Annotated in this window: 116 protein-coding genes (2 of these 116 running past the window's edge); 48 read left to right on the forward strand and 68 right to left on the reverse strand. The window is 65.3% G+C overall.

Going from position 1 to position 109,491, the window contains the following annotated elements; genetic code table 11:
* Positions 1-585, reverse strand: partial view of a hypothetical protein gene (locus ACFOHJ_RS12925; protein WP_378220990.1) — the 5' portion only. Its footprint begins 132 nt before the window's first position; the window shows 585 of its 717 coding nt (coding positions 1-585); its start codon is at positions 583-585; its stop codon lies beyond the left edge, outside the window.
* A gap of 192 nt (positions 586-777) precedes the next feature.
* On the opposite strand from ACFOHJ_RS12925, the gene ftsE reads away from it, so the two are divergent.
* The 3 genes from ftsE (at position 778) to ACFOHJ_RS12940 (ending at position 3,230) form a co-directional block, all read left to right on the forward strand.
* Positions 778-1,437 carry a cell division ATP-binding protein FtsE gene (gene ftsE / locus ACFOHJ_RS12930; protein WP_378220993.1) on the forward strand — a complete coding sequence of 220 codons (660 nt, stop codon included), beginning with the start codon at positions 778-780 and terminating at the stop codon, positions 1,435-1,437.
* Positions 1,430-2,443, forward strand: a complete 1,014-nt coding sequence (locus ACFOHJ_RS12935) for a cell division protein FtsX (RefSeq protein WP_378220996.1) — start codon at positions 1,430-1,432, stop codon at positions 2,441-2,443. The genes ftsE and ACFOHJ_RS12935 overlap by 8 nt, the downstream gene beginning before the upstream one ends.
* A gap of 97 nt (positions 2,444-2,540) precedes the next feature.
* Positions 2,541-3,230, forward strand: a complete 690-nt coding sequence (locus tag ACFOHJ_RS12940; protein ID WP_378220997.1) for a YdcF family protein — start codon at positions 2,541-2,543, stop codon at positions 3,228-3,230.
* A 31-nt stretch (positions 3,231-3,261) separates the two neighbouring features.
* Here ACFOHJ_RS12940 and tlpA read toward each other — a convergent pair whose 3' ends face one another.
* Positions 3,262-3,957: a thiol:disulfide interchange protein TlpA gene (tlpA, locus tag ACFOHJ_RS12945; RefSeq protein ID WP_378220999.1), complete on the reverse strand. Its 696-nt coding sequence runs from the start codon at positions 3,955-3,957 to the stop codon at positions 3,262-3,264.
* 33 nt (positions 3,958-3,990) lie between these two features.
* Here tlpA and argH point away from each other — a divergent pair, with 33 nt between their 5' ends.
* The 3 genes from argH (at position 3,991) to lysA (ending at position 7,004) form a co-directional block, all read left to right on the forward strand.
* Complete coding sequence (gene argH, locus ACFOHJ_RS12950; RefSeq protein WP_378221000.1) at positions 3,991-5,391, forward strand: argininosuccinate lyase; 1,401 nt, start codon at positions 3,991-3,993, stop codon at positions 5,389-5,391.
* A gap of 65 nt (positions 5,392-5,456) precedes the next feature.
* Positions 5,457-5,663: an LPS translocon maturation chaperone LptM gene (gene lptM / locus ACFOHJ_RS12955; RefSeq protein ID WP_378221003.1), complete on the forward strand. Its 207-nt coding sequence runs from the start codon at positions 5,457-5,459 to the stop codon at positions 5,661-5,663.
* 72 nt (positions 5,664-5,735) lie between these two features.
* Complete coding sequence (gene lysA, locus ACFOHJ_RS12960) at positions 5,736-7,004, forward strand: diaminopimelate decarboxylase (protein WP_378221006.1); 1,269 nt, start codon at positions 5,736-5,738, stop codon at positions 7,002-7,004.
* Positions 7,005-7,075: 71 nt separating this feature from the next.
* Here lysA and ACFOHJ_RS12965 read toward each other — a convergent pair whose 3' ends face one another.
* The gene (locus ACFOHJ_RS12965; RefSeq protein ID WP_378221008.1) at positions 7,076-8,392 is read right to left on the reverse strand and encodes an ammonium transporter; all 1,317 of its coding nucleotides are present in this window, start codon (positions 8,390-8,392) and stop codon (positions 7,076-7,078) included.
* Positions 8,393-8,615: 223 nt separating this feature from the next.
* Positions 8,616-9,488, reverse strand: a complete 873-nt coding sequence (tesB, locus tag ACFOHJ_RS12970; protein ID WP_378221009.1) for an acyl-CoA thioesterase II — start codon at positions 9,486-9,488, stop codon at positions 8,616-8,618.
* 102 nt (positions 9,489-9,590) lie between these two features.
* Between tesB and ACFOHJ_RS12975 the strand changes: the two genes are divergently transcribed.
* The 3 genes from ACFOHJ_RS12975 to ACFOHJ_RS12985 all read left to right on the forward strand — a co-directional run bounded on the left by ACFOHJ_RS12975 (position 9,591) and on the right by ACFOHJ_RS12985 (position 11,939).
* Positions 9,591-10,850 carry a ubiquinone biosynthesis hydroxylase gene (locus ACFOHJ_RS12975; protein ID WP_378221011.1) on the forward strand — a complete coding sequence of 420 codons (1,260 nt, stop codon included), beginning with the start codon at positions 9,591-9,593 and terminating at the stop codon, positions 10,848-10,850.
* Positions 10,851-10,898: 48 nt separating this feature from the next.
* Positions 10,899-11,375 (forward strand): YbaK/EbsC family protein, encoded by a 477-nt coding sequence (locus ACFOHJ_RS12980; protein ID WP_378221014.1) that lies wholly within the window; start codon positions 10,899-10,901, stop codon positions 11,373-11,375.
* Between the two features lie 126 nt (positions 11,376-11,501).
* Positions 11,502-11,939: an OsmC family protein gene (locus tag ACFOHJ_RS12985; RefSeq protein WP_378221016.1), complete on the forward strand. Its 438-nt coding sequence runs from the start codon at positions 11,502-11,504 to the stop codon at positions 11,937-11,939.
* Between the two features lie 205 nt (positions 11,940-12,144).
* Here ACFOHJ_RS12985 and ACFOHJ_RS12990 read toward each other — a convergent pair whose 3' ends face one another.
* The 7 genes from ACFOHJ_RS12990 to ACFOHJ_RS13020 form a co-directional block, all read right to left on the reverse strand.
* A complete protein-coding gene (locus ACFOHJ_RS12990) occupies positions 12,145-12,786 on the reverse strand; it encodes a DUF480 domain-containing protein (RefSeq protein WP_378221017.1) in 642 nt (213 codons plus the stop codon).
* 7 nt (positions 12,787-12,793) lie between these two features.
* Positions 12,794-13,573, reverse strand: coding sequence for a succinate dehydrogenase iron-sulfur subunit (locus ACFOHJ_RS12995; protein ID WP_378221019.1), 780 nt, complete (start codon positions 13,571-13,573; stop codon positions 12,794-12,796).
* Positions 13,574-13,615: 42 nt separating this feature from the next.
* Entirely contained in the window at positions 13,616-14,404 is a 789-nt protein-coding gene (locus ACFOHJ_RS13000) for a sulfotransferase family 2 domain-containing protein (RefSeq protein ID WP_378221020.1), read from the reverse strand.
* 4 nt (positions 14,405-14,408) lie between these two features.
* Positions 14,409-16,247: a succinate dehydrogenase flavoprotein subunit gene (gene sdhA / locus ACFOHJ_RS13005; protein WP_378221022.1), complete on the reverse strand. Its 1,839-nt coding sequence runs from the start codon at positions 16,245-16,247 to the stop codon at positions 14,409-14,411.
* 3 nt (positions 16,248-16,250) lie between these two features.
* A complete protein-coding gene (gene sdhD, locus ACFOHJ_RS13010) occupies positions 16,251-16,646 on the reverse strand; it encodes a succinate dehydrogenase, hydrophobic membrane anchor protein (protein ID WP_378221023.1) in 396 nt (131 codons plus the stop codon).
* A gap of 2 nt (positions 16,647-16,648) precedes the next feature.
* Complete coding sequence (gene sdhC, locus ACFOHJ_RS13015) at positions 16,649-17,062, reverse strand: succinate dehydrogenase, cytochrome b556 subunit (protein WP_378221024.1); 414 nt, start codon at positions 17,060-17,062, stop codon at positions 16,649-16,651.
* Between the two features lie 226 nt (positions 17,063-17,288).
* The gene (locus tag ACFOHJ_RS13020; protein ID WP_378221026.1) at positions 17,289-17,645 is read right to left on the reverse strand and encodes a hypothetical protein; all 357 of its coding nucleotides are present in this window, start codon (positions 17,643-17,645) and stop codon (positions 17,289-17,291) included.
* Positions 17,646-17,913: 268 nt separating this feature from the next.
* On the opposite strand from ACFOHJ_RS13020, the gene ACFOHJ_RS13025 reads away from it, so the two are divergent.
* Positions 17,914-18,270, forward strand: a complete 357-nt coding sequence (locus ACFOHJ_RS13025) for a hypothetical protein (protein ID WP_378221028.1) — start codon at positions 17,914-17,916, stop codon at positions 18,268-18,270.
* On the opposite strand, the gene ACFOHJ_RS13030 is transcribed toward ACFOHJ_RS13025, so the two are convergent.
* From ACFOHJ_RS13030 to ACFOHJ_RS13050, 5 genes are all read right to left on the reverse strand, one after another.
* Positions 18,254-19,450 carry a GGDEF domain-containing protein gene (locus ACFOHJ_RS13030; protein ID WP_378221030.1) on the reverse strand — a complete coding sequence of 399 codons (1,197 nt, stop codon included), beginning with the start codon at positions 19,448-19,450 and terminating at the stop codon, positions 18,254-18,256. The two genes, ACFOHJ_RS13025 and ACFOHJ_RS13030, sit on opposite strands and share 17 nt — an antisense overlap.
* An 86-nt stretch (positions 19,451-19,536) precedes the next feature.
* A complete protein-coding gene (locus tag ACFOHJ_RS13035) occupies positions 19,537-20,736 on the reverse strand; it encodes a GGDEF domain-containing protein (protein WP_378221571.1) in 1,200 nt (399 codons plus the stop codon).
* Positions 20,737-20,902: 166 nt separating this feature from the next.
* Positions 20,903-22,327, reverse strand: a complete 1,425-nt coding sequence (leuC, locus tag ACFOHJ_RS13040; protein WP_378221032.1) for a 3-isopropylmalate dehydratase large subunit — start codon at positions 22,325-22,327, stop codon at positions 20,903-20,905.
* Positions 22,328-22,396: 69 nt separating this feature from the next.
* A complete protein-coding gene (locus tag ACFOHJ_RS13045; RefSeq protein WP_378221593.1) occupies positions 22,397-22,519 on the reverse strand; it encodes a hypothetical protein in 123 nt (40 codons plus the stop codon).
* 54 nt (positions 22,520-22,573) lie between these two features.
* Positions 22,574-23,131, reverse strand: coding sequence for a MarR family winged helix-turn-helix transcriptional regulator (locus ACFOHJ_RS13050; RefSeq protein ID WP_378221035.1), 558 nt, complete (start codon positions 23,129-23,131; stop codon positions 22,574-22,576).
* A 93-nt stretch (positions 23,132-23,224) separates the two neighbouring features.
* Between ACFOHJ_RS13050 and ACFOHJ_RS13055 the strand changes: the two genes are divergently transcribed.
* Positions 23,225-23,941, forward strand: coding sequence for a hypothetical protein (locus ACFOHJ_RS13055; RefSeq protein ID WP_378221037.1), 717 nt, complete (start codon positions 23,225-23,227; stop codon positions 23,939-23,941).
* 75 nt (positions 23,942-24,016) lie between these two features.
* Here the strand turns inward: ACFOHJ_RS13055 and rplS are convergent, their stop codons facing one another.
* Entirely contained in the window at positions 24,017-24,547 is a 531-nt protein-coding gene (gene rplS, locus ACFOHJ_RS13060) for a 50S ribosomal protein L19 (RefSeq protein ID WP_378221040.1), read from the reverse strand.
* 323 nt (positions 24,548-24,870) lie between these two features.
* Here rplS and ACFOHJ_RS13065 point away from each other — a divergent pair, with 323 nt between their 5' ends.
* On the forward strand, positions 24,871-25,623 hold the full coding sequence (locus ACFOHJ_RS13065; protein WP_378221041.1) for a sulfite exporter TauE/SafE family protein: 753 nt from the start codon (positions 24,871-24,873) through the stop codon (positions 25,621-25,623).
* Here ACFOHJ_RS13065 and trmD read toward each other — a convergent pair.
* Both trmD and rimM read right to left on the reverse strand, forming a co-directional pair.
* On the reverse strand, positions 25,605-26,306 hold the full coding sequence (gene trmD, locus ACFOHJ_RS13070; RefSeq protein WP_378221042.1) for a tRNA (guanosine(37)-N1)-methyltransferase TrmD: 702 nt from the start codon (positions 26,304-26,306) through the stop codon (positions 25,605-25,607). The genes ACFOHJ_RS13065 and trmD overlap by 19 nt on opposite strands.
* Positions 26,303-26,887: a ribosome maturation factor RimM gene (gene rimM / locus ACFOHJ_RS13075; RefSeq protein ID WP_378221044.1), complete on the reverse strand. Its 585-nt coding sequence runs from the start codon at positions 26,885-26,887 to the stop codon at positions 26,303-26,305. Before rimM ends, trmD begins: the two co-directional genes overlap by 4 nt.
* A 116-nt stretch (positions 26,888-27,003) precedes the next feature.
* On the opposite strand from rimM, the gene ACFOHJ_RS13080 reads away from it, so the two are divergent.
* On the forward strand, positions 27,004-27,945 hold the full coding sequence (locus ACFOHJ_RS13080) for a tyrosine recombinase XerC (RefSeq protein ID WP_378221046.1): 942 nt from the start codon (positions 27,004-27,006) through the stop codon (positions 27,943-27,945).
* Between the two features lie 74 nt (positions 27,946-28,019).
* The gene (locus tag ACFOHJ_RS13085) at positions 28,020-29,090 is read left to right on the forward strand and encodes a TraB/GumN family protein (protein ID WP_378221049.1); all 1,071 of its coding nucleotides are present in this window, start codon (positions 28,020-28,022) and stop codon (positions 29,088-29,090) included.
* 16 nt (positions 29,091-29,106) lie between these two features.
* Here ACFOHJ_RS13085 and trxA read toward each other — a convergent pair whose 3' ends face one another.
* From trxA to ACFOHJ_RS13140, 11 genes are all read right to left on the reverse strand, one after another.
* A complete protein-coding gene (gene trxA, locus ACFOHJ_RS13090) occupies positions 29,107-29,430 on the reverse strand; it encodes a thioredoxin (RefSeq protein WP_378221052.1) in 324 nt (107 codons plus the stop codon).
* A 71-nt stretch (positions 29,431-29,501) separates the two neighbouring features.
* On the reverse strand, positions 29,502-33,017 hold the full coding sequence (addA, locus tag ACFOHJ_RS13095; RefSeq protein ID WP_378221054.1) for a double-strand break repair helicase AddA: 3,516 nt from the start codon (positions 33,015-33,017) through the stop codon (positions 29,502-29,504).
* Entirely contained in the window at positions 33,014-36,142 is a 3,129-nt protein-coding gene (addB, locus tag ACFOHJ_RS13100) for a double-strand break repair protein AddB (RefSeq protein WP_378221057.1), read from the reverse strand. Before addB ends, addA begins: the two co-directional genes overlap by 4 nt.
* The gene (locus ACFOHJ_RS13105; protein WP_378221572.1) at positions 36,139-36,843 is read right to left on the reverse strand and encodes a nucleotidyltransferase family protein; all 705 of its coding nucleotides are present in this window, start codon (positions 36,841-36,843) and stop codon (positions 36,139-36,141) included. The genes addB and ACFOHJ_RS13105 overlap by 4 nt, the downstream gene beginning before the upstream one ends.
* 23 nt (positions 36,844-36,866) lie before the next feature.
* Complete coding sequence (gene tsaE, locus ACFOHJ_RS13110) at positions 36,867-38,381, reverse strand: tRNA (adenosine(37)-N6)-threonylcarbamoyltransferase complex ATPase subunit type 1 TsaE (RefSeq protein WP_378221058.1); 1,515 nt, start codon at positions 38,379-38,381, stop codon at positions 36,867-36,869.
* 9 nt (positions 38,382-38,390) lie between these two features.
* The gene (locus ACFOHJ_RS13115; protein ID WP_378221060.1) at positions 38,391-40,931 is read right to left on the reverse strand and encodes a sensor histidine kinase; all 2,541 of its coding nucleotides are present in this window, start codon (positions 40,929-40,931) and stop codon (positions 38,391-38,393) included.
* A gap of 196 nt (positions 40,932-41,127) precedes the next feature.
* On the reverse strand, positions 41,128-42,528 hold the full coding sequence (gene ahcY, locus ACFOHJ_RS13120; protein ID WP_378221062.1) for an adenosylhomocysteinase: 1,401 nt from the start codon (positions 42,526-42,528) through the stop codon (positions 41,128-41,130).
* Positions 42,529-42,924: 396 nt separating this feature from the next.
* Entirely contained in the window at positions 42,925-44,517 is a 1,593-nt protein-coding gene (serA, locus tag ACFOHJ_RS13125; protein WP_378221064.1) for a phosphoglycerate dehydrogenase, read from the reverse strand.
* 171 nt (positions 44,518-44,688) lie between these two features.
* A complete protein-coding gene (locus tag ACFOHJ_RS13130) occupies positions 44,689-45,864 on the reverse strand; it encodes a phosphoserine transaminase (protein WP_378221066.1) in 1,176 nt (391 codons plus the stop codon).
* Positions 45,865-46,057: 193 nt separating this feature from the next.
* On the reverse strand, positions 46,058-46,795 hold the full coding sequence (locus tag ACFOHJ_RS13135; RefSeq protein ID WP_378221067.1) for an outer membrane protein: 738 nt from the start codon (positions 46,793-46,795) through the stop codon (positions 46,058-46,060).
* Between the two features lie 244 nt (positions 46,796-47,039).
* On the reverse strand, positions 47,040-47,369 hold the full coding sequence (locus ACFOHJ_RS13140) for a DUF1236 domain-containing protein (protein ID WP_378221069.1): 330 nt from the start codon (positions 47,367-47,369) through the stop codon (positions 47,040-47,042).
* A 240-nt stretch (positions 47,370-47,609) separates the two neighbouring features.
* Between ACFOHJ_RS13140 and ACFOHJ_RS13145 the strand changes: the two genes are divergently transcribed.
* The gene (locus tag ACFOHJ_RS13145; RefSeq protein WP_378221071.1) at positions 47,610-47,801 is read left to right on the forward strand and encodes a KGG domain-containing protein; all 192 of its coding nucleotides are present in this window, start codon (positions 47,610-47,612) and stop codon (positions 47,799-47,801) included.
* A gap of 66 nt (positions 47,802-47,867) precedes the next feature.
* On the opposite strand, the gene ACFOHJ_RS13150 is transcribed toward ACFOHJ_RS13145, so the two are convergent.
* Positions 47,868-48,305 (reverse strand): hypothetical protein, encoded by a 438-nt coding sequence (locus ACFOHJ_RS13150; protein ID WP_378221073.1) that lies wholly within the window; start codon positions 48,303-48,305, stop codon positions 47,868-47,870.
* Positions 48,306-48,586: 281 nt separating this feature from the next.
* On the opposite strand from ACFOHJ_RS13150, the gene ACFOHJ_RS13155 reads away from it, so the two are divergent.
* Both ACFOHJ_RS13155 and ACFOHJ_RS13160 read left to right on the forward strand, forming a co-directional pair.
* On the forward strand, positions 48,587-48,949 hold the full coding sequence (locus tag ACFOHJ_RS13155; protein WP_378221074.1) for an SPW repeat protein: 363 nt from the start codon (positions 48,587-48,589) through the stop codon (positions 48,947-48,949).
* 250 nt (positions 48,950-49,199) lie between these two features.
* Positions 49,200-49,394: a DUF1059 domain-containing protein gene (locus tag ACFOHJ_RS13160; RefSeq protein ID WP_378221076.1), complete on the forward strand. Its 195-nt coding sequence runs from the start codon at positions 49,200-49,202 to the stop codon at positions 49,392-49,394.
* A gap of 53 nt (positions 49,395-49,447) precedes the next feature.
* On the opposite strand, the gene glmM is transcribed toward ACFOHJ_RS13160, so the two are convergent.
* Positions 49,448-50,797 carry a phosphoglucosamine mutase gene (gene glmM, locus ACFOHJ_RS13165; protein WP_378221079.1) on the reverse strand — a complete coding sequence of 450 codons (1,350 nt, stop codon included), beginning with the start codon at positions 50,795-50,797 and terminating at the stop codon, positions 49,448-49,450.
* Between the two features lie 290 nt (positions 50,798-51,087).
* Here glmM and ACFOHJ_RS13170 point away from each other — a divergent pair, with 290 nt between their 5' ends.
* Positions 51,088-51,921 (forward strand): hypothetical protein, encoded by an 834-nt coding sequence (locus tag ACFOHJ_RS13170; protein WP_378221082.1) that lies wholly within the window; start codon positions 51,088-51,090, stop codon positions 51,919-51,921.
* 68 nt (positions 51,922-51,989) lie between these two features.
* On the opposite strand, the gene ACFOHJ_RS13175 is transcribed toward ACFOHJ_RS13170, so the two are convergent.
* From ACFOHJ_RS13175 to rcdA, 20 genes are all read right to left on the reverse strand, one after another.
* A complete protein-coding gene (locus ACFOHJ_RS13175) occupies positions 51,990-52,205 on the reverse strand; it encodes a hypothetical protein (protein WP_378221085.1) in 216 nt (71 codons plus the stop codon).
* Positions 52,206-52,270: 65 nt separating this feature from the next.
* Positions 52,271-52,702 (reverse strand): SRPBCC family protein, encoded by a 432-nt coding sequence (locus ACFOHJ_RS13180; protein WP_378221087.1) that lies wholly within the window; start codon positions 52,700-52,702, stop codon positions 52,271-52,273.
* Positions 52,699-53,022, reverse strand: coding sequence for an ArsR/SmtB family transcription factor (locus ACFOHJ_RS13185; protein ID WP_378221090.1), 324 nt, complete (start codon positions 53,020-53,022; stop codon positions 52,699-52,701). Before ACFOHJ_RS13185 ends, ACFOHJ_RS13180 begins: the two co-directional genes overlap by 4 nt.
* A 201-nt stretch (positions 53,023-53,223) precedes the next feature.
* Positions 53,224-55,161: an ATP-dependent zinc metalloprotease FtsH gene (gene ftsH / locus ACFOHJ_RS13190; protein ID WP_378221092.1), complete on the reverse strand. Its 1,938-nt coding sequence runs from the start codon at positions 55,159-55,161 to the stop codon at positions 53,224-53,226.
* A 106-nt stretch (positions 55,162-55,267) separates the two neighbouring features.
* On the reverse strand, positions 55,268-56,632 hold the full coding sequence (gene tilS, locus ACFOHJ_RS13195) for a tRNA lysidine(34) synthetase TilS (protein ID WP_378221095.1): 1,365 nt from the start codon (positions 56,630-56,632) through the stop codon (positions 55,268-55,270).
* Entirely contained in the window at positions 56,626-57,708 is a 1,083-nt protein-coding gene (gene ybgF, locus ACFOHJ_RS13200) for a tol-pal system protein YbgF (RefSeq protein WP_378221097.1), read from the reverse strand. The genes tilS and ybgF overlap by 7 nt, the downstream gene beginning before the upstream one ends.
* A 202-nt stretch (positions 57,709-57,910) precedes the next feature.
* Entirely contained in the window at positions 57,911-58,420 is a 510-nt protein-coding gene (gene pal / locus ACFOHJ_RS13205) for a peptidoglycan-associated lipoprotein Pal (RefSeq protein ID WP_378221099.1), read from the reverse strand.
* Between the two features lie 227 nt (positions 58,421-58,647).
* Positions 58,648-59,943, reverse strand: coding sequence for a Tol-Pal system beta propeller repeat protein TolB (tolB, locus tag ACFOHJ_RS13210; RefSeq protein ID WP_378221573.1), 1,296 nt, complete (start codon positions 59,941-59,943; stop codon positions 58,648-58,650).
* A 61-nt stretch (positions 59,944-60,004) separates the two neighbouring features.
* Complete coding sequence (locus tag ACFOHJ_RS13215; RefSeq protein ID WP_378221101.1) at positions 60,005-61,171, reverse strand: hypothetical protein; 1,167 nt, start codon at positions 61,169-61,171, stop codon at positions 60,005-60,007.
* Positions 61,172-61,173: 2 nt separating this feature from the next.
* The gene (tolR, locus tag ACFOHJ_RS13220) at positions 61,174-61,632 is read right to left on the reverse strand and encodes a protein TolR (protein ID WP_378221103.1); all 459 of its coding nucleotides are present in this window, start codon (positions 61,630-61,632) and stop codon (positions 61,174-61,176) included.
* A 7-nt stretch (positions 61,633-61,639) separates the two neighbouring features.
* A complete protein-coding gene (gene tolQ, locus ACFOHJ_RS13225; RefSeq protein WP_378221106.1) occupies positions 61,640-62,350 on the reverse strand; it encodes a protein TolQ in 711 nt (236 codons plus the stop codon).
* A 271-nt stretch (positions 62,351-62,621) separates the two neighbouring features.
* A complete protein-coding gene (gene ybgC, locus ACFOHJ_RS13230; protein ID WP_378221108.1) occupies positions 62,622-63,089 on the reverse strand; it encodes a tol-pal system-associated acyl-CoA thioesterase in 468 nt (155 codons plus the stop codon).
* Between the two features lie 12 nt (positions 63,090-63,101).
* Complete coding sequence (gene ruvB, locus ACFOHJ_RS13235; protein ID WP_378221109.1) at positions 63,102-64,139, reverse strand: Holliday junction branch migration DNA helicase RuvB; 1,038 nt, start codon at positions 64,137-64,139, stop codon at positions 63,102-63,104.
* On the reverse strand, positions 64,136-64,528 hold the full coding sequence (locus ACFOHJ_RS13240; protein WP_378221112.1) for a PIN domain-containing protein: 393 nt from the start codon (positions 64,526-64,528) through the stop codon (positions 64,136-64,138). Before ACFOHJ_RS13240 ends, ruvB begins: the two co-directional genes overlap by 4 nt.
* Positions 64,525-64,821 (reverse strand): AbrB/MazE/SpoVT family DNA-binding domain-containing protein, encoded by a 297-nt coding sequence (locus ACFOHJ_RS13245; protein WP_378221115.1) that lies wholly within the window; start codon positions 64,819-64,821, stop codon positions 64,525-64,527. The genes ACFOHJ_RS13240 and ACFOHJ_RS13245 overlap by 4 nt, the downstream gene beginning before the upstream one ends.
* A gap of 55 nt (positions 64,822-64,876) precedes the next feature.
* Entirely contained in the window at positions 64,877-65,497 is a 621-nt protein-coding gene (gene ruvA / locus ACFOHJ_RS13250) for a Holliday junction branch migration protein RuvA (RefSeq protein ID WP_378221118.1), read from the reverse strand.
* Positions 65,498-65,932, reverse strand: a complete 435-nt coding sequence (locus tag ACFOHJ_RS13255; protein ID WP_378221121.1) for a type II toxin-antitoxin system VapC family toxin — start codon at positions 65,930-65,932, stop codon at positions 65,498-65,500. It abuts the gene before it with no gap.
* Complete coding sequence (locus tag ACFOHJ_RS13260) at positions 65,910-66,173, reverse strand: AbrB/MazE/SpoVT family DNA-binding domain-containing protein (RefSeq protein WP_378221123.1); 264 nt, start codon at positions 66,171-66,173, stop codon at positions 65,910-65,912. The genes ACFOHJ_RS13255 and ACFOHJ_RS13260 overlap by 23 nt, the downstream gene beginning before the upstream one ends.
* Positions 66,174-66,229: 56 nt before the next feature.
* Entirely contained in the window at positions 66,230-66,739 is a 510-nt protein-coding gene (ruvC, locus tag ACFOHJ_RS13265) for a crossover junction endodeoxyribonuclease RuvC (protein ID WP_378221125.1), read from the reverse strand.
* 69 nt (positions 66,740-66,808) lie between these two features.
* Positions 66,809-67,342: a protease adaptor protein RcdA gene (gene rcdA / locus ACFOHJ_RS13270; RefSeq protein ID WP_378221575.1), complete on the reverse strand. Its 534-nt coding sequence runs from the start codon at positions 67,340-67,342 to the stop codon at positions 66,809-66,811.
* Between the two features lie 277 nt (positions 67,343-67,619).
* Between rcdA and ACFOHJ_RS13275 the strand changes: the two genes are divergently transcribed.
* The 18 genes from ACFOHJ_RS13275 to ACFOHJ_RS13360 all read left to right on the forward strand — a co-directional run bounded on the left by ACFOHJ_RS13275 (position 67,620) and on the right by ACFOHJ_RS13360 (position 81,722).
* Positions 67,620-68,783 (forward strand): tyrosine-type recombinase/integrase, encoded by a 1,164-nt coding sequence (locus tag ACFOHJ_RS13275; protein WP_378221126.1) that lies wholly within the window; start codon positions 67,620-67,622, stop codon positions 68,781-68,783.
* Positions 68,784-69,010: 227 nt separating this feature from the next.
* Positions 69,011-69,214 (forward strand): helix-turn-helix transcriptional regulator, encoded by a 204-nt coding sequence (locus ACFOHJ_RS13280; protein WP_378221128.1) that lies wholly within the window; start codon positions 69,011-69,013, stop codon positions 69,212-69,214.
* Positions 69,211-70,413 carry a DNA N-6-adenine-methyltransferase gene (locus ACFOHJ_RS13285; protein ID WP_378221130.1) on the forward strand — a complete coding sequence of 401 codons (1,203 nt, stop codon included), beginning with the start codon at positions 69,211-69,213 and terminating at the stop codon, positions 70,411-70,413. Before ACFOHJ_RS13280 ends, ACFOHJ_RS13285 begins: the two co-directional genes overlap by 4 nt.
* A gap of 103 nt (positions 70,414-70,516) precedes the next feature.
* Positions 70,517-70,723 carry a hypothetical protein gene (locus ACFOHJ_RS13290; RefSeq protein WP_378221132.1) on the forward strand — a complete coding sequence of 69 codons (207 nt, stop codon included), beginning with the start codon at positions 70,517-70,519 and terminating at the stop codon, positions 70,721-70,723.
* Positions 70,704-73,064, forward strand: a complete 2,361-nt coding sequence (locus ACFOHJ_RS13295) for a bifunctional DNA primase/polymerase (protein WP_378221135.1) — start codon at positions 70,704-70,706, stop codon at positions 73,062-73,064. Before ACFOHJ_RS13290 ends, ACFOHJ_RS13295 begins: the two co-directional genes overlap by 20 nt.
* An 812-nt stretch (positions 73,065-73,876) precedes the next feature.
* The gene (locus ACFOHJ_RS13300) at positions 73,877-74,917 is read left to right on the forward strand and encodes a hypothetical protein (RefSeq protein WP_378221138.1); all 1,041 of its coding nucleotides are present in this window, start codon (positions 73,877-73,879) and stop codon (positions 74,915-74,917) included.
* Positions 74,918-75,061: 144 nt separating this feature from the next.
* Entirely contained in the window at positions 75,062-75,601 is a 540-nt protein-coding gene (locus ACFOHJ_RS13305; protein WP_378221139.1) for a hypothetical protein, read from the forward strand.
* The gene (locus ACFOHJ_RS13310) at positions 75,591-76,172 is read left to right on the forward strand and encodes a hypothetical protein (protein ID WP_378221142.1); all 582 of its coding nucleotides are present in this window, start codon (positions 75,591-75,593) and stop codon (positions 76,170-76,172) included. The genes ACFOHJ_RS13305 and ACFOHJ_RS13310 overlap by 11 nt, the downstream gene beginning before the upstream one ends.
* The gene (locus tag ACFOHJ_RS13315) at positions 76,162-76,344 is read left to right on the forward strand and encodes a hypothetical protein (RefSeq protein ID WP_378221144.1); all 183 of its coding nucleotides are present in this window, start codon (positions 76,162-76,164) and stop codon (positions 76,342-76,344) included. Before ACFOHJ_RS13310 ends, ACFOHJ_RS13315 begins: the two co-directional genes overlap by 11 nt.
* Positions 76,334-76,840, forward strand: coding sequence for an HK97 family phage prohead protease (locus ACFOHJ_RS13320; RefSeq protein ID WP_378221147.1), 507 nt, complete (start codon positions 76,334-76,336; stop codon positions 76,838-76,840). Before ACFOHJ_RS13315 ends, ACFOHJ_RS13320 begins: the two co-directional genes overlap by 11 nt.
* A 5-nt stretch (positions 76,841-76,845) precedes the next feature.
* Positions 76,846-77,049 carry a hypothetical protein gene (locus ACFOHJ_RS13325; protein WP_378221149.1) on the forward strand — a complete coding sequence of 68 codons (204 nt, stop codon included), beginning with the start codon at positions 76,846-76,848 and terminating at the stop codon, positions 77,047-77,049.
* Between the two features lie 2 nt (positions 77,050-77,051).
* Positions 77,052-77,573 carry an HK97-gp10 family putative phage morphogenesis protein gene (locus ACFOHJ_RS13330; protein ID WP_378221150.1) on the forward strand — a complete coding sequence of 174 codons (522 nt, stop codon included), beginning with the start codon at positions 77,052-77,054 and terminating at the stop codon, positions 77,571-77,573.
* Positions 77,570-77,866, forward strand: coding sequence for a hypothetical protein (locus tag ACFOHJ_RS13335; RefSeq protein WP_378221152.1), 297 nt, complete (start codon positions 77,570-77,572; stop codon positions 77,864-77,866). Before ACFOHJ_RS13330 ends, ACFOHJ_RS13335 begins: the two co-directional genes overlap by 4 nt.
* A complete protein-coding gene (locus ACFOHJ_RS13340) occupies positions 77,856-79,553 on the forward strand; it encodes a tape measure protein (protein WP_378221154.1) in 1,698 nt (565 codons plus the stop codon). The genes ACFOHJ_RS13335 and ACFOHJ_RS13340 overlap by 11 nt, the downstream gene beginning before the upstream one ends.
* Positions 79,550-80,224, forward strand: a complete 675-nt coding sequence (locus ACFOHJ_RS13345; protein WP_378221155.1) for a hypothetical protein — start codon at positions 79,550-79,552, stop codon at positions 80,222-80,224. Before ACFOHJ_RS13340 ends, ACFOHJ_RS13345 begins: the two co-directional genes overlap by 4 nt.
* Positions 80,224-80,733: a gene transfer agent family protein gene (locus ACFOHJ_RS13350; RefSeq protein ID WP_378221577.1), complete on the forward strand. Its 510-nt coding sequence runs from the start codon at positions 80,224-80,226 to the stop codon at positions 80,731-80,733. The genes ACFOHJ_RS13345 and ACFOHJ_RS13350 overlap by 1 nt, the downstream gene beginning before the upstream one ends.
* 163 nt (positions 80,734-80,896) lie before the next feature.
* The gene (locus ACFOHJ_RS13355; protein ID WP_378221158.1) at positions 80,897-81,061 is read left to right on the forward strand and encodes a hypothetical protein; all 165 of its coding nucleotides are present in this window, start codon (positions 80,897-80,899) and stop codon (positions 81,059-81,061) included.
* 76 nt (positions 81,062-81,137) lie between these two features.
* Entirely contained in the window at positions 81,138-81,722 is a 585-nt protein-coding gene (locus ACFOHJ_RS13360; RefSeq protein ID WP_378221159.1) for a hypothetical protein, read from the forward strand.
* A gap of 85 nt (positions 81,723-81,807) precedes the next feature.
* Here the strand turns inward: ACFOHJ_RS13360 and ACFOHJ_RS13365 are convergent, their stop codons facing one another.
* The 3 genes from ACFOHJ_RS13365 to ACFOHJ_RS13375 form a co-directional block, all read right to left on the reverse strand.
* On the reverse strand, positions 81,808-82,134 hold the full coding sequence (locus ACFOHJ_RS13365) for a hypothetical protein (RefSeq protein WP_378221161.1): 327 nt from the start codon (positions 82,132-82,134) through the stop codon (positions 81,808-81,810).
* A 39-nt stretch (positions 82,135-82,173) separates the two neighbouring features.
* Positions 82,174-82,419 (reverse strand): hypothetical protein, encoded by a 246-nt coding sequence (locus ACFOHJ_RS13370; protein ID WP_378221164.1) that lies wholly within the window; start codon positions 82,417-82,419, stop codon positions 82,174-82,176.
* Between the two features lie 880 nt (positions 82,420-83,299).
* A complete protein-coding gene (locus tag ACFOHJ_RS13375) occupies positions 83,300-83,524 on the reverse strand; it encodes a helix-turn-helix domain-containing protein (protein WP_378221166.1) in 225 nt (74 codons plus the stop codon).
* Positions 83,525-83,846: 322 nt separating this feature from the next.
* On the opposite strand from ACFOHJ_RS13375, the gene ACFOHJ_RS13380 reads away from it, so the two are divergent.
* Complete coding sequence (locus ACFOHJ_RS13380) at positions 83,847-84,086, forward strand: hypothetical protein (RefSeq protein ID WP_378221167.1); 240 nt, start codon at positions 83,847-83,849, stop codon at positions 84,084-84,086.
* Positions 84,083-84,313 (forward strand): hypothetical protein, encoded by a 231-nt coding sequence (locus ACFOHJ_RS13385; protein ID WP_378221169.1) that lies wholly within the window; start codon positions 84,083-84,085, stop codon positions 84,311-84,313. The genes ACFOHJ_RS13380 and ACFOHJ_RS13385 overlap by 4 nt, the downstream gene beginning before the upstream one ends.
* Before the next feature lie 345 nt (positions 84,314-84,658).
* On the opposite strand, the gene ACFOHJ_RS13390 is transcribed toward ACFOHJ_RS13385, so the two are convergent.
* From ACFOHJ_RS13390 to ACFOHJ_RS13400, 3 genes are all read right to left on the reverse strand, one after another.
* Positions 84,659-85,036 (reverse strand): hypothetical protein, encoded by a 378-nt coding sequence (locus ACFOHJ_RS13390; RefSeq protein ID WP_378221171.1) that lies wholly within the window; start codon positions 85,034-85,036, stop codon positions 84,659-84,661.
* Between the two features lie 223 nt (positions 85,037-85,259).
* Positions 85,260-86,900: an acyl-CoA synthetase gene (locus tag ACFOHJ_RS13395; protein WP_378221174.1), complete on the reverse strand. Its 1,641-nt coding sequence runs from the start codon at positions 86,898-86,900 to the stop codon at positions 85,260-85,262.
* Between the two features lie 76 nt (positions 86,901-86,976).
* Positions 86,977-87,705: a class I SAM-dependent methyltransferase gene (locus ACFOHJ_RS13400; protein ID WP_378221176.1), complete on the reverse strand. Its 729-nt coding sequence runs from the start codon at positions 87,703-87,705 to the stop codon at positions 86,977-86,979.
* Positions 87,706-87,860: 155 nt separating this feature from the next.
* On the opposite strand from ACFOHJ_RS13400, the gene ACFOHJ_RS13405 reads away from it, so the two are divergent.
* From ACFOHJ_RS13405 to ACFOHJ_RS13440, 8 genes are all read left to right on the forward strand, one after another.
* Positions 87,861-88,508: a thiamine phosphate synthase gene (locus ACFOHJ_RS13405; RefSeq protein WP_378221178.1), complete on the forward strand. Its 648-nt coding sequence runs from the start codon at positions 87,861-87,863 to the stop codon at positions 88,506-88,508.
* A 2-nt stretch (positions 88,509-88,510) separates the two neighbouring features.
* On the forward strand, positions 88,511-89,542 hold the full coding sequence (locus ACFOHJ_RS13410; protein WP_378221180.1) for a tetratricopeptide repeat protein: 1,032 nt from the start codon (positions 88,511-88,513) through the stop codon (positions 89,540-89,542).
* A gap of 115 nt (positions 89,543-89,657) precedes the next feature.
* A complete protein-coding gene (efp, locus tag ACFOHJ_RS13415) occupies positions 89,658-90,224 on the forward strand; it encodes an elongation factor P (RefSeq protein ID WP_378221183.1) in 567 nt (188 codons plus the stop codon).
* Between the two features lie 27 nt (positions 90,225-90,251).
* Complete coding sequence (locus ACFOHJ_RS13420) at positions 90,252-91,049, forward strand: inositol monophosphatase family protein (protein WP_378221184.1); 798 nt, start codon at positions 90,252-90,254, stop codon at positions 91,047-91,049.
* 114 nt (positions 91,050-91,163) lie between these two features.
* The gene (locus ACFOHJ_RS13425) at positions 91,164-92,186 is read left to right on the forward strand and encodes a MotA/TolQ/ExbB proton channel family protein (RefSeq protein WP_378221185.1); all 1,023 of its coding nucleotides are present in this window, start codon (positions 91,164-91,166) and stop codon (positions 92,184-92,186) included.
* A gap of 1 nt (position 92,187) precedes the next feature.
* Positions 92,188-93,219: a peptidoglycan -binding protein gene (locus ACFOHJ_RS13430; protein WP_378221187.1), complete on the forward strand. Its 1,032-nt coding sequence runs from the start codon at positions 92,188-92,190 to the stop codon at positions 93,217-93,219.
* A 261-nt stretch (positions 93,220-93,480) separates the two neighbouring features.
* Positions 93,481-93,894: a hypothetical protein gene (locus ACFOHJ_RS13435; protein ID WP_378221189.1), complete on the forward strand. Its 414-nt coding sequence runs from the start codon at positions 93,481-93,483 to the stop codon at positions 93,892-93,894.
* Between the two features lie 152 nt (positions 93,895-94,046).
* The gene (locus ACFOHJ_RS13440; RefSeq protein ID WP_378221191.1) at positions 94,047-95,534 is read left to right on the forward strand and encodes a carboxypeptidase M32; all 1,488 of its coding nucleotides are present in this window, start codon (positions 94,047-94,049) and stop codon (positions 95,532-95,534) included.
* Positions 95,535-95,537: 3 nt separating this feature from the next.
* Here the strand turns inward: ACFOHJ_RS13440 and ACFOHJ_RS13445 are convergent, their stop codons facing one another.
* On the reverse strand, positions 95,538-97,337 hold the full coding sequence (locus ACFOHJ_RS13445; protein ID WP_378221194.1) for an ABC transporter transmembrane domain-containing protein: 1,800 nt from the start codon (positions 97,335-97,337) through the stop codon (positions 95,538-95,540).
* Positions 97,338-97,553: 216 nt separating this feature from the next.
* Here ACFOHJ_RS13445 and rpmE point away from each other — a divergent pair, with 216 nt between their 5' ends.
* Complete coding sequence (gene rpmE / locus ACFOHJ_RS13450) at positions 97,554-97,775, forward strand: 50S ribosomal protein L31 (protein WP_378221195.1); 222 nt, start codon at positions 97,554-97,556, stop codon at positions 97,773-97,775.
* Positions 97,776-97,914: 139 nt separating this feature from the next.
* On the opposite strand, the gene ACFOHJ_RS13455 is transcribed toward rpmE, so the two are convergent.
* From ACFOHJ_RS13455 to ACFOHJ_RS13485, 7 genes are all read right to left on the reverse strand, one after another.
* Positions 97,915-98,322: a F0F1 ATP synthase subunit epsilon gene (locus ACFOHJ_RS13455; protein WP_378221198.1), complete on the reverse strand. Its 408-nt coding sequence runs from the start codon at positions 98,320-98,322 to the stop codon at positions 97,915-97,917.
* A gap of 127 nt (positions 98,323-98,449) precedes the next feature.
* Positions 98,450-100,009: a F0F1 ATP synthase subunit beta gene (atpD, locus tag ACFOHJ_RS13460; protein ID WP_378221201.1), complete on the reverse strand. Its 1,560-nt coding sequence runs from the start codon at positions 100,007-100,009 to the stop codon at positions 98,450-98,452.
* A gap of 70 nt (positions 100,010-100,079) precedes the next feature.
* On the reverse strand, positions 100,080-100,961 hold the full coding sequence (locus tag ACFOHJ_RS13465) for a F0F1 ATP synthase subunit gamma (protein WP_378221204.1): 882 nt from the start codon (positions 100,959-100,961) through the stop codon (positions 100,080-100,082).
* Between the two features lie 29 nt (positions 100,962-100,990).
* On the reverse strand, positions 100,991-102,520 hold the full coding sequence (gene atpA, locus ACFOHJ_RS13470; protein ID WP_378221207.1) for a F0F1 ATP synthase subunit alpha: 1,530 nt from the start codon (positions 102,518-102,520) through the stop codon (positions 100,991-100,993).
* The gene (locus ACFOHJ_RS13475) at positions 102,520-103,080 is read right to left on the reverse strand and encodes a F0F1 ATP synthase subunit delta (protein WP_378221210.1); all 561 of its coding nucleotides are present in this window, start codon (positions 103,078-103,080) and stop codon (positions 102,520-102,522) included. Before ACFOHJ_RS13475 ends, atpA begins: the two co-directional genes overlap by 1 nt.
* Before the next feature lie 234 nt (positions 103,081-103,314).
* Positions 103,315-103,710, reverse strand: a complete 396-nt coding sequence (locus ACFOHJ_RS13480) for an AGROH133_08824 family phage infection protein (RefSeq protein ID WP_378221212.1) — start codon at positions 103,708-103,710, stop codon at positions 103,315-103,317.
* 207 nt (positions 103,711-103,917) lie between these two features.
* The gene (locus tag ACFOHJ_RS13485; RefSeq protein ID WP_378221215.1) at positions 103,918-106,101 is read right to left on the reverse strand and encodes a primosomal protein N'; all 2,184 of its coding nucleotides are present in this window, start codon (positions 106,099-106,101) and stop codon (positions 103,918-103,920) included.
* A gap of 110 nt (positions 106,102-106,211) precedes the next feature.
* On the opposite strand from ACFOHJ_RS13485, the gene fsa reads away from it, so the two are divergent.
* A complete protein-coding gene (fsa, locus tag ACFOHJ_RS13490; RefSeq protein ID WP_378221217.1) occupies positions 106,212-106,865 on the forward strand; it encodes a fructose-6-phosphate aldolase in 654 nt (217 codons plus the stop codon).
* Between the two features lie 14 nt (positions 106,866-106,879).
* On the opposite strand, the gene lptE is transcribed toward fsa, so the two are convergent.
* Together lptE and leuS are read right to left on the reverse strand one after the other, a co-directional pair.
* Positions 106,880-107,449: an LPS assembly lipoprotein LptE gene (gene lptE, locus ACFOHJ_RS13495; RefSeq protein ID WP_378221219.1), complete on the reverse strand. Its 570-nt coding sequence runs from the start codon at positions 107,447-107,449 to the stop codon at positions 106,880-106,882.
* Positions 107,436-109,491, reverse strand: partial view of a leucine--tRNA ligase gene (gene leuS, locus ACFOHJ_RS13500; protein WP_378221221.1) — the 3' portion only. It continues 572 nt past the right edge of the window; the window shows 2,056 of its 2,628 coding nt (coding positions 573-2,628); the start codon falls outside the window, past its right edge; it ends in the stop codon at positions 107,436-107,438. The genes lptE and leuS overlap by 14 nt, the downstream gene beginning before the upstream one ends.

The raw sequence follows: 109,491 nt of genomic DNA on the forward strand, positions 1-109,491 counted from the left end.
GTCCTCGCCGGTGACCCTTATCTCCAGCGGCGGCAGGGGCAGGGTGCCGTCGCCGTCGTTGGCGGCCTCGCCGTCGACGAAAAGCAGCGGTTTTGCGCCGGAAACATCGACGCGCGAATTGACGCCCGAAAGGGTAAACGCCGCCGCTTGCGGGGTGTCGGCGAACAGCGGCAGCCGGCGCACCATCACGTCGCCGCCCGAAACCCAGAAGGCGGCCAGCGCGATGCCGACGCCGACGCTCCAGAACGCCGGCCCGCCGCGCGATGCGGGCTGCCGCTGCGGCGGCGCGTCGGGTTTGCGCAGCATTGCCATTCCTTCGACCGGTGGCGGCGGCGCGGTTTTTCCCAGGATCGCTGGCTCGCATCGCTGTGGCGTTGCCGCAGAATTCCTCTCCCGCTTGTGGGGAAGGGTCAGGGGCGCTGAAGCCCGCGACGAGAGCGGATTCTGCACATGCGGCAGGATTTCATAGTCGGCGTCGATGATCTCATGCAGTTCGGCGGCGGAGATGCCGGCGGCCGCTGTCGGTCCTGCCCGGTCAGTCATGATTTCGCCGGAAACCGGGCGTGCCTTGTGCGCGTCAGCCATGCTGGCCTTGAAGTGCCCCAGTTTTTCCGTGTCTTTCTTTTGCGTAAATGGGAATGGTTAACATTTTCCGACCGGAGTGCCCGTGAAGAGCCACAAACGCCAGGAAATTAACCGGCGCTTAACCATACCGACCCATGGTCGGCCGGAAAAACAGGGTGGTTCGCCGCTCGAAACAGTCCCAGGTCGTCGAACGTGATCCGCTTCGAAAATGTCGGCCTCCGCTATGGCATGGGTCCGGAAATCCTCCGCGACATCTCGCTGCACATACCGGAGCGCTCGTTCCAGTTCCTGAGCGGCCCTTCGGGCGCCGGCAAGACGACGCTTTTGCGCCTTTTGTTCATGTCTCTGAAGCCGACGCGCGGGCTGATCACCATCTTCGGCAAGGATCGCGCCCGCATCACGCGCGCCGAACTGCCGCTTTTGCGCCGCCGCATCGGCGTCGTGTTCCAGGATTTCCGCCTGCTCGACCACATGACCACCTATGAGAACGTGGCGCTGCCGCTCAGGGTGCGCGGGCGCGAGGAAGCGAGCTACCGCACCGATGTCGTCGAACTGCTCAAATGGGTCGGCCTCGGCGAGCGCATGCACGTGCTGCCGCCGGTGCTGTCGGGCGGCGAAAAGCAGCGCGCCGCGATCGCCCGCGCCCTGATCGAGCAGCCGCAGATCCTGCTTGCCGACGAGCCGACCGGCAATGTCGACCCTCCGCTGGCGCGCCGCCTGCTTCGGCTGTTCATCGAACTCAACCGGCTGGGCACCGCCGTCGTCATCGCCACCCACGATCTCGGCCTGATGGAACAGGTGGACGCCCGCCGCCTGATCCTCTCCGGCGGAAGGCTCGACGTCTATGACTGACACCTTCGCCGTCGAGCCGCACCAGGAAGAAGCAGGCTTCGAGCCCGGCAATGAAACCGGTGTCGGGAGCGCCAGGCAAGGCGCTCACCGAAAGACGGCGTCGATCGTGCCGGCGCAGAACATCGCCGGCCGCGCGCTGGTGCTGGTCATCGCCATCATGACCTTCCTGTCCTGCCTGACCTTCGGCGCGGTGACGCTGGTGCGCGATACGGCTTCCGTCTGGGAAAACCAGATTTCGCGCGAGGCGACCATCCAGATCAAGCCGGTCGAGGGGCTCGACATGGAGGCCGCGCTGACCACCGCGGAGGGGATCGCCAGCGGCTTCCCCGGCGTGCGGGGGGCCCGGACCATCGACCGCGCCGCCACCGCCCGGCTGCTCGAACCCTGGCTCGGCAGCGGGCTCGACATCGACCAACTGCCGGTACCGCGGCTGGTGATCGTCACCATCGACGAGAACAATCCGCCCGACTTCGCCGCCATGCGCGCCGCGCTGGTGGCCAAGATACCGAGCGCCAGTCTCGACGATCACCGCACCTGGGTGGACCGGCTCGTCGCCATGGCCCGCACCACGGTCACCATCGGCGTTTCGGTGCTGGCGCTGATGCTGTCGGCAACCGTGCTGACGGTGGTGTTCGCGACGCGCGGCGCCATGGCCGGCAACGGCCACATCATCGAGGTGCTGCATTTCGTCGGCGCCGAGGCAAGCTTCATCGCGCGCCAGTTCCGCCGGCATTTCCTGCTCACCGGCATGAAGGGCGCCGCCGCTGGCGGCTTAGCTGCCATCGTCGTGTTCATCGTCTTTTCCTGGTGGTCGTCGCGCAACATGGCGACCCCCGAAGCCGACCAGGCAACCGCCCTGTTCGGCAATTTCGCCATCGGCTCGGCCGGCTATCTCGGCGTCGCCGTCCTGGTGCTGGTGATCGGAGCGCTCACTGCAGCCACCTCGCACGTCACCGTGGTCGCCTATCTCAGCGACATCGAGGTGCGCCAGCATGATCCATCCTGATCACGCCCCGCTACGTGACGTAACGGAAAGTGCGCAATTCTTCTATCAACGGTCGCCTTTCGCGGGTAACCATCAGCATATGAGTGGGCAGGATTCGGTGAGATCGGCTGCCGTGGGGCTCTCGGATTGGAGCGACAAGCGGCGCGGGGGGCGTTTGCGGCTGGTCGTGCGGGCCGGCGCGCTGGCCTTTGCCGGCGCGGTCGTGCTGTTTGCCGCCGGATTCGCCTGGTTTGCCAGCCATGTCAGCCATCTGGCCACGCCGGCGAACCCGCAAAGGGCGGATGCCATCATCGTGCTTACCGGCGGCACTGCGCGCCTCGACGCGGCGATGGAACTTCTGGAGACGGGCAAGGGGCAGCGCCTGCTCATCAGCGGCGTCCACCCTTCGGCCACCAAGCGGCAGCTGCGGATCGCTACCGGCAGCGACAAGAACCTGTTTTCGTGCTGCGTCGACATCGACTATGCCGCGCTCGACACCATCGGCAATGCCGAGGAAAGCGCGAAATGGGTGGAGCGCCATGCCTATGGCAGCGTCATCCTCGTCACCAACAACTACCACATGCCGCGCAGCCTGCTGGAGATGGGCCGCCTGCTCGGCCATGCGCGGCTGGAGCCCTATCCGGTGGTCAACTCCAACCTCGAATACGGCGGCTGGCTGACCAAGCCGGCGGCCCTGCGGGTGCTGTTCACGGAATACAACAAGTACCTGCTGGCGCTGGCGCGCGGCGTCGTGCCGGTGCGCCCGACCGCAGACGGCATTTCCTTCGCCACCGCAAGCAGCCGCTGATTTCGCTGGTTACGACTACCCCTCGGGCAGGTCAGCTGCCGAGGGCGGCTTCGATCAGCCGCTTGGCGTCGGGGCTCGCCCATTCGGCCGGGCCGTTCATGTGGCCGATCAGGCAGCCTTCGCCGTCGATCAGCATGGTTGCCGGCAGGCCGAGCGCGAGCCCCCGCGTCTTCAGGTCGTTGAACACGCCCATCGAGGCGTCGCGGTAGTGGCCGAGCGCCGTGACGCCGGTTTCCTCGAGGAACTTTTTCGGCTTGGTGTCATCGCCGGTGTCGACATTGACGGCCACGACCTCGAAGCGGTCGCCGCCCATTTCCTTCTGCAGCGTATCGAGCGCCGGCATCTCGGCGCGGCAGGGCGCGCACCAGGTCGCCCACAGGTTGAGCAGCACCGTCTTGGCCGTACCCGCCTGGCCGTTGAGGTCGGCGATGGTCATCGGCTTGCCGTCCGGCCCGTTGAAGCTCAGGCGCTTCAGCGATTGCGGCGGATCGGCGGGCAGCAGCGCCGCCACGTCGCCGGTGGCCGATGCGGCGACCGCCTTGGCCCGGTCGGCCTTGGCGGCGCAAGCCTTGTCGTCGGGGCTGTCGGCGGCGGCCAGCTGGTTGCCGGGTGTGTTGCCAGAACCGGCTTCCCTGACATATACCGCGACCGCGCCGGCCAGCACGCCAGCCAGCAGGGCGACGACGATGAGGCGCGGGGCCGGGAAGAGTTTTCTGTTTTCTGCCATTTCAAGAACCACTCTGCGAAACGGGTTATAGCGATGAGCGACACAAAGGCCAGCAACCAGATGTGGGGTGGACGTTTTGCCTCGGGCCCGGCCGCGATCATGGAGGCGATCAACGCCTCCATCGGTTTCGACAAGAAGCTGTATGCACAGGATATCCGCGGCTCGCTCGCCCACAGCGCCATGCTGGCGCAAACGGGCATTATTTCGGCGGCGGATCAAGAAAAAATCGCTCACGGCCTGAACACGATTTTGCAAGAGATCGAGGCCGGCAAGTTCGTCTTCTCCAACAAGCTCGAAGACATCCACATGAACATCGAGGCGCGGCTGGCCGAACTCATCGGTCCGGCGGCGGGGCGCCTGCACACCGCGCGCTCGCGCAACGACCAGGTGGCGGTCGATTTCCGGCTGTGGGTCAAGGACGAGCTGTTCCGCGTCGCCGAGGCGCTGAAGGGGCTGATCGCCGCCTTCCTCGAGCGCGCCGAGGAGCACGCGGCCACCGTGATGCCCGGCTTCACCCATATGCAGGCGGCGCAGCCGGTCACTTTCGGCCATCATTGCCTGGCGTATGTCGAGATGTTTTCGCGCGACCTGTCGCGCGTGCGCGACGCGATCGAGCGCATGGACGAAAGCCCGCTCGGCGCCGCCGCCCTTGCCGGCACCGGCTTTGCCATCGACCGGCACATGACCGCGAAGGCACTCGGCTTCCGCGAGCCGACGCGCAATTCGCTGGACAGCGTTTCCGACCGCGATTTCGCGCTGGAGTTCCTGTCGATCGCCGCGATCTCGGCCACCCACCTGTCGCGGCTGGCGGAGGAGATCGTCATCTGGTCGACGCCGCAATTCGGCTTCGTGCGGCTGTCGGACTCCTTCTCCACCGGCTCCTCGATCATGCCGCAGAAGAAGAACCCGGATGCCGCCGAACTGGTGCGCGCCAAGACCGGCCGCATCAACGGCCATCTGGTGGCGCTCTTGACCGTAATGAAGGGCCTGCCGCTGACCTATTCCAAGGACATGCAGGAAGACAAGGAAGCGGTGTTCGACGCGGCCGAGACGCTCGACCTGGCGCTGGCGGCGATGACCGGCATGGTGCGCGACCTCGCGGTCAACGTCGGGGCGATGAAGAAGGCGGCGGGCGCGGGCTATTCGACGGCCACCGACCTGGCCGACTGGCTGGTGCGCACGCTTTCGCTGCCGTTCCGCGAGGCGCACCACGTCACCGGTCGTGCGGTAGCACTGGCGGAATCGCGCAAGGTCGGGTTGGAAAAGCTGTCGCTGGCCGAATTGCAGTCGATCCATCCGGGCATCACCGACGGCGTCTTCTCGGTGCTCTCGGTGCAAAGCTCGGTCAAAAGCCGCACGTCCTTCGGCGGCACGGCGCCGGCGGAAGTGCGCAAGCAGATACGCTATTGGAAGAAGCGGCTGGCCAAGGCCTGATGGCGGGGTGCAATGCACCGCAAATTGGGCTAGAAGCGGCTTCACGGAATTTGTCAGGTGGATCGATGACCGCAAGCAGGATGATGGTGACGCTCACGCTTCTGGCGGCGCTGGCGACGGTCGTCGGCTGCGGACGCAAAGCCCCGCTCGACACGCCCTACGAGGCTGCCGTGCAGGCGCGCAAGGACGCCGAGAAGGCCAACAAGCCGGTGCTGCCGGAGCCGCAGAAACCGAACTCCGACAAGCCTTTTGTCCTCGATCCGCTTATCTGAGCTGTCGGGTCTCGTTGAAACGTTCGATACCGCGCTCGTTCGCGAGCGCCTGATTTTCCGGAAGCGCCTGTCATGAACCATTTCGACTACCGCGACGGCGTGCTCTTTGCCGAGGACGTGGCGATCCCCGATATTGCGGCCAAGGTCGGCACGCCCTTCTATTGCTATTCGACGGCGACGCTCACTCGCCATTTCCGGGTGTTCTCGGAAGCGTTTGAGGGACTCGACACGCTGGTGTGCTACGCCATGAAGGCGAACTCCAACCAGGCGGTGCTGAAGACGCTGGCGCGGCTTGGCGCCGGAGCCGACGTCGTCTCGGAAGGCGAGTTGCGGCGCGCTCTGGCCGCAGGCATTCCTGCCGCCAAGATCCTGTTTTCCGGGGTCGGCAAGACGGCGCGCGAAATGGATTTCGCGCTGGAAGCCGGCATCCTGTGCTTCAACGTCGAGTCCGAGCCGGAGCTCGAACTGCTTTCGGCGCGCGCCGTGGCGCTCGGCAAGACGGCCCCGGTGTCGCTGCGCATCAATCCCGATGTCGATGCGAGGACGCACAAGAAGATCTCCACCGGCAAGGCCGAGAACAAGTTCGGCATCGCCTGGCAGCGTGCGCGCGCGGTCTATGCGCGCGCGGCGGAATTGCCCGGCATCAAGGTGACGGGCATCGATACCCATATCGGCAGCCAGATCACCGACCTGCAGCCGTTCGACGATGCCTTTTCGCTGCTGGTCGACCTGGTCGGGCAGTTGCGCGCCGACGGCCATGCCATCGACCATGTCGACCTCGGCGGCGGCCTCGGCATTCCCTACCGCCTCGACAACGATCCGCCGCCATTGCCGGATGCCTATGCGGCGATCGTGAAGAAGCATGTCGCGCCGCTGGGCGTGACGACGATGTTCGAGCCGGGGCGCATGATCGTCGGCAATGCCGGCATCCTCGTCTCCGAGGTGATCTACCTGAAGGAAGGCGCGGCGAAGAATTTCCTCATCGTCGATGCGGCGATGAACGACCTGATCCGACCGACGCTCTACGAGGCCTTCCACGACATCCGCCCGGTCGTGCAGGCGCCGGCCGCTGCGCCGCGCATGAAGGTGGACGTGGTCGGGCAGGTTTGCGAGACCGGTGATTTCCTCGGCCTCGACCGCGACCTGCCGAAGCTGAAGGCCGGCGACCTGATCGCGGTCGGCACTGCCGGCGCCTATGGCGCCGTGCAGGCCGGCACCTACAACACCCGGCTCCTGGTGCCGGAAGTGCTGGTCGACGGCGACCGCTTCCACGTCGTGCGCGAGCGCCAGAGCTACGACGATCTGATCGGGCTGGATTCCGTGCCGGACTGGCTGGCGTAAAAAGGAGGCCCGGAACACGTCCGGGCCCCAAGGGCGTCATTCTCCCGGGGAGGAAGCCACGCCGAACTGTCCTACGGCACCACTTCGCCGTGCTGGCTGATGTCGAGGCCCTCGATCTCCTCCTGCTTGCTGGGCCGCAGGCCGCCGAGCGCCAGCTTGACAACCTGCAGGATCACGAAGGTCGCGATGCCGGTCCAGACGATGGTGAAGACGATGCCGTAAAGCTGGGTGACGACGGAGGCGTTTTGCCCGAGGCTGTTGATCGCCGGGTCGGCGAACACGCCGGTCAGCAGCGCGCCGACGATGCCGCCGACGCCATGGACGCCGAAGGCGTCGAGCGAATCGTCGTAGCCCAGCGCGTGCTTGAGCTTCACCGCCCCGAAATAGCAGACGACGCCGGCAGCGAGGCCGATGAAGAAGGCGCCGGCCGGGTTGACGAAGCCGGCCGCCGGCGTCACCGCGACGAGGCCGCCGACCGCGCCCGAGACGATGCCGAGCACGCTCGGCTTCCTCGCCACGATCCATTCGGCGAACATCCAGGTGAGCGCCGCCGCCGCGGCCGCAACCTGCGTGTTGAGTATGGCGGCCCCGGCGAGCCCGTCGGCGGCGAGCTCGGAACCGGCGTTGAAGCCGAACCAGCCGACCCACAGCAGGGCCGCGCCGATCACCGAGTAGACGAGGTTGTGCGGAGCCATGTTGGTGGTGCCGTAGCCCTCCCGCTTGCCCAGCACCAGCGCGCAGACGAGACCGGCGACGCCGGCATTGATGTGGACGACCGTGCCGCCGGCGAAGTCGAGCACGCCGGCCGAGGCGAGGAAGCCGCCGCCCCATACCCAGTGCGCGATCGGCGCGTAGACGACGAGCAGCCACAGCGCGGTGAACAAAAGCAGCGCTGAAAACTTCATGCGTTCGGCAAAGGCGCCGCAGATCAGCGCCGGGGTGATGATGGCGAAGGTCATCTGGAAGGTCGAGAAGACGAATTCGGGGATGTTGGCCACGCCCGGCGCCCATAGCGTCGACACGGTGATGCCCTGGTGGAACAGCTTGGAGAAGCCGCCGATCCAGGCATTGACCGCGCCGCCGTCCGAGAAGGCGAGCGAATAGCCGAGCGCGAACCACAGGACGGTGACCAGGCAGCAGATGGCGAAGCTTTGCATGACGGTCGCCAGCCCGTTCTTCTTGCGCACCATGCCGCCGTAGAACAGGGCGAGCCCCGGAATGGTCATCATCAGCACCAGCGCGGTGGCCGTCAGCATCCAGGCGGTATTGCCGGTGTCGAGCGCCGCCGTCGTCTGGGCATGGGCACCGGTGGGCACGGCCAGGGCAAGGATCGCCAGGACGGATCGGGCCGTCCGGCGCGGTGGGCTGGAAAGGGCAGGGGCAGTCATTGGCTTCTCCATGGGCATGGCTTGGCAGGGCAAGCGCGTCGCTGTCTGTCTCGCCGGGTCGGGAGAGACGGGAGCGACATCCACGGAATCAAGTGCCGTGCCAATCGCACGGAACGGTAGTCAAGCCTTTGTAAAGGCGACGTTTTTCGCCGGCCGGCAGGCCGACGTATGGAAAGCCCGCTCGCAGCGAATGATTAAAATATGAGCACTGTGCGAAAAATGCCTATTCGGTAGGCGGCCGGCGCAGGCGGATAAGGCCTTCCTGCGCGACCGAGGCGATCAGCGTGCCGTCTCGCGCGAACAGCGCGCCGCGGCTGAAGCCGCGCGAGCCGGACGTGGAGGGGCTGTCCTGCGTATAGAGCAGCCAGTCGTCGAGCGCGTGCTGGCGGTGGAACCACATGGCGTGGTCGAGGCTCGCCGCCTGGATGTCGGGATCGAACAGCCCGCGCCCGTGCGCGAAGGTCGAGGTGTCGAGCAGCGTCATGTCCGACAGATAGGCGAGCAGCACCGATTGCAGCGAGCGGTCCTCGGGAACCGGGCCGGTCAGCCGGATCCAGACATTCTGCCTGGGGGGCAGCTTGTCGCGGCTCTCATAATGGCGCGTGTTGACCGGCTTCAGTTCCAGCGGCCGCTCCCGCGCCCAGAAGCGGCGGATCGCCTCCGGCACATGGGACGCCCTTTCCAGCAATTCGCGCTGGTTCTGCAATTCCTCCGGCGGCGGCACGTCGAGCGGCATCGGAAACTGGTGCTCGAGGCCCTTTTCGTCGACCTGGAACGAGGCCTCGAGCGAAAAGATGGCCGCGCCGTGCTGGATGGCGACCACGCGGCGGGTGGTGAAGGAGCCACCATCGCGGATGCGGTCGACCTCGTAGACGATCGGCACCCTGATGTCGCCGGGGCGCATGAAATAGCCATGCAGCGAGTGGACGTGGCGGTCGGCCGTCACCGTGCGCTGGGCGGCGACCAGCGCCTGGGCTATGGTCTGGCCGCCGAAAACGCGCTGCCAGTTCACCTGCGGGCTGCGACCACGATACAGGTTGTGTTCCAGCTTCTCCAAGTCGAGAATGCCAAGAAGCTGGTCCATGGCCGTCGTCATGTTTTCGCGCCTTTGCGTGGGTAGGATGCGTCGGTTTCGGCCAGGAATGAAGGCCAGTCAAGGCAGGATGCGCGGGCATTGCCCGCAACGGAAGGTTCGGACATGGCGGCAGGCAAGACGGATAGCAAGAAAGCGGCCCTCGACGTGCTGGTGGCCGGCGCCGGCTATGTCGGTCTGTCCGCCGCCGTCGCCATCAAGCAGGCCCGCCCGAGCCTCGGCGTCGCGATGGTGGATGCGGCCCCGCCCGGCGTCTGGCAGAAGGATGGCCGTGCCTCGGCCATCGCCGCCGCCGCGCGGCGCATGCTGGAGCGGCTCGACGCCTGGGAAGAGATAGAGCCGAAGGCGCAGGCGATCACCGAGATGATCATCACCGATTCCCGCACCTCCGATCCGGTGCGGCCGGTGCTGCTCACCTTCGACGGCGAAGTCGCGCCGGGTGAACCCTTCGCCCACATGGTCGCCAACCACGACCTCAACGGCGCGCTGCGCCGGCGCGCCGGCGAGCTCGGCATCGATATCATCGAAGGCGTCGGCGTCAGCGCCTTCGATGTTACCGGCGGCGGCGTCACCGTTCATCTTGCCGATGGCGCGACGGTTGCCGCGCGGCTGCTGGTCGCCGCCGACGGGGTCAAGTCGAAGCTGCGCGACATGGCCGGCATCAAGACGGTGACGTGGGAATACGGCCAATCGGGCATCGTCTGCACGGTCGGGCACGAGCGCCCGCACCACGGCCGCGCCGAGGAACATTTCCTGCCGGCGGGTCCGTTCGCCACCCTGCCGCTCGCTCCTGACGAGCACGGCCGCAACCGTTCCTCGATCGTGTGGGTGGAGCGCACGGCGGATGCCGACAGGCTGGTTGCCGGCGACGAACTGGTGTTCGAGACCGAACTGGAGCAGCGCTTCAGCCTGAAGCTGGGCGAAATCCGCGTCGAGACCAAGCCGCGCGCCTGGCCGCTCGGCCTGACGCTGGCGCGGGCTTTCGTCGCGCCGCGCATCGCGCTGGCGGGCGATGCCGCGCACGGAATCCATCCGATCGCCGGGCAGGGGCTCAACCTCGGGCTCAAGGACGTGGCGGCGCTGGCCGAGGTCGTCGTCGAAGCCGACCGGCTCGGCCAGGATATCGGTGCGCTCGACGTGCTGGAGCGCTACCAGCAGTGGCGGCGCTTCGACACGGTGCAGATGGGCGTCACCACGGATGTCCTGAACCGGCTGTTTTCCAACGATGTCGGGCCACTGCGGGCGGTGCGCGATCTCGGCCTCGGCCTGGTCCAGCGCATGCCCAGCCTGAAGGATTTCTTCATCCGCCAGGCCTCCGGCCTGTCGCGCGGCACGCCCCGCCTGCTCAAGGGTGAGCCGATCTGACCGTTTCTCCCATCCATCCTTTCGACTGTCTGCATCCAGGGTTTCCGCATGTCTCTTGAATCCGTCCGCGCCTTTTTCGCAACTCATGCTCCGGACATCGAGGTTCTGGTCACCGAGGCCAGTTCGGCGACGGTGGCGCTGGCGGCCGAGGCGCATGGCGTGGAGCCGGCGCAGATCGCCAAGACCATCTGCCTGCGCGCGGGCGAGGCGACCATGCTGGTGGTGGCGGGCGGTACGTCGCGCCTCGACAACCGCAAGTTTCGCGACCGTTTCGGCGCCAAGGCCCGCATGCTCGACGCCGACGAGGTGGTGGCTGCGACCAGCCATCCGGTCGGCGGCGTGTGCCCGTTCGGATTGCCAGCGCCGCTGCCGGTCTATTGCGACGTGTCGCTGCGGGCGTTCGACGAAGTCGTGCCGGCGGCCGGCGCCACCAACGCCGCGGTGCGGCTCGATCCGGCCCGGATGGTGCAACTGGCCGGGGCGGAGTGGGTCGATGTGTGCCGCGAACCGGAACCGGTTGCCTGAGGCCGGACCGAGGCTATCGGCGGCTTCATTGATCTGGCGCAAAGACGGCGGTGGGATTCGGGCGGCCTCGATCCTATAGTGGGTGCGAGCGCCGACACTGCTGGATTTTAACCCAAGGAGAAGATCATGAACCGTCATGCCACCGCCGTCTGGAAGGGAACGCTCACCGAGGGTTCCGGCACGCTCGATGTCCAAAGCGGCGCTTTTTCCAAGCAGCCCTACTCGTTCAAGGGCCGTTTCCAGGATGAGAGCGGCAAGTCCGGCACCAATCCGGAAGAGCTGATCGCGGCGGCGCATGCCGGCTGCTTTGCCATGCAGCTTTCGCATTTCCTGGCCGAGAACGGCACGCCGGCGAGCGAACTCAATGCCGAGGCGGTGGTCACCTACGGCCCGGCGGCGGGCGGCGGTTTCGAGATCACCGAGAGCGCGCTGAAGCTGACCGGCAAGGTGCCCGGCATCGACCAGGCGAAGTTCAAGGAACTGGCCGACAAGGCCAAGGCCGGCTGCCCGGTTTCCAAGGCGCTCGGCGCCATCAAGGTGACGCTGGACGCCAAGCTGGCGTAAGCCCACCTGCTTCGGCTGGCCACGGCCAGCGCCGGAGTAGGCGTGTGTATGCTTTTCCTCTACCTCGACCGTCGCTTACCCCCACCCCTCGCCCTCCCCACAAGGGGGAGGGGCTTTTGGCGGCGTGCACCGATTCCCTTCCCGGAGGGCAGGGGGTGGGGTATGTGGCCATATACGACAGCTCTTGCGGCTGGGAGCGGGTTCCTCAGGCGCCCAAATCGTTCAGGCGGGCCGTCAGGCTTGCCACCTGTTCTTCCAGCACGGCGATGCGGGCTTCGAGCTCGGCGACGGCGGTCGATGCGGGCGCAGCGGAAGCGCTCGCCGGCACGAAGCTCGATGCCTCGACGTCGCCGCATAGCAGATGCGCGTAGCGGTCCTCGCGCTGGCCGGGGCCGCGGCCGATTTCCTTGACCAGCGCCGGCCGCTTGCCGATCAGCATGTCGAGTTCGTCCTTGAGGGCCTCGACCGACTGGAACCGCGCCATGCGTTCGGACCGGGACAGGAGTTCATAGGCCGTCTGCGGCCCGCGCAAAAGCAGCAGGCCGAGGAGGGCGGTCTGCGGCGTGGTCAGCGAAAAGCGCTGGGCGGCGAGATGCTCGTAGCGCTCGACGCGCGAGCCGAACACCTGGCGCACCAGTTCCTTCTGTTCCAGCGTTTTCAGCGCGTGATGGATCTCACCCTGCTCCAGCGCCATCACCGGCTCGCGTGCCGTCTTCTGGTTGGCGGCGGCCTGCGCGGCGTTGAGGGTGAGCGGATAGACGTCCGGCGTCAGCAGCTTCTTCTCGATGAGACAGCCAAGAATGCGCGCCTCGGTGGGGGTGAGGATGGGCAGGTCGTTGTCGGCCATGCGCCTGCTACACCCTCCGTTCCACCATCATCTTCTTGATCTCGGCGATCGCCTTGGCTGGGTTCAGGCCCTTGGGGCAGGTCTGCGCACAATTCATGATGGTGTGGCAGCGGTAGAGGCGGAAGGGGTCTTCCAAGTTGTCGAGCCGTTCGCCGGTTGCTTCGTCCCGGGAGTCGATCAGCCAGCGATAGGCCTGCAGCAGCGTCGCCGGGCCGAGATAGCGGTCGCCGTTCCACCAGTAGCTCGGGCACGAGGTCGAGCAGCAGGCGCACAGGATGCATTCGTAGAGGCCGTCGAGCTTTTCGCGGTCCTCGTGGCTTTGCAGCCATTCCTTGGCCGGCTCCGGTGACACGGTGTGCAGCCAGGGTTCGATCGAGGCGTGCTGGGCGTAGAAATTGGTGAGGTCCGGCACAAGGTCCTTGACCACCGGCATGTGCGGCAGCGGATAGATCTTGACCGCGCCGGAAATCTCGTCGGCGCCCTTGGTGCAGGCCAGCGTGTTGGAGCCGTCGATGTTCATGGCGCAGGAGCCGCAGATGCCTTCGCGGCAGGAGCGGCGCAGCGTCAGCGTCGGGTCGATCCTGTTCTTGATGTAGAGCAGCGCGTCGAGCACCATCGGCCCGCAATTGTCCATGTCGACGAAATAGGTGTCGATGCGTGGATTGGCGTCATCGTCCGGTGACCAGCGATAGATGCGATACTCGCGCAGGTTGGTCGCGCCTTCCGGCTTCGGCCAGGTCTTGCCCTCGGTGAGTTGCGAGTTCTTGGGGAGTGCTAGTTCGACCATGTTCTTACGCCTGTATTTGTCGCCCGTTGCGTGGGTCCCGGTTCAAGGAACGTAGCCCAGTCCGGTGAAGTCTTTCTCGTAAATCTCGTAGACCAAGGCGCGCGTCCGCTCGTCATGGACGGCGCCCGACGGATGCGATGGATTGGTCCGGGGAATGGGCAGGATATCGTCAAGCTTTTCCTGCGGGACGCCCAACCGGATGAGCAATGCCGGCAGTTCTTCCGACAGCGTCTCTAGCCGCAGCACGTGGTCGTAGCGGATACTGTCCAGGAAGATCAGGTCGGCCTGAGGCACGAAGTGCACGTCGAAGCCGGTTCCGCTGCTGCGCAGGCCATGCATGAAATCGGCAAAGGAAATGCGCCTGCGGATGGCGTTGCGCTGGGCTTGCTTGCGGTCGCGGCCCGAAGCCAGCGCCAGGTACTTCGAAAGACCGCCGGCGAGGTAGGGGCCCTTCGCGTGCCATTTGGCGTATTTGCGCAGGTCGTAGTTGTAGATCGACAAAGCCCTCTCATAGGGATGCCGCACGACCGTGAACCAGAGATAGTCGCTGTGGGCCTGGTGGAACCCGGCCGCATCCTGCCTGGAAACCTCGTAGGAAACGAGTTCGCGCCCGCGTTGCAGGCTTTGGGGGCCGGCGTAGCGGACAGGGCCGTCCGGCATCGCGCCGGCCCTGTTCCTGTCGAGGTCGTGGATGCCCGCGATGACCGCCTTCAGGGTGGACGATCCGCATTTGGTCACCGGCGCGTAGACGAACCGGAAGCGTTCCGAAACCACCGGCCGGAAGGAGCTGGCGGTCTCGGTACCCTCTCTGCGGTTCGGGCGGCCGACCATCGTGTCAGTACACTCGCGCCTTGGGCGCGATCTTGGCCCGGCTGATGCCGCCTTCGGCCTCGCTCAGCAGCGGCTCGGTGTGGACCGGCCGGTAGTCGAGCGTGACCTTGCCGTCCTCGCTGACATGCGCCAGCGTGTGCTTGCGCCAGTTGGCGTCGTCGCGGTCGGCGAAGTCCTCGCGGGCGTGCGCGCCGCGGCTTTCCTTGCGCGCCTCCGCCCCGTAGACGGTGGCGATGGCGTTGGTCATCAGGTTCTCCAGCTCCAGCGTCTCCACCAGATCGGAGTTCCAGATCATCGAGCGGTCGAACACCTTGATGTCCTTCAGCTCGCCCCAGATTTCCGAAATGCGCCTGCAGCCTGCTTCCAGCGATTCCTGGGTGCGGAAGACGGCGGCGTCTTCCTGCATGGCGCGCTGCATCCGCTCGCGGATGACGGCGGTCGGCGTCGAGCCGTTGGCGTGGCGCAGGCGGTCGAAGCGGTCCATGATCCGGTCCGCCGCCGCCACGTTGAGGCTGGGGACGGCAGCCGCCTTGTCCACCACCTCGCCGGCCCTGATGGCGGCGGCGCGGCCGAACACGACGAGGTCGATCAGCGAGTTGGAGCCGAGGCGGTTGGCGCCATGCACGGAGGCGCAGCCGGCCTCGCCCACCGCCATCAGGCCGGGCGATACGCGGTCCGGGTCCGTCGCGGTCGGGTTCAGCACCTCGCCCCAGTAGTTGGTCGGCACGCCGCCCATATTGTAGTGGACGGTCGGCAGCACCGGGATCGGCTCCTTGGTCAGGTCGACGCCGGCGAAGATGCGCGCCGATTCCGAGATACCGGGCAGCCGCTCGTGCAGCACCGCCGGGTCGAGGTGGTCGAGGTGCAGGAAGATGTGGTCCTTGTTCTTGCCGACGCCGCGGCCTTCGCGGATTTCCAGCGTCATGCAGCGTGAGACCACGTCGCGGGAAGCAAGGTCCTTGGCCGAAGGCGCATAGCGCTCCATGAAGCGCTCGCCCTCGGAATTGACCAGGTAGCCGCCTTCGCCGCGCGCGCCCTCGGTGATGAGACAGCCGGCGCCGTAGATGCCGGTCGGGTGGAACTGGACGAATTCCATGTCCTGGAGCGGCAGGCCAGCGCGCGCCGCCATGCCGCCGCCGTCGCCGGTGCAGGTGTGGGCGGAGGTGGCGGAGAAATAGGCGCGGCCATAGCCGCCGGTCGCCAGCACCACCATCTTCGCCGAGAAGCGGTGGATGGTGCCGTCGTCGAGGTTCCAGGCGATGACGCCGGTGCAGGTGCCGTCGTCCTCCATGATCAGGTCGAGCGCGAAATACTCGATGAAGAACTGTGCCTTGTGCTTCAGCGATTGGCCGTAGAGCGTGTGCAGGATGGCGTGGCCGGTGCGGTCGGCGGCCGCGCAGGTGCGCTGCACGGGCGGGCCGTCGCCGAAGTTCATCATGTGGCCGCCGAACGGGCGCTGGTAGATCTTTCCTTCCTCGGTGCGCGAGAAGGGCACGCCGTAGTGCTCGAGTTCGTAGACGGCGGCCGGCGCCTGTCGCACCAGATATTCCATGGCGTCCATGTCGCCCAGCCAGTCCGACCCCTTGACGGTGTCGTACATGTGCCACTGCCAGTTGTCGGGGCCCATGTTGGAGAGCGAGGCGGCAATGCCGCCCTGCGCCGCAACGGTGTGCGAGCGGGTCGGGAAAACCTTGGTGATGCAGGCGGTCTTCAGCCCCTGCTCGGCCATGCCGAGCGTGGCGCGCAAGCCGGCGCCGCCGGCGCCGACGACGACGACGTCGAACTTATGGTCGACATAGGTGTAGGCGGAAGCGCCGCCCGTGCTTCTTGCGTCCTTGGCCAAGACTCAGCCTCCGAATGACAGCTTGGCGAGGGCAAAAACCGAGACGACGCCGACCGCTATGGTGAAGAAAGTGTTGAGCATCAACAGCGTGAGCTTGGCGCCCTCGCCGTGAACGTAATCCTCGATGATGACCTGCATGCCGAGCCGCATGTGAACCAGCCCCGCCACCAGCATGGTGGCGAAGACCAGCGCCACCAGCGGATGGGCGAGGGCGGAGCGCACGGCGGCGTAGTCGGCCCCGTTCATGCAGACGAGGAAGCCGACGAAGAACAGCGTCAGCGGCACCAGCGCGACCCCGGTCAGCCGCTGCCGCCAGAAGACGCCGGTGCCCTCGCGGGCGGAGCCCAGGCCGCGCACCCTGGCGAGCGGCGTGCGCATGTCGGTGTGGTTGGCGCTCATGATCAGGCTCCCCGTGCGTAGTAGCCGACGACCCAGATCAGCAGGGTCAGCACCACCGAGGCGATGATGTTCGCCCAGGCGATCTTCGAGGCGGTGTGCTTTTCCATGGCCGCAGCCGTGTCCCAGACGAAGTGGCGGATGCCGCCGAGCATGTGGTGCACCAGCGCCCAGGTGTAGCCGAACAGGATCAGCCGGCCGATCCACGAGCCGAAGATGCCGTTGACGAAATCGAAATAGGCCTGCGGGCCGGCCGCGGCCGTCAACCACCAGGCGACGAGCAGCGTGCCGACATAAAGCGCCCCGCCGGTGACGCGATGCAGGATCGACATCGTCATGGTGACGGGCCACCGGTAGACGGTCATGTGCGGTGAAAGCGGGCGCGGCTTTGCTGCGCGGGTGGCTGGTGATTGGCTCATGGCTCCCCCAATACGGTATCCTTGGGGCCTCAATCGGAAAACGGCATTGCCGCTCCCGTATGCGACTTCGGATAGCCGGTTTCTAAAACTCTTTTTGCAGCGCGTCAAAGCCGGAAAGCTCTTTCCGGCTAGGAATTTAGCTCACCGCCGGCACCTCATGGTGCTTCAATCGATTGAGACGCCGGGGTGATCGCTGCATTGCGGTAAGATCATGAGCGCTGCCGAATCATCGGGTGCAGGTCAGCGGCGTGTGGCCACTGCGCATCACCAGCGCCTCGCGCCCGTCAAGGACGATGGCGTCCCGCGCCTCGCCGTAGCGGCTCTTCTGGTTGGCCGGCGAGGCCGGCAGGTCCTCCTCGACGCCGTTCGGGCCAAGCAGGCGTATCGAGGAGCCTACATTGCGGATCGTTATCGAGCCGCCGTTGTCGCAGGCGTAGTTGGCGATGGGCGGTTGCGGCGTGCCGTCGCCGGCCAAGGTGGGCGATGTGCCTGCCACGGGCGATTTTGCCGGCGTCGAGGTGCAGGCGCCGACGAGGACGAGCGGCCATAAAAGCAGGGCCGCCCGGAAGCTCCGGCTGGCCATTTTCGCAGTCTTCGTCGCTCGGGGCCGTCGTTGCGGGCGCAGGTCCATCCCGAAACCTAGACTTTTTGCGGCCCTCACATCAAGGGAGGGCGTCGGCGCCTGTGGACAGACGGGCTGCACGCCCTGTCGCGGGCCGGCTGATGCCGGCTGCCGTTAACCATGTTTTCGCTTCGCGTCGAGTGGCGGCCGGTTGCCTCTTAACAATGGTTAATAAACGGTTAATCCTGTCGAATCGAGGGGACGCGCCTCTCGACGAAGGAGAATGCAGATGCGTCTGAACGCAGGTCTTTCCCGGAAATGCCTCGGCGCGCTCGCGGTGGCTGCGGTGGCGCTGGCCTGTGCCGCGCCCGCCTCGGCCGGGACGCGCCATCATGACCATGTCTATGCCGATTCGTTCGGCAACCTCGTCATCGACAGCGCCGCCGGATACAAGCGCATCCTTGTCGGCCAGGGCAGGCTGGCCAAGAAGCTGTCGGCCTACACCGGCTCTGGTCAGCCGCGTGTCGTCTATGCCGACGAATACGGCCATCCGGATTGCTACCGCCCGCCGGTGTTCGTGAAGGGCCGCAGCTACATGTACGGGCTGTCCGACGGGGAAATGCCGGAACTCAGCCCCTGCCGGTAAGCGGCAGGTCGCCGGCGTCCGGTGCCACGGCGAGGCGCACGCAGTCGCGGCCGTCTTTCTTGGCGTCGTAGAGAGCCTGGTCGGCGCGCCGCATCAGGCTGTCGAAATCGCCCTCGGGGCGCAGTTCGGCGACGCCGAAGCTCGCGGTGCAGCGGCGGCCGGCGGGCAGGCCGACGATCGGCAGGGCGCTGAAGGCGGCACGGGTGCCCTCGGCCAGCAAGCGCGCCGCCGCAAGGTTCGAGCCGGAAAGAAGGATGGCGAATTCCTCGCCGCCGATGCGTCCGGCGATGTGGCTGTCGCTCGCGGTTTCGTGCAGCAGGCCGGCGAAGACCTTGATGACGTGGTCGCCGCAGGCGTGGCCGAAACCATCGTTGATCGTCTTGAAATGGTCGAGGTCGGCGATGACCAGCGACACCGGGACGCCGTGCCGGACGGCGCTGCGCAGCGCGTCCCGTGCGTGATATTCGAAACCGCGCCGGTTCATCAGCCCCGACAGCGCATCGGTTTCGGACTTGTTGGTCGCATCGGCAAGCACGTCGCGCACGATCATGACCAGCAGGAGCAGGGCGATGGCGACGAGGAACACGGCCCCGAGCGCCTGCGATACCGACGCGTAGCTGCTCTCGACATAGGCTTGCGGGCTGGCGCCCCAGCCGCCGAGCGCCTGGGCGATGAACGGCTTTGCCGCGAATTGCAGGCCGGTTGCGGCGAGCAGGGCCATGAGCAGGCTGTCCAGATGCTGGCGCTTGAGCGGCGAGGACCGGATGATGCCGATCGCCAGGAAGGTCATCAGCGCGTAGGGCAGCTGGTAGGCCATCATCCGCGCCAGCGAATGGCGCGGCAAGTCCTGCACCAGCGAGACGACGACGGTTGCGGCGATGAAAAGGCCGAGCATCAGGCGCCAGGGCGGGGCGACATCGTATTTGTGGGCGATGGCGACGTTGAAGGCCACGATGCCGGCAAGCATGACGGCGAAGGCCACGACTACGACCGGGATCGCGTTCGAGAAGGCAGGAATGCTGAATTCGATGATGAAATAGGCCGCACCGAGCAGATAGCCCACGGCCATCCAGCGCGCCGAAACGCGCCGCACGTCGTAGACCGCGATGGTCATGAAGGCCGCAGCCAGAAGGCCGGCGACCGCCATGTTGATCGCTAGGATGAATGCTGCGCCGGTCATCGAGTGTTCCGCCCTCGATCCAGAAAACCACCGATGAGCGAAAAAGGCGTTAACGGCAGCCCGTTTCAGGGGCGTCGGCGCCGGTTCTATTCGTTGCCGTTGGTGCTGCCGCGAAAGGGCATTTCGGGCCTCAGATAGGAGATTCGCACGCTGTCGCGCCCGTTCTGCTTGGCCTTGTAGAGCGCTTCGTCGGCCCTCTCCATCAACGGGGCCAGAGGTTCTTGCCCGCTGCGCGCGGCGACGCCGAAGCTGGCGGTCATCCTGGTGCCGGGGGAAAGGCCGTCCGTGTTGCCGGTGGAAAACAGGGTGCGGACCGTTTCGGCAAACAGGCGGGCAGCGCCGAGGTCGGCAAGCGGCAGGATGACGGCGAATTCCTCGCCGCCGATGCGCCCGGCAACGCCGCGCGCGCCCGCGACCAGGCGAATCTTGGTGGCGAAGTCGACGATGACGCGGTCGCCGGCGGCATGGCCGTGCCTGTCGTTGACCGCCTTGAAGTGGTCGAGGTCGGCCAGCACCAGCGCCACCGGCAGGTTGTTGTGGGCCGAGCGCTCGAGCAGCGCGGCGGCCCGCTCCTCGAAGCCGCGCCGGTTCAGGAGCCCCGACAGCGGGTCGGTGTCGGACTGGGCCTTCAGCCTGCCCATCATGTCGGTCACCGTTGCCGTGAGGAGGCAAAGCGCGGTCATCAGGGAAAGCGTCGCGTGGACGAGTTGCGTGGTCGTCCAGTAGGCGGAGGTATAGAAGCCGTCATAGGAAACGAAGGGGCCATGCAGGGCGACGGCGACCAGCGTGCGGACGAGGAAGTTGCTGGCTGCGACCAGGGTGAGCCAGAACAGCACCCTCTGGATCGGCCCTTCACGGCGGACCGGCCGCAATTCGGCGGCGCACAGCAGGCAAAGGCCGCCAAAGGCGAAATTCGCGGCGTAGATGCGCCAGGTAAGGTCGGGTTCGACGAACAGGAACCACGAGAAAGCGGCGATGCCGCCGAGCGCCAGGGCGGCGACGGCACCGTAGGGTATGCGCCTGACGTAGCGGGACTGGATCGCGGTGGTGATGCAGACGACCGCGAGTGTGAACGCCACGCAGGAAGCCAGCTTCTCGGTGGCGAAGGTCGTGAACGGCAGGGAAAAATATTGCAGCAGGAAGCCGACGCCGGAGGCGGCGTAGCCGAAGGCCAGCATCAGCAGATGGAAGCTGGCGCGCTGGTAGGTCCATAGGACGAGGAAGGCTGCCGCAAGCACGGCCGCAATTGCCGGATTGAGCAATGCTATGGACAAGCCGGTCTGCAAGACGATCCGTTCCACCGTTCTGGTCGATCGAGCCTAACGGGTAAGCACGAACAACGGGTTAAACCGGTCTTGACTCGTCGCCTGCCACGGTCCGCCGCTCGATCGCCAGAAAAAAACCCCGGAGCGAGAGCTCCGGGGCGTTTCCTTGAACGGGAAAGCGGGTCGGCTATTTCCAGTCCCGGATATCGACGAAATGGCCGGCGATCGCCGCCGCCGCCGCCATGGCCGGCGACACCAGGTGGGTGCGGCCCTTGAAGCCCTGGCGGCCCTCGAAATTGCGGTTCGAGGTCGAGGCGCAGCGCTCGTAGGGGCTCAGGCGATCGTCGTTCATGGCAAGGCACATGGAGCAGCCGGGCTCACGCCAGTCGAAGCCGGCCTCGATGAAGATCTTGTCGAGCCCCTCGGCCTCTGCCTGTTCCTTGACCAGGCCGGAACCCGGCACGATCATGGCGTTGACGGTCGGCGCCACCTTCTTGCCAGCGGCGATCTTGGCCACGGCGCGCAGGTCCTCGATGCGGCCGTTGGTGCAGGAGCCGATGAAGACGCGGTCGAGCTTGATGTCGGTCATCTTCGTACCCGGCTCAAGGCCCATATATTCCAGCGCGCGTTTCTTGGAGTTGCGCTTGGTCTCGTCGTCGATGGCGTCCGGGTCGGGCACCACGCCGGCCACCGCCACCACGTCCTCGGGCGAGGAACCCCAGGTGACGATGGGCGGCAGCGAGGCCGCGTCCAGCACCACCACCTTGTCGAAATGCGCGCCTTCGTCGGACTTCAGCGTCTTCCAGTATTCCAGCGCCATGTCCCACGCGGCGCCCTTCGGCGCGCGCGGCTTGTCCTTGACATAGGCGAAGGTGGTTTCGTCCGGCGCGATCATGCCGGCGCGCGCGCCGCCTTCGATCGACATGTTGCAGATGGTCATGCGGCCTTCCATCGACAGCGAGCGGATGGCCTCGCCGGCATATTCGATGACGTAGCCGGTGCCGCCGGCAGTGCCGATCTCGCCGATGATGGCGAGGATGATGTCCTTGGCGGTGACGCCCTCGGGAAGCTGGCCGTCGACGCGCACCAGCATGTTCTTCGCCTTCTTCTGGATCAGCGTCTGGGTGGCGAGTACATGCTCCACCTCGGAGGTGCCGATGCCGTGCGCCAGCGCGCCGAACGCGCCATGCGTGGAGGTGTGGCTGTCCCCGCAGACGATGGTCATGCCCGGCAGGGTAAAGCCCTGTTCGGGGCCGATGATGTGGACGATGCCCTGGCGGCGGTCCTTCTCGGAATAATACTCGACGCCGAAATCGGCGGCGTTCTTGGCCAGCGCCTCGACCTGGATGCGGCTTTCCTCGTTCTTGATGCCGTTGACGCGGTCGGGCGAGGTCGGCACGTTGTGGTCGACGACGGCCAGCGTGCGCTCGGGGTGGCGGACCTTGCGGTTGGTCATGCGCAGGCCCTCGAAGGCCTGCGGGCTGGTCACCTCATGGACGAGATGGCGGTCGATGTAGAGGAGACAGGTGCCGTCTTCCTGGCGATCGACGACGTGGTCCTCGAAAATCTTGTCGTAGAGGGTGCGCAATTTGGGTTGAGAAGGGGCGCTCATGTGCGTGAATCCGTCGATTTCAAAAGGGAAAGCAATGCCGGCCGCAGCCGGCGCGATGGCAGACCGGTCTCAGGTAAGTCGGGTAACGACAGCCCCGAGCACGCGCGCGAAAAAGCGCGCTGGCAGGCGCTTCCTGTCCTGCAGCACGAAGCCCTTGTAGGACGGGTCTCCGAACAGCTCTTCCATAGCCATGCTCATATCAATGTTTTGCCGGGCCGGCAATCGCGTCGGCAACGGGCAGGGCGCTCACGCCGCTTCCTGCTCCTGGCAGATCTCGTCGGCCTCGGCCTCGCCCAGCGGCTGCCTGAGCAACCGGCAGTGGTGCCGGCCCTCGCCCTCGGCATCGGCGGCGAAGTGGCGGCAGTCGCGGCAGATGCCGAAGGCGCGGCCCGAACGGGCGGCCAGCATCGCCCCGACCAACGCCTTCAGCCCTTCGCCAAGGCCGGCCCGGCTTGCCGGCGGCAGCGCCCGCAAGGCATCGCCGAGCGCCGCCATGCCGTCGAGCGGCAGGAGCGCCCGGCCTTTCTCCGTCAGGTCCAGCCTCACCGAACGACCGTCGCCGGGGTTGCCGGTCTTTTCGACCAGCCCGGCACGCTCCAGCGCCATCAGCGTTTGCGAGACGGTGCCCTTGGTGAGGCCGAGATAGGCCGTCAACCCGCCCGGCGTGCGTGAAAAGCGGTTGGCGCGGGCCAGATAGCGCAACGCCTCCCACTGCGCGGGCTTCAGCCCGTGCGCGTGGCCCTCGTTGGCGACGATGCGCGCCAGCCTCCCGATCAGTTCCAGCGTCTCGTCCGTCTCGACCATGGATCTTAGTATCGTATCGATACCACTCTTGCAACGGTTCCGCGCCCCTGCTACGCAATTGGTATTGAGTCGATACTAAAAGGGAGACGAAGAATGCGAATCCACATCCTTGCCGCCACCGCCTTGCTTGCCCTCGGGCAGGGGGCTTTCGCCCACGACATCCAGAGCGCGGTCGATCCGTCGAAGCCGGCGGCCTTCGACATCACCGCCGCCTCGGCAACCACCGACGGCCGGCTGGCGACGTTCCTGATGGAGGTCGCGGGCGAGGCCGGATCGGTGAAGCCCGACGCCACCGGCAAGCTGCCGGGCGCGAAGGTGGCGGCCTATGTGTGGCCGACCGGCTTCGACCCGTCGGTGGTCGGTTTCGCCGAAAAGTCCGCCATCCTGGCTCTCGCCATCACCGCCCATCCGGATTTCGACGACACACCGCTGTTCGACGAGAACGGCGACGGCGATCCGGCCAATGACGGGGCCGGCTGGCATTCGCACTGGGTGGTGATGGAAAAGGCGGAGGGCTGCGGCGCCGGCTTGAAGGTGCGCGATGTCTCGCCCGGCGTCGACCTGTTGCCGCCGACCGCGCCGATGCTGCCGCTGGCGCTGGATAGCCCCGGCATGTCGCCGGCCCTGAACGGCAGGACGGCGACGATCACCGTGCCGGTCAAGGGCGGCGAGGGCGTGTCCTTCGATGCCGTCACCGCGGAACTGCAGGTGAATGCGGAGGGCAAGGCGCCGCTTCTATGCGTGACTGGCGTGCATGACGTCGCTTCCGGCGACCTGTCGCTGCCAGGAAAGATCACGCTGAAGGAGTGAGGCGGGACGCGCCCGGCATCGACAAATGAAAAAGGCGGCCGGAGCCGCCTTTTTCACGAAAACTTTTCGAAAAGCTTATTCCGCGGCGCCTTCGGCGGCCTTGGCCTCGGCGGCCGCCTTTTCAGCGGCTTCCTGCGCGGCCTTCTCGGCGGCCAGCGCCTCAGCGGCGGCTACCTTCTCGGCCTCGATGCGGGCCTTCTCGGCGTGCAGCGCATCGCGCTCGGCGTCGTTCAGCCTGCGGGCGCGGACGCCGGTGTTCTCCGAAATACGGGCCGACTTGCCGCGACGATCACGCAGGTAATAGAGCTTGGCGCGGCGCACCTTGCCGCGGCGCACGATCTCGACGCCCTCGACCATCGGCGAGAACACCGGGAAAACGCGCTCGACGCCTTCGCCGTAGGAGATCTTGCGGACGGTGAAGTTTTCCTGGAAGCCGGCACCGGAGCGGGCGATGCAGACGCCTTCGTAGGCCTGGACGCGGGTACGCGAACCTTCGGTGACGCGCACCAGGACGCGAACCGTGTCGCCGGGCTGGAATTCGGGAAGCTGGCGCTTGGCTTCGATCTTGGCGGCCTGCTCGGCCTCGATCTGACGGATGAGATCCATCTTAAAAATCCACTTCTTGTTCTTCCGACAGTCAGAGCGCCCTACGCTCGCCTTGCAGTTCAAACGACCGCTCGGTTATGCCATCCGTTCCAGGAACGTCCGGCAGGGGCGATTTCACCGTCAATGTTGACGGGTTCTTCTCCGGCTTCTCGTCCGGGTCGAGCGCGCACATACAGGCATTTTACCACTTTGTCACCTGTTGGCCCGAGACTTTTTTGCCATTGAGCCTAGCGCCGGCCGTCTATATCGGTGATTGGCAATCAAGCCAAGTCAGGCCGGGCGACGCAGCCTGCCCCTTCCATCCCCCAAGCGGCGGGCCATCCATGTCGATCATCGATGCGATCATCCTGTTCATCGCCGGCTACCTGTCGGGAATCGTCAATGCGATGGCGGGCGGCGGCACCTTCATCACCTTCGGGGCGATGTCCGTTCTGGGCACGCCGCCGATCCTCGCCAACGCCACCTCCTCGGTCACCCAGTTCCCCGGCTACATCACCTCGACGCTGGCCTACTGGGCCGATATCCGCAAATTCTGGCGCGGTGCGCTGTTGTTGTGCGCGATCTCGGCCGTCGGCGCCTTCGTCGGCTCGCTGATCCTGCTGGCGCTGGACAACGTGGCCTTCAACGCGCTAGTGCCGTGGCTGCTGCTGGCGGCGACCGCGCTGTTCGCCGCCGGGCCGTGGCTGAAGCCGACGCCGCGCGAGAACGGCGAAGGCAAGGTCGGCTCGCTCGCCGGCTCGGTGGCGCAGTTCTTCACGGCCATCTATGGCGGCTTCTTCGGCGCCGGCATGGGGGTGATGATGCTCGCCACGCTCGGCCTTACCGAGAGCGGCGGCTATCACCGCATCAACGCGCTGAAGAACATGCTGGCCATGGTCATCGCCTCGCTGGCGATCGTGGTGTTCATCGCCGGCGGCGTGGTCGCCTGGCCGGAAGCCATCGTCATGATCCCCGGCGGCGCGCTCGGCGGCTATTCGGGCGTGTGGATCGCCAAGCGGGTGCCGCAGGGCGTGGTGCGCGCCTTCGTCATCGCGGTCGGGCTGTTTCTCGCCGTCTACTACTTCGTCAAGCCCTGAGCGGCCGCCAGCAGGTCTGGCCGGCGCTCCTGCGTCAGCCGCTCGGATTCGGCGCGCCGCCATGCGGCGATCCTGGCATGGTTGCCTGAAATCAGCACTTCGGGGATGGGACGCCCCTCGAATTCCTGCGGCCGCGTATAGTGCGGGTGTTCGAGCAGGCCGTTCTCAAAACTCTCCTCCTCGCCCGAAAGCTCGTTGCCCATGACGCCGGGCAGCAACCGCACCACGGCGTCGAGCAGCACCAGCGCCGCCGGCTCGCCGCCGGAAAGGATGAAATCGCCGATCGAGACTTCCTCCAGCGCGCGCGCCTCGATGACGCGCTGGTCGATGCCCTCGAACCGGCCGCAGACGATAACCGCCCCCGGCCCCGCCGCCAGTTCCCTTGCGCGGGCCTGCGTCAGCGGCTTGCCGCGCGGGCTCATCAGCAGGCGCGGGCGCGGATCGCCGGGCGGCGACGCGTGGTCGATGACCCTGGCGAGAACGTCGGCGCGCATGACCATGCCGGCCCCGCCGCCGGCCGGCGTATCGTCGACGGTGCGGTGGCGGTCGGTGGCGAAGTCGCGGATCTGGATCGTTTCCAGCGACCAGGTGCCGGCCTGGAGCGCGCGGCCTGCCAGCGACAGGCCGAGCGCGCCCGGAAACATTTCCGGGTAGAGCGTCAGTACCGAGGCGGCGAAGCTCACCGGTTGCCTCCCGCATCCTTCGGTCCGCGCGGTCGGCGGTCGACGCCGGCCTCCGCGTCGTCGTCCTCGTCGGCCAGTCCGGCGGCGACGGGGTCGATGCGAACGAAGCCGCCCTGTACCGAGATCTCCGGCACCGCCGCCCGGCTGAACGGGATCAGCATGGTCTTGCGGCCCGAAAGCGCCACTTCCAGGATATCGTCGGCGCCGAAATTGTGGATCGCCTGCACCTTGCCGATGGCGGCCCCGCTGTCGTCCCGCACGGCGAGGCCGATCAGGTCGGCGTGGTAGAACTCGTCGTCATCCTCTTCGTCGGGCAGGGTCGAGCGGTCGACGAACAGTTCGGTTCCGGCAAGTGCCTCTGCCGCGTCGCGGCCCTTGACGCCCTTGAAGCGGACCACGACCACGGTGTTGGCCGGCCTGATGTCGGCGACCTCGAAGGCGCGTCCGTCGGCGGCGTAGAGCGGGCCATAGTCGCCCAGCGCCAGCGGGTCGCCGGTAAAGGTCTTCACCCGCACCTCGCCCTTGATGCCGTGGGCGGCGCCGATGACGGCCATCTGGATCGGGTTCTTGGGTGCCGGCATGGGGCGCTTTCCTGTTTCGCCTGTCTCCTAAACGCCGCCCGGCGGCTTTTCAATGACGGGCGCCTTCACGGCTTACTAACCTCGCGGCGGCAGGATAGCCGCAAAAGGCAAGGACCATGGAAGAAAAGTTCCTCATTTCGGCCGGGCCCGATCTCCAGGCGGCGCGCGAAGGCTGGCTGAAAGCGCTGGCGCGCGAGCGGCGGCTGTCGCCCGAAACGGTGGAGGCCTATGAACGAGACACCCGCCAGTTCCTGCAATTCCTGACCGGCCATTGCGGCGGGCCGCCCGGGCTTGCCGACATCGCCGACCTGCGCCCGGCCGACCTGCGCGGTTTTCTCGCCTATCGCCGCGCCGGCGGGGCGGGAGCACGAACGCTGGGGCGTGGGCTGGCCGGCATCCGCTCGCTCCTGCGCTTCCTCGAGCGGCGCGGCGTGGTCAACGCGGCCGGGGCCGCCGCCTTGCGCGCGCCGAAGCAGCCGAAATCGCTGCCGAAGCCACTGACCGCCGCCGACGCCAAGCGGGTCGTCTCGATCGAGGGCCAACTGGCGGAGGAGCCGTGGATCGCCGCCCGCAACGCCGCGATCCTGACGCTGCTCTACGGGTCGGGCCTGCGTATTTCCGAGGCGCTCGGCCTCCTGGGAGGCGACCTTGCCTCGCCGGACGAAACGATTCTCAGGATCACCGGCAAGGGCGGCAAGACGCGGCTGACGCCGGTGCTGCCGGTGGTGCTGAAAGCGGTTGCCGAATACCGGCGGCTATGCCCGTATCATCTAGGCGCCGAAGGGCCGCTGTTTCGCGGCGCGCGCGGTGGGCCGCTCAACCCCGCCATCGTCCAGCGCGAGATGGCGAAGCTGCGCTCGGCGCTCAACCTGCCGGATACGGCGACGCCGCACGCGCTGCGCCATTCCTTCGCCACGCATCTTCTGGGGCGCGGCGGCGACCTCAGGACGATCCAGGAATTGCTCGGCCACGCCAGCCTGTCGACGACGCAGGTCTATACCGACGTCGATACCGCGCGGCTGCTGGAAATCTACGAAGACGCGCATCCGCGGGCCTGAGCCGCGATGCGGCTAGGACAATTTGCCCGTGCCGGTTAACGGTTTTGCCGTTTTTTGCGCCTAGAAAAATCCGCATGAAGAAAGCCATCGCCATTGCCGATCGCCTGAGCCTGCCCGCGCTGAAGCTGCTGGCGGCGCTCAACGTGCTGTTCTTCCTTTCCTTCCTCGCCGTCCTGCTGCTTGCGGCCGGCAAGGCGCGGGCCGAGACGCCGGCCTGCGTCGGCACCGACCTGACGGCCAGCCTGCAAAAGGACGATCCGGCGGCGTACAGCAAGATCGAGGCCGAAGCGGCGGCGACACCGAACGGCAGGGGCCTGCTGTGGAAGCTGGAAAAGCCCGGCGAAAAGCCGTCCTATCTGTTCGGCACCATGCACATGACCGATCCGCGCGTCGTCACGCTGCCTGCCGCCGCCCAAAAGGCGTTCGACGCCGCCGATACGGTGGTGATCGAGACGACGGAAGTGCTCGACCAGAAGAAGATGATGGCGACGCTTGCCGGCGAGCCGGACCTGATGATGTTCACCGACAACACCACGCTGTCGTCGCTGCTCTCGCCCGCCGACAAGGCGGCGGTGGACAAGGCGCTGGAAGCGCGCGGCATTCCCCTGGCGAGCGTCGCCAAGATGAAACCGTGGATCCTTTCGGCCATGGTGGCGACGCCGGCCTGCGAACTGGCCCGCAAGGCTGGCGGCGCGCCGGTGCTGGACGTCAAGCTGGCCGAGGACGCCAAGGCAGGCGGCAAGCGCCTCGAAGGGCTGGAAACCGCCGCCGACCAGCTTCGCGCCATGGCTTCGCTGCCGCTCGCCTTTCACATGCAGGGGCTGGTGGATACGCTGAAGCTCGGCGACAGGATGAACGACATCAACGAGACGATGATCTCGCTCTATCTGCGCGGCGATATCGGCATGATCTGGCCGCTGTTTCGCGCCGTGCTGCCCGACGAGGCCGACGATCCCGCCGGCTACGCCGCTTTCGAGGAAGCGATGGTGACGAGCCGCAACAAGGTGATGGCCACGAACGCCGCGCCGATCCTGGCGGGCGGCAACGTCTTTATCGCGGTGGGGGCCTTGCACCTTCCAGGCCCGGAAGGCCTGGTCGAACTGTTGCGCAAGGCCGGCTACACGGTGACGGCCGTCAGTTCCTGAGCGCCACTAAAGCGGATCAGGCGACGGCGCCGTTGATCCAGTGCGAAAGCGCGGTCTTCGGGGCCGCGCCCACCTTCATGTCAGCGACTTCGCCGCCCTTGAAGATCATCAGCGTCGGGATCGAGCGCACGCCGAACTGCGCGGCGAGCTCGGGATTCTCGTCGATGTTGAGCTTGGCGATCTTGACCTTGCCGCCGAGTTCGGTGGCGATCTCTTCCAGCGACGGGCCGATCATCTTGCAGGGACCGCACCACTCCGCCCAGAAATCCACCACGACGGGTTCCTTGGCGTTGAGCACGTCGGCCTGGAAATTGCTGTTATCGACCTTGACGGTGGCCATGCTGATTCCTTTCGGGTTTTTGTCGCACAATATGTGGTAGGCAATGCGCCTCGATGCAAGCAGGGTTTGTGTCACGCCTGCGTGAGTTCGACAAGGGAGAGGTCCATCATTTCCGCCGGCAGTTCGATCAACTGCGGCGTTTCGGTAAACAGCAATGCTGCCCGCACCTCGTGCGCCGGATAGAGCGGCTGCAGCAGCGCCCGGTAGAGCGCCAGTTGCAGGCCATAGGCCGGCGGCACCTCGGCCAGCGAGGCGGGCGGCGGGCGGTTGGTCTTGTAATCGACGATCAGCACCTTGCCGGGGGTGACCGCGAGGCGGTCGATCTTGCCCGAAACGGAACGTTTTTTGCCGCGAATGTCGAGGCTGCCCATGATCGCGACTTCGGCGCGGGAATCCTGCGAAAACAGCGGCGCGAAGTCGGGATCGGCAAGGATCGCCTCGACGCTCTCCAGGATAGGGGCGCGGTCGCGCTCGTTCCAGCCGGCGCCCATGCGGGCCAGGTAGCGCTCAGCCGCCGCGCGGCGCTCGGCCTCGGCAAGGCCGGGCAGCATCTGCATCAGCTTGTGCAAGGCAAGCCCGCGCAGTACGGCGAAGCCCGGTTCCTCCTCGGCGTCCAGCACCGGCGAGCGGGCGTCGAGCACCGGCTCCTTGGTCTCGTCGATCAGCGCCGAGGCGCCGGAAGGCGACAGCGGGCGCGGCAATTCCTCGTCGAATTCAGGTGGCCGCAACAGCGAGGCCGGCAACGGCGGGAAGGCGGCGGCGGGCCGCTCCACCTCGTCTTTCTCCGCAGCGAGCGGCGGCAGGTCGGAGACCTGGAAGCGAAGCACCGGCTCACCGGTGACGGGATGCGGCTGCTCAATGGTCTCGGGTGCCGCGGCCAGCGCGCGGGTGACGATGGAATGCCAGGTGCCGCCATTCGGCGCCCGCTTGCCGTGGTAGCCGCACACCACCAGCCGGTCCTCGGCGCGGGTCATGCCGACATAGAGCAGGCGGCGGTACTCCTGTTCCGCCAAGTCGCGGGCGCGGGCGGCGGCTTCCTTGGAGAAGCCGTTGGCGACATCGCCGCCGGCCCGCCACAGATAGCCCTTGCCCTGCCAGCCTGCGTCCGCCATGGCGAACGGCATAAGGCGCGGCAGGTGCTGGTCGCTGAACGGCGCCGAGCCGCCGTCGACCAGGAACACCACCGGCGCCTCCAGGCCCTTGGCGGCGTGCACGGTCATGACGCGGACCTCGTCGCGGCCTTGGTCCATTTCGCGCTTGATCTCGGGGCCGGCGCTCTCCAGCGTAGCCAGGAAGGATTGCAGCCCCGGCAGGCCGGTACGCTCCTCGGCGAGGCAGAAATTGAGGAATTCGTCGAGGATGTCGCCGACCTCCGGGCCGAGCCGTTCGATCATCCTGTTGCGGACGCGGTCGCGGGCGAGCAGTCCGGCATAGAATTCGAAGACCGGCCTGAACGCCGCCTCGGTGGCCCAGCCGTCCAGTTGCTGCACGACCTTGGCCAGGTCGGCGTTGCCGGCCGCGTGGCCGCGCAGCGAGGCGATGAGCGAGACGCCGGTTTCGCGCGTGCCGGCCAGCTTGAACAGCGCCTCCTCCGAGACGTCGAAGATCGGGCTGCGCAGCACGGCGGCCAGCGACAGGTCGTCATGCGGCTGGATCAGGAAGCGGCCCAGCGCCATCAGGTCCTTGATCGCGATGTGGCCGGGCAGGCTGAGCCGGTCGGCGCCGGCCATCGGGATCTGCCGGTTCTTCAGACTGCGCGACAGCGCGTGCACGAAGCGGTCGCGCTTGCGCACCAGCACGAGGATGTCGCCAGCGCGGATGGGGCGGCCCTTGCCCTCGATGACGTTTCCCGACTCCAGCCAGTTCTGGATCGTCTGCGCCACCTGCTCGGCCACCAGTACCGCTGGCGCCCGGAGGTGGTTGACCGGAAGCGTCCAGTCGTCCGGTTCCTCGACGCTGTCGGCCCCGACCGACGGCCACAGCTCGACATAGCCCGGCGCATCGTGGCGGATCGCGGTATGGCGGGGCGGATCGGGATCGTGGCTGATGCCGCGCCGCACTTCCGGGTCGGCAAAGACACGGTCCACCGCCGACAGCACGTCCTGCGTCGAGCGGAAGGAGAGCGACAGCTTGAGGTCGGCGAACTCGGCCTCGGCCTCCCTTACCCGCTTGGCGAAGAAGACCCGGCTTTCGTGGAAGGAATCCGGGGCCGCGCCCTGGAAGGAATAGATCGACTGCTTTTCGTCGCCGACAGCAAAGACGGTGCGCAACGCGCCGTCATGCGCGCCCTGGCCGGCGAAGAATTCCTCCGCCAGCCGCGTCACCACCGCCCACTGGTCGGGGCTGGTGTCCTGCGCCTCGTCGAGCAGGATATGGTCGATGCCCTGGTCAAGCTTGTACTGCACCCACGGCCCGGCGTCGGCACGCGACAAGAGGCCGACGGTGCGCACGATCAGGTCGTTGAAGTCGAGGAAGCCGCGCCCGCGCTTCAATTGCTCGTAGCGGCCGATCAGCCAGTCGGCGGCGACAAGCGCCGCGCGGGTCGCTTCCAGCATGCGGTAGAGCGCCAGCCGGTCGCAGGCGGCGATGATCGCGGCGCTGGCGGCCTGGTAGCGGTCCGGCAGGTCGGGCAGGCGGTCGAGCATCGCCTTCTTGAAGGTGGCGGGGCCGTAGGGGGCGCCGTCGGCCTTGAGAAAAGCCCTGGCCAGCAGGGCGAGCCGGCGGGCCGGATCGGCCTCGGCGAACGCGGCCTGCGCATGCGGCAGGATGTTGTTCAGCACCGAGCGTGCGTCCGTCGCGTCGGCGGCGAGGGCGAAGGCGCGAAAGTAATCCGGCGGGAAGCCGGGCAGCGGCCAGATCGACCGGGCGATGCCCGTGGCGCTTTCGCCGGCCGAAAAGCCGAAGGCGTCGAACAAGGACTGGAAGCGTGGCTCGGTGCCGGCGATCCGGCCGATGAAGGCGCGCAACTCGTCGCGCTTGCGAACGATCTCGGAAAGCAGCGCGTCCAGTCCCGCTTCGCCGCCGATCTCCAGGATGGTGGCGAAGGCCTCCGCCAGTTCGGCGTTGCCGCCGCCAGCGCCCGAGATCATGTCGCGCCTGGCGGTGGCGAAAAGTGTCGCCTCCATGGCCGGGTCGAGCATCTGGAAATGAGCGGCGATGTTGGCCTCCAGCGGAAACTGGTGCAGCACCGATTCGCAGAAGGCGTGGATGGTCTGGATCTTCAGGCCGCCCGGCGTCTCCAGCGCCTCGGCAAACAGCCGCCGCGCGCGCCGCATCAGCGCCGCATCGGCCGCCCTGCCGTGCAGCTCCTCGATCCGCTTCGCCAGGTCGCCGTCCGGCAGTTCGGTCCATTCCGACAGGGTGGAAAAGACCCGGCTCGACATGTTGGCGGCGGCGGCGCGCGTATAGGTCAGGCACAGGATTTTCGACGGGTCGATGCCGCGCAGCAAAAGCCGGATGACGCGCTGCGCCAGCACATGCGTCTTGCCGGAGCCGGCATTGGCCGACACCCAGGCCGAATTCTTGGGATCGGAAGCCTTTGCCTGGTTGGTCGCCGTTTCCAGCGGGACGGGATAGCGCTTCTTCATCCTTCCACGCCTCCCTCTTCGGGAGCGTCACCGCCGGCCGACCATTCGAGCACGCGGGCAAGATGGTCGTAGTCGCCGTCGCTCTCGCCTTCGCGGAAGGGCAGTGCCCGCGACAGATAGCCGGTCGCGGGGTCGGCGTAATGGAGGAGCAGTTTTTCCAGCCGCGCCCAGGCCTCCTCGGAAAGGTCGGCGGCGGTGCGCGGCTTGCGGTTGTAGTCGAGGATCGATTCCTCGAACACCTCGCCGTTCGGCTTCAGCCGCACGAAGGCAAGGTCGGAGGGCTCGCGCTGGCCGAGCGAGCGGAAGGCCCCGCGCCGCAGCAGCGCGCCTTCAAGCGCCAGTTGCGGGGCAAGCAGTGTGTGCGCCTGCGCCTTCGACGGCGAATAGCCGGTCTTGTAGTCAAGGATGTCGGCCATGCCGCCGGCAAGCAGGTCGACGCGGTCGGCATAGCCGGAGAGCGTCACGCCGGACTGGCCGACGATGGTCTTTTCGGCCCGCTCCTCGGCGTGGCGTAGGGCCACCGCGTCGGCGCGCGTACGCTCCCAGTCGATGATGCCGCCGGCCAGTTTCTCGAAACGCGGCCACCACACGGCCTCGACATCGGCGGGAAGGTCCGCCTCGCCGAAGCAGGCGCGGCCGATGGCGATCAGTTGGTCGAGCGCGCCGGGTTCGCGCGGATCGGCGACCGCACCGGAAAAGCGGTGCAGGATTTCGTGGAACAGCGTGCCGCGCTCGGCGGCGCCCGGGTCGCGGATCGGCGGATCGAGCGGCAGCAAGCGAAGAATGCGCTTAGCGTAGATGGCGTAGGGGTCGCGGCGCAGCGTCTCGATCTCGGTGACCGAGAAATGATGCGGGCGTGCGGCAAGTGGCGGCGCGGGCCGCGGCCGGGGCGCGAAGTCTCGCTTTTCGCCGGCATCGAGGGTGCGTGTCCAGGAAAGCAGTTCCTCGCTGCGCGCCCGGATTTCGGCGGCATGGTCCTTGCCGATGAAGGTCAGCAGCCGTTGCAGCCAGCGCGACGGCGTCGCCGGTGCGTCGCCCGAGCGCGCGGCGCAGGTGAGCACCACCTTCGGCGCGCCCATCGCCATCTGGAAATCGTGGGCGGCCAGCCCGATGCGCCGCTCCGGCGGCTCGAGGTCGATGCCGGTCTTCATCAGCCGCGACATGAAGCGGTCGCTCTCGGCCTTCCGCGGCCACACGCCCTCGTTCAGCCCGCCGATCACCAGCGTATCGACGCTTTGCAGGCGCGCTTCCAGTGCGCCCCATATGGCGATGGCCTTGTCGGTGCCGCGCGAGGGTTTTACCGTTTCGGTGGCGATCAGCGCTTCCAGCACGTCGGGCCATTCCGTGGCCGCGAAGGAGAAGGGGGCGGTAGCCGACACCAGCCCGCGCAGGAATTCGGCGAGCTTGTCGCCGGCGTCGCCCGCGTAGAGGCGGGTAAGGCTGCCGTCCTTGTCGCGGCCAAGGGCCTCCAGCGCGACGACGCTGGCGCGGCCGAGTTCAGCAAGTCCGGTGTCGGCTTCCTCACGTAGCGCGGTCAGCGGGGCGAGCGCTTCGGCAAGGCGCGCCGCGAAGGCCCGCGCCTCGCCGATGGCCTTGCCGGAAAGGCGCGGCAGCCAGAACGGCGGCCGGCTTCCAGCCGCAGCCTGGGTCAGGCGCGTTTCGAACAGTTCGGGCAGCGCGGCGATGTCCGGCCGGCCGGTGCCGCCGCGCAGGGCGACTAGTTCGACGATCTCGGCCGCGTGGCGCACGGCAGCCCGCTCCAGGCCGAGGCCGAGCAGCGGGTGCTTGAGCAGGGAAAGCAGGGCGGTGGGGTCGCCGGGTCGGAAGGCGGCGACGAGCGCCAGCCGGAGCAGGCTTGCCGGCGGCGTCTGGCTGAGCGGCGTACCGCCGGAATCGTCGGCGACGATGCCGAAGCGCTGCAACTCGGCCGCCACGCGCCGCGCCAGCGCCCGGTCGCCGGTGACCAGCGCCGCCCGCTTTCCCGGCTCTTGCATCGCCTGCCGCAGGGCGATGGCGATTGCCGCCGCTTCGTCGCGCTCGTTGGCGGCCTCGACCAGCGTCACGCCGGCAAGCGCCTCGCTCATGTCGGTGGCGGTGAAGCGCGCCCTTGCCTCGCCCCAGAGCTCCGTTGTTTCGGCCGGGCGCAGCGCTTCGCCGAGGAGGGCGGCCCGCACCGCCAGCGGGTTCTCGCCGATTTCCTCGACGTCGCGGCGGGTGACGCCGAGCCGGCCGATCAGCTTGGCCAGGCCGTATTGCGGATGGCCGAGCAGGGACGGCCGCGCATTCGCCGCCGAGATCGCGGCAAAGGACGCCTCGTCCATCGCGGTATCGAGGCCCGGCAGCACCACGGCGCCGAGCGGCAGGCCGGCGATGGTGGCGAGCAGTTCGGCGGTGGCAGGGATGGAGCCGGTCGAGCCAGCGGCGACGACCGGGCCGGGCGGCGGGTTGCGCCGCAGCCGCGCGGCCTCCAACCGGATCAGGGCGCTGCGATGGGCGGCTGGGTTGGAGCGGTCGCGCTCCTCAAGAATCTTCGGCCAGTTCTCGGTGACGATTTTGAGGAAATCCAGCGTCACCTGCCACCAGCCGGCGAGGTTGCCGGTGACGAGGTCGGCGAGCCTCGTCCAGTCGGAGCCTTCCGTTTCCACCTCGTCCATCAGGCTTGCCAGATCGCGCGCCAGCCACAGGGCGTCGGCGGCGGAAGCCGGCACCACCACCTCTTCCTGGAAGCGCGCCGCGACTTCGGCCGGAAGCCGGCTTTTCCACAGCCGCACCAGCGGCGCCAGGGCGAGCAGGCGCTCGACCGCCGGGATCGGCGGGGCAAGCTCCAGCGCGCCGGCGCTTTCCGGCGCGTCGGCCTCGAACAGGGCTTCGTCCTCGTCGAACTCGCCGAGCGGCCGGATCACCGGCAGGATCGCCGACTTGCCGCCCATGAGGTCGACGAAAACACCGCGCAGGGCGCGCGCGGCGCGCCGCGTCGGCACGTAGAGGGTGACGCCGGCGAGCGCCAGCGGGTCGCCATCGAAGCGGAAGCCGGGAACGAGCCGGCCGTCGATCAGGGCTTTCGCCAGGGTCGGCAGGAACGGCGCGCCGGGCGGGATGGAAAGGACGCGGTGCGGACCGATCATGGCGCCGCGGCGAAGGCTTGCGCCACCGCCCGCTCGGCCAGCGGAATCGCCTCCGGCGTGCCGACGGTGATCCAGTGGCCGTGCATTTTCATGCCGAACAGGCGCCCCTGCGCGATAGCGGCGTCGAAATAGCGGTTGAGGGACAGCGGCCCGGCCGGCGCGTCGGCGAAGATGCGCGGGTGTATGATCGCCGCGCCGGCATAGATCAGCCCGGCCGGGTCGTTACGGGCGCGGCGCAAGGCACCTTCTGCGTCAACGAGAAAATCGGTTCCCCCCGAATGGCCGGTCGCCGAGGCGATGTCTGCAAGCATGAGCAGAATATCCATCTTCGCCTCGTTCCAGGCAAGGGCGAGACGGGCGAGGTTCGACGTGCCCCGGTCGATCCAGAAGGTGTCGGCGTTCAGAACGTAGAACGGCTTTGCCCCCAGTTCAGGCAGCGCCTTGACGATGCCGCCAGCCGAATCCAGCAAGAGGTCGCTCTCGTCGGAAACGACGACTTTCGGCGCGGCGCGGCCGGCGACGTGGGCAACGATCTGCTCGGGAAAATAGTGGACGTTGACCACCGCCTTGGCGACGCCGGCCTGCCGCAGGCTGTCGAGCCCCCAGTCGAGCAGCGTCTTGCCGGCGACCTTCACCAGCGGCTTGGGCATCGTCTCGGTGATCGGCCGCATGCGCTTGCCGAGGCCGGCGGCAAGCACCATCGCGGTATCAGGGGCGGTTTCGTTCAAAGCGTTCGTTCTTCCAGCAAGCCGTGTTCGCCATAGAAATCCCGTAGCGCAGCGAGCGCCGGATGGGAAAGGGCGCGGCGCAGATAATCGCGGATGCGCGGCAGGTGCTTCAGATAGGCCGGCTTGCCGTCGCGGCGGTCGAGGCGCACGAAGATGCCGAGGATTTTCGAGTTCCGCTGCGCCGCCATGATGGCATAGCTTTCGCGGAATGCCGCTTCGTCGAAGGCGCCGGCGGCGTGGCGCGCGGCGATGTAGGCCTCGAGCGTCGCCGTTTCGATCTCCGGCGGGACGGTGACGCGGGCGTCCATCGCCAGCGAAGCGACGTCATAGGCGGGAGGGCCGACCAGCGCGTCCTGGAAATCGATGATGCCGAGCCGGTCGTGCCCCTGCCGTTCGCCGCGCCAGATGATGTTGGGCGAGTGGAAATCGCGCAGCATCAGCGTCGTGTCGCGCGTATCGAGGCGTGAAATCAGCATGTCCCAATGCCGGCGGTAGCCTTGGCGCAAGGCGTCGCTCGCCGGGCCGCCGGAGATCGCCGGCACGTACCAGTCGACCAGCAGTTCCGCCTCGATCATCATGGCGTCGCGGTCGAAGGGCGGCACGTCGTGGAAGGTGCCGGGCGCGGCTTCGAGGTGGTAGGGCCATTGGCGGCCGTGCATCATCGCCAGCAGTTCGGCCGCCGCCGCATAGCGTTCCGCTACCGGCTTACTCTCTGCGTCGAGGAAATTGCCGGAGCCGAGATGGCTGATGAGCAGGAAGCCCTGGTCGAGATCCTGCGCATGGATTTCCGGTACGCTGACGCCGGCCGCGGTCAGGGCGTGGTCGATGCCGACGAAGGCCGAGACGGTGCGCGAGGTGTGGGCGATCAGCGCATAGGGCTTGCCGTCGCGCACCGGAGGCCCGAGCACCAGTTCGGGCGAGTTCATCAGGATGCGCGCGGGATGGCCGGGAAGGCTGACGATCTCGTAGGAACGGGCAGAAGCGTCGCCGACGAAGCGCCGGCGGCGGGCAAGACCCCAGCCGCAGCCTTCGAGAAAGGCGCGCAGGGCAAGCGAGCGGGAAATGCGCCGGAACGGCGCGCCGGTTCCCGACAGCCGTGCAAGGCGGCCTTCGCCCTTATGCTCCAGTTCGACCACGACCGTCGATGTCGGCAACAGCCCTTCGGCGCGGTCGGGCCATTCGACAAGGGCCGCCCCCGTCGCCAGCGTCTCGTCGAATCCGAGTTCGTCCAGTTCGGCGGCCGAGCCGAGGCGATAGAGGTCGAAATGGTGCACGGGCAGGCTTGTGTCGTAGCTTTGCACCAACGTGAAGGTGGGGCTCGGCACGTCGAGGGTTTCGTCGTCGGCCAGCGCGCGGATCAGCGCGCGCGCCAGGGTCGACTTGCCGGCGCCGAGATCGCCGGAGAGCGCCAGCACGTCGCCGGGGGCAAGCGCCATGGCGAGATCCTCGCCAAGCCGCGCGGTGGCCGCCTCATCGCCCAGGAAACGTTCCACGGTGGCCGCCGCCGTCATTGTCGGGCGCTATTCGGCGGCGACGCGGAGGCCGGCCGGCAAGGCCGGAAACGCGCAGGTCACCGTGGTGCCGCGGTTCTTGCCGGTGTCGATGCGCACGCTGCCGCCATGAAGCTCGACGAAGCTCTTGACGATCGACAGGCCGAGGCCGGCGCCGCGCCGCCTGCCGCCGTTTACGTGCGGCTCGAAACGGCGGAACACCGAATCCAGCACGTCCTGCGGCATGCCGGGACCGTCGTCATGGACGGAAAATTCGACGCCGTCCGCCGTCTGCTTGCAGGAAAGGGTAATGACGCTCGCTTCCGGCGCGTAGTTGGCGGCGTTGCTCAAGAGATTGTACAGGATCTGGCGCACGCGCGTTTCGTCGCCATGGAAGCTTTTCGGCGCGCCTCGGGTATCGACCGAGAGCCGGATCGCGTGCTCGGCCAGCCGGTCGGCCACCAGTTCGGCAGCGGCCTGGATGGTCGCGTCGACCGGAACCTCGGAAATCTCGAGCTGCATGATGCCGGCATCGACGGTCGCGAGATCGAGGATGTCGTTGACGATGGTGAGCAGCACCGAGGACGACGAGCCGACATGCTCGACATATTCGCGCTGGCGTTGCGTCAGCGGCCCGGTCGCCGGCTGCGCCAGCAGTTCGGTGAAGCCGATGATGTTGGTGAGCGGCGAGCGCAACTCGTAGGAGACATGCTGGACGAAGTCGTTCTTGATCTGGTCGGACTTCAGCAGCGCCTCGTTCTTGTCCTTCAGCGCGCGCTCGACATTGACGCTGTCGGTGACGTCGACGAAGGTTGTCATCACCTGGCCGTTGGGCAGGTGGATGATGGCGTAGCGCAGGATGATGCCGCTGACCAACTCGGTCTGGCCGTGGCGGTCGCGGCGTTCCTCGTCGAAGCCGGTGATGGTCGCGGCGAATTCCGCCCACGGGCTGTCGAGCGAGCGGCCGTCGCACAGGCGGCGGATTTCGGCGACATGCACGTTCGGCTGGATGGCGGCGGCATCCAGCCCCCACAGCGTGGCGAAGGCGGGGTTGGAGAGGCGAAGCCGCCCGTCCGGGCCGAAGACCGCGACGCCTTCGGCGAGGTTGTCCAGCGTTTCGCCCTGCACGCGCACCGCAGTCTGGTAGCGGCTTTCGAGGTCGATCTTCTCGGTCAGGTTCTCGAACACCCACGTCACCCCGCCCTTGGGCTGCGGGTTGGCGACGACGCGGATGGTCTTGCCGTCCGGCAGGTGCCACCAGTGCTCCTGCGGCTCGACGGCACGGTAGGCGGTAAGCAGGCCTTCCTTCCAGCGGCGCCATTCCGGCTGCTCGGCGATCTTGCCTTCGCTGCGCAGCCGGTCGAGCAGCAGCGCATTGTCGGGCGCGCTGTGCAGGAAGCCGGAATCGAGGCCCCACAATTTCTGGAAGGCCTGGTTGAAGAAGCGCAGCTTCTCGTCGGTGTCGAAGGTGGCGACGGCGGTGTTCAGCTGGTCCAGCGTGTCCGCGTGGCTGCGCAGCGTACGCTCGTATTCGGCGCGGATGGTCTCGATGGCGCTGGTGTCGCAGGCAAGGCCGGCCGACCCGTAGGGCCCGGCATAGTCGGTCACCGTGTATTTGCGGCGGTCGCCCTCGATCACCGTGGAAAGCGTCTGCTCGAACACCGGTTGCGCCCGGTGTTCCGCATCGATCGCCTCGCGCGCCTGGCTGCCCAGGAACTCCTTGCCGTCGCGCACCGCCGCGTCGGCATCCGAGGCCTCGACGGCTCCGGCATAGGCGGCGTTGACCCATTTCAGCCTGCCGTCGGTACCGCGCATCCACACCGGCATCTTCAGGGCGTCGAACAGGCCGATCATGGTATGGTGGTCGGCGGCCAGCTGCTGGTTTTCCAGCGTCAGCCGCGCCTGGCTGCGCTGGGTTTCCGAAAGCGAGACGAAGCGCACGATGCTGTAGGCGCCGCTCTTGCGGCCCTGCACGTCCAGCGGCGTGCCGATCTGGGTTTCGGCGACGAAGTCGAATGACTTGCCCTTTTCACGCAGGGCCGCGATGGCGTGCTCGAGCGTGGCGGCCGAGCGCGGCATCAGCCAGCGGCCGAAGGCCAGGAAGGCCGCCCGTTCCTCGGGCGCTCCGCTGTCCAGCGGCAGCGAGCCGACGAGCTCGGGCTTCTTGTTGTCGGAGCCCCAGGCGACCACGCGCTGGTTGCGCAGGTTGAGCATGGCTTCCGACCGCTGCAGTTCGGCGTTGGTGTCGGCGAGGCGTGCCTTGAGGATGACGTTTTCCGCCGAGATGCGGCCGCGCTCGCGAATGAGCACGATGGCCGAGATCAGCGCCGCGCCGATGACGCCGGCAAAGACGGCCATCTGCATGACTTCGACGGTACTGATGGAAACAGTGATGCCGGGCAGGTCCGGTTCGGCGCGGGCGACGATGCTGGAGAAGGGAAGGGCGAATGCCGACCCGCCCAGAAGCGTGGCGAACAGCCGCCGATAGCGGCCGCAGCGCCTGCCGGCCATCGAATCCTGATGGCCGCCGGAAACGGCCTTTCCCGCGTGGTGCGGGGTTTTCCCCGGCATGTCCTGGTCCTCTCCGCCGCCTGAATACAAGACCGCCCTGATCGTGCCGGCCGCTGCCCCGTCCGAACATCCGGCGCGAATCACATCACCATAGACTCTCGCCGAATCGAGGTGAAGCGGGTCGGCGCGCAAAAAGTAAAAGCCGGGCGAATGTCAATCGCCCGGCTTCAATATCTTGTGTGTGGTTAGTTTATGGTTAATAGCGGTAGTGATCCGCCTTGAAAGGCCCCTGCGGCGTGACGCCGATATAGGCTGCCTGTTCGTTGCTCAACTGGGTGAGCTTGGCGCCGAGCTTGCCGAGGTGCAGGCGGGCCACCTTCTCGTCGAGGTGCTTGGGAAGGATATAGACCTGGTTCTTGTAGTTCTCGCCCTTGGTGAAGAGCTCGATCTGCGCCAGCACCTGGTTGCTGAACGAGGCCGACATGACGAAGCTCGGGTGGCCGGTGGCGTTGCCGAGGTTGAGCAGGCGGCCTTCCGAGAGCAGGATCAGGCGCTTGCCGTCGGCGAAGGTGATCATGTCGACCTGCGGCTTGACGTTGGTCCACTTCAGGTTGCGCAGCGCCGCGACCTGGATCTCGTTGTCGAAGTGGCCGATGTTGCCGACGATCACCATGTCCTTCATCGCCCGCATATGGTCGAGCGTGATGACGTCCTTGTTGCCGGTGGTGGTGATGACGATGTCGGCGGTGGGGGCGGCGTCTTCCAGCGTCACCACCTCGAAACCGTCCATGGCCGCCTGGAGCGCGCAGATGGGGTCGACCTCGGTGACCTTGACGCGGGCGCCGGCGCCCTTGAGCGAAGCGGCCGAGCCCTTGCCCACGTCGCCATAGCCGCAGACGACCGCGACCTTGCCGGCCATCATGACGTCGGTACCGCGGCGGATACCGTCGACCAGCGATTCCTTGCAGCCGTACTTGTTGTCGAACTTCGACTTGGTGACGCTGTCGTTGACGTTGATGGCCGGGAAGGGCAGCAGGCCCTTCTTCTGCAACTGGTAGAGCCGGTTGACGCCGGTCGTCGTCTCCTCGGTGACGCCCTTGATCGCCTCGCGCTGCCTGGTGAAGAAGCCGGGCGTTTCCTTCATGCGCTTCCTGATCTGCGCGAACAGGATTTCCTCTTCCTCGCTTTCCGGCTTGGAGAGCACGTCCTCGCCGGCCTCGGCACGCGCGCCGACCAGGATGTACATGGTGGCGTCGCCGCCGTCGTCGAGGATCATGTTGGAGAGGCCGCCATCGGCCCACTGGAAGATGCGGTCGGTATAGGTCCAGTATTCCTCAAGGCTCTCGCCCTTGACGGCGAACACCGGAATACCCTCCTCGGCAATGGCCGCCGCGGCATGGTCCTGGGTCGAGAAGATGTTGCACGAGGCCCAGCGCACCTCGGCGCCGAGCGCCTTCAGCGTCTCGATCAGCACGGCCGTCTGGATGGTCATGTGCAGCGAGCCGGTGATGCGCGCGCCCTTCAGCGGCTGCGAGGCACCGAATTCCTCGCGGCAGGCCATCAGGCCCGGCATCTCGGTTTCGGCGATCTCGATTTCCTTGCGGCCCCAGTCGGCGAGCGAGATGTCGGCGACCACGTAGTCCTTGCTGGCAGTCATGAAGGTCCTCCAATGCGAACGAGTTATCCGCGTCCGCGAAAAGAGAAGCGGTCAAGCGGCATCGAATGCCGGCCTGCCTAGCAGATCGCACGGAAAACAACAATGGGACATAAAGAAATCTTTATCCGTGCATATGGAGTGCCGGCGTCGACGCCTGGTCATCCCGGCCGGGCATTTGCGAAGCGATGGTCGATCCCCACTCCGCCTCGGCTTCGCCGAGCCACCTCTCCCCCGATCGACGGGGCGAGGAAATACTGCCGTCGCTCGACACTCTTCCTCTCCCCTTTGAAGGGGGAGAGGTGGTTTGCGAAAGCAAACCGGAGTGGGAGTTTGGCATTCTGTTTGCCTTCTCTTGTGGAAGGAGAAGGTTTTCAAAGTCCGGATCGACGGTTCTGCCTACGCCACGTCGAACTGCAGCGGCTTGGCGGAATCGATCGACTGGTTGGCGCGCACGGCGGCCAGCACCTTTTCCGGGAACGGCGCGTCGAGGTAGAGCAGGGCGATGGCATTGCCGCCCGGATGATCGCGGCCGAGCTGGAAGTTGGCGATGTTGACGCCGTTCTCGCCGCACAGCGTGCCGAGCAGGCCGATGATGCCGGGCACGTCGGCGTTGGTCGTGTAGAGCATGTGCTGGCCCACTTCCGCGTCGAGGTTGATGCCCTTGATCTGGATGAAGCGCGGCTTGCCGTCGGAAAAGCAGGTGCCGGCGATCGAGCGCGTCATCTTCTCGGTGGTGACGGTCAGCTTGATGTAGCCGTCGAAGACGCCGGACTTGTCGCGCTTGACCTCGGCGACGATGATGCCGCGTTCCTTCACCATGATCGGGGCCGACACCATGTTGACGTCGGCGACCTGCGGGCGGATGAGGCCGGCAAGGGCGGCGCTGATCAGGGCGCGGGTGTTCATGGTCACGGTCGAGCCGTCGAACAGGATTTCCACCTCCTTGATCGGGTCCTCGGTGACCTGGCCGACGAACGCGCCCAGCACCTCCGCCAGCTTGACGAAGGGTTTCAGCCGCGGCGCTTCTTCCGCCGTGATCGAGGGCATGTTGATGGCGTTGGTGACGGCCCCCTTGATCAGGTAGTCCGCCATCTGCTCGGCCACCTGCAAGGCGACGTTCTCCTGCGCTTCCACCGTCGAGGCGCCGAGATGCGGGGTGGCCACGACGTTCTCCATGCCGAACAACGGGCTGTCGGTCGCCGGTTCGGTTTCGAACACGTCGATGCCGGCGCCCGCGACCTTGCCGCTTTTCAGGGCCGCGATCAGGTCGGCCTCGACCACCAGGCCGCCGCGCGCACAATTGATGATGCGCACGCCGTCCTTCATCTTCGCGATGGCCTCGGCGTTGATCAGCCCGCGTGTCTTGTCCGTCATCGGCGTGTGCAGGGTGATGAAGTCGGCGCGGGCGAACAGTTCGTCCAGTTCGACCTTGTCGACGCCCAGTTCCTCCGCGCGCTTGTCGGACAGGAACGGATCATAGGCGATGACGCGCATCTTCAGCCCGACGGCGCGCTGGGCGACGATCGAGCCGATATTGCCGCAGCCGATGACGCCGAGCGTCTTGCCGGTGATCTCGACGCCCATGAAGCGGTTCTTCTCCCACTTGCCGGCATGGGTGGAGGCGTTGGCCTCCGGGATCTGGCGGGCGAGCGCGAAGATCATGGCGATGGCGTGCTCGGCCGTGGTGATGGAATTGCCGAACGGCGTGTTCATCACGATGATGCCTCGGCGCGAGGCGGCCGGGATGTCGACATTGTCGACGCCGATGCCGGCGCGGCCGATCACCTTGAGGTTTTTCGCGGCGGCGATCAGTTTTTCGGTGACCTTGGTGGCGGAGCGGATGGCGAGGCCGTCATAGTCGGCGATCTTCGCCAACAGGGCGTCCTTGTCCTTGCCGAGATCGGGCAGGTAGTCCACCTCGACGCCGCGATCCTTGAAGATCTGCACGGCGGTCGGGGAAAGCTTGTCGGAAACGAGTACGCGGGGCATGGATGTGGTCCTTGCTTGTTCTGGAAGGTAGGCCCCTCACCCGGCTCGCTTCGCTCGCCACCCTCTCCCCGGCGGGGAGAGGAGGCCGCGGGCATTGCCGCTGCGGTTCTTCTCCCCATTGGGGAGAAGGTGGCGCGAAGCGCCGGATGAGGGGTGTTACCGGTCTGAATGCTAAACCGCTTTTTTCAGCGACGCCTTCTGGTTGGCAAAAGCCCAGTCGAGCCAGGGCATCAGCGCCTTAAGGTCGGCGGTCTCGACGGTCGCGCCGCACCAGATGCGCAGGCCGGGCGGGGCGTCGCGGTAGTGGCCGATGTCGTAGGCGACGCCTTCCTTGTCGAGCGCTGCCGCGAGGCCCTTGGCGAAAGCCGCCTGGCCGTCCTGATCGAGCGCGGCGACCTCCGCATCGGTGATCGACAGGCACACCGAGGTGTTGGAGCGCGTCGCCGGGTCGGTGGCCAGATGGCCGAGCCAGGCCGAGCCTTGCACGAAGCGGTCGATCACGGCCGCGTTGGCGTCGGCTCGGGCGACCAGCGTGTCGAGCCCGCCGATGGCCTTCGCCCAGTTCAGCGCGTCGAGATAGTCTTCCACGGCGAGCATGGAGGGCGTGTTGATGGTTTCGCCCTTGAAGATGCCCTCGATCAGCTTGCCGCCCTTGGTCATGCGGAAGATCTTCGGCAGCGGCCAGGCCGGCACATAGGTTTCCAGCCGCTCCACCGCACGCGGGGACAGGATCAGCATGCCGTGCGCGCCTTCGCTGCCGAGCGCCTTCTGCCAGGAGAAGGTGACGACATCGAGCTTGGCGAAGTCGAGCCGCTGGGCGAAGGCTGCCGAGGTGGCGTCGCAGATGGTGAGGCCGGCCCGGTCGGCGGAAATGAAGTCGGCGTTCGGAACGCGCACGCCAGAGGTGGTGCCGTTCCAGGTGAAGACGACATCGCGGTCGAAATCGACCTGGGCGAGGTCCGGAAGTTCGCCGTAAGGGGCTTCGATCCTGCGCACGTCGGGCAGTTTCAGCTGCTTGACCACATCGGTGATCCAGCCCGCGCCGAAGGATTCCCAGGCGAGCATGTCGACGCCGCGCTGGCCGAGCAGCGACCACAGCGCCATTTCGACGGCGCCGGTGTCGGAGGCCGGTACGATGCCGATGCGGTAGTCGGCCGGCACCTGCAGGATTTCACGGGTAAGGTCGATCGCCTGCGCCAGCTTCGCCTTGCCTATCCTGGCGCGGTGCGAGCGGCCCAATGGCGCATCCTTCAGCGCCTCGACCGACCAGCCGGGGCGTTTGGAGCAGGGACCTGAGGAAAAATTGGGATTTGCCGGACGGAGTCCGGGCGTGGGTAGGTTCGTCATCGTGGTCTATCCTTCCAGATAGTAAGCCCCTCGTTGGGGAGGGGTGGCCCACGGACGGCGATAGGCCTCGCGGCCTCAGGCGTCAAGAGAAAAGTTTTTGTCGCGACCAGGATACTGGATGCGGCTGCGCGCGCCGGCAAAAGAAACGGCGGACCGGAGGCCCGCCGCGCATCGTCGATAAACAGGGGGCAGGCTACCAGAGGTCGTAGCGCAGGCCGACCTTGATCTGGTGGCTGTCGATGCCCTTGCGCAGGACGGACTGGTTGGTGCCGTCCAGCGAAAAGTATTTTGCGTTCGGGGCGGACAGGTACTGGTAGCCGACATCCAGCATCAGGTTCTTCGAGACCTGGTAGGCCGCCCCGGCATTGAGCGAGTAGGCGAAGGCATACTGGGTGTGGCGATCATAGGCGGAAAGCGTGCCGGTCGCGTCGGTATAGTCCGCCGCCAGGCGCCTGCGCGCCTGCATGACGCCGATGCCCGCGCCGACATAGGGCGTGATGCCGACATAGGTTCCGAGATCGACATAGCCGTTGACCATCGCGGTAAAGGCGCTGTTCTTCACATGCGCCGAGCCGGATTCGGGCGGCGTGTCGAAGGCCACGTCGATCTTGTTGCCCGGCAGCCAGCCGAGGTTGAAGTCGCCGCGCAGATAGTCGTTGAAATGATAGCCGAAGCCGAGGCTGGCAAAGACCGGCCGCTCGCGCTCGGAATAGTCGATGCCGGGGCCGCCGAAATCGACGTGCCGGTAGGTGTCTTTCGGCAGGTAGGCGACATCACCGCGCAGATACCAGCCGGAGCCGATTTCGACCGGCGTGTATTCCGGCGCCTGGTCGACATAGATCGGCGGTTCGTAGTCGGCAGCCAGCGCCGGCGTCAGCGGCAAGAGAGCAGTGGCGGCCAGCGCCAGCGCGACACGCAGTGTGAATTTCATGTTCCCCGACTCCCGACGTTGCCCCGATGGCGGCCACAAGGCGGGCCATCGTTCCGGAAGCATTATTAACCATAGTGGTTAAGTGCCGGTTAACCCTGCTGAAATTGTCGGGCAAGGAAATCAATGTGTTGAGGCGGGCGCGTGGCCTTATTCGCCGTCGATGGTATCGCCGCAGTCATGGCATTATCGCTAAGGCCGGAAAAAACCCCGGCGCGACGGCCGGGGTTTGGGGACCCTGTGCGGATCAGTTCAGGACCTGGACGATCTCATGCGTTTCCGGATCGACGACGACGGTCTGGCCGTTGATGACGGTGTAGCGATACGGCACGTTCGGAACCTCGTGGAGTTCCACCGTGTCGGGGACCTTGGCCCCAAGGCTCAGTTCCAGCCCCAGGATGTTGATCGACGCGGCCGGGTTCTTGTGCACGTATTCCCGGATGACGGTCTGCTGTTCAGGCTGGACCACGACGGTCTTCGGTGCGGGCGCCGGCACGATCACGGTGTCCTGTGCGCTTGCCGCCCCGAGGCCGAGAAAAACTGCGCAAACAGCACCAATTGGAAGAAGCGGTTTCATCGTTCTCTCCTTTCAAGCACGATTGCCGAGAGAGAAATGCCGTTCCGGGGCAGCCCGTTCCCAAATGAAATGAGGCCTTTTTGCGTCCTGTAGCCGCCGGCTGGTTCGCGCTTGCAGCCGGCGTCCAGGCGGCGTGTCACGTTATATTACGTGAGGGAACGGCGCTCTCCGGGCTGTCGTTGGGAGGGCGTGCGAGGCGATGAGCGTCCCGCGCGCCAACCAAACCAAAGGAGAAGCATCATGCCGAACCAGGGCGGAACGCACGAACAGCATGTGAAGGCAGGCCAGCAGAGCCACAAGAACGATGACCGCGGCCAGCACGCATCGGGCCAGTACCACGAGCGTGACGGCGGGCATCGCGGTGGCAGCGGCAACTTCGCCGAAGACCGCGAGCGCGCCTCGGAGGCCGGCCGGAAAGGCGGCCAGCACTAGCTGACGCGGTGCCTTTATCGTGCGACCCGCCCGGCTTCCTGCCGGGCGGGTCTTCGCATGGCGGGGTCAGGCGTGAATCCCGAGTGTCTGCAGCAGGCTCGCTATGAAGCCCCGGCCCCTGATCGCCCTGCGAACGCAGTAGGCCGCGCGCGACGCCTGCATGGACAGGCCGACGTGGCAATAGCAGACGATTTCGTGCAGTTGCCGGTCCGTCAGCTCGAAGAACCGCTTCGCGTCGCCGTAGCTGTCGCCGGCCAGGCCCTGCCTGCACAGGACTTCGTCGTTGAACGCGACCGATATGGGCGAGCCGTTCGCGCGCATCTTCTCCCGCTCCAGCAGGGGGCGGTACTCGGTCCCCTCGAGAGCCGTCAGGATGCGGTTGGGCTCCCGCTCGAGCAATTCGGCCCAGCGCTGGAGGCGCTCGGTGCGGGTCATGTCAAGCTGCATCGGGTCCGTGTGGACCGTCGCGATCGCGTGCATCTGGTCTAAGGTTTGGTGCTTCACAGCAACCTCCTGTCACGGTGGTGTAGCCGAGCGCCCATTGCTGAAATTATAGCGCGCAAGCGGCAAAGCGTCACGGTGTTAGGCCTGCCCGCCGCGATAAAAAGACTGTCAGGAAGGAGCCGTCGCCCGGGGGCTGCTCCTTTGCCCGCTTTGGCGGCGTAATCTCATCAATTCTGCGCGAGGGACCGGCTGGATGCTTGAAGCCTGCGCGGAGCGATCCCACGTCAAATAGCGACTGCTATAGGCAGCCGGCGTATCTTCTTTCGGGAAGGATTTGTCGTATGGTAGACGCTGCTCTTGATCGTAGGAAAGTCCAGGACTGGGTCAACCTCGTTCTGGCGGTAGTGCTGTTCATCTCTCCTTGGGTGCTGGGGTTCGTTTCGACCGGCGCGGCCGCGTGGAACGCCTGGGCGGTTGCAATCGTCATCGGGGCGCTTGCGATCGCGGCCATTACGGCCTTCGCCGTATGGGAGGAATGGATCAACCTGCTCCTGGGGTTGTGGCTGATCGCCAGCCCATGGGTGCTGCATTTCTCGATGGACAGAAGGCCGATGTGGACGTTCGTCGTCCTCGGCATCATTGCCGCGGTGGTTTCGGCCTGGTCCCTGTGGGAAAACCAGAACGGAACGCACGCGCACGCCTGACGTCGGGCGAAAATATCGGCGCCAAGCCCACCGGATAACGGCGGGCTTGGCGTCTGCTGATTGAAGATCGGCCAGCGCAAGGTTCTCGATTTCACCCCGTCGAGCGCCGGGGTTGGTGATCGTCTGCGATACTTTCCGGCCGGGTTTGGGCGCGTCGGGAGCGGGGGCACCCTCTTGTGATTTGGTGCGTCAGGTGCCGAGGCGTATATTAGCGGGACGCGGGGCAACAGTCCTGGTCGGGAGGAAAACCATGGCACGAAAATACATCGATTGCCGAGAATTCCCGAGTGAAATGAAATGCACCATAGCCATCTCCGCAGATGGGGAGGATGAGCTTATCGACGCTGCGGTACAGCATGCCGTATCGGTCCACGGGGAAACGGATACCCCGACCTTCCGGGCCGAAATCAGGAAAGCGATCCATGAGGGCGCGCCTGCTCTCTGATCGCCTTACGGAATGCCGCCCGGCCAACCGTCGGGCGGTGTTCCGGCGGCCGGTCAGGCCGCGCTGCGCGTCTCGGAAATCACTTCGACAAGCTGGTTGACGACGGTTTCGACCAGTTTCGCATCGTCGCCTTCCGCCATCACGCGGATGAGCGGCTCCGTGCCGGACGGGCGAATGACAACGCGGCCGGTGCTGCCGAGGCGCTGGCGCGCCTCCTCGATCGCTTCCTTTACGGAAGTCGTCTCCAGCGGCTTGCCGCCGGAAAAGCGCACGTTGCGCAGCAGTTGCGGCACGGGCTCGAATTTTTTCGACAGTTCGCTCATCGGCCGGTTCTGCCGCTTCATGCAGGCCAGTACCTGCAGCGCCGATACCAGGCCGTCGCCGGTGGTGGAGAAGTCGGACAGGACGATGTGGCCGGACTGCTCGCCGCCGACATTGAGCCCTTGAGCGCGCATATGCTCGACCACGTAGCGGTCGCCGACCTTGGTGCGATGCAGTTGCAGGTTGAGGCCACCGAGGAAGCGTTCGAGCCCGAGGTTGGACATCACCGTGGAGACGACGCCGCCGCCGGCCAGACGGCCGCTCTGGTGCCAGGCTTCGGCGATCAGCGCGATGATCTGGTCGCCGTCGACGATGGTGCCGTTCTCGTCGACGATGATGACGCGGTCGGCGTCGCCGTCGAGCGCGATGCCGATGTCGGCGCGGACCTCATGGACCTTCTTCTGCAGGCCGGCGGGCTCGGTGGAGCCGCATTCCTTGTTGATGTTGTAGCCGTTCGGGTCGTCGTTGATCGAGATGACCTCGGCCCCGAGTTCCCATAGCACGGCAGGGGCGACCTTGTAGGCGGCGCCGTTGGCGCAGTCGACGACGATCCTGAGGCCCGAAAGCGACATCGAGCGCGGCAGGGTGCGCTTGGCGAACTCGATATAGCGGTCGTGGACGCCGTCGACGCGCTTGGCGCGGCCGATGCCGTCGGAGTCGGCCAGCGCCATCTCGACGTCGTCGTTCAGCATCGCCTCGATGCGCATCTCGATCTCGTCGGAGAGCTTGTAGCCGTCCGGGCCGAACAGCTTGATGCCGTTGTCGAAATAGGGGTTGTGCGAGGCCGAGATCATGACGCCGATATCGGCGCGCAGCGAACGCACCAGCATGGCCACGGCCGGCGTCGGGATCGGCCCGAGCAGGAACACGTCCATGCCGGCCGCGCACAGGCCCGAAACCAGCGCGCTTTCGATCATGTAGCCGGAAAGACGCGTGTCCTTGCCGACGACGACGCGATGACGGTGGGTGCCGCGCTGGAAGGAGAGGCCGGCGGCCATGCCCACGCGCTGGGCGACTTCCGCCGTCATCGGAAACTTGTTGGCCCGCCCTCGGATACCATCGGTGCCGAAATAACGTCCCATGTTACTTCTGTCCTGCCTGCTCTTTTAGACGGCTGTCATGCCACAACTGCGAGACCCGCCACGATCACAATGTATGAGGCTGTGTTACGAATCCGTTGTTTCTGGCATGGGAAATCGCCGAGATCTTGCGAGAATGCGGCAATTGAATGCCTTTGCAAGCCTGCGGCACCGCCATTGCCATGATTTGCGCATATTCCACAGATTGTGCTTTTCATGTAGCGGTTGATGCTGGCTCAACCGCGCCGGCATCGCCCGCCAGTGAGTTGTGGACGGCAACATTGGAGAAACGCATGCGTATCGATCGACTTGCCACATGGACCGGCCTCGCCCTGTTCACGCTTTTCCTGGCATCGCCAGCCAATGCACTGACCATGGCCGAGTGCAGCACCAAGTATAACGCGGCCAAGGAGGCCGGAACCCTCGGCGGCCAGACCTGGAACCAGTTCCGCAAGGCCGAGTGCGGGGCCGATGCCAGCGCCGCGACCGACACGACCAAGACGAAGAAGACCACCGCCAAGGCCGACAAGGCAGACAAGGCGGCGGCGAGCGAGGATACGGCCAAGGGCCTCACCAGCAAGGAATGCAGCGCCAAGTACCAGGCGGCGAAGGAAGCCGGCACGCTGAACGGCATGAAGTGGAACGACTTCCGCAAGGCCGAGTGCGGCCCGGGCGCCAGCGCTGCGGCTGCGGCCAAGCCGGCGAAGGCCACGAAGAAGGCCGGCGACACCGCGCAGGCGGATGCCGGCAAGGGCCTCTCCATGGCCGAGTGCAGCGCCAAGTACCAGGCCGCCAAGGCCGGCAATACGCTGAACGGCATGAAGTGGAACGATTTCCGCAAGGCCGAGTGCGGCGCCAATGCCGCCGACGACGACACGGTGCCGAATCCGACCGAAGCGAAGTACGACAGCGAACCGGCGGCCCCGACGGCGAAGGCGCCGCGCGGCGTGAAATTCCCGAGCGCCGTTTCGCAGAAATATTCCAATGAAACGCCCGGCAAGGCGCGCATGCACACCTGCCTCGACCAGTACTATGCCAACAAGGACGCCGACGCGCTCGGCGGCCTGAAGTGGATCCAGAAGGGCGGCGGCTTCTACAGCCTGTGCAACGCCCGCCTGAAGGGCTGATCGGCACGGCAACCGCACTTACCGGAAAGGCCCGCAAGCACGTCTTGCGGGCCTTTTCTTTTGCCGGTTTACCCTGCGCTGTCGGCGCGTCCTCTCGGAAGATAGGGCAGGGCGAACATGTAAAAGCCGCTGAACAGGAGCAGGAAAAGCGGCAGGAGCGGCGAGTAGACGATCCAGGCCGGCGGCTCTCCTCGCGTCATCGCGGCGAAATTGGCGATCACCGTGACGGTGAAGACGATGGCAAGCCAGCGATGGCCCTGCCTGATCCATTTGCTCCAGTTCAACGAAACCTCCTGCGAAAAAGGGGAAAGGCCGCCCGGCGGCGGCTGCGGCTAAAATGGTGCGGGCGTCAGTCCTCCTGCGCCACGACCTGGTCGAGCCTTTCGAGGAACTGCGGCCACCCGGCCCGCGCGCCGCCGTAAGCCTGCTTCTGGTCCGGCCGGAAGCCGGATTGCTCGACGCGCAGATGCGTGCCCGACCTGGTCGGGGTCAGGGTAAAGGTCACCACGCTTCGCAGGTCGTAGGCCGCGTCGTCGTGAGGGAAATCCCAGCGGTAGGACAGCGTCCTGTGCGGCTCGACGGCAAGCACTTCGCAGTCCAGCACGCCGCCCCAGTCGCCGCGAAGATTGAAGCGATGCCCGACGGCGGGCTTGAAGTCGTTCTTCATCAGCCATTCCTCGATCAGGTGCGGTTGCGTGAGCGCGCGCCAGATCTTTTCGGCCGGGTGCCGGAACTCCCGCTCGACGACCACGGCGCGGGTTTCGGTCGATCCTTCGTTCATTGGTCCATCCTTTCGAGCAGGGTTTCGAGGTCGTCCAGCCGGGACTGCCAGAACCGCGTCATGGCGCTCGTCCAGTCGGCAAGCGGTGCCAGCGCGTCCAGCTGGGCGCTGTAATGCGTCTGCCGTCCCTCGTGGCGGTCGCGCACCAGTCCCGCCTGCTTCAGGATCGCGAGATGCTTCGAGACGGCGGGTTGCGAGATGCCGGCCTGCGCCGTCAGGGCGCCGACCGTCTGCTCTCCGGCGCGGCACAGCCGCTCGAAGATGGCCCGCCGCGTCGGATCGGCCAGCGATCGGAAAAGGGCGTCGTGAGGGTGAGGCATGTCAATCAATAACCATTCAGTTATTAGTAATCCATAACCAAACGGTTATAGGTATGTCAAGGGGCGCATAACCAAACCGGCGATGACCGGCCGGCGGGAAAATTCCGGTGGCGAAAACAAAAACACCGCGGACTGGCCGCGGTGTTGTCAGGACGCATGACGGGTTTCGGAAGGCGAAGCTCACGCCTCGCCGCTGCCGGCTCAGCTCGAAGGCTGCGGCTCCATGCCGCCTTCGGGCTCGGGGCCCTTCTTCTTGCCGCGCGCGGTGCCGCCGGCCTTCGGCACGGCCGAGCCGCGGCTGGTTGGGGTGTCGTCGCCAAGGTCGCGCGACGGCTTCTTGCCGGCGAGCAGTTCCTTGATCTCGTCGCCCGACAGCGTCTCGTATTCCAGCAGGCCCTCGGCCAGCGCGACCCAGTCCTTCTTCTTCTTGGTCAGGATCGCCTTGGCGGTCGAATAGGCCTCGTCGATCAGCCGGCGCACTTCGGCGTCGATGATCTGCGCCGTCTCTTCCGAGATGTTCTGCTGGCGCGCCACCGAGTGGCCGAGGAAGACCTCTTCCTGGTTGTCGCCATAGGCGACATGGCCGAGCTTGTCGGAAAAGCCCCAGCGCGTCACCATGGCGCGCGCCAGCTTGGTCGCCTGGTCGATGTCGGAGGAGGCGCCGGAGGTGATGTTCTCCTTGCCGAACTTGAACTCTTCCGCCACGCGCCCGCCCATCATGATGGCGAGGCGCGAGATCATGTACTTGTAGCTCATCGAATAGCGGTCGCCTTCCGGCAACTGCATGACCATGCCGAGCGCGCGGCCGCGCGGGATGATCGTCGCCTTGTGCAGCGGGTCGGCCGCCGGCACGTTGAGGGCGAGGATGGCATGGCCGGCCTCGTGATAGGCGGTAAGCTCCTTCTCGGCCTGGGTCATGGCCGAGGAACGGCGCTCGGCGCCCATCATGATCTTGTCCTTGGCGTCCTCGAACTCGGCCATGGTGACCAGCCGCTTGTTGCGGCGCGCCGCCATCAGGGCCGCCTCGTTGACGAGGTTCATCAGGTCGGCGCCGGAGAAGCCCGGCGTGCCGCGCGCGACCACCTTGAGGTCGACATTGGGCGCCAGCGGCACGTTGCGGATGTGCACCTTGAGAATCTTCTCGCGGCCGATGATGTCGGGGTTCGGCACCACCACCTGGCGGTCGAAACGGCCGGGGCGCAGCAGCGCCGGGTCGAGCACGTCGGGCCGGTTGGTGGCCGCGATCAGTATGATCGACTCGTTGGATTCGAAGCCGTCCATCTCGACCAGCAGCTGGTTCAGCGTCTGCTCGCGCTCGTCGTTGCCGCCGCCGAGGCCGGCGCCGCGATGACGGCCGACGGCGTCGATCTCGTCGATGAAGATGATGCAGGGCGAGTTCTTCTTGGCCTGCTCGAACATGTCGCGGACGCGGCTGGCGCCGACGCCGACGAACATTTCGACGAAGTCCGAGCCGGAAATGGTGAAGAACGGCACGTTGGCCTCGCCGGCGACCGAGCGGGCGAGCAGCGTCTTACCGGTGCCGGGCGGGCCGACGAGCAGCACGCCGCGCGGAATCTTGCCGCCGAGCCGCTGGAACTTTTGCGGATCGCGCAGGAACTCGACGATCTCCTCGAGGTCCTCCTTGGCCTCGTCGACGCCGGCGACGTCCTGGAAGGTGACGCGGCCATGCGCCTCGGTCAACAGCTTGGCCTTGGACTTGCCGAAGCCCATGGCGCGGCCGGAGCCGGACTGCATCTGGCGCATGAAGAAAATCCACACGCCGAGGATCAGGATCATCGGCAGCCAGGAGATCAGGTAGCCGAGCAGCGTATTGGAGCCGTCCGTCTCGGGCCGGGCGTTGATGGTGACGTTCTTGGCCTCGAGCCGCGACACCAGCGCCTGGTCGCCGGGCGAATAGGTCTGGAAGCCGCTGGTGTTGTCGGTGAAGCTGCCGCTGATGCGGTCGCCGGCGATGGTCACCGACTTCACGCGCCCGGCATCCACATCCTGCAGGAACTGCGAATAGGGGATGTCGCTGGCCGCGCCGCGCGTCTGCGGGGTCTGGAACAAGTTGAACAGGGCGATGAGCAGGACCGCTATGATCGCCCAAAGTGCCAGGTTGCGGTAATTAGGATTCATCTAGTGTCCCGTTTGCGCCGCCGGGCGGACGCGTACGATTTGAAGGAAGCTTGAGCTTAACATAGGCAGGGCAATGGCCATTGCCAAGCACGGCGGCGTATCTCGGTTAAGCATTGGTGGGTGTTTTCCCGGTGTCGAAAGGGAGTTCAGGCAGCGCCCGCGCGCCGACGAGCCCGGCAAGCGCGCCGGCAAGATCGAGGTCGAACGACGGCAGGAAGCGATCGAACGGCGCGACGACGGGGGAAGCGGCGGCGGCCGCAACGGGCCGGAACGCCGGTTCGGCGGCCGTCGCGGCGGCGATCAGGCTCGGCGGGGTTGGACTCTCGCCCATCGTGGGCGATTCCGCGGGGACGTTGCCCTCTGGCTCGACGCTCACGCTGCCGGCTCCTCGACGCAACGCGATACGGTAGCGGCCGTCCCAGATCGTGCCGTCGACGGCGTTTACAGGGGCGGGCAGGTCGCGCCGCTCGCGGTGAAGGAAGATGCCGGCGCGGCGGGCGTCGACCACTGTCCGCGACAATGTGGCGCAAAGCGGGGCGGCGGCGATCTTGTCGAGCAGCGCCGCCGTCCGCGCCTCGTCCGGCGGGAACGGGGTTCCGCCGGCGGTTGCCAGCAGCAGGCGCAGTGCGGTGACCGCTGCATCGCGCTCGCCGCGGGGGAAGGCGGGATCGAGGCGGATGAGACCGGGCACCGGCCGCGTGGCGCAGACGCGGATCAGCGCGGCGGCACGGCGACTCCTGTCGGTGCGTGCGGCTGCCGCCGTTTCCGCCAGGGCGAGAAGGTCGCCGATCCGGCGGGAGCCTCGGCCTTGGTACAGGGCGGCGCGGACGCGTGGACGCTCGTAGTGCTCGTCGCTATTGGTCGGGTCGTCGATCCAGCCGATCCGCCGGTTGCGCAGGAAGGCGCGCAGGGCCGCGCGCTCGATGTCGAGCAGCGGCCGCAGGATCCATGTCTGCCAATCGTAGAGCGTGGCCGGCGCCATGCCGGCGAGGCCGCGGCCGTATGCCGTCGTGAACTCGTCGCTGCGGGCCTGGCGCATCAGCACCGTCTCGGCCTGGTCGTCGGCGGTATGGGCGGTCACGACCAGGCCGATGCCGGCCTGCCGCGCCGCTGCCGCCAGCAGCCGGTAGCGGGCTTCGCGCGCGGCGGCGGGGATGCCGCTGGCCGGTTTCGCGTCGCTCCAGACCATGGTGCGGTGGGCGATGCCGAGCGTGGCGCAGAGGCTGGCCACCGCCCGCGCTTCGGCGGCGGATTCGGCGCGAAGCCCATGGTCGACGGTCACCGCCAGCAGCTGTGCCTGCGGCGCGTTGCGGTCGAGATGGTCTTTGAGGAGAAGAAGCAGCGCGGTGGAATCACTGCCACCGGATATGGCGACAACGGCGCCATTGGAAAAATCGATACGGGAAAACAGGCTTTCCGTGAGGCCGGCCACGGCGTCGTCGCCAGTGTCCGCCCGGAGTGATGTCAGCACGAAGCCTGCGCCCGTTCCTGCTTGACGCGTGCCTTGAGCGCGCTGGAGGCGTTGGGATAGCGCTTGCCGATCTCGCCGAAGGTGGCGCAGGCGACGTCGCGCTGCTTGAGGCCGACGAGGGAGACGCCGAGCTTGAGCAGCATGTCGGGGGCCTTCTTGGCCTTCGGATAGTCCTTCGAGGCCGCTAGGAACACCTCGGCCGCGTCGCGGTATTTCTGCTGGCCGAGCAGCGATTCACCCAGCCAGTAATGGGCGTCGGCCGCCTTCGCGTCCTTGGGGAAGCGGGAGATGTGGTCGCGGAAACCCTGCTCCGCCGTGCCGTAGTCGCCGGACAGGATGAACTGGTAGGAGTTGCGGTAGAGCTCATCGGCGTTGTCGGTGGCGGGCAGGGCGGCGACGACGGAATTGCCGCTGGTCCCGGTCTGCGCCTTGGCCGCCGGGGCCGGATCCGGCGTGGTCGACTGCGTGTTGCCTTCGGCGTCGATCACGTTGCCGTTCTTGTCGACGGTGATGGTGCCGAAGGTTTTCGGCGGCGCGCCGGTGCCGGGAATGAGCTTGCCCGGATCGCCGTTGCCGGAATCGATGATGACGTCCTCGACGCTCTGGCCGCCGCCCGCGGCACCTGCATCGGCAGGTGCTGCGTTGGCAGACGCCCCGGTGTCGGGCGTCTGCTGGGGAGCGGCGGCGACGTTGCTGTCCGTGCCGGCGCCCGCGTCGGACTTCTGCTGCTTGCCGCCCGAACCGGTCTGCTCGAGCTGCTGGAAGCGGAATTCGTTGTCTTCCTGCTGCTTGCGGATCTGTTCCTGCATCTGCAGGACCTGGAAGTTCAGTTCCTCGATCTTGCCGTTCAACTGGCGAATCTGGTCTTCCAGCGCGGTGGTGCCGGCCGTCTGGGCAAGCTGAACCGGACGCGCCTCGTCCTTCTGCCCGAACACGCCCGGCAGGCCGATCGACGGCAGGTGGAAGGAGAAGCCGCTTTCCCGCGGCGTAGACGATCCGGCGCCGTTGGCCGAGGCGGCCGCGCCGGATAACAGCAGCATCGCAAGCGTGCCACTCAGGATCAGTCTGAAATGCATATGCCTCTCGCCATCATGTTAGTCATGTTCGTGCCGGCCCGGCCATCGAGCAACAAGCGCGACGATAGGGTCGGCACGCCTCCGGCACCGTGGCCTTTTAGCAGGGCGCGAGAGTTCGGCCAAATTTTGTTTGCGCGCGCGAGATGTGAAAAAGGCGGCCCTGAGGGCCGCCTTTCCCGAACGGTTGTTGCATAAATGCCGATCAGCTGCCGGCGCCACCGAGCGTGGTGACGGCGCGACGGTTCTGCGACCAGCAGGAAATGTCGTCGCACACCGCGACCGGCCGTTCCTTGCCGTAGGAAATGGTCTTGATGCGGCCGGCGTTGATGCCCTGCGAGGCAAGGTAGTCGCGGGTGGCGGCGGCGCGGCGGGCACCGAGCGCGAGGTTGTATTCGCGCGTGCCGCGCTCGTCGGCGTGGCCTTCGACGACGATACGGTACTGGCTGTACTTGTTCAGCCACTGCGCCTGGCGGGCCAGCGTCTGCTGGGCGTCGGCGCGGATCGCGGAGGAGTCCGTGTCGAAGAAGATGCGGTCGCCGACATTGACGGTGAAGTCCTGGGCGGAGCCCGGAGTGGCCGCGCCCGCGCCGCCGCCGAGGCCGAGGTCGGCCGCGCTGTTGAGGTTCTTCTTGGAGGCGCAGCCGGTAATCGCCAGCGAGGCGAAAAGCGCGATCATGGCCGGGTTCGTTGCAAACTTTGCGATACGGCGCATGCCGCCTCTCCTTCGCATTTCGAGTGAATTCATTGATCCGTCAGTAACCACGTTTGGGTTAACGGGCGTTCAATGAACACGGTTAAATTTCTGTTTCGTGCTGCCGTCCGCAGCCGATGACGTGCGTTTCAGACCTAGACCTAAATGCGGCCAAAACGCGACCAAGACAGGCAAAAGAGGCCGGAGCGGCCTCTTTTTCCGAAGTAAAGTGCAGGAATTGGCGGGGTTTACTCAAGCAATGGCGACCAGGCCGGGTCGGAGGCGTAGTTCGCCGTGGGAATGGATTGCTCGTTGCGGCCGGTGAGGTCGACGGAAACCAGCTTCGGTCCGCCGCCCGCATCGCGGAAAAACATCAGCACGCGGCCGTTCGGCGCCCAGGTCGGGCCTTCCTGCTGGAAGCCGGAAGACAGGATGCGCTCACCCGAGCCGTCGGTGCGCATGACGCCGATCTGGAACTGCCCGCCGGTCTGCTTGGTAAAGGCGATGAGGTCGCCGCGCGGCGACCATACGGGCGTCGAATAGACGCCCTGGCCGAAGGAGATGCGGTGCGGGTTGGAGCCGTCGGCGCCCATGACGTAGATCTGCGAACGTCCGCTGCCGCCGCCGCGGTCGGAGGTGAAGACGATCTGCGAGCCGTCCGGCGAATAGGAGGGCGAGGTGTCGATGGCGACGGAATCGGTCAGCCGCGTGGTGTTGCGGCTCCTCAGGTCCATGGCGAAGATGTTGGAGTTGCCGTCGTCGCGCATCAGCGACATGATCACCTTCTGGCCATCCGGCGAGAAGCGCGGCGCGAAGGTCATGCCCGGGAAGTTGCCCACCAGTTCGCGCTGGCCGGTCTCGATCTGCAACAGATAGACGCGCGGCTGGCCGCTTTCGTACGACATGTAGGTGATTTCCTGCCGGTTGGGCGAGAAACGTGGCGTCAGCACGATCGACTTGCCGTTGGACAGATAGCGCACGTTGGCGCCGTCCTGGTCCATGATGGCGAGGCGCTTCTGGCGGGAGTTCTTCGCGCCCGATTCATCGATGAAGACGACGCGCGTGTCGAAATAGCCCTTTTCGCCGGTCAGCCGCTCGTAGATGGCGTCGGCGATGATGTGGGCGATGCGGCGCTTGTTGCTGTCGTTGCCGAAGAACTGCTCGCCGGACAATTGCTGGCCGGCATAGGTGTCCCACAGGCGGTATTCGGCGCGGATGCGCCCGTCGGCTTCCTTGCTGACGCGGCCGGTGACCAGCGCCTGCGCGTTGATGACCTTCCAGTCGTCGAAGCGGGGCGCGACGTCGGGATTGGAGATCTTTTCGATGAAGGCCGACTTGTCGATCGGGGCGAACAGGCCGGAGCGTTTCAGGTCGGCGATGACGATGCTCGAAATCTCGGCGCCGAGCTGGTCGCCGGCTATGAAATCGGTGACGGCGATCGGCAGCGGCTCGATCGTGCCCTTGTTGACGTCGATGGTGACCACGGCATGGGCGGGCAGGGTGGTGAATCCGCCGATGCCGGTAGCAAGAGCGCTGGCCACCATGAGCGTCGAAAGCAGTTTCTTCATGCGATAAAACCTCTTTTTTCCTCGTTGGCGGCGTTCGTCAGAACATGTCGCTTGGATCGAAATTGACCACTACTTCCGCCCAGGTGTCGTATTTGTCGGCCGGCAGGTTGAACGGCGCGCATTTCTGTACCGCGCGCACCGCCGATTCGGCCGCGGTGCGGGCAGGGCCGGAGGCGGCGCCGCCGGCCACCACTTGCGGGCGCCCTTGCAACATGCCCGAACGGTCGAGCTGGAAGCGCACCGAAACCTTCAGCGTGGCGGCGTCGTCGACGCCGGCCGGGATGCTCCAGCATCCGCCGAGCTTCTGGCGCAGCGCGTCCATCTCGTTCTGCGACAGCGTGGCACCGCCGGTCGTGCGCTCGCCGCCGAGCGATGCCTGCTGCGTCGAGCGCTTGGCGCCGCCGCCCGAGGGCTTCTGCTTGTTCAACAGCGCGGAAATGGCGTCGGCGTCGAACTCCTTGTCGTCCGACTTCTGCCGCGAGGAAGCTTCCTTGACCGGCTTGTCGGAATTCTTGCGCTCGGGCGTTTTCGCGGTCTCGGCCTGCGCCTGCTGGGGCTGCGGCTTCGGCCGCGCTTCGGGCGCGGGCGCGGCGTTCGGAAGCTTGACCGGATCGGCGACGGGCTGTTCGGCGGCGATGGCCTCGGCCACCGCGTCGGGCTTGGCCGGCTGCGGCTCCGCCGTCTTTTCCTTCGGCGGCTCGGGCTTGGGCTCCGGCTGCTTGACGGGCTCCGGCTTGGGCTTGGCTTCCTTGACCGGCTCGGGCTTCACTTCTTCCCGCGGCTGCGGCACGGGGGCGACCTCGGTGGTGGGAACCGGCTTCGGTTCCTCCTTCGGCTTCGGCACGTCCTCGGTCTTGATCTGTTCCTTGGGCTCGGGCGCGGGCGGCGGGGCCGCCGCTTCCTCGACGGGCGTCGGCTTGGCCTCGGGCGTCGGCGGCTTTTCGGTGTCGACGCTGTTGTCGCCCACCTTCTGGGCGTCGGCGACGATATCGGGACGCTTGGTCGGCGTCGGCGCCGGCTTGTCGTTCAGGTCGGCCTTCTTGTCGCCCTGCTGGATCTGGGTGAGCTCGGAAAGCGGCACGATATCGACGGGCAGCGACTCGGTGTCGGCCACCTCCAGGGCAGCCGGCGCCGACAGCGAGAACAGGCCGAAGGCCAGTGCCGCCGCATGCAAGATCACCGATGTGGTGAGGCCCGCCTTCAAGATTACTGGTCCTGTTCCTGCAGCGTCACGAGGCCGATGTTCTTGTAGCCGGCGGCCGAGATGCGGGCCATCACCTTCATGACGGTGCCGTAGTCGGCGGTCTTGTCGCCGCGCACGAAGATACGCTCGTCATAGCCGGTCTTGGAGATCGCCTGCAGCTTGCCGACGACTTCCTCGATCGGAATCTCGGTCTCCTGGAGATAGACCTTGCCGGTGTCGTTGATCGAGACCGTGATCGGCTGGGTGTCGGCGTTCATGGCCTTGGCCTGCGTGTCGGGCAGGTCGATCGGCACGCCGACGGTCAAGAGCGGCGCCGCCACCATGAAGATGATGAGCAGCACCAGCATCACGTCCACCATCGGCGTGACGTTGATTTCGGACATCAGGCCATGCTGGCGGCCGCGCCGTCCATGGCCGCGCCCACCGCGGCCGGAGCCGCCGGAACCCATAGACATTCCCATGATCGACCTAAACCTTCTGCGCTACTTTTTCATCGATTTGGCGCGAGAGTATGGCGGAGAACTCGTCGGCGAAGCCTTCCATCTTGGCGCCGAGCTTGCCGGCGTCCGACGTCAGCTTGTTGTAGGCGATGACGGCGGGGATGGCGGCCAGCAGGCCGATGGCGGTGGCCAGCAGCGCTTCGGCGATACCGGGCGCCACCACCGAAAGGCTGGTGTTCTTGGAGGCGGCGATGGCCTGGAACGAGGTCATGATGCCGATGACGGTGCCGAACAGGCCGATGAAGGGCGCCGCCGAGCCGGTGGTGGCGAGGAAGCCGAGGCGGCCTTCCAGCTTTTCCATCTCGCGCGTCAGCGCCAGGTCCATCGCCTTGTCGATGCGGTTCTGCAGGCCGATGGGCGACTTGGCGCCTTTCTCGAAGCTCTTCTTCCATTCGCGCATGGCGGCCACGAAGATCGCGCCCATGCCGGTCGTCTTGCGGTCGGCCAGCGTGCGGTACAACTCCTCCAGCGACTGGCCCGACCAGAAAATCTGTTCGAAGCGGTCGAGCGATACGCGCATGCGCGCATACGCCACCAGCTTGTCGACGATGATTGCCCAGCTCCATACCGAAGCGGCGATCAGCCCGAGCATGACGAGCTTGACCACCCAGCTGGCCTGCATGAACAAGGCCCAAATCGACAAGTGCGCGCCCGGTTCGGCGAGAGCGATATTTTCCATTCCTACGGTCCCTAGATTTTTCCGGGCGTGGCTTGCGGCTGGCCCTGCGCATCCCTTGTCTGTCGTTCGCCCATGAAGTGCGAACGACCCCGAAAATGCGGTGTCGCGGCCTTTTCAAGGCAAATATTGGTAAAACGAAGGCGCGCGATCGCTTCGATTTTTACCGATCTCTTCATGAACTGTTATGGTTAAGGATAAGTTAGGGCCGTTGGCCCGGTATCGAATTCCAGCGGCGTCCGCCGGTCGGTCCGGGCGTAGCCTGCCTGCCTCTCTATTGGCGCAGGAAAGCGGCGATCCATTCTTTGGGAAAACGGCGCGGCCTGCCGTTCTCGCCGATGATGGCGGCCTGCACTTTCGCCTCCACCAGCACCTCGTCGCCGCGCTTCAGCTGCTGGGCCATGACGATGCGCGCGCCCGATATCTCCTCGGCGCGGGTTTCGACGGTCAGGATGTCGTCGATGCGCGCGGCCTTGAGGAAATCGATCTCCATACGCCGAACCACCCAGACGATGCGCTCGCCGTGCTTGCCCTCGGCAAGCTCGGTGTGGTGAACCCCGGCCAGGCGCAGGAAATCCGAGCGGCCGCGCTCGAGGAACTCCAGGTAGCGCGCATGGTAGACGACGCCGGAGAAATCGGTATCGGCATAGTAGACGCGCGCCAGCAGCCGATGGCCGGACTCCGTCAGCGTGCCGGAAAGGCCGGCTGCGAGCGCAGCGTCGGATTGAACTTGGTCGGCCATGGTGCCTTCTTCCTATTCTTCCTGGAACAGGTTGATCTGCTGCTGCGCCAGCTCCCTCGGCGCCTCCAGACCGAGATGGCGCCAGGCGTTGGCGGTCAGCACCCGCCCGCGCGGCGTGCGCTGGATGAAGCCCTGCTGGATGAGGTAGGGCTCGATGATGTCCTCGATGGCGTCGCGCGGCTCGGAAAGCCCGGCGGCGATCGTCTCGATGCCGACGGGGCCGCCGCCGAAATTGCCGGCGATCATCGTCAGGTAGCGGCGGTCCAGCGCGTCGAGGCCGAGCCCGTCGACTTCCAGCCGTGTCAGCGCCTCGTCGGCGATCCTGCGATCGACATGGCCGTCGCCGGCGACGGCGGCGAAGTCGCGCACGCGCCTGAGCAGCCGGCCGGCGATGCGGGGCGTGCCGCGGGCGCGCCGGGCGATCTCGACCGCCCCGTCGTCGCCGAGCGGCATGCCGAGGATGCGGGCGCCGCGCCGCACGATCAGCTCCAGTTCCTCCACCGTATAGAAGTTGAGGCGTACCGGAATGCCGAACCGATCGCGCAACGGGTTGGTGAGCAGGCCGAGCCGGGTGGTGGCGGCGACCAGCGTGAAGCGGGCGAGGTCGATCTTGACCGAGCGTGCCGCCGGCCCCTCGCCGATGATGAGGTCGAGCTGGAAATCCTCCATGGCGGGATAGAGGATTTCCTCGACCGCCGGATTGAGGCGATGGATCTCGTCGATGAACAGGACGTCGCCTTCCTCGAGATTGGTGAGGAGGGCGGCGAGGTCGCCGGCCTTGGCGATCACCGGGCCGGAGGTGGAGCGGAAATTGACGCCGAGCTCGCGCGCCATGATCTGCGCCAGCGTCGTCTTGCCGAGACCCGGCGGGCCGACGAACAGGACGTGGTCCAGCGCTTCGCCGCGCGCCTTGGCTGCCTCGATGAACACCTTGAGGTTGGCGCGCGCCGCCGCCTGCCCGACGAACTCGTCCAGCGTCTGCGGCCGCAGCGTCTGCTCGGCGTCTTCGCCGCGTTTATCGGGCGCGATGAGGCGGGGGGAAAGGGTCAAGACAGGAGTTCCATGCCGGGGATTTTCTTCGCCGCGCGCCGGTCGAAGGTGACGGTGCCTGAGCAGCCGGCCCGCTGCCCCAGTTGCGCGACGAGGAAATCGGTAAACAGGGCGGGCAGGTCGCCGTCACGTGCCACAGAAAGCATTTCCCTGCCTTCAATGATAAAATCGTCCGTGTCCAGAAGGCCCGAAACGGCGTCGAGGATGTCGGCGTGAGGCAGGCGATAGCGGAAGCGCAACACCCAGATCGTCTCCGCCATGGTGACCGCGCTGACGAAGGCGGGGTCATCGGCTGACCGGTCCTGGAAGAAGCGCAGGGCTACGGCGTGCTGCGCGGCGTCATCGGCCGTCAGAAGGCGCACCAGTACATTCGTATCGACGCCGATCAATCCCGGTCGTCCTCGATAATGCCGCTATGCCACTCGCGCTGAATGCGCGCGTCGTCCTCGGCGACCGCTTCCATGATGGCTTCGTCCATTTCCTCGATCGTCAGCGGCTTCATGCCCGGGCGGTGCAGGATGCCGGCAAGATCGACGGCTCGCAGCTTGCGGGGTCTTACGATCGCTCTGCCTTCCTCGAGCGTCCATTCGATGCGTGCGCCGCGCTCCAGCCCGAGTTTATCGCGCACGGCCTTCGGGACGGTGGTTTGACCCTTGGAGGTTACGCTGCCGATCATGCCCATGGGATTTCTCCTTACCTTCGAAACATAGTAAGGAAACGTGCCGCAATCAAGGAATTCACCGCGCCAGTTCCTTCAGGCCGAAGCGGATGAGCTTGGCCGAGTCTGCGTCTTCGCCGGCGAGCTTGATCGCGCTGGCCACTGCGTTGGCGGCGGTGTCGCGCGAATAGCCGAGATTGGTCAGGGCCGATACCGCGTCGGCGACAGGGGCTGCGGCGACGCCTTCGCCGATCTCCTGTTTCAGCCCGATGGTGCCGGACGCCGCGCCGGCATAGGCCGGGGCCTTGTTCTTCAGTTCGGTGACGATGCGCTCGGCGACCTTCTTGCCGACGCCGGGGGCGCGGCTCACCATGGCGATGTCGCGCAGCGCGATGGCGTTGGCGAGGTCGGCCGGCGACAGCGTCGACAGCACCGCCAGCGCCACCTTGGCGCCGACGCCCTGGACGTTGCCCATGAGCAGGCGGAACCAGTCGCGCTCCAGCGCCGACTGGAAGCCGTAAAGCCGGATCATGTCCTCGCGCACATAGGTCTCGATGAACAGCACCACCGCCTCGCCGGGCGAGGGCAGGCCGGCCAGCGTGCGTGCCGAGCAGAAGGCGACGTAGCCGACGCCGTGCACGTCGACCACGCAATGGTCCTCTTCGATCTCGTCCAGCGTGCCCTTGAGCTTGCCGATCATCTATTCGTTCTCCAGGGCATATGTCTCGGGGCTCACGATGTTGAGGCCGGGGAAATAGGAGCGATACCGCGCCGCGTCGCGAGTGAGCAGGCGATGGCCGCCAGCCAGCGCATGGGCGCCAATGAGAAAATCCGGCAGGGTTCTTTCCCGCTTCCCGCCACGCAGGCGGTAGAGCATGTGGGCAGTGCCTGCCGGAAAGGCGGCGCCGAAGGGAAAATCCTCACGAAGCGGCTCAAGCCACTCGAACGCGCGTGCAAGCGTTTCTTCGCCGAACGAAGGTTTCGACAGCTCCGCCCAGACGATGGCGCTGAACACGATTGGTCCTTCGCCGAGCGCCTGCTTCAGGGCCGCCAGGGACCAACGCCGCGTTGGCGCCTCCGCCGGGCCCAGGACGTCGATCAGGATGTTGGTGTCAACGAGGGTCGAGATCTTCACGCGGTCCTCGCAGCCAATCCACATAGGCCTTGCCGTCCATGCCCATGGTATCGAAAGTACCGGCGACGGCCGCGGCCCATTCCTCGAAGGTCTGCCTTCTTGCCTCAGGCGCGGGCTCCCGCTTCTCTATCACGACGCCGGCCTCCCGCTCCACGAAATCGACCTCGCTGCCGGGCCCTATACGCAGCCGGTCGCGAATCTCCTTGGGGATGGTAACCTGGCCTTTTTCCGTCACGCGCATGGTAATACCTCGTGGGTATTACTTACGGGAATGCCCGGAACAAGTCAAGAACATGGCTAGCCGGCCATGGCCAGGCGGTAGGCGGCGCTTTGGCGGTGGTGGGCGTGGCAGATGGCGATCGCCAGCGCGTCGGCGGCGTGCTCGCTGTCGAAGCTCGCCTTGGGCAGCAGCACCTTCACCATCATGTGGATCTGCTTCTTGTCGCCGTGGCCGACGCCGATCACCGCCTTCTTGACGGCGTTGGGGGCGTATTCGGCGACCGGCAGCCCGGCGCGCGCCGGAACCAGCATGGCGATGCCGCGCGCCTGGCCGAGCTTCAGCGTCGCGACGGCGTCCCGGTTGACGAAGGTCTGCTCCACCGCCGCCTCGTGCGGCATGGTCCGGTGCAGGATGTCGGCAAGGCCGTCATGCAGTTGGCAAAGCCGGCTTGCCAGCGTCGCCTTGTCGTCGGAGGCGACGGTGCCCGAGGCGACGAAGTGCAGCGCGTTGCCGAGGCTTTCCACGATCCCCCAGCCGGTGCGGCGAAGGCCCGGGTCGATGCCGATGATGCGAATCGCTTCCGCCATGGGGAAAATCTACCTTTCGCGGCGACAGATGCCAGCGAAAAGTGAACAAACCGGAAACGATTTGGCGATTCAGCCGCGCGCGAAGGCGGTGTTGAGCAGCGAAATCTGGTCGGACACCGGGTTGAGGCGCCGTCCGGACGCCGCCGCCTGCGGTAGGGTTTCGGAGCCGTAGATTTCCTCGTCCATGCGCCGCACCAGCGCCTGCAGGCGCAGCGAATGGATGACGAGATCGAGGAACTCCGCCGGAAGTTCGCTCCAGCCGGCCGCGTCTTCATTGGCCGAGGCGGTGTCGAGGCGGACCTTCGATTTCTCGGCGGCCACCTGGTCGCGGGTCATTTCGCCGGAATTGGTGGCGCGCTGCAGCAACAGCCAGGAGGCGACCTGCATCAAGCGGGTGGTCAGCCGCATCGATTCGGCGGCGTAGAGGGTGGCGCCCAGCCGGGACAGCTTCTTCGCCTCGACCCGGCCCCTGCCGTCGAGATATTCGGCGGTCCTCTCGACCAGCCCCATGCCCTCGTCATAGAGCGGCTTGAAGGACTGGGAGAAAACGCGGCGTTCGGCCAGCTTGATGGTCTTCGCGCCTTCCCACGACGGTTCGTTCATTTTCATGCCCTGTTTCATGGGCCGACTCGCTTAGCCGGCATGGCCGTACCCTATACAGCCAGGGCCGGAAAAATGCGCCCGCCGAGCGGCGTTGGCAAGGACATGTTTAATAAAGGGTTAACGCGGCCCGCGGGCAAAAAAAGAGCCGCGGATGAGGCGGAAAAATTACTTGCTTCATCATAGACTTGCAAAAATATCCGTTCTTTTTCAATGAATTAGCTTGTCATAAGCGTCCAAAATAACCATAGTATCCACCACCAAACTTATGGTAGGGATTATGGTAAGAAACCGCCTAACCGACGCCAAAATCAAGGGCTTAGACAAACCGGGTATGTATAGCGACGGCGCTGGCCTTTATTTAAGGGTACACGCCGGCGGCAGCAAGTCGTGGTTCTTTGTCTACCAGCGAAACGGAATCCGGCGTGAGCTTGGTCTCGGCGGCTTCGCGGGGATCGCCCCTGTTTCACTGGCTACGGCGCGTAGGAAGGCGGACGAGCTTCGCGACGAACTGGCGAACGGTCGCGATCCTTACGCCGAACGACTGGCGCGCAAGGCGTCCCATGCAACCTTCGCTGATGTCGTCGACGGCTACTTAAAAGCCAAGAACGACTGGACGCCAAAGACAGAAAAGGAGTGGCGCCACCACCTGACCCACCACGCTGAGAAGCTCCGAAACGTCGCCATCGCCGACGTGAACGTCGAATTGATCGAGGCCACCTTACGCCCGCTATGGGCAAAGCGCCCGGCCACAGGCCAGCGTGTGCGCGGCAAGATAGAGGCGGTGCTCGACTACGCGACCGCGAAGAAGATGCGCACAGGCGACAACCCTGCCCGATGGACGGGGCATCTGGAGCATGTGCTCGCCAGTGCCGATCGCGTCACGGGGAAGCACCATGCTGCCCTGCCATATAAAGAAGTGCCAGCGCTGTTTGCCAAGTTGAGCGATGCCGTTGAGGATCGATGCCTGAAACTACTGATCTTGACGGCTACGCGATTGAGCGAACCGAGGCTTGCCGACTGGAGGGAGTTCGATCTGGTCGACAAGGTTTGGAACATCCCAGCCGAGCGGACGAAGACCCGGACTGCGCTTGCCGTCCCGCTCACCGACGAGATGTTGGCGCTGATCGGCGAGCCATCCACTGGTTACGTTTTCCCCGGCGCGAGGAAAGGCCGGCCATTCGGGCACGCCGCAATGGGCGCCATCCTGGAACAGCATGCACCCGGATTCGTCATCCATGGCCTGCGGTCCAGCTTCCGAGATTGGGCTGGCGAAGAAACAGACTACCCGCGCGAGATCGCCGAGTGGGCGCTAGGCCACAAGGTTGGCAGTGCTGTCGAGCGGGCCTACCGCCGCGGCGATGCCCTGGAGAAGAGACGGCAGTTGATGCAGGATTGGTCGGCCTTTTGTGCTAAAACGTCGCTGGCAAAAAATAACGCTTGACAGAGGAATGTTTCTGGTGGGTGTATATTTTGATTGACAATGGCGGCCATTATTCACATAATACAAACTGTAAGAAGTACCCGCGCTGCCGTTCTTTAGCAGCCTCTTAGCTCCGCCGGTGGGAACCGGACGCCAGCCGTAGCGCCAGCGGCATTCACCGCCAAATGGCGGATCTTCACCACAACCGAAAATTTGCCACGTCCGGATTCTGTCTGGAAGGAGGTCCTATGACGCCCGCTAACGATAACGCGGTGCTCGTTTCGTTGAACGACGCCGCCCGCATGACTTCGCTCTCGAGGTCGATGATTAATCGATACCGCGCCGAGGGACGGTTCCCTGCCGCCGTGCCTATGGGCGAACGGCGCATCGCGTTTATCAAGACGGAAGTGACCGCGTGGATTGCCGACCGCATCGCCGCGAGGGCAGCATGACCGACCTCGTCCCCATCGACAAGATCAACATCTCCGGTGGCACACAGTCTCGCGCCACTCTCGACCAGGACACCATCAACGATTACCGGGACGCACTTCAGGCCGGAGCGACGTTCCCGCCGGTGACCGTCTTCTATGATGGCTCGCACTACTGGCTTGCGGACGGATTCCACCGCGTTCATGCCCATATCATGCGGCGGGTCTCGAATATCGAGGCCGAGGTGCGGCAAGGCACCTGCCGAGATGCGGTACTATATAGCGTCGGCGCCAACGCATCCCACGGCCTGCGCCGGACCAACGCGGACAAACGTCGCGCCGTCGAGACCCTGCTCGAAGATGAAGAGTGGGGAAAATGGTCGGACCGGGAAATCGCCCGCCGCTGCGGTGTTGACAACAGCTTCGTGTCTCGACTCCGCAAAGCGGTCACCGTGGATGAGCCACAGTCAGAGCGCACCTATACGACCAAGCACGGCACGGTCGCCACGATGCAGGTCGCGAATATCGGGAAAGCCCCACCGTCAGGTATAACGGACCAGTGGAGGGCTGAGGCAGCGGACTCACTCGCCGGCGGCCGTGAACAGAGCGACCCGGTTGCCGCAAATCGGAATGCCCCCTGCTCAAGACCACATCGGGCAGACTACTCCGGCGACAACGAGTGGTATACGCCAGCCAGGTTCGTCGAGATGGCCCGCTCTGTCTTGGGGCAAATCGATGTTGACCCGGCCAGCAACGACCACGCGCAAAAAACTGTGAAGGCGGCGACCTACTACACGGCCGAGACAAACGGCTTGGACAAGGAGTGGAACGGCACGGTTTGGATGAACCCGCCTTTCGGGCGGGGCGTTATCGCGCTCTTCATCGATAAACTTGTGCAGGAATACGGGTCTGGTCGGACAACTGAAGCCATCGCTCTCGTGAACAACAACACGGACACTGGATGGTTCAACAGCCTGTTCAACCATTCGACGGCCGTCTGCTTTGTGAAGGGCCGCATCCCCTTTTATAGCCCAACCCGGCCGGGCGGACCCGGTCTCCCGCAGGGGCAAGCCTTCGCATATTTCGGCCTCAAGCCGGTCCGGTTCTTCGAGGTGTTCAGCGCCGTTGGGAACGTCGTCAATATGATGAAGCCCGCACATGCCGCACATGTCGACGAAGATCTTCCGCTAGTGAAAGAATGGCTGTCGAAGGCGGCCGCATAACCGCCAACCAAGACCCGGCAACGGGCTTCACCACGACCACCTAACGGGAGACCATCCCTTGAAAATCCTATCAATCCGACCGGCGTCGCCGGGAGGCGGGAGTTTGCGTGCGCGTGTCGACGTAGAGACACCTGCAGGCATCCGCCTTTTCAACGTCGCTATCAAAGAGACAACGCAAGGCTGGCGAGCATTTGCGCCTTCGGCCTTCGGCAGCGCCGCTGCCACCTTCACACATGAAATCGCCGCCGAGATCGTCGCAGCGGCCCGCATTGCCCTGGAGAGTTTGCCCAATGACCGCAGCCGCCGCTAAGACCGACCCGATCATCGACCTTCGCGTCGCTATGATACAGAATGGGTACAGATATGTCCCGGTGAAGGGAAAAGGCCCCAAGATCACTGACTGGCCGAACTTCCCCCAAGACCTTGCCGACGTAGCGCAGAAGGCCCGTCAGCACCGCGACCACCCCAGCACCGGCATTCTCACAGGTGACGTCGTTGCCATCGACGTCGATGCACCGGATCCTGCCGTAGCCGAAAAACTGATCGCACGGCTGATGGAAATTCCAGGAGCGACTTCAGCACCATGTCGCACTGGCCGCGCACCCAAATGCCTCTTTATCTTCCGAGCATCCGAGCCGCGCAGGAAGCGGTCGACTGCCTTCTATATCGTCAACGGGCTTGATTGCCAGATCGAGGTGCTCGGACTAGGCCAGCAGTTCGTCGCGTATGGGATTCACGACACCACGGGCAAGCCTTACAGCTGGACTGGCGGCGATCCGCTGACTGTGCCGTTGGCCGACCTACCGGTGATCGACGTCGGAGCAATCGACGCATATCTGGCCGACGCCACCGCTATCCTGGCCGAGGCCGGGTTACCCAAGAAGGAAGCCGTCCAGCGCCAGCCAAAGCAGGTCGGCGAAACCTTCTGGCAGCGCGTCAACACGGCAGCCCTAGCCAACACGGACGCATGGGTGCCAGTTCTATTTTGCGGCGCTCACAAGGAGGCGGGCACGGGCGCATGGCGCGTATCGTCAAAGGAACTTGGCCGGCCGCTTCAGGAGGATATCAGCATCCACCCGGATGGAATCCAGGACTTCGGGCGCGAGCAGGCGGAAACTGCGATCAATCTGGTCGTGGAATACGGCGCCGCACCCACCACCAAGGACGCGGCGTTGTGGCTCTGCGAACAGCTTGGGCTCGATCCCGCTGCGCTTGGCTGGGAAGTCCGGCAACCAGTCTCGGTGAAATTCGGCACCACATCAACGCCTCCCGTTGCCGACAACGATGACGAGCCGCCAGAACTGGTCGACACTTCCCTCCCGTCGATCATCCAGACCACTGCGAAGCTTGCCGATTTCACTCATCCAGGCGGCCTGGTCGAGGACATGGTGGACTGGATCGTGTCCAGTGCGGAGCAGCCATCGCGAGAACTTGCCCTCGGCGCGGTTCTGGCGTTCATCGCTGCGCTCGGTGGCCGGCGATATAGCACGACTGCCCGCGATACCCGCGCCAACAGCTATATCGTGGCCTTGGCGGAATCCGGCTTCGGGAAGCAACATGCCCGCGACCAACTCGATCGGATCCGGACGCACTCCGATGGATACCTGGACCGCTATTTTGGTCCAGCCCGCATCATGTCTGCATCGGCACTTCGTAGTGCGCTGGAACGCTGGCCGTCGCTGATCTGTCTTGTCGACGAGTTCGGTGGATTGATGAAAGACATCCTCGACAAGCGGGCGGGCGAGCACAAGCGGGGCATTTCCGTCGACCTGCGCGATTTCTTTTCGGCCTCCAGCACCAGCTTTGCCGGTGCAGAGTACGCGAAGATGAAAGCGGTTCGCATCGAAAACCCGAACCTGAACATCTACGGCACCGCAACACCCGGTCAGTTCTGGTCGGCACTGTCCTCCGCATCGTCGGAAGATGGCCTGCTGCCTCGCCTCCTGCTCTTCAACGTCGTCGGTGAGTCCGACATGGTGGAGCCGCAGCGCCATGTTGATGACGTACCGCGGGAATTGGTTGAACGACTGTACCCGATCGCCGGGATCCAGTCCAAGGTCGATAGCCCTCGCAGCTTGGGCCGCATTCTGGATGACGCCGACAAGGAGGGTGGGAAGAAGCCCCTTCCCGCTACCGTTGTTCACTGGACGGCTGATGCGGAAGAGGCGCGGAAGGCCTTCAAGGAAAAGGAGGTCGCTGCGGCACGGGAGGCAAACGATCTTGTTGCGCCGTTCATTCACCGGCTGACGGAACACGCCATCAAGCTGGCGCTGATAGTTGCAATCGCCTCGACGAAACGGGAGGGCAAGACCAGGACGCGGCCCCTCATTGACCTAGCCAAATGGCGGTGGGCCTCTGGGCTGGCGGTAGTTTGCGTCGGTGACATGGTTCGGGCGGTTGCCGAGTACGTGGCCGACAACGAGCGCGAGGAAATCTACAAGCGCATCTCCAGTCTATTGGGCAAAGCTGGAAGTGCCGGCCTGCCCCGTAGCGTGGTGATCGACAAGCTGCCGAAGCGTTTCAGCCGGCAACTTCGTGAGGAGGTCATTGCCGACATGATTGAATCCCGCCGCGTCAAGGAGGTGGAACTACCTTCCGCAGCGAACACCAGAGGGGGGCGGAAGAAGCTCCGACTTGTGTGGCAGGGGTAGTTTCTTCCGGTTTCTTCCTAACCCAAAAAAGAAGAAACTAACTGCAAAAAGCTCAATGAAATCAACGATAATGTCTCTAAAAAGGTAGTTTCTTCTTGTTCTTTGTGAGTTGGGGGAGATTCCATTTTTCTTCTACCCCTAGGAAAAAAGAAGAAACTCCTTTTTTGGAGCTAAGGCATTGATTATTCATATGAAACGGAGGGTAGTTTCTTCTTTTTTGGATTGAGGAAGAAACTCCCCTGACCGGGAGGGGCGGGTCCGATCTCTCCCGGCCACACCCGGGGGCCGGCGCCCCTAGGCGTCTGTCCGCGCGTGCAAAATGGGAGGAAAAACTTGGAATCCGAATTTACAATTTTGTGGATAGGATTCTGCCCTGGGGGGCGCGGGTCGGGGAGGAAACGCGACGGAGATTTGGAGCGCCCCCCCCTAGGGGTGCCGTCAAAGTTGCCACCTGCGGCCAGCGCGCACCGGCCCGTTCCTCGCGCGTTAAATGCCGCAGGTTTTCAGGAGGTTTTCAATGGAGGTTCACATGACCGACACCGCAACAATCCGTGCCCGCGCCGCTCGATGGGCAGAGCACGACGCGCGCGTACCGTATTTCGATCAGCGCCTCGCTCGATTGAACGGCACGAACCGCGCCGGCAGGCGCCCGCATTCCTTCTTGGAACCGACACGGAAATCCGTTTTGGCGCTGATCGGGGCTAACGATAACCACCCGGCAGGGGGTACTTCCGATCTCTCCGACGACGCCAGACCGGGGACCGGCGCTCCCCCATCGCGCACAAAACCACAATTCAAAATATGGGGGGGGTATGATGACTGACCGCAAACTCACCGCAGCAAATGACAACCGACATCACCGTTTCCGCGGCGGGTTACCGCCCTGTATCGCCAAGTTGGCGAAGGTGGATCCGGAAGGGGCTTGGAGCGTGCTGGAGTTCGGGAAAACTTTCGACGCGCAACTTGCCGTTGACCCCGGCGGCCACGATGACGACGAGCGGGCCGGTAGTGATACGGCCGATTTTGGTATGGATTGTCGCCACGAGACGAAACCGTCGATCCTGCAAATGCTGGCCGACGTCCTTCGCCCTCGCGTGGTCCGGCATATAGACGGCACCATCACACGGCATGCCGGGCCGGATGACGTTCAGTTCGATGGCGACGTCGCTCTCCTCGGCAGCATGGTATTCCATCTACGCCACGGCATGCGCCGCGCCCCGGCCGGAGGGAATCTATTCAGCTATCAGGACGCCAACGGCAAGACGCAGGCCGCGCAGGTGGTTGCGGAGAAGCCCAAGCAGGCGCGCCAGTCAAGCATAGCGACGGCGCATCTATGGGCGCCGCGTGTTGTGGAAGGTGCGGCAGCCAAGCGCCAGCAGCCGGACAGGTCGGTGCGCTATCTCGATCTCGGCGGCACGCCCATGCCGCCCTCCATGCCCGCGCCGTATGCCTGCGACGGCCGCCCGCCCCTGAAGGAGCAGAGGCCTGATATGCCGTTCCATACCGCTTGCCGGTTCGGCTATTATGCGCCCGCGGTGGCCAAGGGCGCGCACTGGCTCGGCGGCGTTATTAAGGGCAAGCCTGCTGCGCAGATGCCCGCCCCGATGCCTGACCGGCCAGCTGTGCCAGATGATGTCGCCGTGATACTGGAGATGGCGTTGGCGCGGGCGACGTATGAGCAGATTGGTATCGAGCGTGGCTACGGCGGCGGCTATGCCGATCGTGCCGGCAAGCGCGCGTTCCTGTCGGCAGTCGAGGCGATCAAGGCGATCTTTCCCGCTCCGAAGCGTGCGCCGGGTTGGGAAGAGCACTTGGCCAAGCTTCGCGGCGAGCCCGAGGCAATAGCCGCATAATATTTCGCAGCGGTGTGCCATTCCGCGCCGCGCCAACGCTATTTAGCAGGAAGGCAAAACCTTCCCTTCACCTTAGACCCGCCTCTCGGCGGGTTTTCTTTTCACCACACAATCCGACAACTTCGAAAATCGAAAGGATTCTCCATGCCTTCAACACTGGAGGCCGTCGACGCTGTTGCGCGTCATCTCGGCTTCGATCCTCACCGCGCCAAGGCCGTGGCGCGATCACTCACAGAAGACGGCGCGCTGCCTGCCGGTGCGCCCGGCCGCTCTCCGGAACTCAAGCCCAATCATGTTATCGACTTGGTGCTCGGCTGCGCTGTTGACGCACCGCTGCGCGCCATCGCACCGGCGGTCGGCCATTATCGCGCAATGCTTCCGGGCGGCGCTAACCTCGACACCGCCCCGGCCGGCATCGTTCGAACCGCAGGTGATGCGCTGGATATCTGGGCCGACGTTGCCATTTACGGCGACAGCGATGTCCTGAGGCACGACTTGATCGAGGTCGTGGCGAATTGGGGCGAGATCGCCATCCAAACCGGCGATGTTGTGAGCCGCTTCGTCCCGGCAGGAACCCTGGCGGCCCATTGGCGCGATTCCGGTCATCGTCGATCGGTCACCATCAACGGCGCAGCCTTGGTCGACTGCCTTCATTCGCTTTTCGGAGAAACCCATGATCGGTAAGAAATCCGCCCCCGCGACAGCACCCTTCCGCGTACCGTCTCTAGCCGAGGTCGATACCGAATACGCCGCGCTGCTGGAAAAGCAGGCATCACTCACGGCGAAACAGGGCGAACTTGAGCGCGAACGGCGTTTGGTCGAGAAGGCGATCGCCGCCGACACAAGTCCTGAAGTGCGCCCGCAGATTGCGGAATTGCTCGGTGATGAGCCCGGCTCGAAGGCACTCAACCGCCGCCGCCTTTCCGAAATCCGAGGCGAACTTTCCGACATCGATCAGGCGCTCGGTGTGCTGCGCCAGCGCCTTCAGGATGCCCGTGGTCGAGCCTCAACGGCGGTCGTGGCAGCATCTCGCATGGAGTACGCGCGCCGTGTGAAGGCCATGGTCGTGGCCATGCAAGCGCTCGACGCTGCGCATAAGGACTATGACGATCTGCGGTTCCAGTTCGAGGCGGAAGATATCGCCTGGACGTCACTGCGGCCAATGACGCCCGCATTTCTGGGCGGTTCAAACGAGCCGGATCGAAGGATAGCGCGTTTTATTCGTGAGGCACGGGAGGCCGGCTATGCAGATTGAGAAGGCCACCGAACGCCGCGGCAAGTCGAAGCGCAGCATCAAGCTGCCCGGCGGCGAGGTTCGATACGCCGACACCTCGCCGGAGGCGATTGCCCGCGTGTTGCGCAGCAAGTCCAAGCTGGGCCGGCGCGAGGCGAAACTGGACGCGGCGGAGAAAAAGCTTGGGCGATAGCATCTCTGGATACGCGGCCCGCTTTGGTGACGAAACCGTCATCGCCGGTGAGTTCCGCGAGAAACTGGCTCCGGGTGCTTTTGCCCGGACGCTGCGTGAAAAGCCAGACGTCGTGATGTTGCTCGACCACGATAGCGGCCGCGTCCTTGGCCGCACCAGCGCCGGCACGCTTGCGTTGCGGGAAGATCGGATTGGCTTGTGGTTCAATCTCGACGTCGATACCTCCACGCCGGAAGGGCAGACCGCCCTGGGCACTGTCGGTCGGCAAGACATCAAGGGTTGCAGCTTCGGGTTTAGAGTCCGCGCCGAGGAGTGGCAGGACGGCGGCGATCGGTTGCCGCTCCGCATTATCACCGACGTCGACTTGCACGAGATTACGCTGACTGCATTCCCGGCGTACCCGACCACCTCCGCCTCGCTCACCCGCAGCAACAATAACAACGCCGCTCGCCGCCGTGCGGAAGCCGCAATGCGGCAACGAGGGCTGTCGTGTTAGGGCGCGTGATCAGCTTCACCGGCCATTTCGGCTTTATCGATAGCGGCGGGGAGCACGTTTACTTCATAGCGGGCGATGCGGCGAATATCCGGCGCGGCGATGACGTGCGGTTCAACATGGCGACGGTCGACGGCCGGCCGCGGGCGGTCGACGTCCGGGTGGTGGATCCTGTGGTCGCCGAGGAAGTCGACCGCGTGCTGGGGACGTAGCCATGCCCAACACCGTAAAAATCGAAGGCCTTTCAGAGCTTCTCAAGGGTCTCGACGAGTTCAAAAAGTCCACACAGCGCGGCATCCTCGAGCGGGCCGTGAAGCGGGCGGCTAAGCCCGTAATGGAGACGGCCAAGACGCTCGCTCCTGTCGATACTGGTGCGCTCAAAAGGTCAATCACCACCAAGGTCGTCCGCAACAACGCTGGGAAGGCCGCCTTTGCCGCTGTCATGAAGGGCGGCGGTAGCAAGAGTGAGGCTGCGGCCGCTGCGCGGGAAGCCAACAGCGCGGCGCGTGCGGTCGGCAGCGGACCATCCGCGCTGGTGCGGGTCCAGGCGGCGGCGCCACATGCGCATTTTGCGGAATGGGGAACGAAGCACTCTGCTGCGCACCCCTTCATGGGGCCGGCATTTTTGGAAGGCCAGCAGACTGTGCCGCGGTCGATCGCTGCCGACCTCAAGATCGAAATGGAAAAATCCGCCCGGCGCATTGCAGCGCGGGCCGCAAAGAAAGGGAAATCATGAACCTGAAATTCAACGCAAACGCACTCTGCGCGGTCGAGCGGGCATTGAAACAGCCGTTCGCCGCAATCATCGCGGAGTTGGAATCGGAAGCAGGGCCAGCGTTGTCGACGCTGCGTGCGTTGCTCGCCGCCGGCATTGCCTCCGCGAAATGGGGCGACTTCGTAACTGTCGCCATGGACGAGGCCGAAGCCGGCAGGCTGATCGATCAGCGCGGCGTCGATGCTGTGGCACTCGAAGTCGGCAAGGCTTTGCGCGAATACTTCGTGACGGTGGGGCTGGCCCGTGGCAACTAGTCTGGGTGGTATCTTCGTCGACATCGGCCTTAATTCGGCGAATTTCCAGCGCGGCGTCAACCAGGTCAAAGCCCAGGCTGCCGGCTTGGGCGCCAGCCTCCGGAAATCGCTCGGGGGCATTCAGCGCGAGTTCAACGTCGGGCTCGGCCGCGGGTTGCTGGGCGGTATCGCGGCCGGATTCTCGGCTGGTGCCATCAAGAACCTACTCGACAGCGCGACCGGCATTAAGAATGCCCTCAGGGCCGCGGGGCTGGCCGGCGAGGGCCTTACCAAGGTTTATGATCGGCTTTTCGCCAGCGCACAGAAGAACCAGGCGCCGTTGGAGGGCTTGGTTACGTTGTACAGTCGCGTATCGCTCGCGCAAAAGGAACTGGGCGTCACCAGCGAGCAGATCGTTGGCTTAGTCGACACCGTGGGCAAGGCTATCCGGCTTTCCGGCGGCGATGCTGCACAGGCATCCGGCGCCTTGCTGCAGTTGTCTCAGGCGCTCGGCGGCGGAAAAATCCAAGCCGAAGAATACAACAGCTTGATCGACGGAATGCCCGGCCTGCTGCAAGCTGCTGCTGCCGGCATCAAAGAGGCCGGCGGCTCCGTTGCCAAACTCACGGCGCTGGTCAAGTCGGGCCAGGTATCTTCGAAAGCGTTTTTCGACGGCATTGCAGCGGGTGCGTCCGTCATAGATCAGCGACTTGCCGGGGCTGAGCAAACCGTGTCCGGCGCGTTCGTGCGGCTTCAAAACGTCCTGATCGACACCGCCACCCGCATCAACGACAGCACCGACGCCAGCGAGATACTCGCCAACTTCCTGAACGGCCCTCTAACGAAGGCGATACAAGAAATCGGTAGCGTCTTCGCGGGTGTTGGTGATGGTCCGATTGCCGGTTTCATCGGCTGGATCAACAAGGCCGTCGACGCCACGGTCCAGGCTGCCGCCGATATCGGGCAGGCAACCGGGCTCGCGAAAGTCGGCGAGTCGTTTGGGGCGAAACCGTATATTGGGCCGGGGAGGATTCAGTCACGCATCGACGATGCCTTCGCCGGAACCACCTACACGACGCCTAAGAGCGGCCGGAAGCCAACCGAAGTCACGGTCAACAACGGCACGGTCACCAAACCGATCAGCCTGGCGGATTATCCGGTCACCGGCAGCGGTAGCGGCGGGGGCGGTCGTGGTGGTCGCGCTCGCCGCGACGATTACCAGCGCGAAATCGAGCAAATCAAAGAGCGCACTGCGGCCATCCAAGCTGAAACTGCGGCGATGGCGGGCATCAACCCGCTGGTCGACGATTACGGGTATGCGGTCGAGAAGGCCCGGTCGAAGCAGGAGCTTTTGACCGCCGCACAGAAGGCCGGCAAGGAGATCACGCCCCAGCTTGCTGCGGAGATCGAGAATGCTGCTGATGCTTATGCCAGTGCCAGCGCAGAAGCTGGTCGCCTGGCAGAGGCGCAAGACAAGGTGCGCCAGGCCGCGGAAGACGCCAAGGAAACGGCGCGTGATTTTGCAGGCACGTTCATCGAAGGGATGATGGACGGCAAGTCTGCGGCAGACGCGCTGTCAGACGCGCTGAAGCAACTTGCCAGCCGGCTGCTCAACAGCGGTCTAGACCAGCTTTTTGGCATTGGTGGTGGCGGCGGTGGTGCGCTGCTCGGGGGGCTATTCACACTCAATTTGGGAGGTGCACGATGAGCGCATTCTACGCACTGAATTACGGCGATCGCATCGAGTTGCTGACGGACGGCGCGGTGTACGATGACGACGGTACGTTGACGGCTATCCGCCGGAAGGTTTGGCATTCTGAGCGCATTCCTATGGCCGTTACGGGCCGGGGGAATGCGAGCGCGGTCCAGTTGCTGGCCATGGCCGTTCTCCTGCCCGACGCGTACGGAAGCACTGACAGGGTGCTGGAAGCCGTGCCCGGGTTGCTCGACAAGATGGCTGCGAAACAGCACGGCGGTGCGAAGCCGGGCTATTTCGAGATCGTCATTGCGGCCATCTCGGAGACGCGCGGGCCGGTCATTTTTTACGCCTCCAGCGCGGATTGCTACGGCGCCGGCTATGTACCGTTTACATTGGTCGAGGCCGGAAGCGAGTTTGGAGGCGGTGTGCCGATCGACCCAGCCGGCATCGATGTTTCAGACGGTCTGCGCGCCTGTGGTGCCGAAATATTTGAAAGGATGCGCCGTGTGCGCGGCCCGAATCCAACCGCTCCGGATTCGCCGCCGCTCCACGGCATCGGCGGCCACGTCGATCTGACTGTCGTGCGACCCGGCGGTGTGACAGTAGAGCGGATACGTGAGTGGCCTGACGTGATCGGCGAACCGATCGATCCCTTTCGCGTGGCAGCAGAAGCGGCGTGATGCGCCCCGTGACTGCTGAGTGGCTGGGAAGGCGGCATACGTTCCGCCTTCCCCTCGGCGGCATATTTGCCATCGAAGATGAGTGCGGCAAGCCGGCCTGGACAGTGCTGGGTGACATGCTGGCCGGTCGGGTGCGCATGGAGCAACTTGAGGCCGTGCTGTTCCATGGCCTCTTAGGCGCCGGCATGTCGATCGCCGAAGCCGCTGCCGTGCTGGATGATACACGGCGTTCTGGCGGCCAGGTAGCGGCCGCTGTCGCTCTATGCATCGCGGTGCTCGCAAACGCGCTGGACGCACCCCAGGCCAAGGGCGGCGGCGAGGGTGAGCCGTTCAACCGCAAGTCAGCTTACCGCAGCGGCTTTGCCATGGGTATGCGGCCGGCAGACGTCGACGCAATGTCATTGCGCGAGTTCCTGGCTGCCGTCGAGGCGTTTACTTCGAAGAGCGGCGGGCTGTCCGAGGCCGAGAGGGACGAGTTGTGGGAGTGGATACGGGAAGGGGGGGGATGACGATGGAGCCGTTGTTGCCGCCGGGTGCGAAACATTTTTTAGCCAGTCGCGTTAGCGACAATATGCGTATTGCGGATTGAGAGAAAATTGACAAATATGCTGGCGTTATGTATGGCGCGCGCAATTGCGGAGATGCCACGCATCATTAAGCGGGAGAATTAGAATGCAAAGATGTGAAATCGACGAAAAGAGCAATGCTCTTCCTCGTGATATCTCGCGTTTCAAGCGGCTGTATCCGAACGGGCGTGCCGTGATCCGTGAAGACGCTGATACCACGCTTGCGTTCCTTTCCACTGCTGAGTTGGTGTTGGATAAGACTCGCCACTAGTTTGTGGTTGAAATTCGTACCAATAAGGGCGAAGGGATTAACCCTTCGCCTTTTTTATTGGCAGAATTGGTGAGAAATGATTCGGATCGACGAACGTAAGCTGGACGAGTGGCTAAATAGCTACGAAGAGTTCAACTATGCTTTTAGAGCCTTTTGCTTTGCGCATTTTCGCGTTCATAACGTGCATGCTGACTTCGTTCCGAACGTAATACGTCAAGTTCATGAGCAGTGGGTGAGCGATAACAACCAGTGGCTTACAGAAGAAGCGGATGAGGCCACGACTACGCTGTCCCACGTGAAGATACTCTCCCTTCTTCTTTATAATCTAAGCTCCGAGTCATTTCTCGGTAACTTATATAACCATGACTATGATGAAGAAGAAAAGTACACATTTAAAGGCACAGACCAGCAAAAGTATGAGGCTCGACGTGATTTGATCGATGGCCGTGAATCTGTACTGGCGATGGACTTTTGTATTATGATCATAGATTGGTTTGAACGAAATAGAATTGACCGCTTTGAACCCTACAGGCAAAGGTTGACTAAGGACATGCGGCATGATCTACTCAATTATCTTTTAAGTGGTGCTTGTGAACGCAAGGCGTTATATTTGATCTTGAAGGCATTGTATTTGCGTTCTGGCGGAGGGCACGCGAATTAATAACTCACTGCACCCTCGCCGAGGATGCATGAGGCCGAGGAAAGGCCGGGCTACAAGTAGCGCGGGCCTATGGCCTCCTCCGGCCTTATCGAGGCAAATTGCAGTATGCGATGCTGTTGTCGCCGCTGTACGGCGACTTGATCTGGAAGGTCCAGCCGCTGTCGAAATGGGCGCCCTTGGACGCCATCAGCCCGGCAACCTGAGTGCAAAGCTTCCGGGCCTCTCCACTGTTCATGTCGATAGTCGCGGTAACGGATTGGTTCCATCCGCTTACCTCACACGGGGCGCTTGCCAAGCCTGTATTGTCGACCACCGAGCACAAGGCATATGCATAATCGACCGTCCGATTATCTGCCACCGCAGGTGCTGAAAAGGACAGGCACAGAAGTGCCGCCATGACGCTGAGTTTCATAGCTTCCGCCCCTTCCACGACGATGCCAGGTCGCCTAATTCAGATCTTAATCTTGACCTTCTTCGGAAGGCCCATCTCCTTCTTTGCCAACCTAACGGCGGCACGAATTTTATTTTTGCGGCTATCGACGGCCGCCGCCGCACGCAAAATTCCCGCGGCTCCAGCGGCGGTTTGACAGGCCGGGCATACAATCATCGCCTCGTCGGTTACATCATTGCCGATTGCAATTAGCTCGCCGCATTCGGGGTTGACGCACCTAGTTTTGACTGTGCCTTCCTCGTCCATCTTCTCCTCCAATAAACCCGCCGCGGGATACACAAAGTCAAGCGCCCCTAGCAGACCATGCGGCGTCCGCCCTTTGCAACATATCAGCCAGTATTTTGAACCCATCCGGACCAGCCGCCGGCGACCATTCATCCGGAACTCTTGTCAAATACAGATACATCTGTTCGCTTTCTAGATGTATCGGGTGCCCGTCACACCATCTCTCCTCCGGGATTGTGTGTTGAATCTTTCGAGTCGTCCAGGCATCGGACGGGCTGGATCCCCAAATAGCAATTAGACCCGGTGGTAGAGTGAAGTCCGCATCAACAGATATCCTGCCGTTTGCATGAGTCACGGTTCCACTATACTTTCCACCCGCTATATCGTTGCCGATCAATTTGCCGTCTTTGATTGTGCACACCGCCAAAGACGTGCCAGCAATGGCACCCGCACATATAGAATACGTCCCGTCTACGATAACCATCATCGCCCCCAATAAACCCGCCGCCAGCTTCGCGCCGTAGTTGTAGGGGAGTCAAGGGGGAGAGAGGATCGACAAACTGTACACCGTGTACAGGTTTGTCGGCTGCTTGGGTGCGGTTAAATTGAGTGTCGGCAGCGATACTTAATTCAGGCTTAGGCCCTGTCTTCCCCGGCTCGATCTGCTTCAGTAACTCACCGGCGCGCCGGATGGCTCTTGCCCTTATGCGTTGAGCCATCCGCTCGAGCTGATCGCCGCGCTGCTGCACCGTCAGGTCGGCGCGCCAAAGGCAAAATTTTGCCTTTGATCGGGATGCTTCCACGGGCCGCCCGATCTTGCTGCGGTGTGTTTCTATGCGTCACAACTTGTCACGCATTCCAAGAGCCGTCCGTTTGAGGGGCTACCGCACCGGAAATGCGCCTAACGCTTTGAAACCCCGGAGCCAACGGCCGGCTGGCCATCCTCCAAAAACGAGACGCCTGCCTGTTCAAGCGCGGAGCGGATGGCCTGAACGGTACGAGGCATTAGTTCCTCGCCGCGCTCCAGGCGCGTGATCGTTGCCGGTGAAACGTCTGCAAGCTCTGCGAGTTCACGCACGCCCAAAGCTGTCGCCGCTCTGGCCATCTTGCATTGCGCTGCGTTCATTTTGTTACCCTGTGCGTATTTGCGCTTGACGTGCTTACGTCGTGCCACTATAAGCACACTGTAATCATTTTGTCGCGCAAGAGCAACGAGGAGACTTCATTATGGCTAACAGAAAACAACTGCCGTGCGTGTGTGCGGCGGGTAAGGGCGAGCGTAACACCGAAGACGTGCCGTGCAAGATGCGAGACACAACCAGAGGCCGCGGTGCAGTGCGGGCCGTATGGGATAGCGATGGGAGGTGGCTTATCCATTGGCGCGAGGCTGACGGCGAGGAATGGGTCGGCACATATAGGCTGATCCCGTGCTGATGGAGGGCCCTGCAATGAACGCGCATGTAACCCCTGAACCCGCCGCCCCGCTCGAACTGGCCGATCTTGAAGATCTCGTCTGTCGCGTCCGCTGGATGTTGAAAGCGGCATGGGACGAACTGTCCAACATGAGCCCTGGCGAAGGTGGCGATGTCGACACCAAGGTGCGCCATCTCGTACGGGCGGCGAACGAACTGATGCTTGAGTTGCACGCCGACTACTATGATGCCCTGGAAGGTAGACCAGCATCATGAGCCGACCCTACAAAAAGGTTCCTGTTCACAGTCCGAAGTTCCCGGCACACGCCAACCGGAACAGCAGGGCGCATCCCTACCTGAGCCCGGAGCAGTTTGCCGATCGAACCTTCCTTCGCGTTCGCCGGCAAGTTGCCCGGTTGAGGTTACAGACCGCGGACGATCCGAAACTGATCGCAGCCCTGTATGAGTCGATCAGGGTTTACGACGAGTTGATTGACCGCTGACTTAACCCGGCGCGCAGCCAGCCACAGGAACCACCACAAGCGCGCCGAAGCCCCTGCCTAACGGCGGGGGTTTTTTATTGGTCAAAGCATCCGCCAATCGATTTATGTTAGGCTTTATGGTAGAAAAGGCAGAATCCAATAAAATCAACGCTTTAGACAAAAAAAGAGCCGCGGATGAGGCGGCTCTCAGGAGTTTAACAGGGAGGCGTCAAACAAAGTGGCTCCAACCACTTGGTAAGAATCCAGATAACTGGATGAACGTAGTAAACACCTGTAAAGCTTAATGGACGGTTAACAGGCAGGCTTTTTATTCAATTTAGACGGGTTTTCGGCCGCGCGCCGCCCTTACTTGCGGCTGATCGCCGGCAAGGCGATGACGGCGAACAGGACCATCCCCAGGAAATAGCCGATCGAGGCGATGCCCAGCAGCGGTTCCATGGCTTCGTTTCCGCTCATGAGGAAATAGAGGCTGACGACCAGGCCGATGCCGCTCAACGCGGCCAGCCAGAAATGAACCGTGGCCAGCGCCTTTTCGCCTGCCGCGGGAAACAGGTGGTAGAAGAAGGAAAACAGCGCCGAGGTCACCCACCCGGCCAGCATGATGTGCGCGTGCGTCGGCGCCTGGCCGTGGTCGCCGCTCATGCCCATGTGCAGTCCAAGCGCCATCCCGCAGAGCGCGTAGATGATCGCCAGTATGAAAAAATTCCGTGCCACTTTTTGCATGGCAGTCCTCCGATATGCCTCTTCCCGGTCCGGGAATGGGTTGCGATTAAAAAATCGGCCGCGTCCGGTGGAGCGCAGCCTTATGCTTCGGCAAATGTCTGAAAGATCACGTCGCGGCTTTCCCCCCTTCTGCCGGCCGCCATATTAGCAGAAGGCAATCGAAGGTCGATGGCGCGGCGAGGCAATTCACCACGAAATCGAAGCCGTCAGATGGTAGGCCTTATCAGCCTTGGCGGGCCATTTCCCGCAGCCGGAATTTCTGGATCTTGCCGGTCGAGGTCTTGGGAATCTCGGCGAAGATAACGGCCTTCGGCACCTTGAAGCGGGCCAGCGCCGAGCGGCAGTGATCGAGGATCTCGGCCTCGGTCGCCGTTTTGCCGGGCTTCAGTTCGACATAGGCGACCGGCACCTCGCCCCATTTCTCGTCGGCGCGAGCGACGACGCCGCAGGCCTGCACCGCCGGGTGCTTGTAGAGCACGTCCTCGACCTCGATGGAGGAGATGTTCTCGCCGCCGGAAATGATGATGTCCTTGGAGCGGTCCTTGATCTGGATATAGCCGTCCGGATGCATGACGCCGAGGTCGCCGGTATGGAACCAGCCGCCGGCAAAGGCTTCGTCGGAGGCTTTCCGGTTCTTGAGATAGCCTTTCATGATGATGTTGCCGCGCGCCATCACCTCGCCGATGGTCTCGCCGTCGGCCGGCGTCTGCGTCATCGTCTCCGGGTCCATGACGGTCAGGCCCTCCAGCGCCGCGTAGCGCACGCCCTGGCGCGCCTTCTTCGCGGTGCGCGCGCCCTTGTCGAGGCCGTCCCATTCGGTGTGCCATTCGTTGACGACGGCCGGCCCGTAGGTTTCGGTCAGGCCGTAGAGATGGGTGACGGCGAAGCCCGCGTCGGCCATCCCCGAAAGCACGGCTTCCGGCGGCGGGGCGGCCGCCGTGTTGAAGGTGACCAGCTGGTCGAAGGTGCGCCGGTCCTCCTCGGCGGCGTTGATGAGCAGCGACATGACGATCGGCGCGCCGCACAGATGGGTGACGCCGTGGTCGGCGATCGCGTCGTACATCGGCTTTGCCCGCACCCAGCGCAGGCACACATGCGTGCCGGCCTGCACGGCCAGCGTCCACGGGAAGCACCAGCCGTTGCAGTGGAACATCGGCAGCGTCCACAGATAGACGCAGTGCTTGCCCATGCCGGCATGGATGGTGTTGGTGTAGGCCATCAGCGCAGCACCCCGATGGTGGTAGACCACGCCCTTGGGGTTGCCGGTGGTGCCGGAGGTGTAGTTGAGCGAAATGGCGTCCCATTCGTCGTCGGGCATCGACCAGGCGAAATCCTCGTCGCCGGAAGCGACGAAAGCTTCGTAGTCGAGGCTGCCGATGCGCTCGCCCTTGGGGTAGGGGGCGTCGGCGGCGTAGTCGGGGTCGTCGTAGTCGATCACCAGCGGCTTCGCGTTGGCCAGCGCCAGCGCCTCCTTGACCACGCCGGAAAATTCCCGATCGACGATCAGGACTTTCGTCTCGGCGTGGTCGATCTGGAAGGCGATGACCGCCGCGTCGAGGCGGGTGTTGAGGCAATGCAGCACCGCCTTGACCATCGGAACGCCGAAATGCGCCTCCAGCATGGGCGGCGTGTTGGAAAGCATCACGGTGACCGTGTCGCCCTTGCCGATGCCCTTCTTCGCCAGCGCCGAGCCGAGTTTCAGCGAGCGCTGCCAGAAGGTGCGGTAGGGGATGCGCTGGCTGCCGTGGATGATGGCGACATGGTCCGGAAACGTCTTGGCCGCGCGCTCGAGATAGGTGATCGGCGTCAGCGGCTGATAGTTGGCGGGATTCTTGTCCAGGTCCTGCTGATAGGGATTGATCATCCCGGCCCTCCGATTATGTCCTGAACCTTCTAATCACAGCTTGCGGGCGGCGTCATCTGGAAGAGTTGACGCGTCGTCAGCGGTGCACCGCCACCAGCAGGAACATCGGCCGCTCGCGTTCTTCCGCCAATGCCGGATTGTCGGCGACCTGGGCCTCGGTCGGAGAAAATTCCTCGACATGATCGATGACGAACCCTGCCGCGACGAGCAGGTTGAGGGTCGTTCCCAGCGTGCGGTGGTATTTGACGACGCCCTTGGCCAGCCAGCCGCTGGTGCGCGGCCCCTCCAGCGCATAGCCGTTGACGGGCCATGTCCTGCGCCCGGAGGCATCCGCGATCCATTCCTGGCTGGCTGGGGCCATGAAGATGGGGTGCTCGGTCGAAAAGACGAAGCGCCCGCCCGCAGCTAGCGCCCGATGGACGGTCCGGAACAGCTTTCCGGCGTCCTCGACATAGTGCAGCGCCAGCGAACTATAGGCGAGGTCGAAGGCGGATTGCGGCAGGTCGAGTTGTTCGAGGTCGGCCTGGAGGTAAGTGACGGCATAGTCCGCCGTTTGCGCCCGGGCGCGTGCCAGCATGTTTTCGGACAGGTCGATGCCCGTCACTTCGGATGCCCCGTTCTCGCTTGCCCAGCGGCAGAACCAGCCGAAGCCGCAGCCGAGGTCGACCACGCGCAAGCCGTCCATCGGCGGCAGCATGGCCCGCAGCGCCGGCCATTCCGGCGCGCCGGCAAGCCCCTTCACGGATCGGGCGAGTGCGCTGTAGTTGGCGAAGAAGTCGGGCCGGTCGTAGATGTTCTGTGCCATGTGCCTGTCTTTGGTCGGAAGGGGCCGGTTGCCGGCCTTTTCGCTCGTTCCCCTGTTTGAACCCGCCGGCGAGCCTGTTCAAGCGTAGCGCATTGCTCTATGCCGCAATGCAACCATCTTCGCCGGTCAAGAGGCGAAACCGGGATCGGAGACCGATGAACGACACCACGCCCCCCAACCGCTGCCGTATCGTCCTGATTGCGCCGTCGGGCGTATCCGCCGACCGCGTCCGCTCGGCGCTCGCCGGCGGCGACGTCGCCTCGCTGATCCTGCCGCAATACGACCTGGACGAGGCCGCTTTCCAGGCTTGGGTGGAGCCGATCGCGGCGACCGCGCAGGCCCTGGGCGTCGCGGTGGTGATCGCGGGCGATACCCGTATCGCCGGCCGCGTCAAGGCTGACGGCCTGCATGTCGAGACGGGCAAGGCGGGGCTTCTGGAAGCGATAGACGATTTCCAGGCGCGGATGATGGTCGGCTGCGGCGGCGCCAAGACGCGCGACGACGCGCTGGAACTGGGCGAGGCGCAGCCGGATTACATTTTCTTCGGTCGCTTCGGCTACGACACCAAGCCGGAGGCGCATTCACGCAACCTGTCGCTCGGCCAGTGGTGGGCGGAAATGGTCGAGATTCCCTGCATCGTGCTGGCAGGTTCCGAACTCGCCTCCGTCGAGGCGGTCGCCGCCACCGGATGCGAGTTCGTGGCACTGTCGGCGGCCGTGTTCGCCGAAGGGGTCGATCCGGCGCAGGCCGTCGCCCGGGCCAACGCGCTGCTCGACGAAACGGCGCCCCGCTTCGAGGATTGACCATGCCGCGGCGGTTTTTGTTCGTGTTGCCGATCTTCGTCGCCGCCTCGGCTCTGGCCGATCCGGCCGCGTTGCCGCAGGACAAGCCGCAAGCCGCGGCCGGGGCCGACAAGCCCATCGCCACGCCGTTGCCGCAGCCGGCCACCACGGCACCGCTCGGTCCGTTGCCCTCGGCCGATACCGTCGACCCCAAGCGCTTCGGCGCAAGGCCCGCCGACGAGGCTTACGGCGCCTTCCAGCGCGGCCTCTACAAGACCGCCTATGATCTCGCGCTGGCGCGGGCGAAAAACGGCGATCCGGCGGCGCAGGTGCTTGTCGCCGAGATTCTCGCGCGCGGCCTCGGCGTGAAGCTCGATGCAGGTGCCGCGGCGAAATGGTATCAGGCGGCGGCCGAACAGGGCATGCCGGAAGCGCAGTTCCAGTATGCGCTGATGCTGCTCGACGGCCGCTTCGTCAAGAAAGACCAGAAGCAGGCGCATGCGCTGATGCAGGCGGCGGCGGAGGCCGGCAACCGGCTGGCGCAGTTCAACTTCGCACAGTTGCTGGTCGAGGAGGACGACAGCGAGGCCGGGTTCGCCCGGGCGGTCCCCTATTACGAGCGGGCCGCCGCCACGGGGCTCGCGGATGCGCAATACGCCATGGCGCAGGTCTATGCCAACGGCATCGGCGGCAAGCCCAAGGACGACGCGCGTGCGCGCGAGTTGCTGACGCAGGCCGCGCTCCAGAACTACGATACCGCCCAGCTCGATCTCGGCGCCTGGCTGATCGAGGGACGCGGCGGCAAGCGCGACCTCAAGGAAGGCTTCGACTGGACCAGGCGCGCCGCGGACGGCGGCAATGTCGCGGCGCGCAATCGCCTGGCTAGGCTCTATGTCGGCGGCATCGGTGTCGATGCCGACCCGATCCTCGCCGGCGCCTGGTACATCCTTGCCCGGCGGGCCGGCTTGGTCGATGCCGGCATGGAGGACTTCCTGGACGGCTTGACCGACGAGCAGGTCAAACAGGCGCTGCAGCGGGCCAACCGGCTGCCCTGACTGTTCCTGCCTGGGGCGCCAGGGCAAGCCTCTCTTGCCTCTTCAGGCATTTTGTGGTCTTGGAAGCGCCGAAACGGCCCTCGGGGCCGCCCTCCGTTTGCGGACCTCATCCATCATGGCCAAGATCAATGGCAACGAAATTCGCCCCGGCAATGTCGTCGAGCACGACGGCGGCCTGTGGGTCGCGGTCAAGACCAACACCGTCAAGCCCGGCAAGGGCGGCGCCTACAACCAGGTCGAACTGAAGAACCTGCTCAACGGCACCAAGCTCAACGAGCGCTTCCGCTCCGCCGAGACCGTCGAGCGGGTGCAACTCGACCTCAAGGACTTCACCTTCCTTTACGAGCAGGGCGATGCGCTGGTGTTCATGGACACCGAAAGCTACGAGCAGCTCGAACTGAACAAGGATTTCGTCGGCGAGCGCGCCGCCTTCCTGCAGGACGGCATGAAGGTCACCGTGCAGCTTTACGGCGACAAGCCGATCGGCGTTTCGCTGCCGGACTACGTGACCCTGACCATCACCGAGGCCGATCCGGTGGTGCGGGGGCAGACGGCGGCTTCGTCCTACAAGCCGGCGCTGCTCGAAAACGGCATTCGCGTGCTCGTTCCTCCCTTCATCGATGCCGGCGAGCGGATCGTCGTCGACACCAACGAAATAATCTACATGCGCCGCGCCGACTGATTGGCGGCGGCAGGAAGCTTTTGCAACATGGCCCGTTCAGCCCTCCTCAACGTAATGGTTCAGGCCGCCATGAAGGCCGGCCGCTCGCTATCGCGCGACTTCGGCGAGGTGCAGAACCTCCAGGTCTCGATGAAGGGGCCTGGTGACTATGTCAGCCAGGCCGATCGCAAGGCCGAGGACATCATCTTCACGGAACTGTCCAAGGCGCGGCCCGGCTACGGTTTCCTGATGGAGGAGCGCGGCGCGGTCGCCGGTGACGACGACCAGCATCGCTGGATCGTAGATCCGCTCGACGGGACCACCAATTTCCTGCACGGCATCCCGATCTTCGCCGTTTCGATCGCGCTGGAGCGGCAGGGCCAACTGGTGGCCGGGGTCGTCTACAACCCCGCCATGGACGAGCTCTACACCGCCGAGCGCGGCGGCGGCGCCTTCATGAACGACCGCCGGCTGCGCGTGGCCGCGCGCACTAAGCTCTCCGATGCGGTGATCGGCTGCGGCGTGCCGCATCTCGGACGGCCGCTGCACGGCCAGTTCCTCGTCGAATTGCGCAACGTCATGGGCGAGGTGTCCGGCATCCGTCGCCTCGGCGCGGCTTCCCTCGACCTTGCCTATGTCGCCGCCGGTCGCATGGACGGGTTCTGGGAGGTGGGTCTGTCGGCCTGGGATATCGCCGCCGGCATGCTTTTGATCCGCGAGGCGGGCGGCTTCCTGTCCGACATGGACGGCGGGCAGGACATGCTGGAAAGCGGCTCGCTGGTCGCCGGCAACGAGGCTATCCATCGCGGGCTGGCGAAAACGCTGAAGCGGCCCATCAAGGGATAATCGCGCCGGCCGCGCATCGCAGTTGCCAAACGCCTTTCATTTTAGTCACATTTCCGCTTAGACTCCGGGCCGGGTGCATCAGCGTTGGCAGCGCCTCATCGGAACAGGAAAAGCATGGCGTTTCTTAAATCGTTCGGGAGAGGCGGACGCTCTGATGTGATGAGCTACGATCCGCACAAGATTTCCAGCCCGCAGGTGTTCCTCTATTCGATGGTGGTGTTCCTCGCCATCGTCGCCTTCATCGCCGCGATCCTGACGCGGCAGATTTCGGCCGCCTTTTCCCATAATCCGGGCCTCAACGGGCTGATCGTCGGCGTGCTGGCGGTCGGCATCCTGCTGGCCTTTGGCCAGGTTACGCGGCTGTTCCGCGAAGTCCGCTGGGTCAATTCGTTTAGGGCCGGGTCGCAAAGCGTCGAGCCGGTGCTGCTGGCGCCGATGAAGGCGATGATCGGGCGTTCGTCGTCGGTGGCGTTCTCGACGACGTCGATGCGCTCCATGCTCGATTCCATCGCCACCCGCCTCGACGAAAGCCGCGATACCTCGCGCTATCTCGTCGGCCTGCTGATCTTTCTAGGCCTGCTCGGCACGTTCTGGGGCCTGCTCGGCACGATCGCCTCGATCGGCGACACCATCGATGCGCTCGACCCCGGCACCGGCGATTCCGCGGCGGTGCTCGAGGCGCTGAAGGCTGGGCTGGCGGCGCCGCTGGCCGGCATGGGCACGGCGTTCTCCTCCTCGCTGTTCGGCCTTTCGGGCTCGCTGGTGCTGGGCTTCCTCGACGTGCAGGCCGGCCGCGCGCAGACCCGCTTTTATACCGAACTGGAGAACTGGCTGTCCTCGGTGACGGACCTGTCGTCGGACCTTTCGATCCCCGAGCCGCAGAGAAGCGAGTCCTCCGAGGAAATCCGGCTTCTGTCCGAGCGGCTGCGCTCGATGCAGGAGGCCGGCGGCTCCAATCCGCGTGTCGCCACCGCGATGGCCAACCTGGCCGACGGCATTTCCGGGCTGGTCAAGAACATGCGCTCCGAACAGCAGATCATGCGCGACTGGGTCGAGGCGCAGTCGGACGAGCAGCGCGCGATGCGCGATACGCTGGAGAAGATCGCCGAGGCGCTGAAGAAGCCGGGAGCGCGCTGACGTGGCGCTGGCAAGAGGACGGCGCGGCGATCGCCACATCGATTACTGGCCAGGATTCGTCGACGCTCTGTCGACGCTGCTCATGGCGATCATGTTCCTGCTGTCGGTGTTCGTGCTGGTGCAGTTCCTGCTCAGCCGCGAGATTTCCGGCAAGGATGCCGTGCTCGACCGGCTGAACTCGCAGATCAACGAGCTGACCTCGCTGCTGGCGCTGGAGAAGAGCAACAGCCAGGATGCGCAGGATGCGCTCGCCAACCTGCAGGCCTCGCTGTCGGCGAGCGAGGCGGAGAAAAGCCGGCTCGAGCAGCTCCTGGCGCAAGGCGCCGGTGCCGGCGATGCGGCCAATGCGCGGGCGGAGGCGCTTTCGAGGGAACTGGACAACCAGCGCCAGCTCAGCCAGCGGGCGCAGTCGCAGGTCGAACTGCTCAACCAGCAGATCGCGGCCCTGCGCAAGCAGATCGGCGCGCTGGAGGATGCCCTCGACGCCTCGGAAGCGCGCGACCGCGATTCCAACGCCAAGATCGCCGATCTCGGCAAGCGGCTCAACGTGGCGCTGGCGCAGCGCGTGCAGGAACTGAACCGCTACCGCTCCGATTTCTTCGGCCGGCTGCGCGAGATCCTGTCGGACCGCGAGAACATCCGCATCGTCGGCGACCGTTTCGTCTTCCAGTCGGAGGTGCTGTTCCCGACCGGTTCGGAGCAGATCAACGATGCCGGCAAGGTCGAGATGAAGAAGCTGGCCGGCGCCATCATCGAGCTGCAGAAGGAAATCCCCCCGGAGATCAACTGGGTGCTGCGTGTCGACGGCCACACCGACAACGTGCCGCTGTCGGGCACCGGCCGGTACCGCGACAACTGGGAGCTGTCGTCGGCGCGCGCCACTTCCGTGGTGAAGTTCCTGATCGAGAACGGCGTTCCGGCCAACCGGCTGGTGGCGGCCGGCTTCGGCGAATTCCAGCCGCTCGATCCATCCAATACCGACGAAGCGCGCACCAAGAACCGGCGCATCGAACTCAAGCTGACTGAACGCTGACCGTTTTCGTCCCTTGCCGATAGGCTCACGCGAAGGTTCGGAGGGAGTGTTCGCATCTGCCAAGACACGGCAGCCACACGGCAAAGTGAGCGTCATTACCCTTTTGTAATTACACTTCGCCGGTGCACCCGCCTAATTCTTCCGATGCGGACCGAGAACCGCCGGCGATGCTCCCAACATCGCGACGCGACGGGTCTGGACGGTCCGCGCTTCGGAGTCGCGGCGCAAGGGCGCCGGCTTCGTCATCCAGGGAGAACGATCATGCGCTCTTTCAACCTGAAGACCTCCCTTACGCTTGTTGCCTTGACCGCATCCGCACTGGCGGTGCCCTTCGCCGGCGCCTATGCCGCGCAGGGTAACCATGACGGCCTGATGGATGTCAGTCCGTCGCCTCTTTTCCAAGGCCCGCGTATCGACAGCATCGTCAATGAAGTCAGGGGTATCGACCAGGGTATCGCCGAGGGGCGGCAGGAGAAGCTGATTACGCCGGCGCAGGCGAATCGCATGGATCGGCAATCCGCTTCCATCATCAGGACTGCCGAGCGGACCGCCGCGGTGGATCATGGCCGGGTGCCGTCGGCGCAATACAATCGCCTTATGCGCAGGGTCGACCATCTGAACGAAAACCTGCTCAACGACACGGGCAGGCAATCGTCGATGGGCAGCGGCAGCTGACGACCTGCCTGCACGGCTGGCAGGCTTGGTGACGGCAGCCGCCTCCGGGCTTCCCGGGGGCGGCTGTTCTCTTGCTCGGCGGGCTTGCGATTACCCGCCCCTTGGTGTCCTCTGCCACTCTCGCCGCAACAGGGAATCGCCAAAGGGCCGCAATGTCTTTCCAGAAACTTGACGAACTCAGCCACAAGCTGGAAGCGCTGGAGCATGCGCTGGCCATCCTGGGGGCCGACGAGGCGACCCATATGGCGGTCGGCGGCGGCGAGAAGCGCGCGGAAGCGATGGCGTCGCTGGCGGGCATGTACCATGCCCGGGCCACCGCGCCCGAGATCGCCGACTGGATCGAAGCGGCCGAGCGGGAAGCGCTGAACGAGGAGCAGGCGGCAGCGCTATTCGAGTTCCGGCGGCACTATACCAACCTTACCTGCCTGCCCGCCGAATTCGTCGAGCGCCAGACCGGCGTGCGCATGCGCTGCGAGCAGCTATGGCGCGACCTGCGGGCGAAAAACGACTGGGCGGGGTTTTTGCCGGCGCTGGAGGGCGTGCTGTCCATGGTGCGCGAGGAAGCGGCGATGCGCGCCGACGCGCTCGGGCTCGAACCCTATGACGCGCTGATGGAGCAATTCGATCCCGGTAACCGGGAAGCCGAAATCTCCGTGGTCTTCGCCGAACTGAAGGGGTTCCTGAAGGATTTCGTTCCCGAGGCGCTGGCGGCACAGGAGGAACGGCTGGCGACGCGGCCGCTGAAGCCGCTGTCCGGCACCTATCCGGTCGAAAAGCAGCGTGAGCTCGGGCTGGCGATGATGGCGGCGGTCGGCTTCGACCTCAGCCATGGCAGCCTGTCGGTATCGCATCACCCCTTCTGCGGCGGAGTGCCTACCGACGTGCGCATCACCACGCGCTACCGGACCGGCGAATTCCTGTCGGCGCTGATGGGCGTGCTGCACGAGACCGGCCATGCGCTCTACGAGCAGAACCTGCCCAAGGCCTGGGCGCACTGGCCGCTCGGCAAGGCGCGCGGCATGGCCGTGCACGAAAGCCAGAGCCTGTTCGTGGAAAAGCAGATCGGCCGCAACCCGGCGTTCTGGCGCTGGGCGCTGCCGGTGGTGGAAAAGCATCTCGGCGAAAGCTGGATGCTGGAAGATATCCTGCCGCACGTCCATCACGTCGAGCGCGGCCTGATCCGCGTCGATGCCGACGAGGTCACCTATCCGCTGCACGTCATCCTTCGGTTCGAACTGGAGCGCGACCTGGTCGGCGGCAAGCTCGAGGTGGCCGATCTTCCGGAGGCTTGGGACGCCGGCATGCGCGCCTATCTGGGACTTTCCACCATCGACGATCCGGCGGACGGGCCGATGCAGGACGTGCACTGGGCGAGCGGCGCCTTTGGCTATTTCCCGTCCTATACGCTGGGCGCGATGATGGCGGCGCAACAATGGGCGGCCCTGGTGAGGGAGCATCCCTCGGCCGACGACGATCTCGCCAGGGGCGATTTCTCCGCCGTCAATGCGTGGCGGCGCGAAAACATCTGGTCGCAGGGTTCCCGCTGGTCTACACAGCAGCTCATGGAGCGGGCCACCGGTGGCGAGCTGGACGCCGGCTATTTCATCGCGCACCTGAAGAAGCGCTACGGCAACCCCTGAGCGCTATTCAGCCGCGCCCTTGAAGGCTTCCGCACCGGCGTCGAACTGGAGCTTGGCCAGCCGCGCATAGGTGCCGCCCCGGGCGACGAGGCTGGCATGGGTGCCTTCCTCGACGATGCGGCCTTCTTCCATCACGAGGATGCGGTCGGCCTTCAGCACGGTCGCCAGCCGGTGGGCGATGACGAGGGTGGTGCGCCCGCGCATCAGCCGCTCCAGCGCCGTCTGCACCAGCGTCTCGCTTTCGGCGTCGAGCGCCGAGGTCGCCTCGTCCAGGAGCAGGATCGGCGCGTCGCGCAGAATGGCACGGGCAATGGCGATGCGCTGGCGCTGGCCGCCCGACAGTGCGACGCCGCGTTCGCCGACGGGGCTGTCGTAGCCGTGTTCCAGCCGCGTGATGAATTCGTCGGCCAGCGCGTCGGTGGCGGCCGCCTTGATCTCGGCTGCGGAAGCCTCCGGGCGGCCGAAGCGGATGTTGTCGCCGGCGCTGGCGGCGAAGATGTTGACGTCCTGCGGCACGATGGCGATGCGGTGGCGCACCGCCTTCGGGTCGGCCTCGCGCACGTCGATGCCGTCGACCTGCACGGTTCCGGCATCGGGGTCGTAAAAGCGCAGGATGAGCGAGAACACCGTGCTCTTGCCGGCGCCGGAGGGGCCGACGATGGCCACCGTCTCGCCGGGCTTCACCGAGAAGCTGAGGCCGTGCACGGCGGCGTGGCCCGGACGGGCCGGGTAGGCGAAGGAGACGTTGTCGAAGCGCACGGCGCCCTTCGTGGTGGCCGGCAGCGGCTTCGGGTTCCGCGGCGGCTGGATGCCGGGTACCTCGGCAAGGATCTCGGCGAGCCGTTCGGCGGCGCCGGCGGCGAGCGCGAGTTCCCCCCATACTTCCGACAGCGCGCCGAGCGCGCCGGCGGCGAACACAGAATAGAGCAGGAACTGGCCGAGCGTGCCGGGCGACAGGGTGCCGCTGAGCACGTCGCGCGAACCGAACCACAGCACCGCCACGACCGAGGCGAAGATGGTGAATATGGCAAAGAAGGTCAGGAAGGAGCGCGCGAAGATCGAGGTGCGTGCCGCCTGGAAGGCGGTCTCGACCGCCTGCGAGAAGCGGCTGGTGACCAGCGCCTCGTTGGTGAAGGCCTGCAGCGTGCGCACCGCGCTGATCTGCTCGCTGGCATAGGCATTTGCGCTGGCGAGCGTGTCCTGCGCCTGCCGCGACTTGCGACGCACCGAGCGGCCGAAGGCCACCAGCGGCAGTACGATGACAGGGATGGCCGCGATGACGAGGCCGGAAAGTTTCGGGCTGGTGACGACCATCATCGCCAGTGCGCCGAAGCCGAGGATGACGTTGCGCAGCGCGACCGAGGCGGTGGCGCCGACCGCCGACTTGATCTGCGTGGTGTCGGCCGCGAGCCGCGACACGATCTCGCCCGTCTGCGCGGTGTCGAAAAAGGACGGCGAAAGCGTCGTCAGATGCGAGAACACCTTTTCGCGAATGTCGGCTACCACGCGCTCGCCGAGCGTGATGACGAAGTAGTAGCGGCCGGCCGAAGCCAGCGCGAGCGCCGCCGCCATTGCCATCAGCATGATGAAGTAGTTGGAGATCAGCGTGGAATCGGAGGTCGAGAAACCGTGGTCGATCATGCGTCGCACGGCCACCGGCAGCGCCAGCGTCGTCGCCGCCGCGAGCGTCAGCGAGAACAGCGCGCCAATCACCAGCCCCCGATAGCGGGCGATGAAGGGAAACAGGTGCTGAAGCGGCCTGAGCGAGCGCTTGCGCCTGTCTGCGCCTGGGGTTTGCGCCATGGGCTGTCTTCCTGGGCCGTTGCCGGTGCGGTTCCTGGACAGCGAGCCGGAAATGGCCGGTTGCGGCCTTGTGGTTCGCTTACGAGTGCTGTATAGGCTCCTCGACCGTTTTAGAAGCCGTGGCCCATCAATAAGCTGCGGCTTCGAATTTTAAAAAGGGGCGCTTCGACGCAGGCCGTCTGGCCGTGGCCGTGCCCTCAACCCAGGACCAGATCGATGAAAGACGCTATCCACCCCGACTACCACGCCATCAAGATCGTCATGACCGATGGCACCGAGTACATGACCCGTTCGACCTGGGGCAAGGAAGGCGATACGATGAACCTCGATATCGACCCGACCACCCATCCGGCGTGGACCGGCGGCCAGCAGACCCTGGTCGACCGCGGCGGCCGCCTGTCGAAGTTCAAGAAGCGCTTCGAGGGCTTCGGGCTGTAGGCAGCCGCGTTCTCGCGTGTTTTGAAGAACCCGCCCTCGTGGCGGGTTTTTTCATGTCTCGACGGCAGCGGGTGGGGGAAATGCAGGCAACAAAAAAGCCGGGCGAACCCGGCTTTTTCTTTAACCTCGGCGAAGCGCCTTAAGCCGGCAGGATCGCGCCTTCCAGCGTGGTCAGCTGATGCAGGAACTGCTCGGCCTTGCTGCGGCTGGCGTCGTCCTTGGCATCGGCCACGTCTTCCTTCGCTTCCTGGATGCGGCGGGCGACGTCGGCGCGGTCGATGTCCTTGACCGACACCGCCGATTCGGCGAGCAGCGTGCAGCCCGAAGGCAGGATGTCGGCGAAGCCGCCGAACACCACATAGCGCTCTTCCTGGCCGCTGGCGGCCTTCACGGTCACGACGCCCGGCTTGATGGTGGTCATGACCGGCGCGTGCTGCGCCATGACGGTCATCTCGCCTTCCGCACCGGGAATGACGACCGATTCCACCTGCTCGGAAACTAGCAGGCGCTCGGGGGAAACGAGTTCGAACTTGAAAGCTTCAGCCATGTGTCCAGGGGAATAGGACAGTAGGGCAGTAGGGCAGTAGGAGAAAGCTCTCCTTGGACCAGACCACCTGTTCCCTATTCCACTCTCTCCTTATTGCCTTACTGCCTTACTGCCTTACTGCCCTTGATCAGGCAGCTTCAGCCGCGAGCTTCTGAGCCTTCTCGACCGCTTCCTCGATGCCGCCGACCATGTAGAAGGCAGCTTCCGGAAGGTGGTCGTACTCGCCGTTGCAGAGGCCCTTGAAGCCCTTGATGGTGTCCTGGAGGTCGACCAGCTTGCCCGGCGAGCCGGTGAACACCTCGGCCACGAAGAACGGCTGCGACAGGAAGCGCTCGACCTTGCGGGCGCGGGCAACCGTCAGCTTGTCCTCTTCCGACAGCTCGTCCATGCCGAGAATGGCGATGATGTCCTGCAGCGACTTGTAGCGCTGGAGGATCGACTGCACCTGGCGGGCGACCTGGTAGTGCTCCTCGCCGACGATCAGCGGGTCGAGCATGCGCGAGGTCGAGTCGAGCGGGTCGACGGCCGGGTAGATACCCTTTTCCGAGATGGCGCGGTTGAGCACGGTCGTCGCGTCAAGGTGCGCGAAGGACGTGGCCGGTGCCGGGTCGGTCAGGTCGTCGGCCGGCACGTAGATGGCCTGCACCGAGGTGATCGAGCCCTTGGTGGTGGTGGTGATGCGTTCCTGCAGCGCGCCCATGTCGGTGGCGAGCGTCGGCTGGTAGCCCACCGCGGAGGGGATGCGGCCGAGCAGAGCCGACACTTCCGAACCCGCCTGGGTGAAGCGGAAGATGTTGTCGACGAAGAACAGCACGTCCTGGCCCTGGTCGCGGAAATATTCAGCGACGGTGAGGCCGGTCAGTGCGACGCGCGAGCGGGCGCCCGGCGGCTCGTTCATCTGGCCGTAAACGAGGGCCGCCTTGGAGCCTTCGCCGCCGCCCTTCTTGTTGACGCCGGACTCGATGAACTCGTGATAGAGGTCGTTGCCCTCGCGGGTGCGCTCGCCGACGCCGGCGAACACCGAGAAGCCACCGTGCGCCTTGGCGACGTTGTTGATCAGTTCCTGGATCAGAACGGTCTTGCCGACGCCGGCGCCGCCGAACAGGCCGATCTTGCCGCCGCGGGCGTAGGGCGCCAGGAGGTCGAGAACCTTGATGCCGGTGACGAGGATCTGCGCCTCGGTCGACTGGTCGACATATTCAGGGGCCGGCTGGTGGATGCCGCGATACTCGGTCGCCTCGACCGGGCCGGCTTCGTCCACCGGCTCGCCGATGACGTTGATGATGCGGCCGAGCATGCCCGGGCCGACCGGAACCGAGATCGGGCCGCCGGTGTCGGTCACGCTCTGTCCGCGCACCAGACCTTCGGTGGAGTCCATGGCGATGCAGCGGACGGTGTTTTCGCCGAGGTGCTGCGCCACTTCGAGGACGAGGCGGTGGCCGACGTTCTCGGTCTCGAGCGCGTTCAGGATCGCGGGCAGGTGGCCTTCGTCGAACTGTACGTCGACGACGGCGCCGATGACCTGGCGCACTTTGCCGACCGCAGCGCCCTTGGCGGATGCCGTGCGGGAGGGGGTTGCCGTCTTTGCCGCTGCCGCCTTGGCGGGCGCAGCCGCCTTCTTCGCCGGAGCGGCCTTGGCCGCCGTTGCCTTGGTTGGCGCCTTCTGAGGGGTCGCTGCTTTCGCCATCGTTGTTACCCTTTTCGTCCGTGTTCTTGTCCTGCGTGATCTCGGGGGCGTCGGCCCCCGGAAATCCCGCCTAGAGCGCCTCGGCGCCCGAAATGATTTCGATCAGTTCCTTGGTGATCTGCGCCTGCCGCTGGCGGTTGTAGGTGATCGACAGCCTGTTGATCATGTCGCCGGCGTTGCGGGTGGCGTTGTCCATGGCGCTCATCTTGGCGCCCATCTCGCCGGCCGCGTTTTCGAGCAGCGCGTGGAAGATCTGCACCGCGATGTTGCGCGGAATGAGGTCGGAGAGGATTTCGCCCGGCTCCGGCTCGTATTCGTAGACGGCGCCGCCATTGGAGTCGTCCTCGCCGGCCTGCGTCACCGCCGCCGGGATGATCTGCTGCGCGGTCGGAACCTGGCTGATCACCGACTTGAACTGCGAGTAGAACAGCGTGCAGATGTCGAAGCCGCCCTCGTTGAAGAGCTGGATCACCTTCTTGGCGATCGCGTCGGCGTTGACGAAGCCGAGCGTCTTGACCTCACGCAGGTCGACGCGGTCGACGATATGCGAGGCGAAGTCGCGCCGCAGGATGTCGTAGCCCTTCTTGCCGACGCAGATCATCTTCACCTGCTTGCCGTCGGCGAGCAGCTTGCGGGCGTGCTCGCGGGCAAGCCTGGCGATCTGCGAGTTGAAGCCGCCGCACAGGCCGCGCTCGGCCGTGCAGACCACGAGAAGATGGATGTCGTCGCGGCCGGTGCCGGTCATCAGCGCCGGGGCATCGCCGCCGCCGCCGACCGCCTGCGCGATGTTGGCGAGCACCGTTCCCATGCGCTGGGAGTAGGGGCGCGCCGCCTCGGCGGCTTCCTGCGCGCGGCGCAGCTTCGCCGCGGCGACCATCTGCATCGCCTTGGTGATCTTCTGCGTCGCCTTGACGGAGGCGATGCGGTTTCGAAGGTCTTTTAACGAAGCCATGCTTCAACCGGATCCTATTCTATGCCCGATCAGGCAAAGGTCTTGGCGAAGGAGTCGATCTCTGCCTTGAGCTTGGCGCGAAGATCGTCCGACAGGGCCTTTTCCTTGCGGATCTGGTCGAGGATTTCCTTGCCGGCCGAACGCATGTGCGACAACAGGCCCTGCTCGAAGCGGCCGACGTCGTTCAGCGCCAGCTTGTCGAGGTAGCCGTTGACGCCGGCGAAGATGACCGCAACCTGTTCCTCGGTCTTGAGCGGCGAGAACTGCGGCTGCTTCAGGAGCTCCGTCAGGCGCGCGCCACGGTTCAGCAGGCGCTGCGTGGAAGCGTCGAGGTCGGAACCGAACTGCGCGAAGGCCGCCATTTCGCGGTACTGCGCGAGCTCGCCCTTGATCGAGCCTGCAACCTGCTTCATCGCCTTGATCTGCGCGGACGAACCGACGCGCGACACCGACAGGCCGACGTTCACGGCCGGGCGGATGCCTTGGAAGAACAGGTTGGTTTCAAGGAAGATCTGGCCGTCGGTGATCGAGATCACGTTGGTCGGGATGTAGGCGGAAACGTCGTTGGCCTGCGTCTCGATGACGGGCAGGGCGGTCAGCGAACCGTTGCCGTTGTCGTCGTTGAGCTTGGCCGCGCGCTCCAGCAGGCGGGAGTGCAGGTAGAACACGTCGCCCGGATAGGCTTCACGGCCCGGCGGGCGGCGCAGCAGCAGCGACATCTGGCGGTAGGCGACGGCCTGCTTGGAAAGGTCGTCGTAGCCGATCAGCGCGTGCATGCCGTTGTCGCGGAAATACTCGCCCATGGTGCAGGCGGTGAACGGCGCCAGGAACTGCATCGGCGCCGGGTCGGAAGCCGTGGCGGCGACGACGATCGAGTATTCGAGCGCGCCGCGCTCTTCCAGTACCTTCACGAACTGGGCGACGGTGGAGCGCTTCTGGCCGACGGCGACGTAGACGCAGTAGAGCTTCTCGGAGTCGGGGCCGGTCTCGTGCACCGACTTCTGGTTCAGGATGGTGTCGAGGATGATGGCGGTCTTGCCGGTCTGGCGGTCGCCGATGACCAGCTCGCGCTGGCCGCGGCCGACCGGGATCAGCGCGTCGATGGCCTTGAGGCCGGTCGACATCGGCTCGTGCACCGACTTGCGCGGAATGATGCCGGGGGCCTTGACGTCGACGCGCCGACGCTCGGTCGCCTTGATCGGGCCCTTGCCGTCGATCGGGTTGCCGAGCGCGTCGACCACGCGGCCGAGCAGGCCCATGCCGACCGGCGCGTCGACGATGGCGCCGGTGCGCTTGACGGTGTCGCCTTCCTTGATGTCGCGGTCGTTACCGAAGATGACGACGCCGACATTGTCGGCTTCGAGGTTCAGCGCCATGCCGCGGATGCCGCCGGGGAACTCGACCATCTCGCCGGCCTGGACGTTGTCGAGGCCGTAGACGCGGGCGATACCGTCACCGACGGACAGAACCTGGCCAACTTCGGAAACTTCGGCTTCCTTGCCGAAATTCTTGATCTGGTCTTTCAGAATTGCGGAGATTTCCGCGGCGCGGATGTCCATCAGCCGACCTCTTTAAGTGCAAGCTTGAGCGAATTGAGTTTGGTTTTGAGCGACGTGTCGATCTGGCGCGAGCCCATCTTGACCACCAGCCCGCCGAGCAGCGACGGATCGACGGTAACCGAGATGGCCACGTCCTTGCCGGCAACGCTTTTCAGCGCCGCCTTGAGTTCAGTCTGCTGCGCAGCGGTGAGCGCATGTGCGGTGGTGACTTCCGCCGTGGTCTCGCCGCGCTGTTCGGCGGCGATGCTGCGGAAGGCCCGGATCATGCCCGGCACGGCGAACAGACGGCGGTTGGCGGCAACGACACGCAGGAAATTGCCGGCCAGGCCCTTGATGCCGGCCTTGTCGGCAACGGCCGAGATGGCCTTGAGCTGGTCTTCGGAAGAGAAGACGGGACTTTTGATGAGGCGGTCGAGATCGTCGCTGCCGGACAGCATGGAATCGAACTTGTCGAGGTCGGATTCCACCTTGGCGACGGAATTCGATTCCTGGGCAAGCTCGAACAGCGACCGCGCATAGCGTTCAGCGACACCCGAGATTGGCGATGACGATTGAGCCACGGACCGTCTTTTCTCTCAGTTGACAGGCCGCAGATTGTGGCGCGAGTGAAAACTCTGGCTAAATCTTTGGCCTTGCTTCGATTTTTCCAAGCGAGGGGGCGCGGCCTCCGCATCCCCCTGCCGAAAGTCGATTGCCGTCTAGCACAGGCCTTTTCAGACCGCAATGCACCGTCCGGCCGGTTTCACGGCACTATTGTCGCATCCGGCGGGCGAGTTCAACCGCAGGCGGGCGATTCAAGGCAAAAAGCCGAAGGCAAAAGCCAGCGGCAGCGCTGCCAGCACCAGCTCGACCACCACCGAGGCCCAGTTATAAGGCGTGTTGGCGCCGTCCGACATCATCGACAGCAGGCGGCCGAAGGCGGTGAACAGCCAGGAGAAGCCGAGCGCCATGTAAAGCAGCGGCTGCGCCAGCAGCATGCAGCACAGGCCGACGCCAAGGTAGAAGCCCGCCATGCGCCCGCGCGCCTCGGCGATCGCCGCCGGCTTTTCCGGCTTGGCCTGCAGGCGAAGGACGTGGAAGGAAAGGCCCGGCGCCAGGAACAAGGCAAGCCCGAGGAGGACCGTGACGGCGGCGCTTGTCCAGGCCAGCCATTCGCCCTGGCTCATCGGCCACGGAAAGGAATATTCCATAGGGTCCCCTCGACAGTTTCGCGCATTGAAGGCACTGGGCCGGGGAAGTCAAGCGGGAGGGTGTTGGTGTGAGGCCCCTCATCCGGCTGCTGCGCAGCCGCCTTCCCCCGAGGGGAGAAGGGACGGTTGGAGCCGGCCCTTTCGTCTCCCCAGGGGAGAGGTCGCCCGCAGCGCAGCGAGGGGCGGATGAGGGGTTCTGCCACGAGGTCACAAGAAGCTTTGCGGGTCGATGTCGACCTGGATGCGCACGGAGCCGCGCACCTTGGGGCCGGCCGCCAGCATGGCGCGCACGAAGCCTTGCATGTCGGCGCGCCTTTGCCCGTGGATCAGCAGGCGGAAGCGGTGGCGGCCGGCAATCAGCGCCAGCGGTGCCTCGGCCGGGCCGAGGACAAAGATGTCGGCGGCTTCGGGTGCCGCGCGGCGCAGCGCGCGCGCGTGGCCTTCGGCCTCGGCGCGGCTCGCGGCGCTGACGATGATGCCGCTCAGGCGGCCGAATGGCGGCAGGGCCGCCCGTTCCCGTTCGGCGATCTCGCGCTCGTAAAAGGTCTCGGCGTTGCCGGAGACGATCGCCTGCATCACCGGATGATCCGGCTGGAAGGTCTGCAGCAGGCCAGAGCTCTTCTTGCCGGTGCGGCCGGCGCGGCCTGTGACCTGCGACAGCAGCTGGAAGGTCCGCTCGGCGGCGCGCGGGTCGCCGTTGGCGAGGCCGAGATCGGCGTCGACGACGCCGACCAGCGTCATGTTGGGGAAATTGTGCCCCTTGGCGACCAGTTGCGTGCCGATGACGATGTCGGCCTCGCCGTTGGCGATGGCCTCCAGTTCGAGCCTAAGCCGCCGCACGCCGCCCAGCATGTCGGAGGAAAGGACGATGGTGCGGGCGTCGGGAAAATGTTCGACGACTTCTTCGGCGATGCGCTCGACGCCCGGACCGCAGGCGACGAGATGGTCGAAGGTGCCGCATTCGGGGCAGGCCTCTGGCCGTTTTTCGCTGTGGCCGCAATGGTGGCAGACGAGCTGCCCGCGAAAGCGGTGCTCGACCAGCCAGGCGGAACAGACCGGGCAGCCGAAGCGGTGGCCGCAGACGCGGCACAGCGTCAGCGGCGCATAGCCGCGCCGGTTGAGGAACAGCAGCGCCTGTTCCTGCTTCTCCAGCGTCTGCCGTATCGCGCCGATCAGCACCGGCGACAGGAAGCCGCCGCGCGCCGGCGGGGCGCGGCGCATGTCGACGGTCCTGAGCGCGGGCAGGGCTGCCTCGGCGAAGCGGGCCGAAAGCACGGCGCGCCGGTATCGGCCCTGGTCGGCGTTGACCCGGCTTTCGACCGAGGGCGTGGCGGAGGCCAGCACGACGGGGAAATTGCCGATGTGGCCGCGCACCACCGCCATGTCGCGGGCGTTGTAGAAGACGCGGTCCTCCTGCTTGTAGGCGGGGTCGTGTTCCTCGTCGACGACGATGAGGCCCAGATCCCTGAAAGGCAGGAAAAGCGCCGAGCGTGCACCGGCAACGACCTTCAGCGAACCTTCCGCCGCCTGGCGCCAGACTTTTTCGCGCATCCGCGGAGGCAGGTCGGAATGCCATTCGCCGGGCTTGGTGCCGAAGCGGTCCTGGAAGCGTTCGAGGAAGGCATGGGTCAGCGCGATTTCCGGCAGGAGGATCAGTACCTGCCTGCCCTGTTCGAGCGCCGCGGCCACCGCCTCGAAATAAACCTCCGTCTTGCCGGAGCCGGTCACGCCGTCGAGCAGCGTGACGCCGAACGTGCCCTTTTCCATGCCGGCGCGCAGCGTGTCGGCGGCCGCCTGCTGGTCCGGCATCAGGGCGGGAGTGGCATATCCGGGGTCGGGTGCGGCCACCACCGGGCGCGGCGGGATCATGACCTGTTCGAATACGCCCTGCGCCTTCAGCCCGTCGATCACGGTCGAGGATACGCCGGCGGCGTGCGCCAGCCCGGAGCGCGTCCAGGCGAGTCCGCCCTCGGCGATGTCGAGCACGCGCGCGCGGGCAGCCGTTATGCGGTCGGGTTCGGCGGCGGTGCGCTGCAGGCCCTCGATCCAGGGCTCCGGGTCGAAGGCTTCCGGCGCCCGCAGCAGCATGCGCGCGACCATGCCGGGCGGCGACAGCGTGTACTGCGATACCCAGTCGACGAAGCGGCGCATCGGCTCGGGAATGGGCGGGCAATCGAAGACATGCTCGATGGGGCGCAGCTTGCGGGCTTCGACCGCCTCGACCGTGCCGTCCCAGACGATTCCCGCGACCTGGCGCGGCCCCAGCGGCACGCGCACGATCGACCCCGGCACGACGCGCATGCCGGGCGGAACCGCATAGGTGTAGGGGCGTTCAGCCGGCATGGGAACCAACACCGGGGCCGCCGCATCAAAAGGCGAATCTTTGATCATCGCGCGTGACCTTGCCCCGACTTTGGTCTAGAGCAAAGCCCGACAGTTGGAGCTAGGCTCAACACCGGGCATGCCCCTCCCGACACCCGGAAAATCCGAAGGAGACCGCCATGAAGTTTTTTGTCGACACTGCTGACGTCAAGGAAATCCGTGAACTGAACGAACTCGGCCTGGTCGACGGGGTCACCACCAACCCGTCGCTGATCCTGAAGTCGGGCGGCAAGATCATCGACGTGACCAGGGAAATCTGCGAGATCGTCGAGGGCCCGGTTTCGGCCGAGGTGACCGCGACCGAATATTCGGAGATGATGAAGGAAGCCGCCGTGCTTTCCAAGATCGCCGACAACATCGCCATCAAGGTGCCGCTCACCTTCGACGGCCTGAAGGCCTGCAAGGCGCTGCGTTCCGAAGGCCACATGGTCAACGTGACGCTGTGCTTTTCGGCGACGCAGGCGCTGCTCGCCGCCAAGGCGGGCGCAACCTTCATTTCGCCCTTTGTCGGCCGTCTCGACGATACCGGCATCGACGGCATGGAACTGATCGCCGAGATCAGGCAGATCTACGACAACTACGATTTCGACACCGAAATCCTGGTCGCTTCGGTGCGCACCACCAATCATGTCAAGCAGGCCGCGATCATCGGCGCGGACGTGGCGACGGTGCCGCCGGCGACGCTGCGGGCCCTGGTCAAGCACCCGCTGACCGACAAGGGGCTGGAGCAGTTCCTCGCCGACTGGGCCAAGACCGGCCAGAAGATCGGCTGAACGCAGGCTGGCTTTCAGCGTCTGGCCAGATCCTGCGCGATGGCCAGACGCAACAGTTCGGCCAGTTCCCGCGCGGCGCGGTCCTCGGCGTCGCGTTGCGCCCGGTAGGCGGCGAACTCCTGGAGCGGCCGATCGAACGAAGAAGTGATCGAGCGCTTGCCCGAGGCCACGGTCTTGCCGGTCGCGGTATCGCTCAGCGTGTAGGCGGCCGTCAGCGTCACCGTGCCGGCCGTGGGGATGTCCTCGTTGCGCGTCGTCTGGACCAGGGCTGCGGTCGAGAGCCGCTCGGTAACGCCAAGGTCGAGCGAGTAGGCCGGTGTCGCGGGTTGTCCCGCACCGCCGGACAGGGCGAAGATCAGGTTGTTGCGCACCTGCTGCGCATAGCGCGTGCTGACCGGCTTGACGGCGATGGAGGCCAGTTCGGTCGCGGCGCCGACCTGCGAGCCGGCCGACAGCGGCGCATTCGAATAGAGCGGACGGGCCGTGCAGGCCGACAATATGGCGGCCGCCGCGATCAGGCCCGAAAGTGCGATGGCGCGCGCGGCCAGGCCTGCTTGGAACTTCCGGGGTTCAGGCAACGACATTGACGATCCTCTGCGGGACGACGATTACCTTGCGCGGCGTCTTTCCCTCGAGCGCCTTCTGCACGAAGTCCAGAGCCAGAACGGCCTGTTCGATCGCAGCTTGATCCGCGTCGCGGGCAATTGTCAAATCGCCGCGCTTCTTGCCGTTGAGCTGCACCGGATAGGTGATTTCGTTCTCGACGATCTGCGCCGGATCGAAGGTCGGCCATGGCTGTTCGGCGACGAGGCCCTGGCCGCCAAGGGCCGCCCAGCATTCCTCGGCCAGATGCGGCATCATCGGCGCGATCATCACCACGAGGAAATCGAGCGCCTGCCGCACGGCGGCCTTGCCGCCGCTTTCGCCGCCGGCGATCTCGGCCACCTGTGGCGAAAGCAGGTTGGTGAGTTCGTAAAGCCGCGCGACGGCCCGGTTGAAGTGCAGCGTCTCGATGTCCTCGCCGACGCTTTTGAGGATCTTGTGCGCGCCGCGCGAGATCGCCGCGTGGGCGCCGTCGCGTGCCGGCTCGGGACGGACGTCGCGGACATGCGGGGCCGCTTCCGACACCAGCCGCCAGACGCGCTGCACGAAGCGGTGCGCGCCTTCGACGCCGGCTTCCGTCCAGATGACGTCGCGCTCGGGCGGCGAATCCGACAGCATGAACCAGCGCGCCGTGTCGGCGCCGTAGCTGGCGATGATGTCGTCGGGGTCGACCACGTTCTTCTTCGACTTCGACATCTTCTCGATCGAGCCGATCTCGATCCTGCTGCCGTCCTTGATGAGGGTCGCCCGGCGCTTGCCGTCGACCTCCTCGATGGCGACCTCGGCGGGGGTCACCCAGCCGTTCGGCCCGCGGTAGGTTTCGTGGACGACCATGCCCTGCGTGAACAGGCCCTGGAACGGCTCCTTCACCTCGTTCAGGTGGCCGGTGGCCTTCATGGCGCGGGCGAAGAAGCGCGAATAGAGCAGGTGCAGGATCGCGTGCTCGATGCCGCCGATATACTGGTTGACCGGAAGCCAGCCGTTCCTGCCGTCGACATAGGCGAGCGTGGTGGGCTCGCTCTCGTTCCACGGATCGGTAAAGCGGGCGAAATACCAGGACGAATCAACGAAGGTGTCCATGGTGTCGGTATCTCGCCGCGCGTCCTTGCCGCATTTTGGGCAGGCGACGTGTTTCCAGGTCGGATGATGGTCGAGCGGGTTGCCCGGCCGGTCGAAGGTCACGTCGTCGGGCAGCAGCACCGGCAGGTCAGCCTCCGGCACCGGCACCGCGCCGCAGGCGTCGCAATGGATGACGGGGATCGGGCAGCCCCAGTAGCGCTGGCGCGAGATCAGCCAGTCGCGCAGGCGGAACTGCACCTTGCGCGTCGCCTGCGGCCGGCCGCCCAGCGTGGCGCCGGAAAGGCGCGTGGCCACGTCCTCGAAGGCGGCCTTGGGCGTCATGCCGTCGAGGAAGCGCGAGTTGATCATCAAGCCGTCTTCGACGAAGGCTTCTTCCGTGACCTGGAAGGCGGGTGCATCGACGCCTTCGGGCTTGACCACCGGAATCACCGGCAGCCCGTATTTGTTGGCGAAGTCGAGGTCGCGCTGGTCGTGTGCCGGGCAGCCGAAGATGGCGCCGGTGCCGTATTCCATCAGCACGAAGTTGGCGACGTAGACCGGCAGCGTCCATTCCGGATCGAAGGGGTGGGCGACGCGGATGCCGGTGTCGAAGCCGCGCTTTTCCGCCGTTTCCAGTTCGGCCGCCGAGGTGCCGCGATGGCGCACGTCCTCGATGAAGGCGGCGAGCTCGGGATTGCCTTCGGCCGCCTTCTTCGCCAGCGGATGGTCGGCGGCGATCGCCATGAACGAGGCGCCGAAGATGGTGTCCGGGCGAGTGGTGAAGACTTCCAACTCGCTTTCGCCGGCAGGCGCGGTGGCGGGCACCAGCGGCCAGCGCAGCAGCAGGCCCTCGGAACGGCCGATCCAGTTCTCCTGCATGATGCGGACTTTTTCGGGCCAGCGGTCGAGCGTGGCCAGGCTGTCCAGCAGGTCCTGCGCCATCGAGGTGATCTTGAGGAACCAC

The sequence above is a fragment of the Aquamicrobium soli genome, from assembly GCF_042646345.1.
In the GTDB taxonomy this organism is placed as follows: domain Bacteria; phylum Pseudomonadota; class Alphaproteobacteria; order Rhizobiales; family Rhizobiaceae; genus Mesorhizobium; species Mesorhizobium soli_A.

What these genes read in the sequence shown, in the direction of transcription:
- ACFOHJ_RS12935 (WP_378220996.1), top strand. Translation starts at nt 1,430, where the DNA reads ATGACTGACACCTTCGCCGTCGAGCCGCACCAGGAAGAAGCAGGCTTC.
- tlpA (WP_378220999.1), bottom strand. Translation starts at nt 3,957, where the DNA reads ATGGCAGAAAACAGAAAACTCTTCCCGGCCCCGCGCCTCATCGTCGTC.
- argH (WP_378221000.1), top strand. Translation starts at nt 3,991, where the DNA reads ATGAGCGACACAAAGGCCAGCAACCAGATGTGGGGTGGACGTTTTGCC.
- lptM (WP_378221003.1), top strand. Translation starts at nt 5,457, where the DNA reads ATGACCGCAAGCAGGATGATGGTGACGCTCACGCTTCTGGCGGCGCTG.
- lysA (WP_378221006.1), top strand. Translation starts at nt 5,736, where the DNA reads ATGAACCATTTCGACTACCGCGACGGCGTGCTCTTTGCCGAGGACGTG.
- ACFOHJ_RS12965 (WP_378221008.1), bottom strand. Translation starts at nt 8,392, where the DNA reads ATGACTGCCCCTGCCCTTTCCAGCCCACCGCGCCGGACGGCCCGATCC.
- tesB (WP_378221009.1), bottom strand. Translation starts at nt 9,488, where the DNA reads ATGACGACGGCCATGGACCAGCTTCTTGGCATTCTCGACTTGGAGAAG.
- ACFOHJ_RS12975 (WP_378221011.1), top strand. Translation starts at nt 9,591, where the DNA reads ATGGCGGCAGGCAAGACGGATAGCAAGAAAGCGGCCCTCGACGTGCTG.
- ACFOHJ_RS12980 (WP_378221014.1), top strand. Translation starts at nt 10,899, where the DNA reads ATGTCTCTTGAATCCGTCCGCGCCTTTTTCGCAACTCATGCTCCGGAC.
- ACFOHJ_RS12985 (WP_378221016.1), top strand. Translation starts at nt 11,502, where the DNA reads ATGAACCGTCATGCCACCGCCGTCTGGAAGGGAACGCTCACCGAGGGT.
- ACFOHJ_RS12990 (WP_378221017.1), bottom strand. Translation starts at nt 12,786, where the DNA reads ATGGCCGACAACGACCTGCCCATCCTCACCCCCACCGAGGCGCGCATT.
- ACFOHJ_RS12995 (WP_378221019.1), bottom strand. Translation starts at nt 13,573, where the DNA reads ATGGTCGAACTAGCACTCCCCAAGAACTCGCAACTCACCGAGGGCAAG.
- ACFOHJ_RS13000 (WP_378221020.1), bottom strand. Translation starts at nt 14,404, where the DNA reads ATGGTCGGCCGCCCGAACCGCAGAGAGGGTACCGAGACCGCCAGCTCC.
- sdhD (WP_378221023.1), bottom strand. Translation starts at nt 16,646, where the DNA reads ATGAGCGCCAACCACACCGACATGCGCACGCCGCTCGCCAGGGTGCGC.
- sdhC (WP_378221024.1), bottom strand. Translation starts at nt 17,062, where the DNA reads ATGAGCCAATCACCAGCCACCCGCGCAGCAAAGCCGCGCCCGCTTTCA.
- ACFOHJ_RS13020 (WP_378221026.1), bottom strand. Translation starts at nt 17,645, where the DNA reads ATGGCCAGCCGGAGCTTCCGGGCGGCCCTGCTTTTATGGCCGCTCGTC.
- ACFOHJ_RS13025 (WP_378221028.1), top strand. Translation starts at nt 17,914, where the DNA reads ATGCGTCTGAACGCAGGTCTTTCCCGGAAATGCCTCGGCGCGCTCGCG.
- ACFOHJ_RS13030 (WP_378221030.1), bottom strand. Translation starts at nt 19,450, where the DNA reads ATGACCGGCGCAGCATTCATCCTAGCGATCAACATGGCGGTCGCCGGC.
- leuC (WP_378221032.1), bottom strand. Translation starts at nt 22,327, where the DNA reads ATGAGCGCCCCTTCTCAACCCAAATTGCGCACCCTCTACGACAAGATT.
- ACFOHJ_RS13045 (WP_378221593.1), bottom strand. Translation starts at nt 22,519, where the DNA reads ATGGCTATGGAAGAGCTGTTCGGAGACCCGTCCTACAAGGGCTTCGTG.
- ACFOHJ_RS13050 (WP_378221035.1), bottom strand. Translation starts at nt 23,131, where the DNA reads ATGGTCGAGACGGACGAGACGCTGGAACTGATCGGGAGGCTGGCGCGC.
- ACFOHJ_RS13055 (WP_378221037.1), top strand. Translation starts at nt 23,225, where the DNA reads ATGCGAATCCACATCCTTGCCGCCACCGCCTTGCTTGCCCTCGGGCAG.
- rplS (WP_378221040.1), bottom strand. Translation starts at nt 24,547, where the DNA reads ATGGATCTCATCCGTCAGATCGAGGCCGAGCAGGCCGCCAAGATCGAA.
- ACFOHJ_RS13065 (WP_378221041.1), top strand. Translation starts at nt 24,871, where the DNA reads ATGTCGATCATCGATGCGATCATCCTGTTCATCGCCGGCTACCTGTCG.
- rimM (WP_378221044.1), bottom strand. Translation starts at nt 26,887, where the DNA reads ATGCCGGCACCCAAGAACCCGATCCAGATGGCCGTCATCGGCGCCGCC.
- ACFOHJ_RS13080 (WP_378221046.1), top strand. Translation starts at nt 27,004, where the DNA reads ATGGAAGAAAAGTTCCTCATTTCGGCCGGGCCCGATCTCCAGGCGGCG.
- ACFOHJ_RS13085 (WP_378221049.1), top strand. Translation starts at nt 28,020, where the DNA reads ATGAAGAAAGCCATCGCCATTGCCGATCGCCTGAGCCTGCCCGCGCTG.
- trxA (WP_378221052.1), bottom strand. Translation starts at nt 29,430, where the DNA reads ATGGCCACCGTCAAGGTCGATAACAGCAATTTCCAGGCCGACGTGCTC.
- addA (WP_378221054.1), bottom strand. Translation starts at nt 33,017, where the DNA reads ATGAAGAAGCGCTATCCCGTCCCGCTGGAAACGGCGACCAACCAGGCA.
- addB (WP_378221057.1), bottom strand. Translation starts at nt 36,142, where the DNA reads ATGATCGGTCCGCACCGCGTCCTTTCCATCCCGCCCGGCGCGCCGTTC.
- ACFOHJ_RS13105 (WP_378221572.1), bottom strand. Translation starts at nt 36,843, where the DNA reads ATGGTGCTTGCCGCCGGCCTCGGCAAGCGCATGCGGCCGATCACCGAG.
- tsaE (WP_378221058.1), bottom strand. Translation starts at nt 38,381, where the DNA reads ATGACGGCGGCGGCCACCGTGGAACGTTTCCTGGGCGATGAGGCGGCC.
- ACFOHJ_RS13115 (WP_378221060.1), bottom strand. Translation starts at nt 40,931, where the DNA reads ATGCCGGGGAAAACCCCGCACCACGCGGGAAAGGCCGTTTCCGGCGGC.
- ahcY (WP_378221062.1), bottom strand. Translation starts at nt 42,528, where the DNA reads ATGACTGCCAGCAAGGACTACGTGGTCGCCGACATCTCGCTCGCCGAC.
- serA (WP_378221064.1), bottom strand. Translation starts at nt 44,517, where the DNA reads ATGCCCCGCGTACTCGTTTCCGACAAGCTTTCCCCGACCGCCGTGCAG.
- ACFOHJ_RS13130 (WP_378221066.1), bottom strand. Translation starts at nt 45,864, where the DNA reads ATGACGAACCTACCCACGCCCGGACTCCGTCCGGCAAATCCCAATTTT.
- ACFOHJ_RS13135 (WP_378221067.1), bottom strand. Translation starts at nt 46,795, where the DNA reads ATGAAATTCACACTGCGTGTCGCGCTGGCGCTGGCCGCCACTGCTCTC.
- ACFOHJ_RS13140 (WP_378221069.1), bottom strand. Translation starts at nt 47,369, where the DNA reads ATGAAACCGCTTCTTCCAATTGGTGCTGTTTGCGCAGTTTTTCTCGGC.
- ACFOHJ_RS13145 (WP_378221071.1), top strand. Translation starts at nt 47,610, where the DNA reads ATGCCGAACCAGGGCGGAACGCACGAACAGCATGTGAAGGCAGGCCAG.
- ACFOHJ_RS13155 (WP_378221074.1), top strand. Translation starts at nt 48,587, where the DNA reads ATGGTAGACGCTGCTCTTGATCGTAGGAAAGTCCAGGACTGGGTCAAC.
- ACFOHJ_RS13160 (WP_378221076.1), top strand. Translation starts at nt 49,200, where the DNA reads ATGGCACGAAAATACATCGATTGCCGAGAATTCCCGAGTGAAATGAAA.
- glmM (WP_378221079.1), bottom strand. Translation starts at nt 50,797, where the DNA reads ATGGGACGTTATTTCGGCACCGATGGTATCCGAGGGCGGGCCAACAAG.
- ACFOHJ_RS13170 (WP_378221082.1), top strand. Translation starts at nt 51,088, where the DNA reads ATGCGTATCGATCGACTTGCCACATGGACCGGCCTCGCCCTGTTCACG.
- ACFOHJ_RS13180 (WP_378221087.1), bottom strand. Translation starts at nt 52,702, where the DNA reads ATGAACGAAGGATCGACCGAAACCCGCGCCGTGGTCGTCGAGCGGGAG.
- ACFOHJ_RS13185 (WP_378221090.1), bottom strand. Translation starts at nt 53,022, where the DNA reads ATGCCTCACCCTCACGACGCCCTTTTCCGATCGCTGGCCGATCCGACG.
- ftsH (WP_378221092.1), bottom strand. Translation starts at nt 55,161, where the DNA reads ATGAATCCTAATTACCGCAACCTGGCACTTTGGGCGATCATAGCGGTC.
- ybgF (WP_378221097.1), bottom strand. Translation starts at nt 57,708, where the DNA reads ATGCATTTCAGACTGATCCTGAGTGGCACGCTTGCGATGCTGCTGTTA.
- pal (WP_378221099.1), bottom strand. Translation starts at nt 58,420, where the DNA reads ATGCGCCGTATCGCAAAGTTTGCAACGAACCCGGCCATGATCGCGCTT.
- tolB (WP_378221573.1), bottom strand. Translation starts at nt 59,943, where the DNA reads ATGGTGGCCAGCGCTCTTGCTACCGGCATCGGCGGATTCACCACCCTG.
- tolR (WP_378221103.1), bottom strand. Translation starts at nt 61,632, where the DNA reads ATGGGAATGTCTATGGGTTCCGGCGGCTCCGGCCGCGGTGGGCGCGGC.
- tolQ (WP_378221106.1), bottom strand. Translation starts at nt 62,350, where the DNA reads ATGGAAAATATCGCTCTCGCCGAACCGGGCGCGCACTTGTCGATTTGG.
- ybgC (WP_378221108.1), bottom strand. Translation starts at nt 63,089, where the DNA reads ATGGCCGACCAAGTTCAATCCGACGCTGCGCTCGCAGCCGGCCTTTCC.
- ACFOHJ_RS13245 (WP_378221115.1), bottom strand. Translation starts at nt 64,821, where the DNA reads ATGGGCATGATCGGCAGCGTAACCTCCAAGGGTCAAACCACCGTCCCG.
- ruvA (WP_378221118.1), bottom strand. Translation starts at nt 65,497, where the DNA reads ATGATCGGCAAGCTCAAGGGCACGCTGGACGAGATCGAAGAGGACCAT.
- ACFOHJ_RS13260 (WP_378221123.1), bottom strand. Translation starts at nt 66,173, where the DNA reads ATGCGCGTGACGGAAAAAGGCCAGGTTACCATCCCCAAGGAGATTCGC.
- ruvC (WP_378221125.1), bottom strand. Translation starts at nt 66,739, where the DNA reads ATGGCGGAAGCGATTCGCATCATCGGCATCGACCCGGGCCTTCGCCGC.
- rcdA (WP_378221575.1), bottom strand. Translation starts at nt 67,342, where the DNA reads ATGAACGAACCGTCGTGGGAAGGCGCGAAGACCATCAAGCTGGCCGAA.
- ACFOHJ_RS13275 (WP_378221126.1), top strand. Translation starts at nt 67,620, where the DNA reads ATGGTAAGAAACCGCCTAACCGACGCCAAAATCAAGGGCTTAGACAAA.
- ACFOHJ_RS13280 (WP_378221128.1), top strand. Translation starts at nt 69,011, where the DNA reads ATGACGCCCGCTAACGATAACGCGGTGCTCGTTTCGTTGAACGACGCC.
- ACFOHJ_RS13285 (WP_378221130.1), top strand. Translation starts at nt 69,211, where the DNA reads ATGACCGACCTCGTCCCCATCGACAAGATCAACATCTCCGGTGGCACA.
- ACFOHJ_RS13295 (WP_378221135.1), top strand. Translation starts at nt 70,704, where the DNA reads ATGACCGCAGCCGCCGCTAAGACCGACCCGATCATCGACCTTCGCGTC.
- ACFOHJ_RS13300 (WP_378221138.1), top strand. Translation starts at nt 73,877, where the DNA reads ATGATGACTGACCGCAAACTCACCGCAGCAAATGACAACCGACATCAC.
- ACFOHJ_RS13305 (WP_378221139.1), top strand. Translation starts at nt 75,062, where the DNA reads ATGCCTTCAACACTGGAGGCCGTCGACGCTGTTGCGCGTCATCTCGGC.
- ACFOHJ_RS13310 (WP_378221142.1), top strand. Translation starts at nt 75,591, where the DNA reads ATGATCGGTAAGAAATCCGCCCCCGCGACAGCACCCTTCCGCGTACCG.
- ACFOHJ_RS13315 (WP_378221144.1), top strand. Translation starts at nt 76,162, where the DNA reads ATGCAGATTGAGAAGGCCACCGAACGCCGCGGCAAGTCGAAGCGCAGC.
- ACFOHJ_RS13330 (WP_378221150.1), top strand. Translation starts at nt 77,052, where the DNA reads ATGCCCAACACCGTAAAAATCGAAGGCCTTTCAGAGCTTCTCAAGGGT.
- ACFOHJ_RS13335 (WP_378221152.1), top strand. Translation starts at nt 77,570, where the DNA reads ATGAACCTGAAATTCAACGCAAACGCACTCTGCGCGGTCGAGCGGGCA.
- ACFOHJ_RS13345 (WP_378221155.1), top strand. Translation starts at nt 79,550, where the DNA reads ATGAGCGCATTCTACGCACTGAATTACGGCGATCGCATCGAGTTGCTG.
- ACFOHJ_RS13350 (WP_378221577.1), top strand. Translation starts at nt 80,224, where the DNA reads ATGCGCCCCGTGACTGCTGAGTGGCTGGGAAGGCGGCATACGTTCCGC.
- ACFOHJ_RS13355 (WP_378221158.1), top strand. Translation starts at nt 80,897, where the DNA reads ATGCAAAGATGTGAAATCGACGAAAAGAGCAATGCTCTTCCTCGTGAT.
- ACFOHJ_RS13360 (WP_378221159.1), top strand. Translation starts at nt 81,138, where the DNA reads ATGATTCGGATCGACGAACGTAAGCTGGACGAGTGGCTAAATAGCTAC.
- ACFOHJ_RS13365 (WP_378221161.1), bottom strand. Translation starts at nt 82,134, where the DNA reads ATGAAACTCAGCGTCATGGCGGCACTTCTGTGCCTGTCCTTTTCAGCA.
- ACFOHJ_RS13370 (WP_378221164.1), bottom strand. Translation starts at nt 82,419, where the DNA reads ATGGACGAGGAAGGCACAGTCAAAACTAGGTGCGTCAACCCCGAATGC.
- ACFOHJ_RS13375 (WP_378221166.1), bottom strand. Translation starts at nt 83,524, where the DNA reads ATGAACGCAGCGCAATGCAAGATGGCCAGAGCGGCGACAGCTTTGGGC.
- ACFOHJ_RS13380 (WP_378221167.1), top strand. Translation starts at nt 83,847, where the DNA reads ATGAACGCGCATGTAACCCCTGAACCCGCCGCCCCGCTCGAACTGGCC.
- ACFOHJ_RS13385 (WP_378221169.1), top strand. Translation starts at nt 84,083, where the DNA reads ATGAGCCGACCCTACAAAAAGGTTCCTGTTCACAGTCCGAAGTTCCCG.
- ACFOHJ_RS13390 (WP_378221171.1), bottom strand. Translation starts at nt 85,036, where the DNA reads ATGCAAAAAGTGGCACGGAATTTTTTCATACTGGCGATCATCTACGCG.
- ACFOHJ_RS13395 (WP_378221174.1), bottom strand. Translation starts at nt 86,900, where the DNA reads ATGATCAATCCCTATCAGCAGGACCTGGACAAGAATCCCGCCAACTAT.
- ACFOHJ_RS13400 (WP_378221176.1), bottom strand. Translation starts at nt 87,705, where the DNA reads ATGGCACAGAACATCTACGACCGGCCCGACTTCTTCGCCAACTACAGC.
- ACFOHJ_RS13405 (WP_378221178.1), top strand. Translation starts at nt 87,861, where the DNA reads ATGAACGACACCACGCCCCCCAACCGCTGCCGTATCGTCCTGATTGCG.
- ACFOHJ_RS13410 (WP_378221180.1), top strand. Translation starts at nt 88,511, where the DNA reads ATGCCGCGGCGGTTTTTGTTCGTGTTGCCGATCTTCGTCGCCGCCTCG.
- efp (WP_378221183.1), top strand. Translation starts at nt 89,658, where the DNA reads ATGGCCAAGATCAATGGCAACGAAATTCGCCCCGGCAATGTCGTCGAG.
- ACFOHJ_RS13420 (WP_378221184.1), top strand. Translation starts at nt 90,252, where the DNA reads ATGGCCCGTTCAGCCCTCCTCAACGTAATGGTTCAGGCCGCCATGAAG.
- ACFOHJ_RS13425 (WP_378221185.1), top strand. Translation starts at nt 91,164, where the DNA reads ATGGCGTTTCTTAAATCGTTCGGGAGAGGCGGACGCTCTGATGTGATG.
- ACFOHJ_RS13435 (WP_378221189.1), top strand. Translation starts at nt 93,481, where the DNA reads ATGCGCTCTTTCAACCTGAAGACCTCCCTTACGCTTGTTGCCTTGACC.
- ACFOHJ_RS13440 (WP_378221191.1), top strand. Translation starts at nt 94,047, where the DNA reads ATGTCTTTCCAGAAACTTGACGAACTCAGCCACAAGCTGGAAGCGCTG.
- ACFOHJ_RS13445 (WP_378221194.1), bottom strand. Translation starts at nt 97,337, where the DNA reads ATGGCGCAAACCCCAGGCGCAGACAGGCGCAAGCGCTCGCTCAGGCCG.
- rpmE (WP_378221195.1), top strand. Translation starts at nt 97,554, where the DNA reads ATGAAAGACGCTATCCACCCCGACTACCACGCCATCAAGATCGTCATG.
- ACFOHJ_RS13455 (WP_378221198.1), bottom strand. Translation starts at nt 98,322, where the DNA reads ATGGCTGAAGCTTTCAAGTTCGAACTCGTTTCCCCCGAGCGCCTGCTA.
- atpD (WP_378221201.1), bottom strand. Translation starts at nt 100,009, where the DNA reads ATGGCGAAAGCAGCGACCCCTCAGAAGGCGCCAACCAAGGCAACGGCG.
- ACFOHJ_RS13465 (WP_378221204.1), bottom strand. Translation starts at nt 100,961, where the DNA reads ATGGCTTCGTTAAAAGACCTTCGAAACCGCATCGCCTCCGTCAAGGCG.
- atpA (WP_378221207.1), bottom strand. Translation starts at nt 102,520, where the DNA reads ATGGACATCCGCGCCGCGGAAATCTCCGCAATTCTGAAAGACCAGATC.
- ACFOHJ_RS13480 (WP_378221212.1), bottom strand. Translation starts at nt 103,710, where the DNA reads ATGGAATATTCCTTTCCGTGGCCGATGAGCCAGGGCGAATGGCTGGCC.
- ACFOHJ_RS13485 (WP_378221215.1), bottom strand. Translation starts at nt 106,101, where the DNA reads ATGATCAAAGATTCGCCTTTTGATGCGGCGGCCCCGGTGTTGGTTCCC.
- fsa (WP_378221217.1), top strand. Translation starts at nt 106,212, where the DNA reads ATGAAGTTTTTTGTCGACACTGCTGACGTCAAGGAAATCCGTGAACTG.
- lptE (WP_378221219.1), bottom strand. Translation starts at nt 107,449, where the DNA reads ATGTCGTTGCCTGAACCCCGGAAGTTCCAAGCAGGCCTGGCCGCGCGC.